This window comes from Nocardioides solisilvae (assembly GCF_003194625.1).
Taxonomy (GTDB): Bacteria; Actinomycetota; Actinomycetes; order Propionibacteriales; family Nocardioidaceae; genus Nocardioides; species Nocardioides solisilvae.
Genome location: NZ_QHKX01000001.1, coordinates 1132567 through 1243913 on the forward strand (window position 1 = coordinate 1132567; position 111347 = coordinate 1243913).

The 111347-nt window shown below is 73.8% G+C and carries 112 protein-coding genes and 4 tRNA genes (2 of these 116 only partly in view); 70 read left to right on the forward strand and 46 right to left on the reverse strand.

Annotated elements, in window-relative coordinates; translation table 11 throughout:
• Together DNK53_RS05400 and DNK53_RS05405 are read right to left on the reverse strand one after the other, a co-directional pair.
• Positions 1 to 526, reverse strand: partial view of a class I SAM-dependent methyltransferase gene (locus tag DNK53_RS05400; protein WP_110181197.1) — the start only. Its footprint begins 602 nt before the window's first position; the window shows 526 of its 1128 coding nt (coding positions 1–526); the start codon lies at positions 524 to 526; its stop codon lies off the left edge, out of view.
• Positions 527 to 614: 88 nt separating this feature from the next.
• Positions 615 to 1418 carry an alpha/beta fold hydrolase gene (locus DNK53_RS05405; protein WP_162599797.1) on the reverse strand — a complete coding sequence of 268 codons (804 nt, stop codon included), beginning with the start codon at positions 1416 to 1418 and terminating at the stop codon, positions 615 to 617.
• Positions 1419 to 1478: 60 nt separating this feature from the next.
• Here DNK53_RS05405 and DNK53_RS05410 point away from each other — a divergent pair, with 60 nt between their 5' ends.
• From DNK53_RS05410 to DNK53_RS05435, 6 genes are all read left to right on the forward strand, one after another.
• Positions 1479 to 3035, forward strand: coding sequence for a long-chain-fatty-acid--CoA ligase (locus DNK53_RS05410; RefSeq protein WP_110181198.1), 1557 nt, complete (start codon positions 1479 to 1481; stop codon positions 3033 to 3035).
• An 85-nt stretch (positions 3036 to 3120) separates the two neighbouring features.
• A complete protein-coding gene (locus DNK53_RS05415; RefSeq protein WP_110181199.1) occupies positions 3121 to 4623 on the forward strand; it encodes a hypothetical protein in 1503 nt (500 codons plus the stop codon).
• Positions 4624 to 4740: 117 nt separating this feature from the next.
• Positions 4741 to 6183, forward strand: a complete 1443-nt coding sequence (locus tag DNK53_RS05420; RefSeq protein WP_162599798.1) for a hypothetical protein — start codon at positions 4741 to 4743, stop codon at positions 6181 to 6183.
• Between the two features lie 60 nt (positions 6184 to 6243).
• Entirely contained in the window at positions 6244 to 6537 is a 294-nt protein-coding gene (gene purS, locus DNK53_RS05425; RefSeq protein ID WP_110181201.1) for a phosphoribosylformylglycinamidine synthase subunit PurS, read from the forward strand.
• On the forward strand, positions 6534 to 7202 hold the full coding sequence (purQ, locus tag DNK53_RS05430) for a phosphoribosylformylglycinamidine synthase subunit PurQ (protein ID WP_110181202.1): 669 nt from the start codon (positions 6534 to 6536) through the stop codon (positions 7200 to 7202). The genes purS and purQ overlap by 4 nt, the downstream gene beginning before the upstream one ends.
• Positions 7199 to 7678: a DUF3817 domain-containing protein gene (locus DNK53_RS05435; RefSeq protein WP_239456361.1), complete on the forward strand. Its 480-nt coding sequence runs from the start codon at positions 7199 to 7201 to the stop codon at positions 7676 to 7678. The genes purQ and DNK53_RS05435 overlap by 4 nt, the downstream gene beginning before the upstream one ends.
• A gap of 7 nt (positions 7679 to 7685) precedes the next feature.
• Here the strand turns inward: DNK53_RS05435 and DNK53_RS05440 are convergent, their stop codons facing one another.
• Entirely contained in the window at positions 7686 to 9125 is a 1440-nt protein-coding gene (locus DNK53_RS05440) for a glycoside hydrolase domain-containing protein (RefSeq protein ID WP_110181203.1), read from the reverse strand.
• 209 nt (positions 9126 to 9334) lie between these two features.
• On the opposite strand from DNK53_RS05440, the gene DNK53_RS05445 reads away from it, so the two are divergent.
• From DNK53_RS05445 to DNK53_RS05455, 3 genes are read left to right on the forward strand one after another with little or no spacing between them, the layout of a single operon-like run.
• The gene (locus DNK53_RS05445; RefSeq protein ID WP_110181204.1) at positions 9335 to 10501 is read left to right on the forward strand and encodes a peptidoglycan-binding domain-containing protein; all 1167 of its coding nucleotides are present in this window, start codon (positions 9335 to 9337) and stop codon (positions 10499 to 10501) included.
• 28 nt (positions 10502 to 10529) lie between these two features.
• Positions 10530 to 12821: a phosphoribosylformylglycinamidine synthase subunit PurL gene (gene purL / locus DNK53_RS05450; RefSeq protein ID WP_110181433.1), complete on the forward strand. Its 2292-nt coding sequence runs from the start codon at positions 10530 to 10532 to the stop codon at positions 12819 to 12821.
• Between the two features lie 14 nt (positions 12822 to 12835).
• Complete coding sequence (locus tag DNK53_RS05455; RefSeq protein ID WP_110181205.1) at positions 12836 to 13777, forward strand: NAD(P)-dependent oxidoreductase; 942 nt, start codon at positions 12836 to 12838, stop codon at positions 13775 to 13777.
• A 172-nt stretch (positions 13778 to 13949) separates the two neighbouring features.
• On the opposite strand, the gene DNK53_RS05460 is transcribed toward DNK53_RS05455, so the two are convergent.
• Positions 13950 to 14786 (reverse strand): ABC transporter permease, encoded by an 837-nt coding sequence (locus tag DNK53_RS05460; RefSeq protein ID WP_110181206.1) that lies wholly within the window; start codon positions 14784 to 14786, stop codon positions 13950 to 13952.
• Complete coding sequence (locus tag DNK53_RS05465; protein ID WP_110181207.1) at positions 14783 to 15874, reverse strand: ATP-binding cassette domain-containing protein; 1092 nt, start codon at positions 15872 to 15874, stop codon at positions 14783 to 14785. Before DNK53_RS05465 ends, DNK53_RS05460 begins: the two co-directional genes overlap by 4 nt.
• 62 nt (positions 15875 to 15936) lie before the next feature.
• Between DNK53_RS05465 and DNK53_RS05470 the strand changes: the two genes are divergently transcribed.
• A complete protein-coding gene (locus DNK53_RS05470; RefSeq protein ID WP_204163743.1) occupies positions 15937 to 16908 on the forward strand; it encodes a helix-turn-helix transcriptional regulator in 972 nt (323 codons plus the stop codon).
• Here DNK53_RS05470 and DNK53_RS05475 read toward each other — a convergent pair.
• Positions 16880 to 18130 carry an HNH endonuclease signature motif containing protein gene (locus DNK53_RS05475; protein WP_162599799.1) on the reverse strand — a complete coding sequence of 417 codons (1251 nt, stop codon included), beginning with the start codon at positions 18128 to 18130 and terminating at the stop codon, positions 16880 to 16882. The genes DNK53_RS05470 and DNK53_RS05475 overlap by 29 nt on opposite strands.
• 365 nt (positions 18131 to 18495) lie before the next feature.
• Between DNK53_RS05475 and DNK53_RS05480 the strand changes: the two genes are divergently transcribed.
• Entirely contained in the window at positions 18496 to 19272 is a 777-nt protein-coding gene (locus DNK53_RS05480; RefSeq protein ID WP_110181210.1) for a thioesterase family protein, read from the forward strand.
• Between the two features lie 44 nt (positions 19273 to 19316).
• Here the strand turns inward: DNK53_RS05480 and DNK53_RS05485 are convergent, their stop codons facing one another.
• Positions 19317 to 19577 (reverse strand): hypothetical protein, encoded by a 261-nt coding sequence (locus DNK53_RS05485; RefSeq protein WP_110181211.1) that lies wholly within the window; start codon positions 19575 to 19577, stop codon positions 19317 to 19319.
• The gene (locus DNK53_RS05490) at positions 19574 to 20557 is read right to left on the reverse strand and encodes a DMT family transporter (protein WP_110181212.1); all 984 of its coding nucleotides are present in this window, start codon (positions 20555 to 20557) and stop codon (positions 19574 to 19576) included. The genes DNK53_RS05485 and DNK53_RS05490 overlap by 4 nt, the downstream gene beginning before the upstream one ends.
• Here DNK53_RS05490 and DNK53_RS05495 point away from each other — a divergent pair.
• The 3 genes from DNK53_RS05495 (at position 20556) to DNK53_RS05505 (ending at position 22947) form a co-directional block, all read left to right on the forward strand.
• Positions 20556 to 21956 (forward strand): aminotransferase-like domain-containing protein, encoded by a 1401-nt coding sequence (locus DNK53_RS05495; protein WP_110181213.1) that lies wholly within the window; start codon positions 20556 to 20558, stop codon positions 21954 to 21956. The genes DNK53_RS05490 and DNK53_RS05495 overlap by 2 nt on opposite strands.
• 115 nt (positions 21957 to 22071) lie before the next feature.
• On the forward strand, positions 22072 to 22479 hold the full coding sequence (locus DNK53_RS05500; RefSeq protein WP_110181214.1) for a hypothetical protein: 408 nt from the start codon (positions 22072 to 22074) through the stop codon (positions 22477 to 22479).
• 51 nt (positions 22480 to 22530) lie between these two features.
• The gene (locus tag DNK53_RS05505; protein ID WP_110181215.1) at positions 22531 to 22947 is read left to right on the forward strand and encodes a DUF3592 domain-containing protein; all 417 of its coding nucleotides are present in this window, start codon (positions 22531 to 22533) and stop codon (positions 22945 to 22947) included.
• 2 nt (positions 22948 to 22949) lie between these two features.
• On the opposite strand, the gene DNK53_RS05510 is transcribed toward DNK53_RS05505, so the two are convergent.
• Both DNK53_RS05510 and DNK53_RS05515 read right to left on the reverse strand, forming a co-directional pair.
• A complete protein-coding gene (locus DNK53_RS05510) occupies positions 22950 to 23879 on the reverse strand; it encodes a DMT family transporter (protein WP_110181216.1) in 930 nt (309 codons plus the stop codon).
• Entirely contained in the window at positions 23876 to 24178 is a 303-nt protein-coding gene (locus tag DNK53_RS05515; RefSeq protein WP_110181217.1) for a cold-shock protein, read from the reverse strand. The genes DNK53_RS05510 and DNK53_RS05515 overlap by 4 nt, the downstream gene beginning before the upstream one ends.
• A 37-nt stretch (positions 24179 to 24215) precedes the next feature.
• Here DNK53_RS05515 and DNK53_RS05520 point away from each other — a divergent pair, with 37 nt between their 5' ends.
• From DNK53_RS05520 to DNK53_RS05530, 3 genes are read left to right on the forward strand one after another with little or no spacing between them, the layout of a single operon-like run.
• Positions 24216 to 24584 (forward strand): sterol carrier family protein, encoded by a 369-nt coding sequence (locus DNK53_RS05520; protein WP_110181218.1) that lies wholly within the window; start codon positions 24216 to 24218, stop codon positions 24582 to 24584.
• 3 nt (positions 24585 to 24587) lie between these two features.
• Positions 24588 to 25448, forward strand: coding sequence for a GNAT family N-acetyltransferase (locus tag DNK53_RS05525; protein WP_110181219.1), 861 nt, complete (start codon positions 24588 to 24590; stop codon positions 25446 to 25448).
• Positions 25449 to 25458: 10 nt separating this feature from the next.
• A complete protein-coding gene (locus tag DNK53_RS05530) occupies positions 25459 to 26793 on the forward strand; it encodes a dipeptidase (protein WP_110181220.1) in 1335 nt (444 codons plus the stop codon).
• A 23-nt stretch (positions 26794 to 26816) separates the two neighbouring features.
• Here DNK53_RS05530 and DNK53_RS05535 read toward each other — a convergent pair whose 3' ends face one another.
• Positions 26817 to 28565, reverse strand: a complete 1749-nt coding sequence (locus DNK53_RS05535) for a sensor histidine kinase (RefSeq protein ID WP_110181221.1) — start codon at positions 28563 to 28565, stop codon at positions 26817 to 26819.
• A 250-nt stretch (positions 28566 to 28815) separates the two neighbouring features.
• On the opposite strand from DNK53_RS05535, the gene purF reads away from it, so the two are divergent.
• From purF to DNK53_RS05550, 3 genes are all read left to right on the forward strand, one after another.
• Positions 28816 to 30414, forward strand: coding sequence for an amidophosphoribosyltransferase (purF, locus tag DNK53_RS05540; protein ID WP_110181434.1), 1599 nt, complete (start codon positions 28816 to 28818; stop codon positions 30412 to 30414).
• A 44-nt stretch (positions 30415 to 30458) separates the two neighbouring features.
• Complete coding sequence (gene purM / locus DNK53_RS05545) at positions 30459 to 31586, forward strand: phosphoribosylformylglycinamidine cyclo-ligase (protein ID WP_110181222.1); 1128 nt, start codon at positions 30459 to 30461, stop codon at positions 31584 to 31586.
• 192 nt (positions 31587 to 31778) lie between these two features.
• Positions 31779 to 31970 (forward strand): DUF3073 domain-containing protein, encoded by a 192-nt coding sequence (locus tag DNK53_RS05550; protein ID WP_110181223.1) that lies wholly within the window; start codon positions 31779 to 31781, stop codon positions 31968 to 31970.
• Between the two features lie 120 nt (positions 31971 to 32090).
• Here DNK53_RS05550 and DNK53_RS18300 read toward each other — a convergent pair whose 3' ends face one another.
• The 4 genes from DNK53_RS18300 to DNK53_RS05570 all read right to left on the reverse strand — a co-directional run bounded on the left by DNK53_RS18300 (position 32091) and on the right by DNK53_RS05570 (position 36349).
• Positions 32091 to 33239: a Glu/Leu/Phe/Val dehydrogenase dimerization domain-containing protein gene (locus tag DNK53_RS18300; protein WP_110181224.1), complete on the reverse strand. Its 1149-nt coding sequence runs from the start codon at positions 33237 to 33239 to the stop codon at positions 32091 to 32093.
• Between the two features lie 95 nt (positions 33240 to 33334).
• Positions 33335 to 34765 (reverse strand): hypothetical protein, encoded by a 1431-nt coding sequence (locus tag DNK53_RS05560; RefSeq protein WP_110181225.1) that lies wholly within the window; start codon positions 34763 to 34765, stop codon positions 33335 to 33337.
• A gap of 21 nt (positions 34766 to 34786) precedes the next feature.
• Positions 34787 to 36175: a hypothetical protein gene (locus DNK53_RS05565; protein ID WP_110181226.1), complete on the reverse strand. Its 1389-nt coding sequence runs from the start codon at positions 36173 to 36175 to the stop codon at positions 34787 to 34789.
• A 100-nt stretch (positions 36176 to 36275) separates the two neighbouring features.
• A tRNA-Phe gene (locus tag DNK53_RS05570) sits at positions 36276 to 36349 on the reverse strand.
• 149 nt (positions 36350 to 36498) lie between these two features.
• Between DNK53_RS05570 and DNK53_RS05575 the strand changes: the two genes are divergently transcribed.
• The 3 genes from DNK53_RS05575 to DNK53_RS05585 all read left to right on the forward strand — a co-directional run bounded on the left by DNK53_RS05575 (position 36499) and on the right by DNK53_RS05585 (position 37184).
• Positions 36499 to 36571: transfer RNA gene (locus DNK53_RS05575), tRNA-Glu, on the forward strand.
• A 99-nt stretch (positions 36572 to 36670) separates the two neighbouring features.
• Positions 36671 to 36747: transfer RNA gene (locus tag DNK53_RS05580), tRNA-Asp, on the forward strand.
• Positions 36748 to 36836: 89 nt separating this feature from the next.
• Complete coding sequence (locus DNK53_RS05585) at positions 36837 to 37184, forward strand: metallopeptidase family protein (protein WP_110181227.1); 348 nt, start codon at positions 36837 to 36839, stop codon at positions 37182 to 37184.
• 51 nt (positions 37185 to 37235) lie between these two features.
• Here DNK53_RS05585 and DNK53_RS05590 read toward each other — a convergent pair whose 3' ends face one another.
• From DNK53_RS05590 to DNK53_RS05600, 3 genes are read right to left on the reverse strand one after another with little or no spacing between them, the layout of a single operon-like run.
• On the reverse strand, positions 37236 to 37583 hold the full coding sequence (locus DNK53_RS05590) for a FluC/FEX family fluoride channel (protein ID WP_110181228.1): 348 nt from the start codon (positions 37581 to 37583) through the stop codon (positions 37236 to 37238).
• Complete coding sequence (locus tag DNK53_RS05595) at positions 37580 to 38059, reverse strand: CrcB family protein (RefSeq protein WP_110181229.1); 480 nt, start codon at positions 38057 to 38059, stop codon at positions 37580 to 37582. Before DNK53_RS05595 ends, DNK53_RS05590 begins: the two co-directional genes overlap by 4 nt.
• Positions 38060 to 38063: 4 nt before the next feature.
• Positions 38064 to 39008, reverse strand: coding sequence for an ATP-binding protein (locus DNK53_RS05600; RefSeq protein ID WP_110181230.1), 945 nt, complete (start codon positions 39006 to 39008; stop codon positions 38064 to 38066).
• Between the two features lie 230 nt (positions 39009 to 39238).
• On the opposite strand from DNK53_RS05600, the gene DNK53_RS05605 reads away from it, so the two are divergent.
• Complete coding sequence (locus tag DNK53_RS05605; protein ID WP_110181231.1) at positions 39239 to 40774, forward strand: NAD(P)/FAD-dependent oxidoreductase; 1536 nt, start codon at positions 39239 to 39241, stop codon at positions 40772 to 40774.
• A gap of 3 nt (positions 40775 to 40777) precedes the next feature.
• On the opposite strand, the gene DNK53_RS05610 is transcribed toward DNK53_RS05605, so the two are convergent.
• From DNK53_RS05610 to DNK53_RS05625, 4 genes are all read right to left on the reverse strand, one after another.
• A complete protein-coding gene (locus DNK53_RS05610) occupies positions 40778 to 41443 on the reverse strand; it encodes a PaaI family thioesterase (protein ID WP_110181232.1) in 666 nt (221 codons plus the stop codon).
• Between the two features lie 63 nt (positions 41444 to 41506).
• Complete coding sequence (locus DNK53_RS05615) at positions 41507 to 42787, reverse strand: sensor histidine kinase (protein WP_110181233.1); 1281 nt, start codon at positions 42785 to 42787, stop codon at positions 41507 to 41509.
• 143 nt (positions 42788 to 42930) lie between these two features.
• Positions 42931 to 43461: a TasA family protein gene (locus tag DNK53_RS05620; RefSeq protein WP_110181234.1), complete on the reverse strand. Its 531-nt coding sequence runs from the start codon at positions 43459 to 43461 to the stop codon at positions 42931 to 42933.
• A 289-nt stretch (positions 43462 to 43750) separates the two neighbouring features.
• Positions 43751 to 43823: transfer RNA gene (locus tag DNK53_RS05625), tRNA-Lys, on the reverse strand.
• Positions 43824 to 44043: 220 nt separating this feature from the next.
• Here DNK53_RS05625 and DNK53_RS05630 point away from each other — a divergent pair.
• Complete coding sequence (locus DNK53_RS05630; protein WP_110181235.1) at positions 44044 to 45336, forward strand: hypothetical protein; 1293 nt, start codon at positions 44044 to 44046, stop codon at positions 45334 to 45336.
• A gap of 24 nt (positions 45337 to 45360) precedes the next feature.
• Here DNK53_RS05630 and DNK53_RS05635 read toward each other — a convergent pair whose 3' ends face one another.
• Both DNK53_RS05635 and DNK53_RS05640 read right to left on the reverse strand, forming a co-directional pair.
• Positions 45361 to 46614: a sulfatase-like hydrolase/transferase gene (locus DNK53_RS05635; protein WP_110181236.1), complete on the reverse strand. Its 1254-nt coding sequence runs from the start codon at positions 46612 to 46614 to the stop codon at positions 45361 to 45363.
• 40 nt (positions 46615 to 46654) lie between these two features.
• The gene (locus tag DNK53_RS05640) at positions 46655 to 47197 is read right to left on the reverse strand and encodes a hypothetical protein (RefSeq protein WP_162599800.1); all 543 of its coding nucleotides are present in this window, start codon (positions 47195 to 47197) and stop codon (positions 46655 to 46657) included.
• Positions 47198 to 47222: 25 nt separating this feature from the next.
• Between DNK53_RS05640 and DNK53_RS05645 the strand changes: the two genes are divergently transcribed.
• From DNK53_RS05645 to DNK53_RS05655, 3 genes are all read left to right on the forward strand, one after another.
• Entirely contained in the window at positions 47223 to 49949 is a 2727-nt protein-coding gene (locus DNK53_RS05645) for a phosphoenolpyruvate carboxylase (RefSeq protein ID WP_110181238.1), read from the forward strand.
• Between the two features lie 145 nt (positions 49950 to 50094).
• Entirely contained in the window at positions 50095 to 51519 is a 1425-nt protein-coding gene (locus tag DNK53_RS05650) for an FAD/NAD(P)-binding protein (protein ID WP_204163744.1), read from the forward strand.
• 63 nt (positions 51520 to 51582) lie between these two features.
• Positions 51583 to 51927: a cupin domain-containing protein gene (locus DNK53_RS05655; protein ID WP_110181239.1), complete on the forward strand. Its 345-nt coding sequence runs from the start codon at positions 51583 to 51585 to the stop codon at positions 51925 to 51927.
• A gap of 258 nt (positions 51928 to 52185) precedes the next feature.
• On the opposite strand, the gene DNK53_RS17970 is transcribed toward DNK53_RS05655, so the two are convergent.
• On the reverse strand, positions 52186 to 53040 hold the full coding sequence (locus tag DNK53_RS17970; protein ID WP_239456362.1) for a resuscitation-promoting factor: 855 nt from the start codon (positions 53038 to 53040) through the stop codon (positions 52186 to 52188).
• A 298-nt stretch (positions 53041 to 53338) separates the two neighbouring features.
• Between DNK53_RS17970 and DNK53_RS05670 the strand changes: the two genes are divergently transcribed.
• Together DNK53_RS05670 and DNK53_RS05675 are read left to right on the forward strand one after the other, a co-directional pair.
• Positions 53339 to 53896 carry a DUF2238 domain-containing protein gene (locus DNK53_RS05670; protein ID WP_110181240.1) on the forward strand — a complete coding sequence of 186 codons (558 nt, stop codon included), beginning with the start codon at positions 53339 to 53341 and terminating at the stop codon, positions 53894 to 53896.
• Positions 53893 to 54645, forward strand: a complete 753-nt coding sequence (locus tag DNK53_RS05675; RefSeq protein ID WP_110181241.1) for a glycosyltransferase family 2 protein — start codon at positions 53893 to 53895, stop codon at positions 54643 to 54645. The genes DNK53_RS05670 and DNK53_RS05675 overlap by 4 nt, the downstream gene beginning before the upstream one ends.
• Before the next feature lie 9 nt (positions 54646 to 54654).
• Here DNK53_RS05675 and DNK53_RS05680 read toward each other — a convergent pair whose 3' ends face one another.
• The 7 genes from DNK53_RS05680 to idi are packed head-to-tail and all read right to left on the reverse strand — an operon-like array spanning position 54655 to position 60621.
• On the reverse strand, positions 54655 to 55578 hold the full coding sequence (locus tag DNK53_RS05680) for a prenyltransferase (RefSeq protein ID WP_204163745.1): 924 nt from the start codon (positions 55576 to 55578) through the stop codon (positions 54655 to 54657).
• The gene (locus DNK53_RS05685) at positions 55575 to 55907 is read right to left on the reverse strand and encodes a lycopene cyclase domain-containing protein (protein ID WP_110181242.1); all 333 of its coding nucleotides are present in this window, start codon (positions 55905 to 55907) and stop codon (positions 55575 to 55577) included. The genes DNK53_RS05680 and DNK53_RS05685 overlap by 4 nt, the downstream gene beginning before the upstream one ends.
• Positions 55904 to 56281: a lycopene cyclase domain-containing protein gene (locus DNK53_RS05690; protein WP_110181243.1), complete on the reverse strand. Its 378-nt coding sequence runs from the start codon at positions 56279 to 56281 to the stop codon at positions 55904 to 55906. The genes DNK53_RS05685 and DNK53_RS05690 overlap by 4 nt, the downstream gene beginning before the upstream one ends.
• A complete protein-coding gene (gene crtI, locus DNK53_RS17725; protein ID WP_204163746.1) occupies positions 56278 to 57954 on the reverse strand; it encodes a phytoene desaturase family protein in 1677 nt (558 codons plus the stop codon). Before crtI ends, DNK53_RS05690 begins: the two co-directional genes overlap by 4 nt.
• Complete coding sequence (locus tag DNK53_RS17730) at positions 57951 to 58877, reverse strand: phytoene/squalene synthase family protein (RefSeq protein ID WP_204163747.1); 927 nt, start codon at positions 58875 to 58877, stop codon at positions 57951 to 57953. Before DNK53_RS17730 ends, crtI begins: the two co-directional genes overlap by 4 nt.
• On the reverse strand, positions 58874 to 59974 hold the full coding sequence (locus DNK53_RS05700) for a polyprenyl synthetase family protein (protein WP_110181244.1): 1101 nt from the start codon (positions 59972 to 59974) through the stop codon (positions 58874 to 58876). Before DNK53_RS05700 ends, DNK53_RS17730 begins: the two co-directional genes overlap by 4 nt.
• Entirely contained in the window at positions 59971 to 60621 is a 651-nt protein-coding gene (gene idi / locus DNK53_RS05705) for an isopentenyl-diphosphate Delta-isomerase (RefSeq protein WP_275425735.1), read from the reverse strand. The genes DNK53_RS05700 and idi overlap by 4 nt, the downstream gene beginning before the upstream one ends.
• Before the next feature lie 198 nt (positions 60622 to 60819).
• Between idi and DNK53_RS18305 the strand changes: the two genes are divergently transcribed.
• The 16 genes from DNK53_RS18305 to DNK53_RS05780 all read left to right on the forward strand — a co-directional run bounded on the left by DNK53_RS18305 (position 60820) and on the right by DNK53_RS05780 (position 77071).
• Positions 60820 to 61335 (forward strand): MarR family winged helix-turn-helix transcriptional regulator, encoded by a 516-nt coding sequence (locus tag DNK53_RS18305; protein ID WP_110181246.1) that lies wholly within the window; start codon positions 60820 to 60822, stop codon positions 61333 to 61335.
• Between the two features lie 34 nt (positions 61336 to 61369).
• Positions 61370 to 62872 carry a SulP family inorganic anion transporter gene (locus DNK53_RS05715; protein WP_110181247.1) on the forward strand — a complete coding sequence of 501 codons (1503 nt, stop codon included), beginning with the start codon at positions 61370 to 61372 and terminating at the stop codon, positions 62870 to 62872.
• A gap of 255 nt (positions 62873 to 63127) precedes the next feature.
• Positions 63128 to 63331 (forward strand): cold-shock protein, encoded by a 204-nt coding sequence (locus tag DNK53_RS05720; protein WP_056863399.1) that lies wholly within the window; start codon positions 63128 to 63130, stop codon positions 63329 to 63331.
• Positions 63332 to 63637: 306 nt separating this feature from the next.
• The gene (locus DNK53_RS17735; RefSeq protein WP_204163748.1) at positions 63638 to 63799 is read left to right on the forward strand and encodes a hypothetical protein; all 162 of its coding nucleotides are present in this window, start codon (positions 63638 to 63640) and stop codon (positions 63797 to 63799) included.
• A 193-nt stretch (positions 63800 to 63992) separates the two neighbouring features.
• Complete coding sequence (locus DNK53_RS05725; RefSeq protein WP_110181248.1) at positions 63993 to 64286, forward strand: metal-sensitive transcriptional regulator; 294 nt, start codon at positions 63993 to 63995, stop codon at positions 64284 to 64286.
• 67 nt (positions 64287 to 64353) lie between these two features.
• Positions 64354 to 64560: a heavy-metal-associated domain-containing protein gene (locus DNK53_RS05730; protein ID WP_110181249.1), complete on the forward strand. Its 207-nt coding sequence runs from the start codon at positions 64354 to 64356 to the stop codon at positions 64558 to 64560.
• 38 nt (positions 64561 to 64598) lie between these two features.
• The gene (locus DNK53_RS05735; RefSeq protein ID WP_110181250.1) at positions 64599 to 65516 is read left to right on the forward strand and encodes a hypothetical protein; all 918 of its coding nucleotides are present in this window, start codon (positions 64599 to 64601) and stop codon (positions 65514 to 65516) included.
• Positions 65506 to 67803: a heavy metal translocating P-type ATPase gene (locus DNK53_RS05740; protein ID WP_110181251.1), complete on the forward strand. Its 2298-nt coding sequence runs from the start codon at positions 65506 to 65508 to the stop codon at positions 67801 to 67803. Before DNK53_RS05735 ends, DNK53_RS05740 begins: the two co-directional genes overlap by 11 nt.
• Before the next feature lie 162 nt (positions 67804 to 67965).
• Complete coding sequence (locus DNK53_RS05745; protein ID WP_110181252.1) at positions 67966 to 68856, forward strand: ABC transporter ATP-binding protein; 891 nt, start codon at positions 67966 to 67968, stop codon at positions 68854 to 68856.
• Positions 68853 to 70439 carry an ABC transporter permease gene (locus DNK53_RS17405; RefSeq protein ID WP_162599801.1) on the forward strand — a complete coding sequence of 529 codons (1587 nt, stop codon included), beginning with the start codon at positions 68853 to 68855 and terminating at the stop codon, positions 70437 to 70439. Before DNK53_RS05745 ends, DNK53_RS17405 begins: the two co-directional genes overlap by 4 nt.
• 46 nt (positions 70440 to 70485) lie before the next feature.
• A complete protein-coding gene (locus tag DNK53_RS05755) occupies positions 70486 to 71373 on the forward strand; it encodes an NUDIX hydrolase (RefSeq protein ID WP_110181253.1) in 888 nt (295 codons plus the stop codon).
• 201 nt (positions 71374 to 71574) lie between these two features.
• Positions 71575 to 72678 (forward strand): phosphate ABC transporter substrate-binding protein PstS, encoded by a 1104-nt coding sequence (locus DNK53_RS05760; protein ID WP_204163749.1) that lies wholly within the window; start codon positions 71575 to 71577, stop codon positions 72676 to 72678.
• A gap of 185 nt (positions 72679 to 72863) precedes the next feature.
• Complete coding sequence (pstC, locus tag DNK53_RS05765) at positions 72864 to 73817, forward strand: phosphate ABC transporter permease subunit PstC (protein ID WP_110181254.1); 954 nt, start codon at positions 72864 to 72866, stop codon at positions 73815 to 73817.
• A gap of 1 nt (position 73818) precedes the next feature.
• On the forward strand, positions 73819 to 74928 hold the full coding sequence (gene pstA, locus DNK53_RS05770; RefSeq protein ID WP_110181255.1) for a phosphate ABC transporter permease PstA: 1110 nt from the start codon (positions 73819 to 73821) through the stop codon (positions 74926 to 74928).
• A 53-nt stretch (positions 74929 to 74981) separates the two neighbouring features.
• Positions 74982 to 75761, forward strand: a complete 780-nt coding sequence (pstB, locus tag DNK53_RS05775; RefSeq protein ID WP_110181256.1) for a phosphate ABC transporter ATP-binding protein PstB — start codon at positions 74982 to 74984, stop codon at positions 75759 to 75761.
• A gap of 401 nt (positions 75762 to 76162) precedes the next feature.
• On the forward strand, positions 76163 to 77071 hold the full coding sequence (locus DNK53_RS05780) for a PDDEXK family nuclease (RefSeq protein ID WP_110181257.1): 909 nt from the start codon (positions 76163 to 76165) through the stop codon (positions 77069 to 77071).
• A gap of 106 nt (positions 77072 to 77177) precedes the next feature.
• Here DNK53_RS05780 and DNK53_RS05785 read toward each other — a convergent pair whose 3' ends face one another.
• The 5 genes from DNK53_RS05785 to dtd form a co-directional block, all read right to left on the reverse strand.
• Positions 77178 to 77948 carry a CDP-alcohol phosphatidyltransferase family protein gene (locus DNK53_RS05785; protein ID WP_110181258.1) on the reverse strand — a complete coding sequence of 257 codons (771 nt, stop codon included), beginning with the start codon at positions 77946 to 77948 and terminating at the stop codon, positions 77178 to 77180.
• A 180-nt stretch (positions 77949 to 78128) separates the two neighbouring features.
• Positions 78129 to 79124: an inorganic phosphate transporter gene (locus tag DNK53_RS05790; RefSeq protein ID WP_110181259.1), complete on the reverse strand. Its 996-nt coding sequence runs from the start codon at positions 79122 to 79124 to the stop codon at positions 78129 to 78131.
• 4 nt (positions 79125 to 79128) lie between these two features.
• Positions 79129 to 79746 carry a DUF47 domain-containing protein gene (locus DNK53_RS05795; RefSeq protein WP_110181260.1) on the reverse strand — a complete coding sequence of 206 codons (618 nt, stop codon included), beginning with the start codon at positions 79744 to 79746 and terminating at the stop codon, positions 79129 to 79131.
• Positions 79747 to 79830: 84 nt separating this feature from the next.
• Positions 79831 to 82020, reverse strand: coding sequence for an RNA degradosome polyphosphate kinase (locus DNK53_RS05800; protein WP_110181261.1), 2190 nt, complete (start codon positions 82018 to 82020; stop codon positions 79831 to 79833).
• 47 nt (positions 82021 to 82067) lie between these two features.
• Positions 82068 to 82493, reverse strand: a complete 426-nt coding sequence (dtd, locus tag DNK53_RS05805) for a D-aminoacyl-tRNA deacylase (RefSeq protein ID WP_110181262.1) — start codon at positions 82491 to 82493, stop codon at positions 82068 to 82070.
• Positions 82494 to 82554: 61 nt separating this feature from the next.
• Between dtd and DNK53_RS05810 the strand changes: the two genes are divergently transcribed.
• A complete protein-coding gene (locus tag DNK53_RS05810) occupies positions 82555 to 83409 on the forward strand; it encodes a beta-keto acid cleavage family enzyme (RefSeq protein WP_110181439.1) in 855 nt (284 codons plus the stop codon).
• An 87-nt stretch (positions 83410 to 83496) separates the two neighbouring features.
• Here the strand turns inward: DNK53_RS05810 and DNK53_RS05815 are convergent, their stop codons facing one another.
• Entirely contained in the window at positions 83497 to 83859 is a 363-nt protein-coding gene (locus tag DNK53_RS05815; RefSeq protein ID WP_110181263.1) for a DsrE family protein, read from the reverse strand.
• Positions 83860 to 83884: 25 nt separating this feature from the next.
• Positions 83885 to 84586: a hypothetical protein gene (locus tag DNK53_RS05820; protein ID WP_162599802.1), complete on the reverse strand. Its 702-nt coding sequence runs from the start codon at positions 84584 to 84586 to the stop codon at positions 83885 to 83887.
• A 33-nt stretch (positions 84587 to 84619) separates the two neighbouring features.
• Here DNK53_RS05820 and DNK53_RS05825 point away from each other — a divergent pair, with 33 nt between their 5' ends.
• The 3 genes from DNK53_RS05825 to ygfZ are packed head-to-tail and all read left to right on the forward strand — an operon-like array spanning position 84620 to position 86506.
• Positions 84620 to 85114, forward strand: a complete 495-nt coding sequence (locus tag DNK53_RS05825; protein WP_110181265.1) for a heme-binding beta-barrel domain-containing protein — start codon at positions 84620 to 84622, stop codon at positions 85112 to 85114.
• Positions 85111 to 85587 (forward strand): Fur family transcriptional regulator, encoded by a 477-nt coding sequence (locus DNK53_RS05830; RefSeq protein ID WP_239456363.1) that lies wholly within the window; start codon positions 85111 to 85113, stop codon positions 85585 to 85587. The genes DNK53_RS05825 and DNK53_RS05830 overlap by 4 nt, the downstream gene beginning before the upstream one ends.
• Positions 85559 to 86506 (forward strand): CAF17-like 4Fe-4S cluster assembly/insertion protein YgfZ, encoded by a 948-nt coding sequence (ygfZ, locus tag DNK53_RS05835; RefSeq protein ID WP_110181266.1) that lies wholly within the window; start codon positions 85559 to 85561, stop codon positions 86504 to 86506. Before DNK53_RS05830 ends, ygfZ begins: the two co-directional genes overlap by 29 nt.
• 21 nt (positions 86507 to 86527) lie before the next feature.
• Here ygfZ and mshD read toward each other — a convergent pair whose 3' ends face one another.
• The gene (mshD, locus tag DNK53_RS05840) at positions 86528 to 87331 is read right to left on the reverse strand and encodes a mycothiol synthase (RefSeq protein WP_110181267.1); all 804 of its coding nucleotides are present in this window, start codon (positions 87329 to 87331) and stop codon (positions 86528 to 86530) included.
• Between the two features lie 460 nt (positions 87332 to 87791).
• Here mshD and DNK53_RS05845 point away from each other — a divergent pair, with 460 nt between their 5' ends.
• Positions 87792 to 88214, forward strand: a complete 423-nt coding sequence (locus DNK53_RS05845; RefSeq protein ID WP_110181268.1) for a hypothetical protein — start codon at positions 87792 to 87794, stop codon at positions 88212 to 88214.
• 14 nt (positions 88215 to 88228) lie between these two features.
• Here the strand turns inward: DNK53_RS05845 and DNK53_RS05850 are convergent, their stop codons facing one another.
• Positions 88229 to 88954 carry a response regulator transcription factor gene (locus tag DNK53_RS05850; RefSeq protein ID WP_110181269.1) on the reverse strand — a complete coding sequence of 242 codons (726 nt, stop codon included), beginning with the start codon at positions 88952 to 88954 and terminating at the stop codon, positions 88229 to 88231.
• A 57-nt stretch (positions 88955 to 89011) separates the two neighbouring features.
• Here DNK53_RS05850 and DNK53_RS05855 point away from each other — a divergent pair, with 57 nt between their 5' ends.
• From DNK53_RS05855 to DNK53_RS05920, 14 genes are all read left to right on the forward strand, one after another.
• Positions 89012 to 89326 (forward strand): MoaD/ThiS family protein, encoded by a 315-nt coding sequence (locus DNK53_RS05855; protein ID WP_110181270.1) that lies wholly within the window; start codon positions 89012 to 89014, stop codon positions 89324 to 89326.
• A gap of 291 nt (positions 89327 to 89617) precedes the next feature.
• The gene (locus DNK53_RS05860) at positions 89618 to 91747 is read left to right on the forward strand and encodes a carboxypeptidase-like regulatory domain-containing protein (RefSeq protein WP_162599803.1); all 2130 of its coding nucleotides are present in this window, start codon (positions 89618 to 89620) and stop codon (positions 91745 to 91747) included.
• A gap of 109 nt (positions 91748 to 91856) precedes the next feature.
• On the forward strand, positions 91857 to 92351 hold the full coding sequence (locus DNK53_RS05865) for a thioredoxin family protein (protein WP_110181272.1): 495 nt from the start codon (positions 91857 to 91859) through the stop codon (positions 92349 to 92351).
• 359 nt (positions 92352 to 92710) lie between these two features.
• Complete coding sequence (locus tag DNK53_RS05870) at positions 92711 to 93160, forward strand: DUF4395 domain-containing protein (RefSeq protein WP_110181273.1); 450 nt, start codon at positions 92711 to 92713, stop codon at positions 93158 to 93160.
• Between the two features lie 67 nt (positions 93161 to 93227).
• Positions 93228 to 94076, forward strand: a complete 849-nt coding sequence (locus tag DNK53_RS05875; RefSeq protein ID WP_110181274.1) for a sulfurtransferase — start codon at positions 93228 to 93230, stop codon at positions 94074 to 94076.
• 1 nt (position 94077) lies between these two features.
• The gene (locus DNK53_RS05880; protein WP_110181275.1) at positions 94078 to 94374 is read left to right on the forward strand and encodes a DUF1416 domain-containing protein; all 297 of its coding nucleotides are present in this window, start codon (positions 94078 to 94080) and stop codon (positions 94372 to 94374) included.
• Between the two features lie 129 nt (positions 94375 to 94503).
• Positions 94504 to 95790, forward strand: coding sequence for an O-acetylhomoserine aminocarboxypropyltransferase/cysteine synthase family protein (locus DNK53_RS05885; RefSeq protein ID WP_110181276.1), 1287 nt, complete (start codon positions 94504 to 94506; stop codon positions 95788 to 95790).
• A 21-nt stretch (positions 95791 to 95811) separates the two neighbouring features.
• On the forward strand, positions 95812 to 96921 hold the full coding sequence (gene metX, locus DNK53_RS05890; protein ID WP_110181277.1) for a homoserine O-acetyltransferase MetX: 1110 nt from the start codon (positions 95812 to 95814) through the stop codon (positions 96919 to 96921).
• A gap of 52 nt (positions 96922 to 96973) precedes the next feature.
• Entirely contained in the window at positions 96974 to 97240 is a 267-nt protein-coding gene (locus DNK53_RS05895) for an SAV_915 family protein (protein ID WP_162599804.1), read from the forward strand.
• On the forward strand, positions 97237 to 97521 hold the full coding sequence (locus tag DNK53_RS05900) for a hypothetical protein (protein ID WP_110181279.1): 285 nt from the start codon (positions 97237 to 97239) through the stop codon (positions 97519 to 97521). Before DNK53_RS05895 ends, DNK53_RS05900 begins: the two co-directional genes overlap by 4 nt.
• Positions 97518 to 98714 (forward strand): hypothetical protein, encoded by a 1197-nt coding sequence (locus tag DNK53_RS17740; protein ID WP_204163750.1) that lies wholly within the window; start codon positions 97518 to 97520, stop codon positions 98712 to 98714. Before DNK53_RS05900 ends, DNK53_RS17740 begins: the two co-directional genes overlap by 4 nt.
• 10 nt (positions 98715 to 98724) lie before the next feature.
• Positions 98725 to 99540: a hypothetical protein gene (locus DNK53_RS05910; protein ID WP_110181280.1), complete on the forward strand. Its 816-nt coding sequence runs from the start codon at positions 98725 to 98727 to the stop codon at positions 99538 to 99540.
• Positions 99541 to 99677: 137 nt separating this feature from the next.
• Positions 99678 to 100103, forward strand: a complete 426-nt coding sequence (locus DNK53_RS05915; protein WP_110181281.1) for a hypothetical protein — start codon at positions 99678 to 99680, stop codon at positions 100101 to 100103.
• A complete protein-coding gene (locus tag DNK53_RS05920) occupies positions 100100 to 101023 on the forward strand; it encodes a hypothetical protein (RefSeq protein WP_110181282.1) in 924 nt (307 codons plus the stop codon). The genes DNK53_RS05915 and DNK53_RS05920 overlap by 4 nt, the downstream gene beginning before the upstream one ends.
• Positions 101024 to 101056: 33 nt before the next feature.
• On the opposite strand, the gene DNK53_RS05925 is transcribed toward DNK53_RS05920, so the two are convergent.
• On the reverse strand, positions 101057 to 102640 hold the full coding sequence (locus DNK53_RS05925; protein WP_110181283.1) for a sulfatase-like hydrolase/transferase: 1584 nt from the start codon (positions 102638 to 102640) through the stop codon (positions 101057 to 101059).
• 549 nt (positions 102641 to 103189) lie between these two features.
• Here DNK53_RS05925 and DNK53_RS05930 point away from each other — a divergent pair.
• The 5 genes from DNK53_RS05930 to DNK53_RS05950 are packed head-to-tail and all read left to right on the forward strand — an operon-like array spanning position 103190 to position 107016.
• Positions 103190 to 103762: a hypothetical protein gene (locus DNK53_RS05930; protein WP_110181284.1), complete on the forward strand. Its 573-nt coding sequence runs from the start codon at positions 103190 to 103192 to the stop codon at positions 103760 to 103762.
• A complete protein-coding gene (locus tag DNK53_RS05935; RefSeq protein ID WP_110181285.1) occupies positions 103759 to 104067 on the forward strand; it encodes a hypothetical protein in 309 nt (102 codons plus the stop codon). The genes DNK53_RS05930 and DNK53_RS05935 overlap by 4 nt, the downstream gene beginning before the upstream one ends.
• Positions 104064 to 105860: an alpha/beta hydrolase gene (locus DNK53_RS05940; RefSeq protein WP_110181286.1), complete on the forward strand. Its 1797-nt coding sequence runs from the start codon at positions 104064 to 104066 to the stop codon at positions 105858 to 105860. Before DNK53_RS05935 ends, DNK53_RS05940 begins: the two co-directional genes overlap by 4 nt.
• Entirely contained in the window at positions 105857 to 106390 is a 534-nt protein-coding gene (locus tag DNK53_RS05945) for a hypothetical protein (protein ID WP_162599805.1), read from the forward strand. The genes DNK53_RS05940 and DNK53_RS05945 overlap by 4 nt, the downstream gene beginning before the upstream one ends.
• Positions 106387 to 107016: a hypothetical protein gene (locus DNK53_RS05950; RefSeq protein ID WP_110181288.1), complete on the forward strand. Its 630-nt coding sequence runs from the start codon at positions 106387 to 106389 to the stop codon at positions 107014 to 107016. Before DNK53_RS05945 ends, DNK53_RS05950 begins: the two co-directional genes overlap by 4 nt.
• A 2-nt stretch (positions 107017 to 107018) precedes the next feature.
• On the opposite strand, the gene DNK53_RS17410 is transcribed toward DNK53_RS05950, so the two are convergent.
• The 4 genes from DNK53_RS17410 to DNK53_RS05970 all read right to left on the reverse strand — a co-directional run.
• Positions 107019 to 107546, reverse strand: a complete 528-nt coding sequence (locus tag DNK53_RS17410; protein WP_162599806.1) for a hypothetical protein — start codon at positions 107544 to 107546, stop codon at positions 107019 to 107021.
• Positions 107547 to 107652: 106 nt separating this feature from the next.
• Positions 107653 to 108219 (reverse strand): Dps family protein, encoded by a 567-nt coding sequence (locus DNK53_RS05960; protein ID WP_110181289.1) that lies wholly within the window; start codon positions 108217 to 108219, stop codon positions 107653 to 107655.
• Positions 108220 to 108310: 91 nt separating this feature from the next.
• The gene (locus tag DNK53_RS05965) at positions 108311 to 109918 is read right to left on the reverse strand and encodes a fibronectin type III domain-containing protein (RefSeq protein ID WP_110181290.1); all 1608 of its coding nucleotides are present in this window, start codon (positions 109916 to 109918) and stop codon (positions 108311 to 108313) included.
• 104 nt (positions 109919 to 110022) lie between these two features.
• On the reverse strand, positions 110023 to 111347 hold the 3' portion of the coding sequence (locus DNK53_RS05970) for an AfsR/SARP family transcriptional regulator (RefSeq protein WP_110181291.1). 112 nt of this gene lie beyond the right edge of the window; 1325 of the gene's 1437 nt are visible here — the last part of the coding sequence; its start codon lies beyond the right edge, outside the window — the gene reads right to left on this strand; its stop codon occupies positions 110023 to 110025.

Consider the following 111347-nt stretch of genomic DNA (forward strand, 5'->3'; position numbering starts at 1 on the left):
GCAGGTCGTGGACGAACGCGGGCCGGTTGATGCCGGCCTGGCCGCGCCGCAGCGCCTCGCCGTAGGCCTCGAAGGGCACCCCCGAGCCGCTGCGGTAGGCCGCGGGGAGGCGGTCGAGGACGCCGCCGATGCCGGCCACCAGGTCGGCCAGCGGGCCGACGTGCCACGGGTCCTCGGCGTCCACCAGCACCCGGCGGCCGGCCACCGGGAGCCCGAACGCCGGGGCGTGGCCCGGCTGGCCCGCGACGGCCGGGTCCGGCCCCTCGGGGAGGCCGGTGACGTCGAGCATCCCGGCCACCGCCTGCTGCTCGGCCCACTCCCGGACGTACCGGGCGTCGAGGCCGGTCCGGGTCGCGAGCTCCTCGGCGGTCGCCGGGCCCTGCTCGGCGAGGCAGGAGTAGAGGCCCAGCTCGCGGCCGAGGTGGACCGCGAAGAGCTCGAGCGCCCCGGTCGTCGCCCCCACCAGCCGCTGGGCCAGCTCCTCGGTCGTCGTCCCCGTCGTCGTCCCCGTCGTCGTCTCGGTCATCGCCGCACCTTCGCGCTCGTCGGACCCCCATCGTGGGCACGCCCGGGGCCGCGGCGCCATCCCCCACCTGCGGGACGTGGCGGCCGGGTCAGTCCCCGTCGGGCCCGTCGAGGGAGGCGAGGAGCTCCCGCGCCACCCGGGCCGGGTCCTCCCAGTGGGGTGCGTGCCCGAGCCCGTCGAGGACGCGCAGCCGGGCCCGGGGCAGCGCCGCGGCCAGCGCCCGCTGCTCGGCCTCGCTCGAGACCGGGTCCCGGTCGCCCCAGAGCAGGAGCGTCGGGGTCGTGAGGCCCGCGAGGTCGGCGGCGTCGTCGGCCGTCGCGAAGCCGTCGGCGACCGCACGCCACACGCGGGCCGGCACCGCGTGGCTCGCGGCGACCGCCGCCTCGAGGAAGTCGGCGGGGACGTCGGGACTCGACGTCCCCTCCTGGAAGTCGCGCACCCACGCCTCGGGCACCCGGTCGTCCGGCGTGCCGAGGGCGTGCAGCTCGTCGCGGAGACCGGTCATCGAGTCGTTGGGGGTCGCCGGAAGTGCGCCGACCAGGACCAGCGCCGCGACCCGGGAGGGCCGGGCGAGCGCGACCCGGCGGGCGACGAGCGAGCCCAGCGAGTGCCCGACCAGCACGACGGCGGCCCCGTCGGGGCGCTGGTCGAGGACGGCGACGACGTCGGCGGCGAGGTCGGCGACGGCGTACCCCTGGTCCGGGCGCGGGGCCCGGCCGTGACCGCGGAGGTCGACCGCGGACAGGTCGAGGCCCGGCCCCGGGGCGCCGGCGAGGTGGGGGAGCAGCAGGTCCCAGGACTGCGCGGAGTCGGTGAAGCCGTGCAGCAGCAGGACCGGGGCGCCCCCCGGGCGGCCGGTGCGGCGGACGGGGAGCTCGACGGGTCCGGTCACCGGGGCATCGTGGCACTCCTGATCCCTGACGGGCGACCCCTCGTCCCCTAGATTTGGCCCATGACGAATCTTGCGTCCCTCCTCGAGGACTCCGTTGCCAGGTACCCCGACCGCGACGCCGTCGTGCTGGGCGACACCCGGCTGACCTACGCGCAGGTCGACCAGTTCGCCAACATGTGCGCCAACCTGCTGGTCTCCCGCGGGATCGAGCCCGGCGACAAGGTGGCGCTCAGCTGCCCCAACCTGCCCTACTTCACGATCGTCTACTTCGGCATCCTCAAGGCCGGCGCGACCGTCGTCCCGCTCAACGTGCTGCTCAAGGGCCGCGAGGTGGCCTACCACCTCGACGACTCCGACGCGAAGGCCTGCTTCTGCTTCGAGGGCACCCCCGAGCTGCCGATGGCCAAGGCGGGCCACGAGGGCTTCGAGGCCACCCCCGGCTGCGAGCACTTCTTCGTCATCACCGCCGACCTCGGCGCCGAGTCGCCCGTGGAGGGCTACGAGACGATGGCGCAGGCGATGATGACGCAGTCGCCCGAGTTCAAGGGGATCGACGTCGACGACGACGACACCGCGGTCATCCTCTACACCTCCGGCACCACGGGCCAGCCCAAGGGCGCCGAGCTGCGGCACCGCAACATGCTGTCCAACGCGCTCGCGGGCGACCAGCTCTTCCGGGCCGACGCGGAGAACCCCGACACGTTCATGTGCGTCCTGCCGCTCTTCCACTCCTTCGGCCAGACGGTCATCCAGAACGGCGCCTTCGCCTACGGCGGCACCGTCGTGATGCTGCCCCGCTTCGAGGCCGAGGCGGCGCTGCAGCTGATGGCGAAGGAGAAGGTGACGTTCTTCGCCGGGGTGCCGACCATGTTCTGGGGGATGCTCGGCGCCCTGGACGACGCCGGGGTCGACGTCAAGGAGCTCGCGGCCAACCTGCGGGTCGCCGTCTCGGGCGGGGCGGCGCTGCCGGTCGAGGTGCACAAGGAGTTCGAGCGCCGCTTCGGCGTGACGATCCTCGAGGGCTACGGGCTGTCGGAGACCTCGCCGGTGGCGAGCTTCTCCAAGTACGGCGAGCCCGCCCGGGTCGGCTCCATCGGCCCGGCGATCCCCGGCGTCGAGATGAAGCTGATCGACCCCGAGCCGGGCGTGTGGCGCGACGCGGAGGGCGAGATCGGCGAGATCGCGATCAAGGGCCCCAACGTGATGAAGGGCTACTACGACCGCCCCGAGGCGACCGCCGAGGCGCTGCACGACGGCTGGTTCCGCACGGGCGACCTGGGGCGTCGCGACGAGGACGGCTGGTTCTACATCGTCGACCGCTCGAAGGACATGATCATCCGCGGCGGCTTCAACGTGTACCCCCGCGAGATCGAGGAGGTCCTCCTCACCCACCCCGAGGTCTCGCTCGCCGCCGTCATCGGCGTCCCGCACGACAGCCACGGAGAGGAGATCAAGGCCGTCGTGATCCGCACCCCCGGCTCGACCCTCACCGAGGACGAGCTGGTGGCCTGGGGCAAGGAGCAGATGGCGGCCTACAAGTACCCGCGGGTCGTCGAGTTCCGCGACTCGCTGCCGATGACCGCCACGGGCAAGATCCTCAAGCGCGAGCTCGACTGAGCCGCACGCCGCTCCCGGACGGTGCCCCGGCCGACGCCGCTGAGACGGCGTCGGCCCGGGGTGGCGGCTGCGCCACGATGTGCCGGTGCGCCCCTCCCTCATGCCTGCCGTGCCCAGCCGTCGCCGCGGCGTGACGGGCCCCACGACCCCGCGAGCGGGTGGCCGACCGGCCCGGGCCCTGCTGGCCGGGGCGCTGCTGAACGGTCTGGTGGGCCTGCTGGTGGTGGGGACCGGCTCCCCGGCGCAGGCCGCGCGCCTGGACTTCGACGGCAGCACCCTCCGGGTGGTCGGCTCCACCGTGGACGAGGGGGTCAGGTTGTGGTGCGACGCCCAGACGGGCGTGGTCGTCCTCGAGGACGGTTCGAGCCTCTTCAGGGACGTCCCCTGCGGGGACGTCTCCCGCCTCGAAGTGGATCCCGGCCCGGGGGAGGACGTCGTGGACCTGCGAGGCCTCGCGCTGCCGCGGGTGGCGGGAGCGCACGTCTCGGTGGTCCGCGAGTCCTTGCCGCTCCTCGAGGCGGACGAGGTGTGGGGGATGGCGGGCGGCGACGTGGTGCAGGCGGACCACCTCGACCTGGTGCACGGCCTCGGCGGACCCGACGTGATCACCGGCGCGGGTCGGGCCCATGGCGGCCCGGGCGACGACGACGTCCTCGGCCGGTACACGACGGTGGCGGCGCCCGCGGGTCCCTTCACCACCGACACCCCCGCCGTCCAGATCGCGCCGTCCTCCGTGGTGGCCGGTGGCGAGGGGCAGGACCGCTGGCGTGCCGACCTCGTCGGCACCGAGGGCCTGAGCCTCCTCCTCGACGACGGGGCGCTCACCCTGGGGGAGGGCGGTCCGCGCATGCCCGTCACCGGGTTCGAGCGCGTCGAGCTCACCGTGGCCGGCCCCGTCACGCTCGACGCGTCGGAGCTGAGCGCCGCCTTCTCCGTCGTCACGTCGAGCGGGAACGACGTCGTGCACGCGAGCCGGGGCGGCGGCCTGATCGGCGCGGCGCAGGGCGACGACACGGTCCGGGCGCGCAACGGCGTGGTCGACACCGTCTACTGCGGTCCCGGGACCGACACCGTCGTCGCCGACGCGACCGACGTCCTGGTCGACTGCGAGGTGGTCGACCTGCCGCCCGCACCGACGCCGACCCCCACGCCCGTGCCGGAGCCCGAGCCGACCCCGGACCCGACCCCGGACCCGACCCCGGGCGACCCGACCCCGGTCCCGCCGACCCCGGGGGTGCCCACGCAGGGCCCCGCGCCGACCGACGACCCGGTCCGGGAGCCGGGCGATCCCGGGGCCGGCCAGGCGCAGCTGCTCCCGGGCGGCGGCGTGCTGGAGACGGGGAAGGTCCGGGGCGCCGCGAAGGTGCGCCGGGGCGGCTGGGCGCGGTTCAGGTTCTCCTCCCCGACCCCGGGGGCGTCGTTCCAGTGCCGGGTGGACAAGCGGTCCTGGAACGCCTGCGCGTCGCCGTACCGCGTCTCCACGCAGCTGCTGAAGCGCGGCCGGCACGTCTTCGCCGTGCGCGCCGTCCGCGACGGCGTCAAGGACGCGACCCCGTCGCGCCGGAGGTTCAGGGTGCGGGGCCGGTAGGGCCGCCGCCCGGGTGACGCGCCCCCGCCGCCCCTCCCAGAACCGCGGCGGCCCAGTTTCCGAGACGGAAATCGTCCGAGGGATGGACGCCCTCGGGGAGGTGGGAGGGTGCGGCGCGTGAACAGACGTGCCGTGCTCCTCCCGTCCACCTCCGTGCTCCTCGCCGTCGGCCTCCTCGGGACCCTCAGCGCCGCCCCGGCCGCGGCCAGGGTGTCAATGGGCTTCGCCCCGGAGACGGGCGAGCTCGTGCTCCGGGGAGACCGCCAGCCCGACGTCGTCCGGCTGGCCTGCGAGTCCACGGTCACGGCCGGCGGCTCGGGCGGGTTCCAGCACGTCGTGCTGCAGGGCGAGGAGCCGGCGAGCCCGCTGATCGGGTGCTCGACGGTGCGGAGCCTGCGGGTCGACCCGCACACGGCGGCCGACCTGGTCGACCTCGCCGGCGGCGCGCTCCCCGGCCTGGTCAGCACCCAGGTGCAGGTGGTCGACAACGCTCGGGACGAGGTGGTCGGGTCGTCGGTGCGGGACGTCGTCACGGCCGACGGCCTGGACCGGGTGCAGGGCCACGACGGACACGACGTGGTGGACGGAGGCGAGATCGTCGGGGGAGGCGCGGGCAACGACGCGCTGCAGGGTCGGTACACCGCCCTCGCCGGGCTCTCGACCGAGGCCGTCACGTCCATGCGGCACGGCTCGGTGGACGGTGGGGTGGGCTCCGACGTCTGGCGGGCGCACGTCGACGTGAGCGAGGCCGAGCCCCTCACTGCGGACGGGATGGGAGCTCCCGCGACCCTCGACCTCACCCCCTCCGCGCTCGTGCTTCCGCGCGACGGGGTGAGCATGCCGGTGCGGGGGATCGAGCGGGTCGAGCTCACCGTCACGGGTCGCGTCGCCCTCGGCGCCCGGGCGTTCGGTGGCTCCCTCCAGGTCGTCACCGGGGACCGGGACGACGTCGTCACGACCGCCGCCGGGACGACCGTGGTCTCGACGGGCGCCGGCGACGACCGGGTCGACGCGCGCAACGGGGTGGCCGACACGGTCGCCTGCGGTGCGGGGACCGACACGGTCCTGGCCGACGCCGTCGACGACGTCCGCGCCGACTGCGAGACGGTCGACAAGCCCGCGCTCCCGCAGCCGACCCCCGAGCCGCAGCCGACCCCCGAGCCGCAGCCCACTCCGGTCCCGACGCCCGCGCCGCAGCCCACCCCCGGGCCCCAGCCCAGCGCGCAGCCGACACCGACCGGCACGACCGGCACGACCGGCAGCCCGGGCACGACCGGCGCGCAGGCCGGCGGCGGGCCAGAGACCGGTCCGGTGAAGGGGCGCAAGAAGGTCCGCAAGGGAGGATGGGCGACGTTCCGTTTCTCCTCCTCGACCACGGCCGCGACGTTCCAGTGCCGGGTGGACAAGCGGTCCTGGAACGCCTGCGCGTCGCCGTACCGGGTCTCCACGAAGCTCCTGAAGCGCGGCCGGCACGTCTTCTCGGTGCGCGCGGTGCGGGACGGCGTCCGGGACCCGTCCCCGTCCCGGCGCGTGTTCAGGGTGACCGCGGGCCGCCGGTAGACTCGACGCCGGTCCTTCCTCCCCGCGCGGACGCCGCGCCCCCAGACCAGGAGCTGCCACGTGGCCACAGTCGTCGTCGACGTCATGCCCAAGCCCGAGATCCTCGACCCGCAGGGCAAGGCCGTCCTCGGTGCCCTGCCGCGGCTGGGCTTCTCCGGGGTCACCGACATCCGCCAGGGCAAGCGGTTCGAGCTGACCGTCGACGGCGAGGTCACCGACGAGGTGCTCGAGGAGGTCCGGCGGATGGCCGAGACCCTGCTCTCCAACCCGGTCATCGAGGACTTCGAGGTCCACGTCGAGCAGCACACCGTCGCCCAGGTCGCCGGCCAGGTGCTCGCGGAGCAGGGCCGATGAAGGTCGGGGTCGTCACCTTCCCCGGCTCCCTCGACGACGTCGACGCCCAGCGCGCCGTCCGGATCGGGGGGCACGAGGCCGTCGCGCTGTGGCACGGCGACGAGGACCTGCGCGGCGTCGACGCCGTGGTCCTCCCGGGCGGCTTCTCGTACGGCGACTACCTGCGCTGCGGCGCCATCTCCCGGTTCTCGCCGGTGATGACCGAGGTCGTCGCCGCGGCCGAGCGGGGGATGCCGGTCCTCGGCATCTGCAACGGCTTCCAGATCCTCTGCGAGTCCCACCTGCTGCCGGGCGCCCTGATCCGCAACGACCACCGCAAGTTCAACTGCGTCGACCAGCGGCTGCGGATCGAGAACAACCGCACGCCGTTCACCGCCGCCTACGAGGCGGGCCAGGAGGTGACGATCGTCCTCAAGAACGGCGAGGGCGGCTACATCGCCGACGAGGAGACCCTCGACCGGCTCGAGGGCGAGGGCCGGGTCGTCGCCCGCTACCTCGGCGACAACCCCAACGGCTCGATGCGGGCGATCGCCGGCGTCACCAACGAGCGCGGCAACGTGGTCGGCCTGATGCCCCACCCCGAGCACGCCGTCGAGGCGCTCTGTGGTCCCGGCACCGACGGGCTCGGCTTCTTCACCAGCCTCGCCGAGCAGGTCCTCGCGTGACCCTGACGAGCCCCGCCACCACGCAGGACACCCTCTCGCCCCGCCGACTCTTCACCGCCGTCGCGACCGCCGAGGCGGTCACGTGGGCGCTGCTGCTGACCGGCATGTTCCTCAAGTACGTCACCGACACCACCGAGGTCGTGGTCCGGGTCGGCGGGATGCTGCACGGCGCCGTCTTCCTGGCCTACTGCGTGACGACCGTCGTGGTCGCCGTCGACCAGCGCTGGCCGCTGGGCCGGCTGGTGCTGGGTCTGGCCTGCGCCGTGCCGCCGTTCGTGACGGTCTGGTACGAGCGGCACGCCGAGCGGCAGGGCCTGCTCGACGACCGCTGGCGGCTGCGCGCCGACGAGCCCGGCACCCCGGTCGAGCGCCCTACCGCGTGGCTGCTGCGCCACCCGGGCCTCGGCCTCCTGGTCGGCCTGGCCGCGGTCGTCGTCCTCTTCTTCGCCGCGCTGGCGGTCGGCCCGCCGGTCTGAGCCCCGCTCAGAACCGGCCGGCCTGCAGCTGCTTCCAGGTCGCCGTGGAGGCGATCCCGCTCTGCGGCAGCCCGCGCTTGGCCTGGTAGGCCTTCACGGCCGCCTCGGTGGCGAGGTCGTAGACGCCGGTGCCCGCGAGCCGGCCCGCCCCGGCGGCGTTCAGCGCCCGCTGCAGGCGGAAGACGGCCGCGCCGGCCGACCCGACCTTGAGCACCGGGGTGTCGCCGACCGCGTGCAGCACGACCCAGTGCCGCTTGCGGAACTTCGGGGACGGCGTGAGCCCGTGCGCCGCCTGGAAGGCGCGGGCAGCGGCGCGGGTGCGCTTGTTGTAGCGCCCGCTGACCCGGTGTGCGTAGTGGCCCTGCTCGGTCAGGGTGCACTGGAGGACGCGCACCCGCTGGGCGTTGGCCTGCTTCGGCTTCAGCATGGGGTAGCGGGCGTAGGTGGTGCGCAGCCCGCCGCACCGGGCCTCGGGGTCGGCGACGCTGCCGCGCCCCAGCTCGAGGTAGTTGCTGTCGATGTTGATCGTAACGCCGCCCCAGGTCTCGTTGTGGCCGCCGCGGTACTGCTTGACGCGGCCCCCGGGCCGCCACCCGTCCTCGCCGATGTAGGTGGTCGAGGTGTTGGCGATCCCGTCCCACCGGGCGATCCAGATCCGCTGCGGGAGCCGGAACTGCCCGGGCCGCTTCACCCGCGCGTCGTCGAGCATCTTGATGCCCGAGCCGGCGCTGGAGTAGAAGCCGCTGACGTAGCCCAGCGCCTCGATCCGCTCCACCCAGGCGCTGACGAAGGCGAGGGCCGACTCGCGGCAGTGGGTGTTGGTGAGGTCGAAGCCCTCCAGGTCGTACCAGAGCGTGCTGCCGGGCGCGATCCCGTACGCCGTGGCGTCGGCGGCGTTCTTGTCGGCCTCGGCCGCGCCCTGGGCGCGGGCCGTCGGGTAGCTGCCGTCGCCGGGCGCGGGGGAGATCTTGAAGTCGTCCTTGTAGCGCGGGAACCGCGGCTCGCACGAGGCCTGTGGCCCCAGGGCGATCGGGAGCAGGCGCCAGCCCTTCGCCAGCTGGGTGCTGATCCAGGTGGGGCTGAGGTTGGGCTGCGTCCGGCAGGCGCGGGAGTCCCCGGAGATGTAGATGCCGACCGCGAGGAACGGCGAGTGCTCCAGCCAGGCGTCCATCGCCTGCTGGGTCGGGGCGACGCACTGGTCGAACCCGTAGCCCGAGAAGTCGCCCGGCGTGGCGACGTTCTGCCTCTTCGCCCGGCGGCGGGCGGCCAGCGCGTCGGCCGCGGCAGGCGCCGCGGCAGGGGCCACGGCGGTGGACGTGGACGGGGTCGTCGCGGCGCCGGCGGGGGAGCCGGACGCCGGGCCGGCGGCCAGGAGGCCGACGCCGAGGGCCAGGGAGGCCAGGCCGGCGAGGCAGGCGGAGGTGCGGGAACGAGGGGCAGTGCGCATGACAGAGGTCTCCAGACGGGCGAGGTCGCAGGCACCATAACCTCACGAATCACACGCGTCACAGCGTTCACGGAGAACTACAGGGACGTAGTTCGCCGGGACCCCTGGCCGGCCGCCTCACGGGCTGGAACGGGTCACGACAGCGTCGCCGGCCTCACCTACCCTGACGCAGGCGTCACCGGACACCGACGCGCACGGAGGAGGGGGAGATGGACCGGCTGGCCACGGCGTGCCCGCACTGCGGCGGGCCCGAGCAGGTGTCGCCCACCTGCGTGACCTGCGGCGCGCTCCTGTGGTTCCAGACACCCGTCCCCGACGACGCGGAGGACACCGCCGACCGGGTCTACCCCGGACTCTCCAACGCACCGGGCCAGCCCGGCCGAGCCGTGGGGCCGGGCCCCGCCGGGCACCCCGTCGTGCCGGGCTCGTCCGCCACGCGATCGGGGAGCGTCGGGCGCCTGGCCCCCGACCACACGGTGGTCCGTCCGGGCGGCGTCGCCCGCCAGCCGGACCCGACCGACGTCCCGGGTCCGGGCGCGGCGCGCTCCGCGGGAGGCGCGGGGGGCCGGGGCGAGGCTGCCGGTCCCGCAGGGGCGGGACCCTCGAGCGGTCCCGCGGTCGCGTGGCTCCTCGGGCTCGCCCTGGTGGTCCTCCTGGCCGTCGGGCTGGTCGCCGGCGGCTGGGTCTTCCTCGACCGCGAGCAGGAGGTCGCGGCCGACGGTGCCCCCAGGTCGGCGAACCAGGCACCCCAGGCACCCGCGGCCGACCCCGACGCGGCCGACCCCGACGCGGCCAACCCCGACGCGGCCAGGGCAGAGGGGGACGAGGCAGAGGGGGACGACGCAGACGGGTCACCGGGGGAAACCGGTGCGGTGGGCTGCACGGGCGACTACGTCCTCGTCACCCCCGCGGCGACCGACGTCCCCGCGGGGTGCGCCGAGCTGGCCGCCGTCGTCGCCGAGGCGGCGGGCGAGGCGCAGGACGGCGCCGCCACCGCGGCGTACCAGGGCCCCTTCCGCAGCTCGCGCGTGGCCTGCCGCCTCCGCGACGAGATCGGCGGCACCGACGTCCACGTCCGCCGGCTCGCCGAGGACGCCGGTCCCCGGCTGGCCTGCGCCTGCCTGATCGCGCCGCGCAAGCTGCCCGACCTCGGGCCGGTGGGGGTCGAGGGGGCCGGCATCGGGCGCGGCGTCTCGGTCTCCGACGCCCAGGTGCTGCTCCACGAGGCGGGGCTCAACCCCGACCGGCTGGTCGGCGGCTCGTACGGCGACCAGACCGTGCAGTGGGTCTCCGAGCTGCAGCGGCGCTCCGGCCTGCCGGTCACGGGGCGGGTCGACCGGGACACCTGGAAGGCGCTTCTGGGCGGCTGCGGGTGACCCCCGCGGGGTCGCCTAGGCTGTGGGGGTGGCCGCTGTCTTCGAGAACCTCGACACCGTCTCCGTCGCCTCGCAGGACCCCGAACGGTCCCAGCCGTGGGCCGAGCTCGGCCTGAAGGCCGACGAGTACGCCCGGATCCGCGAGATCCTCGGCCGCCGCCCCACGAGCAGCGAGCTGGCGATGTACTCGGTGATGTGGAGCGAGCACTGCTCCTACAAGTCGACCAAGGTCCACCTCAAGCAGTTCAGCGAGCTCCCGCAGGAGACCCCGCTCGGCAAGACCCTCGCCGGGATCGGCGAGAACGCGGGCGTCATCGACGTCGGGCAGGGCTACGCCGTCACCTTCAAGGTGGAGAGCCACAACCACCCGTCGTTCGTCGAGCCCTACCAGGGCGCCGCGACCGGGATCGGCGGCATCGTCCGCGACATCCTCGCCATGGGTGCCCGCCCGGTCGCCGTGATGGACCCGCTGCGCTTCGGGCCGCTCGAGGCCGACGACACCCACCGGGTGCTGCCCGGCGTGGTCGCCGGCGTGGGCGGCTACGGCAACTGCCTCGGCCTGCCCAACATCGGCGGCGAGGTCGTCTTCGACGCCAGCTATGCCGGCAACCCGCTGGTCAACGCCCTCTGCGTGGGCGTGCTCCGCCACGAGGACCTCCACCTCGCCAAGGCCTCCGGCGTCGGCAACCAGGTGATCCTCTACGGCGCCCGCACCGGCGGCGACGGCATCGGCGGCGTGAGCGTCCTGGCCTCGGAGACGTTCGACGAGAACGCCGACGGCAGCAGCGGCCCCGCGAAGCGGCCCAGCGTGCAGGTCGGCGACCCGTTCATGGAGAAGCTGCTCATCGAGTGCACCCTCGAGATCTTCGCCGCCGGCCTCGTCGCCGGCATCCAGGACCTCGGCGGCGCGGGCCTGAGCTGTGCCACCTCCGAGCTGGCGAGCGCCGGCGACGGCGGCATGCACGTCCACCTGGACCGCGTCCCCCTCCGCGACTCCTCGCTGGCTCCCGAGGAGATCCTCATGAGCGAGTCGCAGGAGCGGATGATGGCCGTCGTCGAGCCGGGCGACGTCGAGGCCTTCCTCGAGATCTGCCGCAAGTGGGAGGTCGAGGCGGTCGTGGTCGGCGAGGTGACCGACACCGGCCGCCTCGAGATCGACTGGCACGGCGAGCGCGTCGTCGACGTCCCGCCGCGCAGCGTCGCGCACGACGGCCCGACGTACCAGCGCCCCTTCGCCCGCCCCGCCTGGCAGGACGACCTGCAGGCCGACTCCGCCGCGGCCCTGCCGCGCCCGGTCGGCGACGAGGAGCTGCGCGACACCCTGTTGCGGCTGGTCGCCAGCCCCAACCTCTGCGACAAGTCGTGGGTCACCGACCAGTACGACCGCTACGTGCGCGGCAACACCGTGCTCGCCCAGCCGGCCGACAGCGGCATGGTCCGCATCGACGAGGAGAGCAACCTCGGCGTCGCCGTCTCCACCGACTGCAACGGCCGCTTCGCCAAGCTCGACCCGTACGCCGGCGCGCAGCTGGCGCTCGTGGAGAGCTACCGCAACGTCGCCACCAACGGCGCCCGGCCGCTGGCGGTCTCCGACTGCCTCAACTTCGGCAGCCCCGAGGACCCCGACGTGATGTGGCAGTTCGCCGAGGCCTGCCGGGGCCTCAAGGACGGCTGCGCCGCGCTGGGCATCCCGGTGACCGGCGGCAACGTGAGCCTCTACAACCAGACGGGCGAGACCGCGATCCTGCCCACGCCGGTCGTCGCCGTCCTCGGCGTCATCGACGACGTCACCCGCCGGGTGCCGAGCCACTTCACGGCCGAGGGCGAGCACGTCTTCCTGCTCGGCGAGACCCGCGAGGAGCTGTCGGGCTCGGAGTGGGCGCACGTCGTCCACGGCCACCTCGGCGGCACCCCGCCGCAGGTCGACCTGGCGGCCGAGAAGGCGCTGGCCGCGCTGCTCGTCGAGGCCTCCGCCGAGGGCGTCCTGGCCAGCGCCCACGACCTCTCCGACGGCGGGCTCGCCCAGGCCCTCGCCGAGTCGACCTTCGGCCGCGGGATCGGCGTCCGGGTCGCGCTCGCCAAGGTCGCCGGCGGCGACCCGTTCGTCGCGCTCTTCTCCGAGTCGGCGGGCCGGGCGCTGGTCTCGGTCCCCGAGGAGAAGGTGGACGCGTGGCTGGCGCTCGTGCACCGGCACGGGGTCCCGGTCAGCGGGCTGGGTCGCACGGGCGGTGCCGACCTCGAGGTCGACGGCGTCTTCAGCGTCCCGGTCGCGCAGGTCCGCGACGCCTGGTCGGCCACCCTGCCCGCGGTCCTGGGCTGAGCGGAGGCCGTGGGATGGGTGTCGTCGTCGCCCTCGCCAGCGAGGCCCTCCGCGACCTGGTCGGTGACGTCGAGGGCGTCGAGATGGTCATCTGGGACGGCAAGGGCGCGCCGCCCCGCGCCGACGAGGTCGAGCTCGTCGTGGCGCCGTACAGCACCGCCGGGTTGCCCGACCTCTCCGGCCTCCCCGCCCTGCGCGTCGTCCAGGTCCAGTCGGCGGGGTACGACGGCATGGTCTCCCAGCTGCCGTCCCCGGCGCACGGCGACGGCGTGGTGCTCTGCAACGCCACCGGGGTCCACGACGACGCGACCGCCGAGCTGGCGCTCGGGCTCACCCTCGCCTCGCTCCGCGGCATCGACGGTGCCGTCCGCACCCGCGGCCAGTGGCTGCGCGACCTGAAGCGACGCTCCCTGGCCGACCGGCAGGTGCTGGTGCTCGGCTACGGCTCGATCGGCCGCGCGATCGCCGAGCGGATGGTCGCCTGCAAGGCCGTCGTGACCGGGGTCGCCAGCCGCCCCCGCCCCGACGACCTCGTGGGGCAGGTGCACGGCGTCGACGAGCTCGCCGACCTGCTGCCCGGGGCCGAGGTCGTCGTCGTGGTCCTGCCGCACACCGACAGCACGCACCACCTCGTCGACGAGACCTTCCTCGCCCGCCTCCCCGACGGGGCGCTGGTCGTCAACGTCGGCCGCGGCCCGCTGCTGGACACCGACGCCGTGCTCGCCCACGCCGGCCGGCTCTCCTTCGCCCTCGACGTGACCGACCCCGAGCCGCTGCCGCCAGAGCACCCGCTCTGGGAGGCGCCCGAGGTGCTCATCACCCCGCACCTCGGTGGCGGCACCACCGCCATGCTGCCCCGGATGGCCGCGCTCGCCCGTGAGCAGGTCGAGGCGTACGCCGCCGGACTACCGCTGCGCAACGTCGTCCACGACCCCGCCTCTTCCACCTCCGGATAGTCCCCCACGTTCTGACCGCGACAAGCCGATCGGGCGTGGTCAGAACGTGGGGGACTATCTGGATCGGTGGGCGCGGCGGCGCCACGGCATCCGGTCTTCGGTCATGGCTCGCGACGAGGCCGGGACGTCACCGACGTCCCGGCCCCGGCGAAGGCCGCGTCCTCCTGTCTGCCTAGCTCGAGCGGCGCATCGCCAGCACGCCCACCCAGACGCCGAGCGCCGCGACGACCGCGCCCCCGGCGAATCCGGCCGCCACCGTGTCGACCGGGAACGTGCCGGCGAATAGCGCCCGCACGGCCTCGACGACGTACGTCAGCGGGTTGAGGTCGGAGGCGACCTGCAGCCAACGCGGGGCGTCCTCGACCGGCAGCAGCACACCGGCCAGCAGCAGCACGGGGAAGAGGAAGGTCTGCTGCACGGTCCAGAACATCCAGTCCTGCCCCTTCGAGGCCAGGGCCAGCGCGAACGACAGGGCACCGATCCCGATGCTGAACAGCGACAGCACCAGGGCGCCGACCAGCACCCCGCCGAGGTGCAGGTCGAAGCTGAACGGCGTCACCACCACGAGGATCACCCCCGTCTGCATGAGCATCGGCACCACCTCCTTGAGCGCCCGCCCGACCAGCAGCGACGACCGGCTGAGCGGCGAGACGAGCTGCCGCTCGTGGGAGCCGGTCTGCATCTCCTCCATGAGGTTGGCGCCGGTGAACGACGCGCCCATCAGGCACGTCATCGCGATGATGCCCGGGACGAACCACTGCAGCGCCGAACCGCCGCCCGCCAGCTCGGGGAGCAGCGGGGCGAACAGGGCCAGGAAGACCACCGGCTGGACCATCGCGAAGAGGATCGAGGCCGGCTCGCGCCAGACCGGCTTGAGCTCCCGGCCCATCACGTTGAGGGTGTCCGCCACGAAGCGTCGCACACCGTTCGGGCTGCCCTGCCCGGTCCGTCCGGTCGGCCCCGTCCGCTCGTCCAGCTCGGGGTCGAGCCCCACGTCGTACGTCGTCATGCCACCGCTCCTTCGTGCTCGTCGGTCTCCTGCTGCTGGGTCTGCGGGCCCTTCTCCGCGGCCGCGGCGGTCGCCTCCTCGTTGGCCTCGCGCAGGCTGCGCCCGGTGAGGTCGAGGAAGACGTCGTCGAGGGTCGGCCGCGCGACCTCGAGACTGAGGACGGGCGTGCCGGAGGCGTGCAGGTCGACCACCAGGTCGGGTGCCTGCTCGTGGGCGCCCTGCGCTCGGACCTCCACCAACGCGCCACGCCGCTCCACCCGCGCGCACGGGTGGAGCCGCTCGGCCCGTACGGCGGCGCTCGCCGCGGCCGCCTCGTCGGCGAGCGTGAGGGTCACCCGGTCGCCCAGTCGGGCCTTGAGCCGGGCCGCGGTGTCGTCGGCCACCATCCGGCCGTGGTCGATCACGATCACCCGCTCGGCGAGGGCGTCGGCCTCCTCGAGGTAGTGCGTGGTCAACACGATCGTGCTGCCCGTCTCGCGGTGCAGCCGCTCAACCAGACCTTGGAGGTTGGCGCGGTTCTGCGGGTCGAGCCCCGTCGAGGGCTCGTCGAGGAAGAGCACCCGGGGCAGGTGGACGAGCCCCATCGCGATGTCGAGGCGCCGCCGCTGCCCGCCCGACAGGCTCGAGACCTTGCGACGGGCGACCCGCTCGAGGTCGAGGTCGACGACCAACTCGTCGGCTCGCGCCCGCGCCTCCTTCCGGCCCAGGCCGTAGGCCCGACCTTGGCTGACGAGCTCGTCGAGGCCGAGCTGCTGGTGGCCGGCACCGTTGCCCTGCCCGACGTACCCGATGGCCCGCCGCACCTCGCGCTGCCCGGCGACCACGTCGTGGCCGGCCACCGTGGCGCTGCCCGCGGTGGGCGGGATGAGGGTGGTGAGCATCCGGAGCGTCGTGGACTTGCCCGCGCCGTTGGGACCGAGGAAGGCGACGAGCTCGCCCTGGCCGATCTCGAGGTCGAGGCCCTTCACCGCCTCGACCGTCTCCTTCTTCGTGGTGCCGGTCGTGAAGTGCCGGGTGAGTCCCCGGGTCACGATCGCCGGGCTCGCCGAGACCCGATCTGCCTTGCTGGAGGTGTGATGTGTCGTCATGTCTCTGACGTTAGGGACCAATCAGGTCAGGTTCTGTCCTGATGAAGATCTAGTCTGAGGTCATGAGCACGAGCGAACGAATGCTTCGACTCCTCTCCCTGCTGCAGACGCACCGCTACTGGCCGGGCGGGGAGCTGGCGGGGCGGCTCGAGGTCAGCGAGCGCACGGTCCGGCGCGACGTCGAGCGGCTGCGCGACCTCGGGTACCAGGTGGACGCCGTGCGCGGCGCCGCCGGCGGCTACCAGCTGCGCGCCGGCGGCTCCCTCCCACCGCTGCTGCTCGAGGACGAGGAGGCCGTGGCGATCGCGGTCGGGTTGCGAACCGCCGCGGCGGGGGCGGTCGGCGGGACCGTCGACGGGGTGCAGGACTGGTCCGTCCAGGCGCTCACGAAGGTCGTCGCGCTCATGCCGCCGCGGCTGCGACGCCAGATCGACGCGCTCGCCACGCAGACCGAGGCGCCTGGGCCGTGGTCGGGCCGGCCGGTGGTCGACGCCGGGGTGCTCACCGTGCTCGCCCAGGCCTGCCGGGACGGCGAGGCGGTGCGCTTCGGCTACCACGGCCGGGACGCCGACCCCACATACCGGCACGTCGAGCCGCACCGACTGGTCGCCCTCGGCAGCCGCTGGTACCTGGTGGCCCACGACCGTGACCGCCAGGACTGGCGCAGCTTCCGGATCGACCGGATCAACGACCCCGCTCCCACGGGGCAGCGCTTCCGCCCGCGCGAGCTCCCCGCCGAGGACGCGGTCACCTTCGTGCGGTCCGGCATCCGGCGGATGCCGCAGCGGTACGCCGTCCGCGTGCGCATCGCCGCTCCCGCCGAGCAGCTCGCGGCGCAGGTCGGCCACTGGGCGGAGGTCACTGGGACCCCCGAGGGGTGCCTGCTCGAGATGAGCACCGACTCCCTCGACTGGCCGCTCATGGTGCTGGCCGGTTGCGGGGCGCCCTTCACCGTGGAAGGACCTCCCGAGCTGGTCGAGGCAGTCGCCGAGGTCGGCGCACGGTTCACCCACGCCTCCGCTGCCGTCGGGTGAAGGTGACCTGTTCGCCGAGGAGCCACTGTGTCTCGTAGTCGGGGTCGTGGGCGCGGTGGTGGTGCCAGGGGCAGAGCAGGCGGAGTTGGTCGAGGTTGGTCTTCCCGCCGTGGGCCCAGGGGTTGTCGCCGCCGTGGTGGCCTTCGCACCACTGGGCGGGCACCGAGCAGCCCTTCGTCTGGCAGGTCTGGTGGGTGAGCATCTTCGCGTCCCGTTGGTGGGGCTTGAAGAACCTGCTGGCTGACCCCCAGTCGAGTGGGACGCTCTTGCCGTCGAGCACCACGGGGATGAGGTCGGCCTGGCAGGCCAGGCGCCTGATCTCGTGTGGGCTGACCTGGGTGAGGTCCTCGCCGTTGCTCAGGACGGTGCCGTGGCCGAGCTGGTCGCGGAGGTCCTCGAAGTCGATGGTGATGAGGACCCGGGTGGCCGCACCGCCGTGGGCGGGGATCCGGGTCGGGTCGGCGGCTTCGAGGAAGGAGCAGAACGCCATCCCGAGCAGCCGTTCCTGCGGCAACCGTTTCCCCGTCACGGGGTCGAGGTGTGCGAACGCACCCAGCCCGGTGGCGGCACCGGTGTCCTTGCCGTCGTCCTGCTTGGGCGAGGTCCAGGCCTGCAGGTAGGTCTTCAACCGGCCCGCGACGTGGTCGGGGACCCGGGCGTGGACGTCGGTGGACCCGTCACCCCGCTTGTGGAACGTCAACCGGGTGGCGGCCTTGGCTCGTTTCTCGGCGCGTTCCAGCAGCTTCCGTTCCCGGTCGTCGCACGTCTCGGGTGCGACGACGGACAGGATCTTCACCCCCAGGGCCTCCAGCTGACGGGGGTTGAACCTGGCGGCCGCGTCGACCAGGTGCGCCTCGACCCGGGCCAACACCTCGGGTGAGACCTGCTCGTCGGGCAACGGGTCGATCACCAACGCGTCCAGCGCCTTCACGATCACCCGGGCCTGCGGCAGGTTCACCCGACCGTCCTCGAGGCCGGCCGCGACGACCCACCACCGGGTCGAGAGCGCCTCGCCGAGCTTCTCCGCGGCGCTCCCGGCCGCGAACCCGGTCCGGGCGTGAGCATCCAGCCAGTTCGCGACGCTCTTGGCCCCGTCGTCCTCGGCGACCCCGCCCGGTGCGCCCACGACCCCGATCACGCGCATCCGCAGCGACTCCAACCGGTCGCCCAACTTCGTGAGGGTCAGCAACGCGTCGCGCTGCGCGGCCGCCGACAGGTACACCGGATCCGCCTCGGCCACTTCCGTGAGCGCTGCGTCAATGACGCCGCACGCCCGCGTGATCGGGTGACCACCCGCCTGCTCCCACATCCCCCGAGACCCCCATCCCCGTCACGAACGCCCCCCCGGACGCCGTACCGGCAAGACCCCGATGCCCTGCCGACACCCACCACTCAACCAGCGACCACCGACAAGACGACCCCCGGAACCGCCCTTCGCCCACACTGTGGACAACAGTTCGAAAAAAGTCACCACCGACGGCATGAGGTGGGCGGCCGCCCACCCCGCTGTGCGACCCCGATGCACCCCGGAACTACCGTCGCAGCCAGCGCCCCGGGCGCACCCACCCGACCACGAGAGGACGGACGATGCCCTACTTCGAGCGGCTCGACGAGGGCGTCTACCGGCCCACCGAGCACGTCTCCGGCGCGTGGAACAGCCGCGAGCAGCACATCGCCCCGGCGATCGGTCTCCTCGCCCACCTGGTCGAGCGCGACCACCTCGCGCGCCGCGACGGCGACCCGCTCGTCCTCGGCCGTCTCTCCTACGACATCCTCGGCACGCTCCCGCTCGAGCCGTGCGAGGTCGAGCTGCGGGTGCTGCGGCCCGGGCGCACGATCGAGCTGGTCGAGGCGCGGCTCAGCCACGGCGGGCGCGCTGGCCTGGTGCTGCGCGCCTGGCTGGTCGCGGCGGGGGAGACCACGCACCTGGCCGGCACCACCTTCCCGGCGCTGCCGGCGCCCGACGCCCTGCCCGAGTGGGACCCCAGCCGCGTCTGGCCGGGCGGCTTCATCGCCGGCGTGCGGCTGCGCCGCGAGCAGGACGAGCCGGGCCGGGCGCGGTTCTGGGCGCGCACGGACGTCCCCCTGCTCGACGAGCCGGTGAGCGCCACGGCGACCGCGCTGCGCCTCGTCGACATCGCCAACGGGATGACCGTCCGCGAGGACCCGCGCGCGGTCCACTTCCCCAACCTCGATCTCACGGCTCACCTCTTCCGGACGCCGGAGCCCGGAGGATGGCTGGGCTTCGACACCACGGTCTCCTTCGGCCCCGGCGGCCTCGGGGTGACCAGCAGCCGGCTGCACGACGAGCGCGGTCCCTTCGGCACGCTGGCCCAGTCGCTCACGGTCCGCCCGCTCGGCTGACGCGCCCGTACGACGCGACGCAGGGGCCACGCCGCGGTGAGCGGTCAGTCCTCGGGCGGGGTGGTCCGCTCCCGGAACCAGGTCGTCGTCCCGGGCGCCATCCCACGCGACTTGGGCGTCTGCGGCACCGGCGTCACGATCAGCGCCGCCTCCTGGGGCAGCTCCCACTTCAGGGCGTGGTAGACGACCGAGAGGCTCTCGGTGCTGTCGAGGGCGAAGAGGCCGGGCGCGATCTCCCGCGCCTCGACCCACGGCCCGTCGAGATCGTCGGGCGGCTCCGAGCACCAGGCGAGGTAGGCGGTCACGCTGCGATCCTGACAGGTCGTCGGGACGACGGGCGGGACGACGAGCGTCGGGGTCGACGGGTGCGCACGGCCCACGCCGCGCAGGCCACGACGGCCAGCCCGCCGAGCGCCGTCGTCGGCCCGACCGACTCGCCCAGCAGCAGCGCGGCCCACAGCAGGCTGAGGACCGGCTGGGTGAGCTGCACCTGGCTGACCCGGTGCATCGGCCCGATCGCGAGCCCGCGGTACCAGGCGAAGAACCCGAGGAACATGCTGACGGCCCCCAGGTAGGCGAAGGCCGCCCACTGGGTCCCGCTCGCCCGCGGCGGCTCGCCCCACGTGGCGAAGAGGGTGAGGGCGAGCATCACCGGCGCCCACAGCACCAGCGCCCAGCAGATCGTCTGCCACGGCCCGAGCTCGCGGGCGAGCATCCCGCCTTCGGCGTAGCCGATCGCGCCCACCCCCACGGCGGCCAGGAGCAGGAGGTCGGCGAGGTGCCAGGTGCCGAGGTCCCCGCCCTGCGCCGAGGCGAGCAGGGCAGCGGCCAGCACGCCCGCGGCTGCCGCCACCCAGAACGTCGGGGCGGTGCGGCTCCGCTCGCGCAGCACGGCGGCCACGGCGGTCGCCGCCGGCAGTGCGGCCACCACCATCGCGCCGTGGCCGGCGGGTGTCGAGGTCATCGCGTACGAGGTGAGCAGCGGGAAGCCGATCACCACGCCGCCGCCGACCACGCCGAGGCGCGCCCACTGCGTGCCGCGGGGCAGGCGCTGCCGGGTCACCGCGAGCGCCAGGCCGGCCAGCACGGCCGCGAGGACGGCCCGCCCGGCGCCGATGAAGAGCCATGAGAGGCCGTCGACCGCGACCCGGGTGAGCGGGAGGGTGAGGGAGAAGGCGAGCACGCCGAGCATCCCCCACCACAGGCCGCTGGCCGGCTCGGCACCAAGAGTCGGGGTGGATAGCAGCCGCGGGGCGGACAGAGTAGCGCTACTGTGATGCTTCATGAACGACGATAGCAGTGCCCGGATCCTGCGCGCACTCCGCGAGTGGATCGCGGACGCCGCCCCGGGCGCGCGGCTCCCCTCGACCCGCACGCTCGTGGCCGAGCACCGCGCCAGCCCGGTCACGGTGCAGCGGGCGCTCCGCACCTTGGTCGGGCAGGGCCTCGTCGAGAGCCGGCCGGGGGTCGGCACCTTCGTCCGCGAGGGGCGCACCGCCCGGCCGGTCGACCACAGCTGGCAGACCGCGGCGCTCCGTTCCCCGCAGGTGCGGTCGCAGGGGGTCCCGCTGCCCCTCCGCGACGCGCCACCCGGCCTGATCGCGCTCCACTCGGCGTACCCCGACCGCGAGCTCCTCCCCGAGCGGCTGCTGCGGGCCGCGCTGGTCCGCGCCGCGCGCGGCGAGACGGCCCTGACCCGGGCGCCCGCGGCGGGGATGCCCGACCTGCAGGCATGGTTCGCCCAGGAGCTGCGCCGCCACTGCCCGGCCGGGGTGACCCCGCCCGCACCCTCCGACGTCGTGGTCCTGCCCGGCAGCCAGAGCGGGCTGAGCTCGGTCTTCCGCTCCCTCGTCACGCCGGGGCAGCCGGTCCTGGTCGAGTCGCCGACCTACTGGGGCGCGCTCTTCGCGGCGCGGCACGCGGGGGTGGAGGTGGTGCCGGTGCCGAGCGGCCCGCTCGGCCCCGACCCGGCCGAGGTGGCGCGGGCCTTCGAGGAGACCGGAGCCCGGGTCCTCTACGCCCAAGCCACCTTCGCGAACCCGACCGGCGCCCAGTGGTCGCCCGAGCTCGCCGCGCAGGTGCTGGACGTCGTGCGCGCCCACGGCGCCTACCTGGTGGAGGACGACTGGGCGCACGACTTCGCGATCACCGGGGAGCCGCGCCCGCTCGCGGCGCTCGACGACGCCGGCCACGTGCTCTACCTCCGCAGCCTCACCAAGAGCGTCGGGCCATCTCTGCGGGTGGCCGCGCTGGTGGCCAGGGGCCCGGCGCGGGAGCGGATCCTCGCCGACCGGGCGGCGGAGTCGATGTACGTGAGCGGCCTGCTCCAGGCCGCCGCCCTCGACGTGGTCACCCAGCCGGCCTGGCGCACCCACGTCCGCGGTCTGGCTCGCCAGCTCGGGTCCCGCCGCGACCTGCTGCTCTCCTCGCTGGCCGAGCACGCCCCGCAGGTCACGGTCGAGCACGTGCCGGCCGGCGGCCTCAACCTGTGGGCACGGCTGCCCGACGGCACGGACGTCGAGGAGCTCGCCCGCGCCTGCGAACGGGAGGGACTGCTGGTCGCGCCCGGCACCGAGTGGTTCCCGGCCGAGCCGCCCGCGCCGTACCTGCGCCTTAACTACGCCGCCGCCCACACGGCCGGCTTCGTCGAGGGCGCCCGGATCCTGGGGCGCGCGCTCGACTGACGTCCGTGCTGATCGTGGTGGTCCCGGCGCACCGGGTGCGCCGCCACCACCACGATCAGCAAGGCAGGCGAGCTCCGCCCTTGTCGGGGTGAGGGTCGCGCACGATCATCGGAGCATGGACCTCGGCCTGCTGCTCCAGGTCGCCGTGGTGGTCGGCGTGCTGGCCGCCCTCTGGGTCCTGCCCGACTGGGGCCGGCACCGCGACCGCGCCCGCCGGGCCGCCCGGCGGCTCCACGTCGTCGAGCCCGAGCCGCCCCGTCCCGCGGGCCCGCCGATCGAGCGGATCGCCGCGGACGCCCGGCGGATCCGGGGCCAGATCCGGAGCGCTCCGCCCGGCTTCCCGGTCGCCCGGATGCGCGGCTGGGTCGCGGCGTACGACGAGGTGCTGGTTGCCGCCTGCACCGCGCTGCAGCTCGAGCAGAGGCTCGACTCCCTGACGCCCGGCCCCGAGCGCGAGCTGGAGCGCGAGCGGGTGGAGCGGATGCTGGTGCGGGCCGGCGTGCTGGTGCCCTGGGCGAGCTGACCCGCGGCGGACAGGAGCACGACAGGGTGGCCGCCGCAGTAGCGTGAGCGGGTGCTCGAGACGATTAGCGATGTGGGATGGGGCTGGCTCCCCGTGGCCTTCGGCGCCGGCCTGATCTGGTTCATGTGCAAGTACCTGATGATCGTGCGGCGGCAGCGCCGGAGCTGGACGACCACCGAGGCGACGGTCGGCAAGGTCTGGTTCAGGGACAACTCCGCCTCCGGCGGCAGCCATGGACACTTCTTCAAGTACCGCTACACCGACCTGAGCGGGCAGGAGCACGCCGGTGAGGGCAGCCCGTGGTTTCGCAAGCCGAAGCGCCAGAGCAAGGTCGTGGTCCGCTACGACCCCGACCGCCCGGCCAGGAGCGAGGTGGCGATGCCGCTGTGGGGGGAACTGGGAATGGCGGCGTTCGGCATGGCCGCCGGAGTCTTCCTGATCCTCGTGGGCCTCTCCCAGGGCGGGTGAGGTCAGGCGGCGACCGGCTGCTCCTCAAGTGGACGCAGCGCCACCACGGCCCCGAGGATCAGGGCCCCGCCCAGCAGGGCGAGTGCCGGCAGCCGCTCGCCGAGGAGCAGCACCGCGAGCACGGCGGCTGACAGGGGCTCCACCAGCGTCGCGACGGTGGCGGCCGACCCCGACGTGGTCCGCAAGCCGGCGTAGAGCAGGCCGTAGGAGAGGGCCATCGTGGCGACGCCGAGGTAGAGCAGCAGGGCGAGCGAGCCGGGGTCGGCGGTCAGCACGACGTCCCCCGTCGCGGCCGCGACCCCCAGGAACGGCAGCAGCACGACCGCGCCGACGGTGGTCGCGCAGGTGGTCAGCGCCACGGGGTCGACCCGCTTCGCGAGCGAGTGGCCCGCGACCGTCGTGGCGGCGTACGTCGCCCCCGAGGCCACCGCGAGCAGGATCCCGAGCACCGGCCGGTCGCCCGCCCCGCCTGACCCGTGCTCGGCGAAGAGGCTGATCAGCAGCAGCCCCGAGAGGGCCGCGACCAGCACCAGCACCTCGCGCGGGCTCGGCCGGGTCCGGGCCGCCAGGTGCTCCCAGGTGGTCGCGAGCAAGGGGGCGAGCCCGAGCGAGACGACGGTCGCGACGCTCACCCCGACCGCGAGCACCGAGACGAAGTAGAGGCCCTGGTAGACCGCCGTGCCGCAGCCGACCGCGACGGCCAGGAGCGGCTGCGCGCGCGCCGCCTCCCGCACCGCGGGCAGGCGACGGGTCGCGGCGGCCAGCGCCAGCATCGCGGCCGCGCCCAGCAGCATGCGCCACGCGCTCGCCGTCATCGGGCCGAATCCGTCCCGCTCGTGGAGGAGCGTCACGACGAGGCCGCCGGTGCCCCACAGCACGCCCGCCGCACAGACCTGGAGCAGTCCGAGCCGGGCGGTCGGGCGCGCCGTCACGCCTCCGGCTCGTGGCACGACAACCTCGAGCAGTACGCCGCCGACGGACCCTGGTCCTCCGGCGGGAGGTGGGAGGGTGCCTGGCCGTCCGGCCGGACGGCGGTCGCGCGGAAGGCGTGGCCGTCCTGGTCGGCGGCTTCGTGCGTGAACCGGACGGCGTCGCCGACGGCCAGCCGTCGGATCCCCGGGACGTCGACGGCGGAGAAGTGCACCCAGCAGCCGCCGGGGGTCGCCTCGGAGTCCAGCACCCCCCAGCCCTCCGGGTCGTGCCACTCGCGCACGACCCCGGCAGCCTCCACGGGGAGAAGTATCGCCGCCGGGGCTAGGGTGCCGCGCGTGCCCCCGAGACTGAGACGCGCCGACCCCGACGAGCTCGCCCGGGTGCTCGCCCTGCTCGACGCGGGGGAGGAGCCGGGTCCCGCCGACCTCAAGCTGGCCACCAAGCACTTCATGGCGGTGCTGGCCGAGCGGGCGCCCGGCCACTCGGTGGAGGTCCGGGTGCCGCCGTACGCCGCCGTGCAGGTGGTGTCCGGGGTCCGGCACACCCGCGGCACCCCGCCCGCCGTCGTCGAGATGGATCCGGCGACGTGGCTGGAGCTTGCCACCGGACGGCTGCACTGGCGCGACGCGGAGGGTGCGGGCCGACTCCGGGCGAGTGGGCAGCGGGCCGACCTCGCGCCATACCTCCCGCTCGTGGAGGATTGAGCCATGCCCGAGACCAGCCCAGCCACGCCCGTGGACGCCTCCCCGGCCGTGCTCTCGCTCCGCTCGCTCCACCTGCGCACCGAGCTGGCCCTGCTCGAGCGCGCCGGCAGCGTGGTCGAGGAGCGCGGCACCCACCTGGTGGTGCGCACCCCCGACAACCCCGACTTCTACTGGGGCAACTTCCTGCTGCTGCGCGACCTGCCGCTGCCCGGTGGGGCGCGAGAGGTGATGGGGGCGTGCTTCACCGAGTTCCCGGCGTCCGGCCACCGCGCGATCACCTTCGACCTCACCGAGCCGCTGGCCGACGACCCCGCCCGCGCGGCCGTGCTGGAGGAGTTCACCACCGCCGGGATGAAGGCCAGCCGGTCGGTGGCGCTGACGGCGCTCGCACTGGAGGCGCCCGCCCGGCCGCACCCCGACGCCGTGCTGCGGCCGCTGGCCTCCGACGCCGACTGGGAACAGCGCGTCGAGCTCGCGGCGGCGACGTACGACGGTGCTCCCGGCCCGTCCTTCGACGCCTACGCCCGTGGGCGGGTGGCCGCCGAGCGGGCGCTCGAGGAGCAGGGCCTCGGCCACCGGTGGGGCGCCTTCGTCGACGACCGACTGGTCTCCACCGCCGCGCTCTACCGGGTCGCCGGCGACGTCGCCCGCTACCAGGTCGTGGAGACCCACCCCGAGGCGCGCCGCCAGGGGCTGGCCGGCTCCCTCGTGCACGCCGTGGGCACCCATGGCCTCAGCGAGCTCGGCGCCGGCCAGCTGGTGATCGTGGCCGACGCCGACGACGAGGCGATCCGGCTCTACAGAGCGCTGGGGTTCACCGACGCCGAGGAGACCACCGAGCTGGAGCAGCGTCCCGGCTCGTAGGCTTGCGGGCATGACTGCTCAGCTGCGTGACCGTGTCCAGCAGGTCCTCCCCGGCATCCGCCGCGACCTCGAGGCCCTGGTCCGGATCCAGTCCGTCAGCGCCGACCCGGCCCGCGCCGGCGAGGTCGAGCGCAGCGCCGAGGCGGTGCGCGACCTCTTCGCCGCCGAGGGCTGCGAGGCGCGGATCGTGCGCGCCGACGGCGGCGCCCCCGGCGTCATCGCCCACAAGTCGGGGCCCGAGGGTGCCCCCACCGTGCTGCTCTACGCCCACCACGACGTGCAGCCCGAGAACGACCACGCCGAGTGGGACTCCCCGCCGTGGGAGCCGACCGAGCGCGACGGCCGGCTCTACGCCCGCGGCGCCGCCGACGACAAGGCCGGGGTCGTGGCCCACCTCGCCGCGCTCCGGGTCTTCGGCGACGACCTGCCCGTCCACGTGGTCGTCTTCGTCGAGGGCGAGGAGGAGGTCGGCTCCGAGACGCTGGTGCCGCTGCTGCGCGAGCACCGCGACGAGCTGGCCGCCGACGTCATCGTCATCGCCGACTCCGGCAACTGGGACATCGGCGTCCCCGCGCTGACCACCAGCCTGCGCGGCCTGGTCCGCGCCGACGTCGAGGTCCGCACCCTGACCCACGCCGTCCACTCCGGGATGTGGGGCGGCCTGGTCCCCGACTCGATCGTCGCCCTCTCGCGGCTCCTCGCGAGCCTCCACGACGACGAGGGCAACGTCGCCGTCGAAGGGCTGCACGCCGGCCCGGCGGCCGACGTCGACTACCCCGAGGAGCGGCTGCGCGCCGAGTCGGGCGCCGTGCCGGGCATCGAGTGGATCGGGTCCGGCTCGGCCGTCGAGCGTCTGTGGACCAGGCCGGCCCTCAGCATCACCGGCCTGGACGCCCCGCAGGTCGACGGCGCCTCCAACACGCTCGTCCCCGCGGCCCGCGCCAAGATCAGCCTGCGGATCGCGCCCGGCGACACCTCGGCCAACGCGGTCGAGTGCCTCCGCCGCCACCTCGAGGCCCACGTGCCGTGGGGCGCCGAGCTCACCTTCACCGTCGTCGACACCGGCGAGGCGACCCAGATCGACGCGACCGGTCCGGCGTACGACGCCGCCCGCGCCGCCTTCACCGAGGCCTGGGACGGCACGGCGCCGGTCGACATGGGCGTCGGCGGCTCGATCCCCTTCATCGCCGAGTTCCTCGAGACGTTCCCGCAGGCCAGCGTGCTGGTGACCGGCGTCGAGGACCCCGACACCCGCGCCCACGGCGCCAACGAGGGGCTCCACCTCGCCGAGTTCGAGCGGGTCCTGCTCGCCGAGGCGCTGCTGCTGGCCAAGCTCGCCGGCTGACGCGCCCGGCGGGGTACGCCGGGTCAGCGGGCGAGCGGGAGCGTCACCGTGAAGGTGGTGCCGGCGCCGAGCGTGGAGTCGAAGGTGATCCGGCCCCGGTGCCGCTCGACGATGCGCTGCACGATCGTCAGGCCCAGCCCCGTCCCCGGCTGCGCGACGGCGGTCGGGTTGGTGGAGCGGAAGAACTCCTGGAAGAGGCTGGCCTGGTCCTCCTCGGAGATGCCCAGCCCGGTGTCGGAGACCTTGAGCTCGACGATCCGGCGCTTCGCCTCGAGCGAGACGGTGATGGTCCCGCCCTCGGGGGTGTACTTGGCGGCGTTGCTGATCAGGTTGGCGCAGACCCGGTCCAGCCCCTGCTCCTCGCCCATGGCCAGCACCGGCTGCTGCGGCGCCTCGACGACGACCTTCAGCTCCTTGCGCTCGAGGGTGACGCGCAGCAGGTCGAGGACGTCGTGGACCACCGCGGTGACGTCGACGGGCTGGGGCGTGAACTCGACGTGCGGGTCGCCCACCTGGGCCAGCACCAGCAGGTCGTCGATCAGCCGCTGCATCCGGACCGCACCGCGCTCCATCGAGGAGATCGAGCTGCGCACCGTGCCGTCGAGCTCGGGCACCGACTCGAGGATCTCCACGTGGCCGAGGATCGAGGTCAGCGGGTTCTTCAGCTCGTGGGCGATCGTCGCGATGAGGCGGCTCTTGTAGCCGTTGAGCTCGCGCAGCTCGTCGATCAGGCGCCGCTCGCGCTCGAAGGTGCGGGCGTTGAGCAGCGCCCGGCCGAGGTCGTGGCCGATGTCGAGCGCGGCCTGCTTCTCGATCGGGGACCAGTCGAGGCGGCCGCCGCGGCGGGTGAGCACGAGGTTGCCCAGGCACTCCGGCCCGGCGCCCAGCGGCACGAAGAGCATCGAGGTGACGTCGATGGCCCGCATGAACTCGGTGATCTGCTGCTCCTGCTCGGGCGTCATCACGCCGAGCGGGGGGATGACGTCGTTGAGCACCGAGACGTCCTGGTTCTTCCACTGGATGTGCGCCGAGATCCTGGCGATCTCCCGCAGGTCGTCGGGCATCACGATCTCGGCGCCGTTGGAGGCGTAGACCGAGCCGCTGCCCTCGCCGTCCTCGTCGAAGGTCTGGATCCACATCCCGAAGGCGTTGAACGCCGAGGTGAGCGCGGGCTGGGAGACCTCGATGATCCGGTCCATGGAGAGCTCGGAGCTCACCTCGCGGACGATCATCCGGGCGGCGTCGGCCAGCCGCACCTGCTCGGCGAGCTCGGCGCGCTCGAACGCCGAGAGGACCGCGCGCCGGGTCTGCTCGGCGTACCGGCGCAGCTCCTCGCGCTTCGCGGGGCCGGGGCGCCGCCGGTCGACCGGCAGGTCGACCGAGAGCAGGCCGCGCAGGACGCCCGCGTCGTCGTAGATCGGCGCCACCAGCAGGTCGAGGGGGTGCCACATCTCGGGGTCGTCGGGCGCCGCCATGTCGGGCACCCAGCCCAGGGTCTCGATGTCGAGGCTCATCCGCTCCTGCGGCACGAACCGCAGCGCGCCCCACTCCTCGGAGGTGGCGAGCTCGAGCTCGATCTCGTCCATCGGGGTGCGGTGGCCGAGCAGCTGGTGGCGGGCCTCGTCGCTGCCGGCGACGGCGACCATCTCGAGGGTGCGGTCCTCGCGCGCGACGCTGATGGCCGCGACCTCGAAGCCGACGACTTCGGTCACGCCGAGGGCGATGTTCTGCAAGGCGTCGACGAACACGTCCTCGGCGTGCGTCTCGGCCATGCGTCGTCTCTTCCCGTCCAGCCGCCGATCGGTACGGCTCTTGTCATGATGCCTACTCCATAGTAGGCGTGCTCACGAGACGCGGCGGCGCTTTGCGGCTTTCCCGCAGGTCCCGGGTGTGCCCTTGGCGGGCCCGTCCGAAACGGGCCGAAGGTCCCGGGTCGTTCCCGCGCGGGGCGTCCCGGGGAGGACCGTGCCACCGTTCGTCGCCGTGTCCGCCGGCACCCCCGAGCCGCCGTACACTGGCCCGGTGGCTCAGTCCAGCAGCACGCGCAAGGGCGGGGACGGTCGTCTCTCGCAGGCCCTCGACCCCCAGGAGCTGGGTCCCCAGGACGCGTGCGGCGTCTTCGGGGTCTGGGCCCCCGGCGAGGACGTCGCCAAGCTCACCTACTTCGGCATCTACGCGCTGCAGCACCGCGGCCAGGAGTCGGCCGGCATCGCGGTGAGCAACGGGCGCCAGATCCTCGTCTACAAGGACATGGGGCTCGTCTCCCAGGTCTTCGACGAGTCGACGTTGGAGTCGCTGCGGGGCCACCTCGCCATCGGCCACGCGCGCTACTCCACCACCGGCGCGAGCACGTGGCACAACGCCCAGCCGACCTTCCACCCCACCGAGAGCGGCTCGATCGCGCTGGCCCACAACGGCAACCTGATCAACACCGCCGAGCTGGCCGAGCTGGTCAACGCCGGCGAGCTCGAGGGCCTGCTCGACGTGCGGGTGCCCGTCTCCACCAACGACACCAGCGTGGTCACCGCCCTGCTCGCCCACCACCCCGACTCCACCGTGGAGGAGCGGGCGATGGAGCTGCTGCCCCAGGTGAAGGGCGCCTTCTCCTTCGTCTGGATGGACGAGCACACCCTGTACGCCGCCCGCGACCCGCAGGGCGTCCGCCCCCTGGTGCTGGGCCGGCTCGAGCGCGGCTGGGTCGTGGCGTCGGAGACCGCGGCGCTCGACATCGTCGGCGCCTCGTTCATCCGCGAGGTGGAGCCGGGCGAGCTGATCGCGGTCGACGAGGACGGGCTGCGCACCCGCCGCTTCGCCGAGGCGGCCCCCAAGCACTGCCTCTTCGAGTTCGTCTACCTCGCCCGGCCCGACACCCTGATGAACGACCAGCGGGTGCACAGCGTGCGGGTGGAGATCGGCCGCCGGCTGGCGCGCGAGTTCCCCGCCGACGCCGACCTGGTGATCCCGGTGCCCGAGTCCGGCACGCCGGCGGCGATCGGGTACGCCGAGGAGTCGGGCATCCCCTACGGCACCGGGCTGGTCAAGAACTCCTACGTCGGCCGCACCTTCATCCAGCCGTCGCAGACGATCCGCCAGCTCGGGATCCGGCTCAAGCTCAACCCGCTGCGCGACGTGATCGAGGGCAAGCGCCTCGTGGTCGTCGACGACTCGATCGTGCGCGGCAACACCCAGCGGGCCCTGGTCCGGATGCTCCGGGAGGCCGGCGCCCGCGAGGTGCACGTGCGGATCTCCTCGCCGCCGGTGAAGTGGCCCTGCTTCTACGGGATCGACTTCGCCACCCGCGCCGAGCTGATCGCCAACGGGCTGACCACCGACGAGATCCAGCGCTCCATCGACGCCGACTCGCTCGGCTACATCGGCCTCGACGAGCTGGTCGAGGCGACGACCGTGCCGAAGGACGACCTCTGCCGGGCGTGCTTCGACGGCCACTACCCGATCCCGCTGCCCGAGCCCGAGCTGCGCGGCAAGGGCGTCCTGGAGAACCTCGCCTCGGGCGACACCGGCTGCGGCGACCTCGCGGTGGCGCAGCCCGCCACCGACGCCGACGGGCTGGCCGCCTCCCTGTCGGGGGCCGGCGCCACCGACGCGCTGCGCCGCCCCTGACCCGACCCGTCCACCCGCCCCGCCGCAGACGCAGGAGCCCCGCCGTGACCGACGTCCCCACCGGACAGCCCGCCCCCGAGGCCGCCGAGCCGACCCGGAACGCCTACGCCGCCGCCGGCGTCTCGATCGAGGCGGCCGACCGCGCGATCGACCTCATGAAGACCTGGGTCGAGAAGGCCCGGCGGCCCGAGGTGATCGGCGGGCTGGGCGGCTTCGCCGGGCTCTTCGACGCCTCGGCGCTCACCCGCTACACCCGGCCGCTGCTGGCGACCTCGACCGACGGCGTCGGCACCAAGGTGGCGATCGCCCAGGCGATGGACGTGCACGACACGATCGGCTACGACCTCGTCGGGATGGTCGTCGACGACCTCGTGGTCTGCGGCGCCGAGCCGCTCTTCATGACCGACTACATCGCCACGGGGCGCGTCGTCCCGGAGCGGATCGCCGCGATCGTCAAGGGGATCGCCGAGGCGTGCGTCGAGGCGGGCTGCGCGCTGGTCGGCGGCGAGACCGCCGAGCACCCCGGGCTGCTGGCCCCCGACGAGTACGACGTGGCGGGCGCGACGACCGGGGTGGTCGAGGCCGACCGGCTGCTGGGCCCCGGCCGGGTGCGGCCCGGCGACGTCGTGGTGGCCATGGAGGCCTCGGGCCTGCACTCCAACGGCTACTCCCTGGTGCGCCACGTGCTGCTGGGCGCCGCCGCCGACGGGGGAGCGGCCTGGAGCCTGGACCGTGACGTCCCCGAGCTCGGCCGGACGCTGGGCGAGGAGCTCCTCACCCCGACCCGGATCTACGCCAAGGCCTGCCTCGACCTGGCCGGGGCGACGGCGACCCACGCGATGTCCCACGTCACCGGCGGGGGCCTGGCGGCCAACCTCGAGCGGGTGATGCCCGAGGAGCTGGTGGCACGGGTGGACCGGAGCACCTGGACCCCGCAGCCGGTCTTCGACCTGGTCCGCAAGGTCGGCGGCGTCCCGCAGGCCGACCTCGAGGCCACGCTGAACTGCGGCGTCGGCATGGTCGCGCTCGTCGCCCCCGACGACGTCGACACCGCCGTGGCGACCCTCGACCGGCACGGGATCCGCGCCTGGGTGGCCGGGGACGTGCGCGAGGCGGCGGGCTCCGACGAGGCCGGCCGCGTCCTGATGGAGGGCCAGCACCCGGGCTGGTGAGCCCCGCCGGGCGCCGCGGCGATTGCGCTGGCAGCGAACGCGGCCCCTCCGGCACGCCCGAACCACGGCCCGGGTGTGCGAGAACCACCGGGCACCGGGTAGCGTGGCCCCCACGAGTATCCAGTCAAGAGACCGGGCGCCGCGGCGTGCGCGCCAAGAGCCCCGGCCAAGCGTGCGAGGGGGTCGGACCCTATGGGGCGCGGCCGAGCGAAGGCCAAGCAGACCAAGGTCGCCCGCGACCTGAAGTACCGGACTCACGAGACGGACTTCGGGGCGTTGGCGAAGGAGCTGCATGGTGAACCGGACAGCAGTACCACCAGCACGGACGACGAGGACTACCTCGACGACTGGTCCGACTACGCGGACCCGCCCCGGCGCGACTGACCGCGCCTGACGGGTCCGCCGGGCGGCTCGGTGGGTTCTCCGGGTACCCGGTGGAACGTGCAGTTCCCCACGTCTGCGGACGTCAGGAACTGGAGGTCTCACCGGGGCCCCGGTGAGACCTCACCCGAGCCAGAGCCCGCGGAGGCGGCCGACGTCGCGCATGCGGCGCTCGGCGAGCCGGTCTGCGGCGACGGCGGGCGGTACGCCGTCCCGGTCGGCCAGCTCGAGCACCGACCGGGTGGTGTCGAAGATGCCGCTCGCCCGCTGCTTGGCGCGCTCGAACGAGAACCCTTCGGCTCGGCTCGTGCCTCGCCGGCTCAGGACGAGCCCCTCGAGCTCGTCGGCGACCTGGATCACCCCGCCGGAGTTCACGCAGTAGTCGGGGGCGTAGAGGATCCCGCGTTCCTGCAGGACCTTCTCGACTCCCGGGTGGGCGAGCTGGTTGTTGGCCGCTCCGCAGACTATCCGCGCCTGCAGCACCCCCACGACCTCGTCGTCGAGCGCTCCGCCGAGGGCGCAGGGGGCGTAGACGTCGAGCGCCCCCGCGACGAGCTCCTCGGTCGACCCGACGACCCGGACGGTGGGGTGCTCCTCCCGGATCCGGTCGACGGCCGGCTGCCACACGTCGGTGACGACGACGTCGGCACCCTCGTCGAGCAGGTGGGCGACGAGGTGGCGACCCACCTTGCCGACGCCGGCGATGCCGACGGTACGCCCGGCCAGGGAGGGGCTGCCCCACAGGTGCTCGGCGCTCGCGCGCATCCCCTGGAAGACGCCGTACGCCGTGAGCACCGAGGAGTCGCCCGCCCCGCCGTGGGCGACGGTGCGACCGGTGACGAAGTCGCACTCCCGGGCCACGTGGTCCATGTCCTCCGACGTGGTGCCGACGTCGCAGGCGGTGAGGTAGCGCCCGTGCAGCGACTGGACGAAGCGTCCGTAGGCGCGCAGCAGGGCCTCGGTCTTGTCGGTGCGCGGGTCGCCGATGATCACGGCCTTGCCGCCGCCCAGGTCGAGGCCGGCGAGCGCGTTCTTGTAGGACATGCCGCGGGAGAGCGCGAGCACGTCGCGGACGGCGTCGTCGGTCGAGGTGTAGGGGTGGAAGCGGGTGCCGCCCAGGCCCGGGCCGAGGGCGGTGGAGTGGAGCGCGATGACGGCCCGCAGGCCGGAGGCGGGGTCGTGGCAGAAGACGACCTGCTCGTGCTCGCCGTCGGCGAAGACGTCGACGGGCTGGGGGGTGCTGCTCCCGGCGCTGTGGGAGTGGTGGGACATGGGTGCTGCCCGCTTCCTCCGGCCGGACGGCCGGCGTGTCGTGGCCACGGGGTGGGTGGCGCTGGCGTGCGGCCACGGGGATGGTGTGGCCTGGCTCACAAGCCTAGTGCCGGACCCTCCGTCGTGACGGGCGGGGCGCCCCCACGGTGGGTGCGCCGCTCCCGGACCTCCTGCAGGAAGACGACGTCCCCGTGGGTGCCGTAGCCGAGCAGCGGGCCGCCGGTGCCCTGCCCGTTGAAGGTGACCATCCGCCACCCGCGCTCGCCCGGGACCAGGGTGGGCCACGGCAGGTTGCTCGGGTACGGCGCGTCGAGGGTGCCGATCTCCTTGAGGTCGAGATCGAAGACGGGGAACCGGCCCCGCTGGTCGCGCCGGTTGTCGCGGCCGTCGCTGGCCAGCACCCACAGGGGCCCGCGGCGGCCCTCGGGGCGGAGCAGGGTGACCCCCTCGGTGGCGCGGCGGTCGGTCGCGGCCGCACGCAGGCTGAGCCGGTCCAGCGACGGGCCGGTGGCCAGGCAGGGGTGGAACCGGAAGAACCTGCGGGCGCTGGCGTAGCCGACCAGCCAGGTCTCGCCGTCGCGCAGCAGGTGCGGGTCCCACACCCCGACCGACTTCAACCCGTCGGTCGGGAGCGGCAGCTCGCGGGTCTCGAGGACGTGCTCGCCCTCGACGGGCGACTCCCGAGTCTCGGCGAGGACGCAGCGCACCGACGGGTTCCGCTCCCGGTCGAAGTCGCCCCAGGTGCTGGCGGCGAGCAGCCACCGACCCTCGTCGCGGACGAGGTGGACGGCGTGGTCGCCGAAGACCCCGGCCCGGTCGGGCCGGCGGAAGTACAGGTCGGCGCTGTGGGTCAGGCGGGAGCTGTCGGGGGAGAGCCGCCACACGCTGGTGTGGGCGGTGTCGAAGAAGCCGGGGCCCGCGGAGGTGGCGGTGAGCAGCCACTCGCCCCGGTGCAGCACCGGACGCCCGTCGGCCTCGGTCACGAGCTTGAGGTCGCGCAGCCCCAGGTGGCCGAAGCCGCCGCTGTGCAGCCGGGTGACCAGCGCGCTGTCGGAGCGGTGGCCCAGCCGCAGCTGCGCGAGCCACCGCTCGTCGTGGGTGTCGACCCGGCCGGCGAGGTCCACGCGGGCGCGGGCGACCCAGCGGTCGTCCTCGAGGCAGAAGAGGGTGAGGTGGCGCCCGGTCAGGGTGAGGGCGAGGGAGGTCGGCTGCCACACCACGCGGCCGTGGCGCCGGCTGCGGTGGGTGGTGACGTGGAGCGAGTCGTCGACCACGTCGATCCCGACGTCGCCGTCGTCGGGCTCGTACCAGCCCGACAGCCGGGTCGCGCCCGAGCTGATGTGCACCTCCACCCGCGCGGCCCGGTGGTCGGGGTGGCGCAGCTCGGCCTGGACGGTGACGTACGGCGCGGGGCGCGGCGTCGCGAACCTCGACGACGTGCCGGCGGTGAAGCGCTGGGCGGAGGTCGCTGGGGAGACCAGCGCGATCGGCCGCTCGCGCGCGACGATCTCGAGGGGCGGCAGCACCCGCCCATCATCGCAGCGCGGTCAGCGGATCCGCACGGTGACGGCGTGTCCTGCCCCGTCGAGGCTGGTCAGCGAGAGGTAGCCGCGACCGGAGAGCAGTGGCTCCAGGGGCGTGTCGGCGGGGACCGCGGGACGCTGCGCACCGCGGCACCACGGGCACGGCTGGTCCTCGTCGCGGTCCCAGGTCAGCCGCCAGGGCGCCGGCCCGCCGTCGTGCCCGCGGACGTCGACCCGGTGGGTCCCGGGCAGGTCGAAGAGCGCCACCGCCGGGGTCCCGTCGGGGCCGGTGGCCAGGGCGTGGTCGCCGGGGGCGGTCACCCGGGTCGGCGTCACCGGGGTGAGGGTGAGCGTGCCGGGGGGTGCGGCGTCGGGGAGCGGGGCCGGCGGCCGCACACGGGCGACGTACCTGCCGGCGGGCAGGTGCCAGAGCCCGTCGCGGCCCCCGCCGAGGCGGCCGCCCACGGCGTCGCCGCGGGCGTCGACCAGCGCGACGCGCCCCGGGGCGGCCACCGCGACACCCCCGGCCGACCCGTCGGGGACGGGCCAGCCGCGCAGCGGCGCGGTCAGCCACGTCTCCTCGGTGAGGGTGAAGGCCACCTCGTGCTCGCCCACGGGGCCGCCGTCCTGGGTCGCGGCGGGCAGGTCGACGGGCTCGGAGAGCCCCGCGGCGGTGCGCACGGGACGCACGACCCGCAGCTCGCCCTCGCCCAGCACGCTCCACGTGCCGGACTGGGTCGCGCCGTCGAAGGCCAGCGGCGCGGGCTCGCCGTTGTCGGCCCGGGGTGGGAGCGGTAACCGCTCGCCGCGCGGGTCGAGGAGCAGCGCGGCGCGGCCCACCAGCAGGACCCGGCCCTCGCGCGGCACCGCGAAGGTGGCCACGTCGTCGTACGTCGCGTGGGAGGCGAGCGTCGCCGGGGCGCCGTCGGGCTCGAGCCGGTGCTCGCGGGTCGGGGTCGCCGCCAGGGTGTAGGCGGTGCGGTCACCCGGGCACGGGTCGAACGTCCAGGCCCAGCTGCCGGAGCGGTCGAGCCGGGTCACCGGGTCGAGCGTGGGCAGCCGGGTGGTGGCGCCGTCGGGGGCCTCGAGGACGAGCGCCTCGGTGCCGCAGCCGGCCAGCGGCAGCGGCCGGACCACCACCCGGACGACCTCGCCCTCCTCGGCCCCGTGGACGAGCCGGACGGTCCCGCCGGGCCGGCCGTTCACCGGGGCCACGGGCCGCGGGACGGGGCCGGCGGCCGCGACGCGCGGGGTGGAGCTGGCGGCCGGACGCTCCCCGGGGCGGGGACCCGCGCTCCCGCCGGTCTCTCCCGAGCACCCCGCCAGCGCCGCCGACGCGGTGAGCAGCGCGAGCAGCGTCGGAGCGATCCGCGCGGAGCCGACCATCCTCACCTCCAGTCCGGAGCCGAGCATGGCAGGTGCCGGCGACGGTGAGGGGTCCTTTTCGGGGACGAGAGGTCCCGGGACGACGAAGCGCCCGGTTCGGGACGTGAACCGGGCGCTTCGGTGCTTGTGGGCAGGGGCGGGGTCGAACCGCCGACCTTCCACTTTTCAGGCGGACGCTCGTACCAACTGAGCTACCTGCCCAAGCGCAGGGAAGCCTACAGCAGGGGGCGGGCGACCGCACACACGAGGGGTCCCGCGGCCGTGGTGTCCGGGTCGACGGGCGGGCCCGCGGGTCGCCGTGACATTTGGGGGTGCCCCCGCGCGCGCCCTAGGATGTCGACCGCACGCTGGCCCCCATCGTCTAGCGGCCTAGGACGTCGCCCTTTCACGGCGGTAGCACGGGTTCGAATCCCGTTGGGGGTGCTTGGTCCAGCCCCTTATCGGCCTCGATTGTGAGACCTGCCGGGGGATGGGTTAGAGTTTCCCCGCTTCGCCAGTGCGAGGCGGACAACTTCACAGCTTGGCCCTGTAGCGCAGTTGGTTAGCGCGCCGCCCTGTCACGGCGGAGGTCGCGAGTTCGAGTCTCGTCAGGGTCGCCACCGATGCCCCGGACCCCTGGTCCGGGGCATCACACGTTCCCGGCGCCTCTGCGCCCCGCGGGCCGCGCCCGCCCCGTAGGCTGGGGGGCATGCAGGTCTCCCGAGACGTGTTCGACTCCCTGGTCGAGCAGGCGCTGGACGAGATCCCAGCCGAGCTGACCGAGCTGATCGACAACGTGGTCGTCCTGGTGGAGGACGAGCCGCCCGCCGACGACCCCGACCTGCTCGGCTACTACGACGGCGTCGCGCTCACCGAGCGGCCGGCCAACCACGCGGCCGCGCTGCCCGACCGGATCCTGCTCTTCCGCGGCCCCCTGCTCGACATGTGCGTCGATGCCGACGAGCTGGTCGAGGAGATCCGGATCACCGTGGTCCACGAGGTCGCCCACCACTTCGGCATCGACGACGCCCGGCTCCACGAGCTCGGCTACGCCTGAGCCCGGCGGCCGGCCCGCAGCGGCCCGGGCCCCGACGCGGCAGGCGGGGGCTCAACCGAGCAGCAGGTACGCCGCCGCGCAGGTCGCCGTCGCCAGCGCGAGGGTGGTCGCGCCGTACGCCGTGCCGCGTCGCCATCCCAGGTCGTGCACCTGGCCGGCCAGCCCCGACAGGGTGGTGAGGCCGCCGGCGAGGCCGACGACGAGGAACGCGGCGGCCCGGTCGGCGCCGCCCGGGTCGTCCAGCAGGGCCACGGCCGCGCCGGCGACCCCCGAGCCGACGACGTTGACCATCAGGGTCCCGTGCGGCCAGGACCGGTCGAGGTGGAGCGCGGCGACGAAGCGCAGCCCGGCGCCGAGCCCGGCGCCCGCGGCCACGAGCAGCGCGACCCAGGCGGTCACGGGGCCGGCTCCACGGGCAGCAGCCGGCGGGCCAGCGCGACGGCCGCCACGGCCGCGACCAGGGTGCCGAGGAGCTGGGCGACCGCGACGACGACCCGGTCGTCGCGCAGCGGCCCGACGGTCAGGAGCGCCACCGCCGAGAGCGTGGTGAAGCCGCCCAGGAGCCCCGGGCCGGCGAGGGCGCCGAGCACCGCCCGGCGGCCGCGCCCGACCCGACCCGACGCCTCGAGCCGGTGGAGCAGGCCGGGCAGCAGGCCGAGCAGGAACGCCCCTCCGACGTTGACGGCCAGCAGCCCGGGGTCGACGCCGCCGACGGCGACGGGGAGCCGCCCCTCGAGTGCCTCGCCCAGCGCCCAGCGCAGCAGGCCGCCCAGGGCGCCGCCCACGACGACGACGGCCAGCAGCGTCGTCTCCCGGGCCGGGGCGTCGGCCGACGCGTGCGGGCGCCGGCCGGTGCGGCGCGCGGTCGGGCGCACCGGGTCAGGAGACGTGGCTGTTGGCCGCGGGGGCGCTCTGCGGCGTCCACGGGGCCGGGGCGTCGCCCTGCACCTGCCGCATGAACTGGTCCAGGAGCCACTCCTGCAGCAGCCGCTGCTCGGGGGAGCGGGCCAGCGAGAGCAGCCGCTGTGCCCGGCAGAAGGCGTCGGCCAGGTCGAACATCTCGAGCATCGTCCCGAAGATGTGGGCCGACTCGGGGGAGGCCTGGAAGGTCAGGTCGGCGCGATGGTCGCCGGAGCGCAAGGTCTGGGCGACCCGGTCGAGCATCGCCGGGGGGAACTGCCGCTCGAAGGTGGCGAACATGTGGGAGAGGTCGCGGGCGAGCGGGTAGTCGGCCTCGTGGGCCAGCGCGAGGAGGCGCAGCTCGCGGCGGAGGTTGTTGTACTGGGTGAGGACGCTGAGGAAGAGCTTGAGGTCGACGTCGATCAGCCGGACCGTCACCGACTCGGGCAGCGGGCGCCACGGGCTGTCGGCGTCCTCGACCAGGTCGATGACGCCCTCGCGGTAGCCGTCCTCCTGCAGCGCGGTCGCGGGCTCGAACCAGACGACCTTGCCGTCCCGCTCGATCGAGGCGCCCCACGCGACCGACGACATCGCGACCATCGAGAGCCCGCGGCCGAAGGTGGTGAGGAACTCGTCGAGGTCGTCGACGCTCTCCTCCAGCGACGGCATCCCCAGGACCGGGGGGCGCCGGGAGCCGTCGAAGACCTCGATCCGGGGGTGCTCCTTGGTGCCCCGCACGCGCACGTTGATAGGCGCCTGCCCGTGCAGGATCGCGTTGGTCACCAGCTCGGAGACACCCAGCTCGGCGCACTCGAGCAGGTCGTCGCGACCGAGCTCACGGCACAGCCCGAGGACCCAGCGCCGGGCGTCCGCGACGGCGCTCGGGGCAGAGTCCAGGGGTAGTGCTGGGCGGTTCAGGGGCAAGAGGCGGTGTCCTAGGGCGGGATGACGGAGCCAGGCATGGCGCGCTTACCCGTTGTGCGCGCCCTGCAAACATCCGGGCTCCGGAGGAGTGACAGGATTCAACATAACGTCTCGTTCCCCCGGACCGGTGTGAGCAAGCAGACTCGTCCCATGTTTCGTGCGCGTCGTCCCTGGCACCGGAGAATGGGTACGACTCCCGTGTCACCGTCCCGAACGAGGAAGGCCCCGCCGTGCCCAGCCCTGAGAGCGCCCCCCAGTCCGGTCGCGAGACCCACGCGGCCGACGGGCCCGGGGAGAGCGCCGGCCGTCACCGCGTCGTCGTGATCGGCTCCGGCTTCGGCGGCCTCTTCGGCACCAAGGAGCTGCGCCGCGCCGACGTCGACGTCACCCTGGTCGCCAAGACCACGCACCACCTCTTCCAGCCCCTGCTCTACCAGGTGGCCACCGGCATCCTCTCCGAGGGCGAGATCGCCCCGCCGACCCGCGAGGTCCTCTCCGGCCAGCGCAACGCGAAGGTGCTCCTCGGCGAGGTCACCGACATCGACCTCACCGCACGCACCGTCACCTCGCAGGTGCTCGGCCGCCAGACGGTCACGCCGTACGACTCGCTGCTCGTCGCCGCGGGGGCGGCGCAGTCCTACTTCGGCAACGACCACTTCGCCGAGCACGCCCCCGGCATGAAGAGCATCGACGACGCCCTGGAGCTGCGGGGCCGCATCTTCGGTGCCTTCGAGCTCGCCGAGCTCGGCGCCAACCGCGGCGAGTCCGTCGACCACCTGCTCAACTTCGTCGTCGTGGGCGCTGGCCCGACCGGTGTCGAGATGGCCGGCCAGATCGCCGAGCTCGCGCACCGCACGCTGCGCAAGGACTTCCGCGCGATCAACACCCGGCACGCTCGCGTCATCCTGGTCGACGCCGCGCCGCAGGTGCTGCCGCCCTTCGGCGCCAAGCTGGGCGAGAACACCAAGCGCGAGCTGGAGAAGCTGGGCGTCGAGGTGATGCTCGGCGCGATGGTCACCGACGTGGACGAGCGCGGGCTCGTCCTCAAGTACAAGGACGGCCACATCCAGCGCATCGACTCGGTCACCAAGATCTGGGCCGCGGGCGTCCAGGCCTCGCCGCTGGGCAAGCAGCTCGCGGAGCAGACCGGCGCCGGCCTCGACCGCGCCGGCCGGATCCAGGTCAACCCCGACCTCACGCTCCCCGGCCACCCCGAGGTCTTCGTCGTGGGCGACATGATCGCGCTCGACAACCTCCCGGGCGTCGCCCAGGTCGCGATCCAGGGCGCCAAGTACGCCGCCAAGGAGATCGACGGCCGGCTGCGCGGCAAGGCGCCGCAGGGGCCGTTCAAATACTTCGACAAGGGCTCGATGGCGATCATCAGCCGGTTCAACGCCGTCGCCATGATCGGACGGCTGCGGCTCACCGGCACGATCGCCTGGCTGATGTGGCTCTTCGTCCACCTGATCTACATCACCGGCTTCAAGAACCGGATCACCGCGCTCCTGCACTGGGCGATCTCGTTCGTCGGCCGCGGCCGGCAGGAGCGGGTGACCACCGAGCAGCAGATCTTCGCGCGCGCGGCGCTGTCGCGCCTCGAGGGCGGCACGGCCGACCTGGTCTCCGAGCCGGGCGAGTACGACGCCGGGCTGGCGCAGGCGCAGGATGCGCGGCTCCAAGAGCTGGAGGAGCAGGCCAAGGAGGAGGCGCGGCTCACCGACGACCGGGAGCGCGGCACCGCCGCGCCCAGCCGGACGAAGGTCTGAGCGTCACTCGAAGCGGTCGGGCCGGTCGGTGTTCCGGGCGTCGAACAGGCCGCGGGCCCACTTCGGGACGATGAAGATCCCCTCGGCCTCGACGGTCGCTCCGTCGGCGTCGCCGATGGTGCCGCGGGCGACGGTCTTGTAGCCGTCGCGGTCGGCGATCCAGGCCTCGCAGCGCAGCCGGCCCATCCGGGTCGGGCGGCGGTAGGTGAGGGTCAGGCCACCGGTCATGCCCGGTCGTCCGCCCGCCCCGCACGCCTCGCCCAGGGCCTGGTCGAGGATCAGGGCGCTGACCCCGCCGTGCACCAGCCCGGGCGGTCCCTCGTAGGCGGCGCCGAGGGTGAAGTCGGAGGTGGCCCGGCCCTCGGGGTGGCGGTCGAAGGCGAGGGGCGGGGCCACCGGGTTCCGCAGGCCCACGACGGCGTTGCCCCACGGGCGGGTGGTGCCGTCGCTGCTGTAGCGGACGCCGTACGAGCCCTCCATCGTGCTGGCGCGCAGCCGCGCGGTCACGGCCTCGATCTCGGCCTGCGCCCGACGCACCTCCTCCTCGTCGACGGTGGTGCGCAAGGTGGCGTCGACGAGCTCCCGCACGCTCTGGGTGAAGGGGCCGTAGAGGTCCTCCTGCCGCGCGAGCTCGTCGGCGGGGAGGTCCTCGTGCTGGTATCCGTGCATGGCCGGGAGTCTAGGGCTCCTCGCATACTCCCGGAATGTGGAACGGCGTCGACGAGGCTCGGCTCACACGGGGGAGACCGCGGGGGCCGGCACCTTGGGCAGGGCGAGGCCGAAGGTCGTGGTCGGCTCGTCGAGCAGGGTGAGGTGGCCGCCCAGCGAGGCGGCGAGGTCGGAGGCGATGGCCAGGCCGAGCCCGGTGCCGCCGTCGTCGGCGCCCGTGGTGTGCCCGCGGCGGAAGACGCTGTCGTCGATCCGGCGGGGTCCCTGGTCCCCGACGACCAGCTGGAGGAAGTCGCCCCGGTCCGCCACGGCCAGGAAGATGCGTCCCTCGCCGTGGCGGCAGGCGTTGTCGATCAGCACGTCGAGCACCTGGATCACCGGCCCCGGCACGATCCGGACCGGCATCGGTCCGTGCACCTCGTGGACGAGGGTGTGGCCGTTGGCCTCGACCTGCGGGCGCCACCGGTCGGCCACGTCGCCGAGCAGGACGTCGAGGTCGACCTCGACGGTGTCGCCGAGTCGCCGACCGCGGGCCAGGTCGAGGATCTCGGTGATCGAGTCGCTCAACCGGTCGAGCTCGGAGAGGTAGCTGGTGAGCTCCTCGGCCACCTGGGGCGGGGTCTCCGGCCACATCGAGAGGTCCTCCAGCTGGAGCCGGAGCGCCGTGATCGGGGTGCGCAGCTGGTGGGAGGCGTTGGCAGCGAACTCCCGCTCGCGCTGCACCAGCTCGTCGAGCTGGCTGGAGGCGCGGCGGATCGCCTCGCCGATCGCCTCCGCCTCGGGGATCCGGTAGTGCGGGAAGTGGACGTCGAAGCGACCGCGGCCCAGGTGCTCCGCCGCGAGCGCGAGCTCGTCGAAGGGGTGGGAGAGTCGGCGCGCCATGAACCAGCCGGCGGTGCCGGCGACGAGCACGAGGCCGAGCCCGATGAGGACCAGGGGGAGGAGCGCCTCGCCGACCCGTTGGGTGATCAGCTCGTCGGAGCGGGAGAGCGTGATGGACCCGCCGCCAGGGACGGGGCGGGTCTGGACGATGTCGGACTCACCCCGCGCCGGGCCGGCGACGTGCCGCTCGCCGGAGGGGTCGACGTACTCGATGGTGACGCCGGGGCGCAGGTGCTGCTCGAAGTACGCCGCCGTGGTCGGCTCGCCGCGCGCGGCCCGCTCCTCGATGACGAGGGCGAAGAGCTCGGCGGAGCGGCCGAGCTTGGCGGTCTCGTCCTCGGCGACCCGGTCGCCGAGGACGTAGGCGCGGGGGACGCCGTACAGCAAAACGACGGTGACCGCCATCCCGATGAAGGCGGCGACGAGCCGTTCACGACGGAGGGCCTGCAGGATGCGCTTCACGACGGGCTCCTTCTCGGGTCGGGGTCTGGCGGGCGGGGCGTGCCGGTCGCTGCCGGCACGGCGGTGGTCTCCCGGGGGTGGGTGGTGGCGGGGCGCCCAGGGTGGCGCCCCGCCGCATCAACCCGTCGTCCCAGGAGCGTGGCTCACTGGTTGCTGGTGGTTGCGTCCAGCTGGACGGAGTCCCAGGTGTAGGTCGCGGAGGCGGCCTTGCCCTGCTGGTCGTTGCCGGCCGCGGGGTCCATGGCGACCGTGAAGCGGAAGTCGCGGGCGGCGCCGGGCGCGAACTCGCCGAGGGCGTTCTTGGAGCCGTCGACCAGGTCGCCGAAGCTGCCCTTGAAGACCTGCTGGCTGGTGGTGGTGTCGGTGATCGTCATGGTCATCACGTCCTTGGCGAACGTGGTGGCCGACGAGGACTCCGTGAGGCTGAACTTGGCGGGCAGGGAGCCGGTGTTGGTCAGCGTGAGGGTGCCGTTGAGCGTGTCGCCCGGCTTCATGTCCGTCAGGTTGAAGATCGCCCGGCCGTCCTTGGAGTTGGCCTGGGTCAGCGTGCCGGAGGTGACGGCGCTGATGGTGTTGCCGGTGGTCGAGGTGAAGGTGGCGCCCGAGCCCACGGCGATGGCGCCGGCGGCCAGCAGGGTGGCGAGGGGGACGAGGACCTTCTTGGTGTTCCGCATGATGTTCGGATCCTGGTTTCTGTGGCTGTCAGCCTTCTTGCTGACCGACCGGGTTGATGGAAGAAACGCTACGGAGCCGAGATCCACAGGAGTGCTACGCGGAAACCCCCGGAGGCCCACTCTTCGGAACTGTTCGGCCCCGCGCCGACACGGAGTCCTCCAGCGTCCCCTCTCCTCGCCGCGGGCGGCGCCGGCTACGCCGTCTTCCGGCTCGCGGGACGCGGCTCGCGCCCCGACAGCACCTTCCACGACTGACGGCGGAGGCGGCGGCGTACGACGTCCGCCGCGGTAGGCCCCCAGGGGCTCGAACCCTGAACCAACGGATTAAAAGTCCGCTGCTCTGCCAATTGAGCTAGAGGCCCGGGACGTGGGGACTTCCGTCCGGAGAGCTCTCCGCAGGACCCACGACCGTCACTGATTGTCGCAGAGGAGTGTCGGCGCCGCGCCGGGCGCCTCGACGGGTGCGGCTGTGCCGTGCACGGTGGGCCCGCGCCGTACAGTCCTGTCACCCGGAGGCTCCGGGGAGATGTCTGCACGGGCGGGGGAGCCATGCGTCGAGGTCTTGCGGTCACAGTCCTGTCGATGACCCTGGGGTTGGTCGCTTCGCTCCTCGCCCCGGCTGTCGCCCGGCCCGAGCCGTCCCGCGCCCTGGCGAACGCGGACGCCGCGCCGCGTCCGCCGGTCAGGCGGGTCGAGCGGGAGTACGGCGAGGGTCCGGTCCGCCTGGCTCCGGGACAGTCCGGCGCGATCACCTTCCGGGCGAGCCGCGGCGATCGGGTCACCCTGCGGGTGCGGCCGGTCGGCCTCGCCCGCAGCTGCAGGGGCCGGCTGGTGCTGCGCGACCGGCGTGGCTCCCGGGCGCGGCAGATGGAGAGCGTCTTCCGGGTCCGGGCCGACGGACGGGCGGAGATCCGGTTCGAGAACCGCTGCGGGAGGAGCGCCTCGCTCGCGCAGCTGGTCCAGGTGCGGACCCTCAAGGTGAGGGTGGACGGCCGCAAGGTGGTGCAGGTCGGCCCCTCGACCAGCCGAGTGCTGAACGTCGCGTGGGTGAAGGTGCCTCGCACCGGCCGGGTGAAGCTCGTCGGACGGGACAGCAGCGGCAGGCGGGTCGACGCCGACCAGGTGCTGGAGGGGAACCGGCTGCGCTGGCCCTTCCGTGTCCCCAGCGCGTCGGCCGAGCACGGGCAGCCCCCGAGGTACGACTTCGAGCCCGTCGAGTCCTTCCGGCCGCTGCGCCGCGGCCAGCGGATCGGTGTGGCGTTCGCCGAGGGCGCGCGAGTGGAGGCGAGCAGCGCCCTGGAGCAGACGATCGAGCTCGACGGCCCTCCGGTGACCCTCGCGTCCGGACAGGGGCGCGAGCACGTTCTCTCCGTCACGGTCCCGGCAGGGGTTCGCACCTTCCTCGACTGGGGGACCGAGGACTCCTTCGGCTGGGGCACCGCCCACTGGCTGACGCCCGACGGGCGCCAGCCGACCGGTGGCGGGGTCCACCGCCTGGTCGTCGCCTCCCCGGACGACGCCGAGTTCTCCGACCTGCGGACCATCCGCATCCGCACGATCCTCCGGGCGCCCGACCTGGTCGTCGGCGGTCCACCGGTCCGGTTCGAGTCCGCCGACCCGGGCCAGTGGTTCCGCGCGACCGTGCCCGCGTCGCCCCCGGGGCCGGTCCGGTTCGAGGCCTCCGACGCCACCGTGTCCGGCGGCTGGGGGGCGCGGATGTACCCGCCCTGCTACCGGGACTGCATCGGAGGAGCGTCCCTCCGCTCCGGCGAGCCGGTCGAGTCGGGGTGGGTCCCCTACGACGAGCCCCACACGGTGGAGGTGCGGTTCGACAAGGGGTCGAGCGGCGGGGTCACGCTGCGCCTGGTGCGCTGAGCCCAGCGCAGGTCCTCCCGGTCCTCACGCCTCCAGCGCCCGCAGCGCCCGCCCGCGAGCGGTGCGCAGGCGGTCGAGCGGGACGGACCACCGCGAGGTGTCGACATCACGGAGGCTGCTGAGCTGGTGCGGGTCGGCGCCGAGGTCGTAGAGCTCCTGCTCGCCCCGCTCGTGGTGGTCGACGAAGACGTGCGGCCCCTCGCGGAGCATCGCCCAGCCGAGGTTCGTGTTCTCCACGAGGAGCCGCCGCCGCCAGCCCGACCAGTCCCCGCTGCGCAGCGGGCCGAGCAGGGAGCGGCCGTCGAGGTCGCGACCCGCGTCTGGGTCCAGCCCGGCGATCTCGAGCGTGGTCGGCATGAGGTCGACCTGGGAGACCAGCGCGTCGCTGACGCCCGGCGCCACGCCGGGCCCGCGGACGACGTACGGCACCCCTGCCGACTCCTCGTAGGGCTGCTCCTTGCGGAAGATCCGGTGCTCGCCCATGAGGTAGCCGTTGTCGGAGACGAGGAAGACCCACGTCCGCTCGTGCTGCCCGGTCTCGCGCAGCACCTCGAGCACGCGGGCCACCTGGTCGTCGAGGTCCTGCAGCTCCTCGAGCTTGCCCTCGAGCACCTCGCGCATCCGCGCCGGGTCCTGCGGCGGGAGGTCGCGCAGCCAGGTCGGCTTGTCGGACATGTCCGCCTCGTTGAACGCCGGCGGGTCCCAGACGACACCGTCGAAGTCGTCGTGGTGACGCCGGCTCGGCGTGTAGGGGTCGTGCGGGGTCGAGGTCGACCAGACGGCGAACCACGGGCCGCGGTCGGCCTGCCGGGCCAGGTACGTCGTGAGCCGGTCGAGGGCGAACCGGTCCGCCGCCCGCTGCGAGCCGGTCTCCCGGTTCTCCCCGTCCACGTTGACCCGCCCGCCCGAGCCGACCGTGGTCACCCACCGCCGCCAGCCGGGGGCGACGTACGTCGGGTCGCCGGCGAGGCCGTTCATGTACTTGCCGAAGTAGCCGGTGTCGTACGTCGTGCCGGCCCGCAGCCGGGTGGCGACCGTGTCGCGGTCCAGGCTCCGCTCGACGAAGGGCCGGTGGGTGTGGTTGGTGCTGCAGCCGTGGTGGTGCGGGTAGCGGCTGGTCAGCATCGAGGCCCGCGCCGGGCCGCACCACGGCATCGCGGCGTAGCCGCGGTCGAACCGGACCCCGCGCCCCACCAGCCGCTGCCACGTCCGCGGCATCTGCGCCAGGGTGGCGCGCGGCTGGTCGTCGGTGATGATCCACAGCACGTTGGCGGACATGCCGAGGCAGCGTAACGGCCCGGCCCGACGGTCAGCCGGCTCAGGCCACCGCGCGCAGCTCCTCGATCGCGGCGAGGTGCTCCGCGGCGTCGGGGTCGTCCGCGGCGGCCAGCTGCTCGGCGTACCGCTCCAGCGCCCCGCGCGGGTCGGCGTCGGCGAAGGCCTCGCCCTGCTCCTCCCGCCACTGCGCGTACGCCGCGGCGAGCTCGTCGTGCCCGCCCTCGGCGACGGCGTCGCGGATCTCGAGCACCTCCTCGAACGCGCGGCTGCGCCGGCTGTCGCGCGGCGCGTCGCCCAGGTCGTTCAGCGCCATCTCGGCCGCCGCGTTGGGCGAGCCCGGCGGGACGAGGTCGCCCCTCTCCGCCAGCCAGCGGGCGTGGCCGGGCGGCTCGCCGTGGTGCTCCACCCAGACGTCCCAGGCCAGGATCCGCCGGTGGCCCTCGCGCTCCATGTTGTCGCCGAACTCCTCGAACCCGCGGTCCGGGTCGGCGACCGTGCCCATCAGCACCGCGACGACCAGCCAGGCGACCAAGCCGCCGCCCAGCAGCCACAGCGCCCACACGGACGAGCTCTTCCCACGCATGCCCCGCAGGCTAGCGTCGGGGTGCATGGAGGCGACGAGCAGCGACCGGCACGACCACACCACCCGCGCGGACCGGCCGGCCGCCGACCGGCTGGCGGACGACGTGGCGCTGCTGCGCCGCCTGCAGGACGCCGTGCTGGTCGAGGCGGGTGCCGGGGACGTCCTCGAGGTGGTCCGCGACCTGCTGGCCGCGGTCGAGGGCGCCGGGGCCGACCACGTGCGCCTCGCCGCCGCGACCGACCACCTCGCCGCCGACCAGCTCGAGCAGGTGGCGCGGGCGCTGACGGTCCACTTCCACCTGGTCAACCTCGCCGAGTCCCGGCACCGGGTCCGGGTCCTGCGCGAGGGCGGCGACGCCCGCGACTCCGCGCTGCAGGAGGCGGCGACCGACCCGTGGCCCGCCCTGGGGCGCGAGGGCGAGCCCGTCGACCCGGGGATCTTCGAGCGGCTGCGGATCCACCCGGTCCTCACCGCCCACCCGACCGAGGCACGGCGGCGGGCGGTGGCGGCGGCGCTGCGCCGGATCGGCCACCAGCTTGACCGCCACGACGACCCGCTGCGCGGGCCGGCCGAGCAGCAGGTGGCGCTGCGCCGGCTCCAGGAGGAGCTGGAGGTGCTGTGGCGCACCGCGCACCTGCGCACCACCCGGCCCACGCCCTACGACGAGGTCCGCACCGCGATGGCGGTCTTCGACGACACCCTGCTGCGCCTGGTGCCCCGGCTCTACCGCTCGGCGGAGCTCGCCGCCGGGGTGGCCGAGCCGGGCACGGCGCCGCCGGTGGTGGCGCCGTTCGTCCGCTTCGGCAGCTGGATCGGCGGGGACCGCGACGGCAACCCCTTCGTCACCGCCGAGGTCACCCGGCAGACGCTGGGGATCCAGGCCGAGCAGGCGCTGCGGGTGCTGGCCGCCGCGGTGGAGCGGGTGGGCCGGACCCTCACCCTCGACGCCGCCTCGACCCCCCCGAGCCGCGCCCTGCGCGACGCGCTGGCCGCCGCCTCCGTGGCCGACCCGGCGGCCGCCGCCGAGATCGCCGTCGGCTCGCCGGACGAGCCGCACCGCCAGCTGCTCCTGCACGCCGCGCGACGGGTGCAGGCCACCCGGCGCGGCGAGGTCGAGCGCGCCTACCGCGACCCCGGCGAGCTCCTCGCCGACCTGCGGCTCGCCCAGGAGTCGCTGGCCGCGGCGGGTGCCCACCGGGCGGCGTACGGCGAGCTCCAGCACCTGGTCTGGCAGGTGGAGACCTTCGGCTTCCACCTCGCCGAGCTCGAGGTGCGCCAGCACAGCGCCGTGCACGCGGCGGTCCTGGCCGAGCTGCTCGGCCAGGTCGAGGACGTCGGGGACCCCGTGGCCGCCGCCCGGGACGCCGTCCTGCTCGACCGGCTCGCCACCGACGGGTGGCCGGAGCACGTCGAGGCGCGGAGCGAGAAGGCGCAGGAGGTGCTCAACACGCTGCGGGTGGTGGCGTGGGCGCAGGAGCGGTGGGGCGAGCGCAGCTGCGGCCGGTACGTCGTGAGCTTCAGCCAGCAGCCCGGCGACCTGGTCGCCGTCCGGGCGCTCGCCCGGCTGGCGGTGGGGGAGCGGCCCCTGCGGCTCGACGTGGTGCCGCTCTTCGAGACCGGCGACGACCTGCGCCGTTGCACCGAGGTCCTGGACGGGTGGTGGGAGCTCTCCTCGACCCGCCGCTGGGCGTCGTCGGTCGACCACCGGGTCGAGGTGATGGTCGGCTACTCCGACAGCTCGAAGGACGTCGGGCCGGTGAGCGCCACCCTCGGGCTCTACGACGCCCAGGCGCGGCTCGCGGCCTGGGCGGGGCGGCGGGGGGTCGAGCTGACGCTCTTCCACGGCCGCGGCGGCTCCCTCGGTCGCGGCGGCGGCCCGGTGCACCGGGCGATCCTGGCGCAGCCGCCCGGCTCGGTCGACCTGCGCTTCAAGGTCACCGAGCAGGGCGAGGTCGTCTTCGCCCGCTACGGCGACGTGACGATCGGCCAGCGCCACCTCGAGCGGGTCACCGCCGCGGTGCTGCGCGCGGCGACGTCGGGCAACGAGGAGCGCACCGCGGCGGCGGCCGCCCGGTACGACGACCTGGCCCGGCGGCTCGACGAGGCCTCGCACGCGGCGTACCGGGCCCTCGTCGACGTCCCGGGCTTCGCCGACGTGGTGGCCCTCTCCAGCCCGCTCGAGGAGATCGGGGAGCTGCGGATGGGGTCGCGGCCGGTGCGCCGCAGCGGTGCCGACGTGGGCCGCGACCTGGCCGACCTGCGCGCGATCCCGTGGGTCTTCGCCTGGTCCCAGACCCGCGCCAACGTGCCCGGCTGGTTCGGCCTGGGCTCCGCGCTGGCGGCGGTGGGCGACGTCGCGCTGCTGCGGGAGGCGGCGCGGGAGTGGCCGCTGCTGGGGGCCCTGCTGGAGGTGGCCGAGATGAGCCTGGCCAAGTCCGACCGGCGGCTGGCGGAGCGGTTCCTCGCCCTCGGCGGGAGCGAGGAGGTGACCCGACGGGTGCTCGACGAGATGGACCTGACCCGGCGCTGGCTCCTCGACGTGCTCGACCAGGACGAGCTGCTGGCCCGGGAGCCCGGCCTGGCCCGGGCGGTCGCGATGCGGACCGGTTACGTCGACGCCCTCTCCGTCGTGCAGCTGCGGGCCCTGCGCGAGCTGCGCGCCGCGACCGACGAGGCGTCGCAGGCCGCGTGGCGCCGGGTGCTGCTCGTTGCCGTCAACGGCGTCGCCGCGGGACTGCAGAACACGGGCTGAGCGACCCCGCCTCCCGGTCCGCTGTTGACCGAGCGACCGTGATTCCCTCATGGGGGCGGAGACGCCTTAAACTGGACTAATATTGTCGAGAAACACAAGTTGTCGCCGGAAGACGTCCGGTGATGACGCGGTGAGGAGTCGAGGAATGAGCCAGGAGACGCCTCCACGGGCGCCGCTGCGGGTCGCCGTCGTGGGAGCGGGTGCGGCCGGCACCCTGGTCGCCCTCAACCTGGTCCGGCGTACCGGGGAGGCGGCGGAGGCCACTGGGCTGGCGATCACCTTCGTCGACCCTGCCGAGCGGCTCGTCTCGGGGGCCGCCTTCTCCACCACGGACCCGGCGCACCTGCTCAACGTGCCCGCTGCGGGCATGTCCTGGGACCCCGAGGACCGCTTCGACTTCGCCACGTGGTGCGCCGACGAGGGCCTGGTGGGGCCCGAGGACGCGAGCTACTGGTTCGCGCCGCGGCGGGAGTGGGCGCGCTACCTGCGCACCCGCTGGCAGGAGGCGCTGGCCGCCGCGGGCGACCGGGTGGTCGTCGAGCACGTACGCCGGCGCGCGGTCGCCGTCGTCCCCGGGGCGGCGCGGGGCGCCGTCGTCACCACCGAGGACGGCGTCCGCCTCGAGGTCGACCGGGTGGTCCTCGCGACGGGACTGCCGACCGTCGGCGACGCGTGGGCGCCGCGCGACCTCTCGGGCGAGCCGCGCTACGTCGCCGACCCGTGGTGGCCGGGGGCGCTCGACGCGCTGCGGTCCGACGGGGGCGACGTGCTGGTCGTGGGGACCGGCCTCACGATGGTCGACGTCGCGCTCACGGCCCTGGCCGCCGACCCGGACCGCCGGGTGGTGGCGCTCTCCCGCCACGGACGCCTCCCGCACCCGCACGCCCCGAGCTACCTCGGCGAGGTGGTGCCGGACGTCCGCGCCTGGGGCTCCACCCTCCCGGAGGTCCGGGCCGCGGCGCACGCGCACGTCGGGGCGGTGGCCCAGCTCAACGGCGACTGGCGCCCCGCGATCGACGGCATCCGCTACCGGGTCGCCGAGCTGTGGAGCCGGTTCGGCGTCGAGGACCGGCGCGCCTTCCTCGCCGGTGCCGCCGGGGAGTGGGGGGTGCGCCGTCACCGGGTGCCGCCCACCAGCGACGCGCTCCTTGCGGAGCACCGCGCCGCTGGCCGGCTGGAGGTCCGGGCCGGCACGGTCACCGCGGTGGAGCCGTGCTCGTCGACCGGTGCGTCGGGCGAGGGGCTGGAGGTCACCACCGCCGACGGCGACCGGCTGCGCGTCGCCTGCGTGGTGAACTGCACGGGCCCGCGCCATGACGTGCGGACGCTCGGCAACCCCGTCCTCGACCAGCTGCTCGGGCTGGACGGCGGCCAGCCGGTCGCCCGCACCGACGAGCTCGGCCTCGGCCTGGAGACCCGCGACGGACGGCTGCTCGCCGCCGACGGGGAGGGCGAGCTGCCCGTCTGGACGCTGGGCGCCCTGCGGCGCGGTGAGCTGTGGGAGTCCACGGCGGTCCCGGAGATCCGGGCCCAGGCGGTCGCGGTGGGCGACGCGCTGCTGGGGGACTGACCGGCCGGGCGGCCGACCTGCCGACGGCTGACCGTGGGACGGCGGAGTGGGTACGGTCGGTCCATGGAGAGCACGTCACTGCCCCAGCTGGTCGAGCAGCACCTGGACCGGGCCCGCGAGGCCGGGCCCGGCCGGAGCGCCCACACCCTGCACGGCGGCCGCGACCACGCCCTGCGCCAGACCCTCATCGCCCTGGCGGGGGGCCGGAGCCTGGGCGAGCACGAAAGTCCCGGCGAGGCCACCCTGCAGGTCCTGCACGGCCGGGTCCGGCTGCACGCGGACGGCGAGACGTGGGAGGGCGGGCCGGGGGACCACCTGCTGGTCCCGCCGACCCGCCACGACCTCGAGGCGGTCGAGGACGCCGCCGTCCTGCTCACCGTCGCGGTGCACGGGGTCCCCGGCACCTGACGGCGCGGGGGTGCCGCTCAGCGTCGGGCCAGGTTGCCGGAGGCGAGCATGGCGCCGACGGCGACCCAGAAGGCGCCGACCACGAGGCCGCCCCCGACGCAGCCGTCCCGCGCCGCTACGTCGAGATAGTCCCCCACGTTTCGACCACGTCTGAACGGCGTGTCGTGGTCAGACTGTGGGGGACTATCTCCTGACGAGGTCAGCGGTGGCGATGCGGGGTGCGGGTGGCGGGGCGGGGTGCTCCGCCGCGGCGGGTGCTCAGAGGTAGCGACCGCAGTGCGGCCACGGCTGGGCGCCGCGCGACTTGTAGAGCAGCTTGGCCCGGTGGGTCTGCTCGGCGGGCGAGGCGTGGTGCGGCATGCCGCTGCCACCGACGCTGTTCCAGGTGCCGACGTTGAACTGGTAGAGCCCGTAGTAGCCGGCCGCGTTGACGGCGCGCGGGTTGCCGCCGGACTCGCAGCGGGCGAGCGCGGCCCAGTTGAGCCCATCGGTGCCGGGCACCGAGGCGGCCTTGCGGCCGACCAGCACCCGCTTCGGGGTGGCCTTCCTCACGGTCTTCCGCTGCACGACGGTGTAGTCGACCAGCCGCCCGTTGTGCGTCGTACGGCGTGCCTTGACGCGCTGCACGCCGGGCTTGCCCTGCCGGACGACCTTGCGCTTGCCGGGCTTCAGCTTGGTGGTGGGGACGGTGACGGTGCGGGGCTTCGTCCGCACCTTCTTCACCTGGGTGCGCTTGCGTACGTCGATCAGCTTGACCCGGTCGCCGTGCCTGACCCGCTTGCCCTTGCCCTTGACGAACTTCCCGTCGCGGACGACCTTGACCAGGTCGTTGCCGTCGACCGGCACGCCGGTGCTCTCCAGCACGTCGGCGGGCCAGGTGCGGGCGTCCGCAGCGACCTGGACGTTCCGCTGCTGCGGCACGTCCACCGTCACGGCGACCTGGCCGTCGCCGAGGACGGGGTCGGCGGCGTGGGCGGTCCCGGGCACCAGCCCGGCGGTCAGGGCCAGGGCGAGGGCGCCGGTCGCCAGGGAGCCGGCGCCGGCGCGGAGGCCGCGGGGGAGGCCGGTCGAGGGGGTCGACGGGGACGTGAAGGGGGTGGTGCGTGCGCGCAAGTGTGTTCCTCACTCCGTGCTCTGCGCCGGGCACGCGGGGCGTGCGCGGTGGCGCTCGGACGCGACGCCGCCTTGCCGGGCGTCGAGGTCGCGGCGCGGGCGCCTCGCGATGGGGAGGCACCTCGTCGTTCGGGAGCTGGGCTGCACCGCCGCGACCCCTCCACGACAACACAGACCCCCCGGGGGATGTCGAATCGTCAACGCACCTCCGCGTGTCGCGGACCCGGCTCCCGAGGCGTGGATCCGCGGCCCGGGGCCGGTGCCGGGTGAGCGACTTCACGCTCGATAGGCTCGCCGCATGCCGCTGATCGCCCCCGACCTGGTGCGGCTGGCGAGCCTGGTCAGCGTCGTGGTCGGGACGGTGGTCCACGGCTGGCTCGGCTTCGCCCTCTTCTTCCTCGTCCTGGGCGGCGTCATGGTGCCGCGCGCGCTCGGGACGCCGCAGTGGCTGGACGCCCTCTACGGCTCCGTGCTGCTCTTCGGCGCCTGGGCGGCCCAGCTCGACTGGTACGTCACCGTCATGGGGCTGGACCTCGTCGTGCACGCCCTCGCCACGGGGCTGATCGGGGCGCTCTGCTGGCAGGCGCTCGTCGTCCTCGGGGCGCTGCCGGACCCCGCCGACCCCGGCTCCGCCACCCGGCCCCGGCTCGGCGCGGTGGTGGTCACCTCCGCGCTGGCCGCCGGGCTCGCGGGCGTCTGGGAGATCGGCGAGTGGGTGGGGCACCACTGGATCGACCAGCGGATCCAGGTCGGGTACGACGACACGGTCGGCGACCTGGCCGCCGGCGTGCTGGGTGCCGTGGTCGCCGGCCTGCTGGTCGCCCGCACCCTGCCCCGCCGGCAGGACGCGCGGTGAGGCGCCCCGCAGGCGGGGGCGGGGCGGCGTCGCCGTCGGTCTCCGTGGTGATCCCGGTCCGCGACGACGCGGCCGAGCTCGCCGCGTGCCTCCGGCTCCTGGCTGACCAGTCCGTCCCGCCGCTGGAGGTCGTCGTGGTCGACAACGGCTCCAGCGACGACTCGGCCGCCGTCGCGCGGGCGCACGGGGCGCGGGTGGTGGTCGAGCGGCGGGTCGGCATCCCGTCGGCCGCCGCCACCGGGTACGACGCGGCCCGCGGCGACGTGGTCGGCCGGCTCGACGCCGACTCCCGCCCCGGGCCCGACTGGGTCGCCCACGTGGCCCGGGCGATGGCCGACCCGGGGGTCGACGCCGTCACCGGCGGCGGCCGCTTCCACGACCTCCCGCCCGTGCTGCGGCAGCTGGCCACCGTCGTCTACCTCGGCGCCTACTTCCTCCTCACCCACCTCGCGCTGGCCCACGTCCCCCTGTGGGGGTCGAGCATGGCGGTGCGCCGCGCCAGCTGGGAGCGGGTCCGCGCCCGCGTGCACACCACCGCCGACGTCCACGACGACCTCGACCTGGCGTTCGTGCTCGGGCCGGAGGCGACGATCCGCTTCGACCGCCGGCTGCGGCTCGAGGTCTCCGGGCGGTCGGTGCAGGGGCCCGCCCAGCTCCGCCGGCGGATGTCCCGCGCCGTCACCACGCTTCGCCTCAACTGGGCGGAGCGGCCCCCGTGGGAGCGGTGGCAGGCCCGGCTGCGTCGCTGACCGGCCAGATCAGCGCAGCACGGTCCAGATCAGCAGCTGGGTGACCAGGAAGCCGGTGAGGAAGTTGAGCCAGAGGAACCGCCGCCACCCGGCGTTGGCCCGCTCGCAGTCGGCGTCCGTGATCGTCAGGTACGGCGCCACGTTGGCCACGTAGGGCAGCACCAGCGCCGCGGCCAGCAGGCCCGGCCACGGCAGCAGGAGCAGCAGGATCCCGCCGACGACGTAGCAGCCCGCGGCGAACCACGTCGTCGTCCGGGCGCCCATCACCGTGCCGATCGAGCCGATCCCGCCGGCCCGGTCGGCGGCGACGTCCTGCACTGCGCCGAAGGCGTGCGAGCCCAGCCCCCAGGCGAAGAAGCCGCCGAGCGCGGCCAGCACTGTGGTGTCGACGGCGACCTCGCCCCCGCGGGCCGCGGCCAGCGCGAGCCCGTAGGCGGCCGGACTGACGAAGTGGGTGCTCGAGGTGACCGAGTCGAGGAACGGCCTCTCCTTGAACCGCAGCCCCGGCGCCGAGTAGGCGACCACGGCGAAGACGCTCACCGCGAGCACCAGCGCCGCCAGCGGCGAGCCGAGCGCCAGCAGGACGACGACGAACGGCACGTTGGAGAGCCCGGCCGCCCACAGCGTGGCCCGGTGCAGGCCGCGGTCCAGGACGACGCCCTCGACGCCGCCCTTGCGCGGGTTGCGCAGGTCGGACTCGTAGTCGAAGACGTCGTTCACGCCGTACATCAGGAGGTTGTAGGGGACCAGGAACCACACCACGCCGACCCAGAAGGCGACGTCGAGCCCGCCGCCGGCCATGAGGTAGGCGGCGCCGAAGGGGAAGGCGGTGTTGACCCAGGAGAGCGGGCGCGAGGAGGCGAGCACCTGCCCCGCGCGGGCGCCCGCGCGGCCGGCGCCCGAGGCCTCGGTCGTCGGCGCCACGGCGCTCACCGGCCGTCTCCGACGTCCGCGCGGGCGCGCCGCCCGGGGGTGAGCAGGAGGACGACCGACGGGACGACGGCCACGGCCGCGAGCGGCCAGGCGAGGTCCTCGAGCGGGGCCAGCCCGACGTGGACCCCCGACAGCGCCTCCTCGTCGAAGCGGAAGAGGTCGGCGGCGATCATCAGGGAGTCGAAGACCACGGTGAGCACGAGCAGGGCCAGGGCGGTGAGGCCAGTCGCGGCCCACCAGCGGCGACCGGGCCGGCGCAGCAGCACGGCGACCAGCAGCAGCGGCAGGGTGGCCGCGAGGAAGAGCGTGGCCAGACCGAGGTAGCTCACGCGACCACCCCCGTGCGGGAGGCGCCGGCGCCGTCCGTCGCGGCCGTCCCGCCCGTCCGGTCGCCGCGGTCCAGCAGCAGCCGGAAGAGGCCGTGCAGCACGCCGGTGAGGTAGCAGAGGAAGACGATGAAGAAGAGCTCCTCGAGCGGCAGCTCGGGGGCCACCTCGATCCCGGTCATCGCCGGCGACTCGCCCTTGCTGTAGTGCGCGAGCTCGATGGCGGCGAGGTCCCAGGCGAGGAAGACGACGAAGCCGACGGCCACGGCGACGAGCGCCACCCGGGGCCGGTCGAAGAGGAAGAGCCGCCAGCGACGGTCGACCAGACCCATGCAGAGGGTCGAGACCAGGACGAAGCCGAGGTAGAGCAGACTCACGCGGCGCCCCCGGTCGCCTCGAGCAGCGGCTCTTGAGCCGTTTCCGGCTCCGTCTCCCGAGGCGGCTCGGCCGTCGGCCCGGTGGACCGGTCGCCGCGCAGCCGCTTGAGCACCAGCTCGGCACTGATCAGGCACATCGGCAGGCCGATCCCGGGGATCGTGCTCGACCCGGCGTAGAGTAGCCCCTCCACCTTGCGGGAGGCGTTGCGGGCGCGCAGGAAGGCGCTCTGCCGCAGCGTGTGGCCCGGCCCGAGCATCCCGCCCGACCAGGCGTTGAGGTCGGCGGCGAAGTCGCCGGGGCCGACGGTGCGGCGGACGACCACGCGCTCGGCGAGGTCGGGCACGCCGGCCCACGCGGCGACCTGGGCGATCGCGGCGTCGGCCACCTTCTCGACGGCCGGGTCGCCCTGCCCGTCGACCCCGCCCTTGCCGAGCCCCGTGTCGGCGGGGACGGGGACGAGGATGAAGAGGTTCTCGCTGCCCGCCGGCGCGACGGTCGGGTCGCTCGCCGAGGGGCGGCAGACGTAGGAGGAGGCGGGGTCCGGCACCCGGCCGGGGCGGCCCAGCACGTCGCCGAAGTTCTTGCCCCAGTCGCTGGTGAAGAACATCGAGTGGTGCTCCAGCTGCGGCAGCTCGCCCTCGACGCCGAGATAGACCAGCACCGCGCCCGGGCCCGGGTCGCGCCGGCGCCACCACGACTCGGGGTAGGTCTGCAGGTCGCGGGGGAGGAGCTCGGTCTCGAGGTGGTGCAGGTCGGCGGCGCCGACGACCACGTCGGCCGGCAGCCGGTGCTCGCTGCCCGCGGCGTCGAGCCAGGCGACCCCGCAGACCCGGGCGCGCCGGGCGCGCCCGCGGCGACCGCGCCCCGCCGCCGGCGGGGTGGTGTCGATCGAGGTGACGGTGGCCCCGGTGTGGATCCGCACGCCGCGGGCGCGCGCCAGGTCGGCGATCGCCTCGATCAGCCGGGTGAAGCCGCCCTGGGGGTACAGCACCCCGTCGGCGAGGTCCATCGAGCTCATCAGGTGGTACATCGACGGGGTGCGGGCGGGCGAGGAGCCGAGGAAGACGGCGGGGTAGCCGAGCACCTGCCGCAGCCGCGGGTCGGCGAACCGCGCGGCGACGTGCTTCTCCAGGGAGCGGCCCAGCAGCCCCAGCAGGGTCGGCGCCCGGCGCACCACCTCGGGGTGCAGCAGGGAGCGCGGCGACTCGAAGCTCGTGTAGAGGAAGTGGTCGACGGCCATCCGGTAGGCGTCGGAGGCGGACTCCAGGTACGCCGCCAGCGCGGCACCGGCGCCCGGCTCCACCGCCTCGAACGTGGCCAGGTTGGCCTCGCGCGCGGTGCGGACGTCGAGCGGCTCGTCGTGGGCCTCGAAGAAGACCCGGTAGCCGGGGTCGAGCAGGGTGAGGTCGAGCTGCTCGGTGGCGCTGGTGCCGAGCAGCCGGAAGAAGTGGTCGAAGACCTCGGGCATGAGGTACCAGGAGGGGCCGGTGTCGAACCGGAACCCGTCCTTCTCCCAGCTGCCGGCGCGGCCGCCGACCTCGTCGCGCTGCTCCAGCAGGTCGACGGACCAGCCGTCGGCGGCGAGCAGGGCAGCGGTGGCGAGCCCCGAGATGCCGCCGCCGACGACGGCGACGCGGCGGCCCGGGACGGCGGGACCGGTGGGGGCGGTCACGAGACGCCCCGGGTGACGGCGCGCGCGATGACCTGGGCCTTGCGCGGCCCCGGCACCCGGACCCGCCGGCTGCGGATCTGCTCGGGCGGGGTCTGGCGCAGGCGCTTCGAGAGCTCGGCGAAGAGGGCGTGCGCGGCGCAGACCGCGCGCCGGCTGCCGGCCGGGAGCCGGTGCACGACCGCGGCGGCGGCGGCCAGGTCGGCGTCGATGTCGTCGAGCAGCCGGTCGCGGTCGGCCGCGTCGAAGCGCCGCACGTCGAGGCCGGGGAAGTAGCTGCGGCCGAGCTCGTCGCAGTCGGCGGCGAGGTCGCGCAGGAAATTCACCTTCTGGAAGGCGGCGCCGAGCCGGCGCGCCCCGCCCCGCAGCTCGACGTACTCGCGCTCGGCGTCGGGCCGGCCGACGAGGAAGGCGCGCAGGCACATGAGGCCGACCACCTCGGCGGAGCCGTAGACGTAGGCGGCGAAGCTCTCCTCGTCGTGCTCCTCGCGGAAGAGGTCGGTGCGCATCGAGGCGAAGAAGGGGTCGACGAGGTCGGTCCCGATCCCCACGGCCCGCGCGGTGCGGGCGAAGGCGTGGACCACCAGGTTGGCGCTGTGCCCGCTGCGCAGCGCGGCGTGCACGTCGTCCTGGAGGCCGTCGAGCAGCAGCGCCTGGTGGGCACGGCGGCCGTCGGGGCGCGGGGCGTCGACGATCTCGTCGGCCACCCGGACCAGCGCGTAGACGTTGCAGACGTGGGTGCGCACCGGCTCGGCGAGCAGCCGTGAGGCCATCCCGAAGGAGGTGGAGTACCGCTTGATCACCAGCGCCGCGGTCGCCTCGGCGACCTGGTCGTAGAGCTCGTACGGCGCCAGCGCGCCGTCGGCGACCGCGTCCCGGCCCCCGTCGGGCACGGGGCCCAGCGGCGGCGTGGCCGCGGCGCTCATGCCGCACCCGCCTCGGCGACGGGGACCGCGGGGGCGGCCGGGCGGGGCGCCCACGCGGTGACGAGGGGGTCGACCAGTGGGTCGGCCAGCCCGAAGGCGGCGGCCTGGTCACGGGCGGCGTCGAGGTGCTCGCGGGCCAGCTCCTCGACGAAGACGCGGGAACCGCCCTCGACGAGCGCGGCCCGGACGTCGGCGGCCTCCTCCTCGGTGAGCGCGGGGTCGCCGAGGTGGGCCGCGATTCGCGGCCAGGCAGCCGTGCCGGCGGCGTGCACGACCAGCGGCGTGCGCTTGCCCTCACGGAGGTCGCCGAGCGGGTCCTTCCCGGTGACCTCGCGGTCGCCGAAGACGCCGAGCAGGTCGTCGTGGAGCTGGAACGCGATGCCGAGGCGTCGACCGACCTCGCCGAGGGCCCGGACGACGTGCTCCTCGGCGCCGGCCAGCAGCGCGCCGGCCTGCATCGGGAGGACGAAGGAGTAGGCGGCCGTCTTGTGCTCGGCCATCTGCAGGGCCTCCTCGAGGGCGCCCTCGGGGTCCTCGAGCCCGGCGCCGAGCGCCAGCCTCACGTCGGCGAGCTCCCCGGCGGCCGAGACGTGCAGCGTGGTGTCGAGCAGGTCCAGGAGGCGGGTGACCACCGGGGTGGGGGCGCCGCAGGTGGCGACCGCGCGGACGGCCGCCGCCAGCGCGAGGTCCCCGGCCAGCACGGCGCCGGCGCGGGAGTAGGTCTCCTCGCCCGCGGCCCGCGCCGCGGGCGCCCCGGTGGGCACCGGGAGCGTGGCCGCGTCGGAGCGGAACCAGCCGGGGACGCTGGGGCGTCCGCGCCGGGTGTCGTCGTGGTCGATCACGTCGTCGTGGATGACGAAGGCGGTGTGCAGCAGCTCGACCGCGGCCGCCACGCGGTCAACGACGGCGTCGGGCGCCGCCGAGTCGCCGGGGGTGGCGAGGGCGTCGTGGACCCGGGCCAGCAGCCAGGGGCGGAACCGCTTGCCGCCGCGGGTGCCGACGTCGAGGGCGGCGGCCAGGGCGGCCCGGTCGCGGGGGAGTCCGTCGAGCTCGCGGGCGGGTCTCAGGAGCCGGTCGATCTCGCTCTGCACGGTCATCGGTCGCTCTCCTGGGTGGCCGGGGACGGGGAGGTCCTGGGACGGGGGTTCGGAACCACGGCGTCGGGCGGATGGGTCTCGGTCCGGTCGGCGTCGACGGCCAGCCGGGACCAGGCCTGTGCGGTGTCGAGCGCGGCGGCCTGGTCGCGCAGCCAGGGGCTCAGCGCCCAGGGTGCGGCGGCCAGCGCGGTCCGCAGGTCGTCGACCTCGACCCAGGCGAGCTCGGCCACCTCGTCGGGGTGCGGCTCCGGCTGGTGGGTCGTCCGGGCGACGAAGACGGGGCAGAACTCGTTCTCCACGACCCCCGAGGCGTCCACCGCGCGGTAGGCGAAGTCGGGGAGGAGCGCGGTGATCGCCTCCACCTCGAGGCCGAGCTCGGCGCGGCCGTGCCGGCGTACGGCGTCGACCAGCGCCTCGTCGGGGCGCGGGTGGCCGCAGAACGAGTTGGTCCACACGCCCGGCCAGGAGCGCTTGCCCAGCGCGCGGCGGGTCATCAGCACGCGGCCGTCGGCGTCCAGCAGCCAGCAGGAGAAGGCGAGGTGGAGCGGGGTGTCGAGCCCGTGGACGGCCTCGCGCGGGGCGGTCCCCGCGGGGCGCCGTCGCGCGTCCAGCAGGACCACGAGGTCGCGGGGGTCGCCCGCCGGCAGCCGGTCGGGGAGCTCCCCGTCGGACGGTGCCGGTCCCGGATCGCCGGGGCCGCCGGGGGAGCCCTCGTCCCGGGCGAGCGTCTGTGCCATCTGCTGATCCTCCTGCTGTCGGAGTGGAAAGACTATTACTAGGCAATCTAGATATCAACCTAGTAAGATATTTCTGTGCCCCAATCAGCTGAACACCCGAGTACCCGGATGGCCTCCGACTACTCGCCCGACGAGCGCGAGCTGCTGCGCGCCGTGCGCCACCTCGTCCGCGCCGACCGCGAGATGCGGCGACGCCTCGGCACCTCCATGTCGGTCAACACCACCGACCTGCAGGCGCTGCGCCACGTGATCCGCGAGTGCCAAGCGGCCGAGCAGGCCGCCGCGGCGGCTGCCCCGGGCGCGCCCGCCGGTCCCGTCGGGGTGACCCCCCGCCGGCTCGCCGACCACCTCCAGATCACCACGGCGGCGACCACCACGCTGGTCGACCGCCTCGTGCGCTCCGGCCACCTGGAGCGGGTGCCGCACCCCGCGGACCGGCGCTCGGTGCTGCTCGTGCCGACGGCGCGGGCCCGCGAGGAGATGCACGCCCACCTCAGCTCGATGCACGTGCGGATGAAGGAGATCGCCGCCGCGGTCCCCGCCGAGGCGCGCCCGGCGGTGGTGGAGTTCCTCTCGGCGCTGACGGGGGAGATGGAGAAGGGCCGCCTCGACGTCGGGGGTTAGGCTGCCCGGTCGCCTTCCGAGAGGTCCCCCCGTCGTGAGCACCACCTCCCCGCCGGTCCCGCACGAGCCGGCGACCGTCCGCGGCGCCCTGCGCTCCCCGCGCCTTCTGCGCACCGAGGTGCTCGCCGGCCTGGTCGTGGCGCTGGCGCTGATCCCCGAGGCGATCTCCTTCTCGGTGATCGCCGGCGTCGACCCGCGGATGGGTCTCTACGCCTCCTTCACCATGGCGGTCACCATCTCCGTCCTGGGCGGCCGGCCGGCGATGGTCTCGGCGGCGACCGGAGCGGTCGCCCTCGTGGTCGCCCCCGTGGTGGCGCGGCACGGGGTCGACCACCTCGTGGCGACCGTCCTGCTCGGCGGGTTGATCCAGGTGGCGCTGGCGCTGCTCGGGGTCGCCCGGCTGATGCGCTTCGTGCCGCGCCAGGTGATGGTCGGCTTCGTCAACTCCCTGGCCCTCCTGGTGCTGCTGGCCCAGGTGCCCCACCTGGTCGGCGTCCCCGGCCTCGTCTACCCGCTGGTCGCGGCGGGCGTGCTGGTGATCGTCGTCCTGCCGCGGCTGACCACGGTCGTCCCGGCGCCCCTGGTCGCGGTGGTCGCGGTCACGGCGGTCGCCCTGGTGGCCGGCCTCGACGTGCCCGACGTGGGCGACGAGGGTGCGCTGCCCGACAGCCTGCCCTCCCTGCTGCTGCCCGACGTGCCCTGGACGTGGGAGACCCTGCGCGCGATCGCGCCGTACTCGCTGGCGATGGCGGTCGTAGGCCTGCTGGAGTCGCTGCTCACCGCCAAGCTCGTCGACGACATCACCGACACCCGCTCCGACAAGACGCGCGAGGCGTGGGGTCAGGGCGGCGCCAACCTCGTCACCGGCCTCTTCGGGGGGATGGGCGGCTGCGCGGTGATCGGGCAGACCATGGTCAACGTCAAGGAGTCCGGTGCCCGCACCCGGCTCTCCACCTTCCTCGCCGGCGTCTTCCTGCTGGTCCTGGTGGTCGGCTTCGGCGACGCGGTGGCGCGGATCCCCATGGCCGCCCTGGTCGCGGTGATGATCATGGTCTCCGTCGGCGCCTTCGACTGGCACAGCGTCCGGCCGGCGACCCTGCGCCGGATGCCGCTCTCGGAGACCGCCGTGATGGTGAGCACCGTGGTGGTGGTGGTCGCCACCGAGAACCTCGCCATCGGCGTCGGCGTGGGGGTCCTGGTCGCGATGACGCTCTTCGCGCGCCGGGTGGCCCACCTGACCGCGGTGACCCGGCAGGTGGTCGTCGACGAGGACGGCGTCGAGGTGGCGCGGTACGCCGTCACCGGCGAGCTCTTCTTCGCCTCCAGCAACGACCTCTACACGCAGTTCGACTACGTCGACGACCCCGACCGGGTGGTCGTGGACCTCTCGGGGGCCCACGTCTGGGACGCCTCCTCGGTGGCCGCGCTCGACGCGATCACCGCCAAGTACGGCCGCAAGGGCAAGGTCGTCGAGCTCGTCGGGCTGGACCCCGACAGCGCCGCCCGGCACGGTCGGCTGACCGGCGAGCTGCCCTGAGGTGCGGCGCTGTCACGAGAAGTTCACCCAGACAATGGGATTTCCCCGGGTCTGGCATCTGGCCAAGGGGGCCTTTGTTGGTAATGTGGTTGGCGCAACAGGTGCAAGTTCCAGCAGGTAGACGCCCGCGGAGTTTGTGATCCAACGGCGTTCTTTCTTTCGGCAGTGCCCGCAAGTCGGAGCGACGTGTCACCGCATCTGGTGCGGGGTCGTCGAGGTGACGATCTCTCGCCCCGACAAAGGAGTAACAGAGCAATGGCTCAGGGCACCGTGAAGTGGTTCAACGCTGAGAAGGGCTTCGGCTTCATCGCGCAGGAGGACGGCGGCGACGACGTCTTCGTGCACTACTCGGCGATCCAGACCCAGGGCTACAAGTCCCTGGACGAGAACCAGAAGGTCGAGTTCGACGTCACCCAGGGCCCGAAGGGCCCGCAGGCGGAGAACGTCCGCCCGGTCTGACGTGGAACGAGTGGAGCACCTGTTCCACGACTCTCGAGCCGAGGCCCCGTCCGTCAGGACGGGGCCTCGGTCCGTCTGAGCCCGACTTGAATTTCTGGCAGAATGTCTCAGGGGCCGGACATGTGACCGGGGATCCTGTCAAGGGTCCAGGTGGGTGGTTCCGAGCCTCCCTCGATTGGGGGATGTTTCCAGAAACGCCTGTTTAGGTCGGACGAAAGCGGGCACGCTTGTGCCAGTCGTCCGCTCTGGTGGGCGGCGACCGTTCTGCAGGACCACACCAGGAATCTCGGGGAGGAGGCTCACCTCGTGCACGACCCGTTCGACGTCACCCTCGAGGATGGCGACCTCATCGGTGAGGTGGAGCTCACCACCACGCTGATCATCGCGGCCAGCGAGTCCGACGGCCGGCTGACCACCGAGGAGATCGACCGCATCCTCGGCGTGGCTCCCGTCCCGCACCAGCGCTGACCCGCGCCGCCGCCCTCCCCGCGCCCTCGTCGCGCGCCCGCTCCTGTCGATAGTCCCCCACGTTCTGACCGCGCCCGCCGGCGTGTCCATGGTCAGGATGTCGGGGACTGTCTCGCGTTGAAGGCGGGTGAGCGGAGGACCTCCGGAGTCGAGGGTCCTTGAAACACCTACCCCCCAGGGGTATGGTCGACCCATGAGCGCGCACCACCACGGCTACATCCAGGGCAAGGACGACTACCTCGCACGCCTCCGGCGGATCGAGGGCCAGGCCCGCGGCCTGCAGCGGATGGTCGAGGAGGAGAAGTACTGCATCGACATCCTCACCCAGGTGAGCGCGATGACGAAGGCCCTCCAGGCCGTCTCCCTCGGCCTGCTCCAGGACCACCTGAGCCACTGCGTCGTCGACGCGGCCCGGGCCGGCGACGCCGAGGCCGAGGCCAAGATCGACGAGGCGATGGCCGCGATCGGCCGTCTCGTGAAGTCCTGACCGCACCCACCCTGCCCGGCGCCGTCCCGGCGGCCGGCTCCCATCCGTCACCACCGAGGAGATCCCGATGTCCCAGACCGCCACCTTCACCGTCACCGGCATGACCTGCCAGCACTGCGTCGCCTCCGTCACCGAGGAGGTGGGCGAGGTCCCCGGCGTCACCGGCGTCGACGTCGTCCTCGAGACCGGCGCCCTGACCGTCACCAGCGACCAGCCCGTCGACGAGGCCGCCGTGCGCGGCGCCGTCGAGGAGGCCGGCTACGCGCTGGCCTGACGCCGCCTGTCCCTGACTCGACCCCCGGGAGGACGTCCATGAGCACCCCGCTGCGTGTCGCCGCGTTCGTCGCGGCCCTCGTCGCCGTCTTCGGGCTGGCGGTCGGGGTCGGGCGTGCGGTCGGCCCGGTCGACACCGAGCCCGCCGCGCACGCGGGGGAGGAGGCACACGCCGACGACGAGGCGGCCGGTGCCGACGGGCACGCCGCGGAGGGCTCCCACGACGAGGAGGACGGTCCGTACGCAGTCGGCCTCACCACCCGCGCCGCCGGCCTCACGCTGGCGCTGGCCGAGCGGACGGTGGCCCCGGGCCGGGACGTCCGGCTGGCGTTCCGGGTCGAGACCTCCGGCGGTCGGCCGCTGCTCGACTACGACGTCGACCACGAGAAGGAGCTCCACCTGGTCGTGGTCCGCCGCGACCTCACCGGCTTCCAGCACCTGCACCCGACGCTCGACCGCGCGACCGGCACGTGGAGCACCCGGGCCGACCTCACCCCCGGCACGTGGCGCGTCGTCGCCGACCTGGTCCCGGCGGGCGAGGAGGGCGTGGTGCTCGCCGACGACCTCAGCGTCCCGGGCGACTTCCGGCCGGACGCCGAGCGTCGGGAACGCCGTACCGACCGGGTCGGCGACTACGAGCTCACCCTGGCCGGCGACACCGTCCCTGGCGCCGAGACCGTGCTGACGGCGCGGGTGAGCCGGGACGGCGCGCCCGTCGACGACCTGCAGCCCCACCTCGGCGCGCACGGCCACCTCGTCGTGCTGCGCGAGGGGGACCTGGGCTTCCTGCACGTCCACCCCGAGGGCGGGGGGAGCGGCCCCGGCGGGCCGGAGGTCGCCTTCGCGACGACCTTCCCCACCGCCGGCACCTACCGGCTCTTCCTCGACTTCCGCCACGACGGCGTGGTCCGGACGGCCGACTTCACCGTCCACGCGGAGGACGACGATGACCACTGACCAGACAGCCGGCCGGACCACGGGCCAGACCGCCACCGAGAAGGCGGCGACGACCGACCTCGAGCTCGAGATCTCCGGGATGACCTGTGCGTCGTGCGCCAACCGGATCGAGCGCAAGCTCAACAAGCTGGACGGCGTCACCGCCTCGGTCAACTACGCCACCGAGAAGGCGAAGGTCACCTTCGGCCCGGCGGTCACCCCCGAGGCCCTGCTGGAGACGGTGGCGGCGGCCGGCTACTCCGCCGAGCTGCCCGCGCCCCCGGCGCCGCCCGCCGGCGGCACGGTCGAGGGCGCGGCCGGCCGGGAGGCCGTCGCCGACCGGCGCGACCTCGAGGTCGCGGCGCTCCGCACCCGGCTGGTCTGGTCGGCGCTGCTGAGCGTGCCGGTGATCCTGCTGTCGATGGTCCCGGCGTGGCAGTTCGACCACTGGCAGTGGGCCTCGCTCACGCTCGCCGCGCCCGTCGTGACCTGGGGTGCGTGGCCCTTCCACCGGGCGGCCTGGACCAACCTGCGCCACGGCGCCACCACGATGGACACGCTCGTCTCGATGGGCGTGCTGGCGGCGACCGGGTGGTCGCTCTACGCGCTCTTCCTCGGCCCGGCCGGCGACCCCGGGATGACCCACGCCTTCGAGCTCACCGTCGCCCGGGGCGACGGCACGATGAACGTCTACCTCGAGGTCGCCGCGGGGGTCACCACCTTCCTGCTCGCCGGTCGGTGGTTCGAGAAGCGGGCGAAGCGCACCAGCGGAGCGGCCCTGCGCGCCCTGCTCGACCTCGGTGCCCGCGACGTCGCCGTGCTGCGCGACGGGTTCGAGGCCCGGGTGCCGGTGGAGGAGCTGGCGGTCGGCGACGAGTTCGTCGTGCGGCCGGGCGAGAAGATCGCCACCGACGGCGTCGTGGTCAGCGGCACCTCCGCGGTCGACACCTCGATGGTCACCGGCGAGTCGGTGCCCCTCGAGGTCGGCGCCGGGTCGGAGGTGGTCGGCGGGTGCGTCAACACCGGCGGCCGGCTGCTGGTCCGGGCGACCCGGGTCGGCGGGGACACCCAGCTGGCCCAGATGGCGCGGCTCGTCGAGGAGGCCCAGTCGGGCAAGGCGGAGGTCCAGCGCCTCGCCGACCGGGTCTCGGGCGTCTTCGTCCCGCTCGTGCTGCTGCTCGCCGCCGGCTCGCTCGGCTTCTGGCTCGGCGCGGGCGCGACCGCCACCGCCGCCTTCACCGCCGCCGTCTCGGTGCTCATCGTCGCCTGCCCCTGCGCGCTCGGCCTCGCCACCCCCACGGCGCTGCTGGTCGGCACCGGCCGCGGCGCCCAGATGGGCGTGCTGATCAAGGGCCCCGAGGTGCTGGAGTCGACCCGCCGCGTCGACACCGTGGTGCTCGACAAGACCGGGACGGTGACGACCGGCCGGATGGCGCTGGTCGAGGTGTTCCCCGCCGACGGCGAGGACGCCGCCGACGTCCAGGCCGTGGCGGCCGCCGTCGAGTCGGGGTCGGAGCACCCGATCGCCCGGGCCGTGGTCGAGGCGACCCCGGAGCGACCCGCCGCCGACGAGTTCGCCGTCCTCCCCGGTCTGGGCGCCCGGGCCCGCGTCGACGTGCGCGGCGAGCGCCACGAGGTGACCGTGGGCCGGGCGTCGGCCGTCGACGTCGACGTACCACCGGCGCTCGCGGCCGCCGTCGAGGCCGCGGAGGCCGAGGGCCGTACGGCGGTCGTCGCCGCCTGGGGCGGCCGGGTGCGGGGCGTGCTGGTGGTCTCCGACACGGTGAAGGAGGGCTCCGCGGCGGCCGTCGCCGAGCTGCGCCGCCTCGGCCTGCGTCCCCTGCTCGTGACCGGCGACAACGAGGGCGCGGCCCGCGCCGTCGCCGCCCGGGTCGGGATCGACGAGGTCGTCGCCGGCGTGCTGCCCGCCGGGAAGGTCGACGTCGTCCGCCGGCTGCAGGAGGAGGGCCGGGTCGTCGCCATGGTCGGCGACGGCGTCAACGACGCCCCCGCCCTGGCCCAGGCCGACCTCGGCCTCGCGATGGGGGCCGGCACCGACGTCGCGATCGAGGCGAGCGACCTCACCCTGGTCCGCGACGACCTCGGCGCCGCCGCCGACGCCGTCCGCCTCTCCCGCCGCACGCTCGGCACGATCAAGGGCAACCTCTTCTGGGCGTTCGCCTACAACGTCGCCGCCCTGCCCCTGGCCGCCGCGGGCCTGCTCAACCCCATGCTCGCCGGCGCGGCCATGGCCTTCTCCTCGGTCTTCGTCGTGACCAACAGCCTGCGGCTGCGCCGCTTCCGCTGAGTCCCACGCGCCCCAAGGATCCCCGCCTGTGCGGGGATTCCCGAAGTTGTCGCGGCGTGCACGCCCCGACAACTTCAGTGATCCCCGCTCAGGCGGGGATTCACGACGGCGCCCCCGGAGAAGCGGGGCGACGGAGGAGGCCACCCCTGCCAGAGTGGGACCGTGAACGCGATCGAGATCGAGCAGGTGGTCAAGACGTTCGGCGCGGTCCGGGCCCTGGACGGGTTCGACCTGACCGTCGGGACCGGCGAGGTGCACGGCTTCCTCGGGCCCAACGGGTCGGGCAAGTCGACGACGATGCGGGTGCTGCTGGGGCTGCTGCGGATCGACTCCGGCCGGGTCCGGATGCTGGGGGGCGACCCCTGGAGCCAGGCGGCCGAGCTGCACCGCCGGCTCGCCTACGTCCCCGGCGACGTCACGCTCTGGCCGTCGCTGACCGGGGGTGAGGTGATCGACCTGCTCAGCCGCATGCGCGGCGGCCTCGACGAGCGGCGGCGTGCCGAGCTGCTGGAGCGGTTCGAGCTCGACCCGACCAAGAAGGCGCGCGCCTACTCCAAGGGCAACCGCCAGAAGGTCGCGCTCGTCGCCGCGCTCGCCTCCCGGGTCGAGCTCTACCTCTTCGACGAGCCCACCTCGGGACTCGACCCGCTGATGGAGGCGGAGTTCCAGCGGGCCGTCGGCGACCTGCGCGCCGATGGCGCGACCGTGCTGCTCTCCAGCCACATCCTCGCGGAGGTCGAGGCGCTCTGCGACCGGGTCAGCATCATCCGGGCCGGCGTCAACGCGCTCAGCGGCACGCTCGCCGACCTGCGCCACCTCACCCGGACGACGGTGCTCGCCGAGACGGCGCGTCCTGCTGACGGGCTCACGGGCGTGCACGGCGTCCACCACCTGCAGCAGCACGACGGCCGGGTCACCTTCGAGGTCGACTCCGACCGGATCGGCGACGCCGTCGCGCACCTCGCCGGGCTCGGCCTGACGTCGCTGCAGGCGCACCCCCCCACCCTGGAGGAGCTCTTCCTCCAGCAGTACGGCGAGCGGCTCGAACCGTGAACGCCCTCACCGGCACCGGCCACCTGGTCCGGCTCGTGCTGCGCCGCGACCGCGTCCGGCTGCCGCTGTGGGTCGGCGGCCTGACCGGGTTGACGGTGGTCTCGGCCGCCGCCGTCCAGGACCTCTACTCCACCCCGGTCGAGATCGCGGCGTACCGCGCGACGGTCCAGGACAGCGCGTCCGGACGGCTCCTCAACGGCGTGCCGTACGCCGTCGACACCGTCGCCGGGATCACCGCCTACGAGGTCACCTCGATCGCGGGGCTGGTGGTCGCGCTGATGGTGACCTTCACCGTCGTCCGGCACACGCGCGGCGAGGAGGAGACCGGCACGGCCGAGCTCCTGCGCAGCACCGTCACCGGCCGGCACGCCGGCACGGCGGCCGCCCTGCTGGTGGCGATCGGCGCGGCGTTCCTCGCTGGCGCCCTCGACGCCGCGGTCCTGTGGGCCATCGGTCTCCCCGGGGCCGGCTCCCTGCTGCACGGCGCGGCCCTCGCCGGCGTCGGCCTCGTCTTCACGGCGTCCGCGGCGGCCGCCGCCCAGCTCACCTCCTCGGCCCGCGGCGCGCTCGGTGTCGCCGGCGCGGTGCTGGCGCTCCTCTTCGTGGTGCGCGGCGTCGGGGCGGTCCGCGACGACTGGCTGGTCTGGCTCTCGCCCTTCGGGTGGCAGGACGCCACCCGTCCGTACGGCGACCGGCTCTGGTGGCCGCTGCTGCTCGTCGTCGCGCTGACCGCGGTCGTCGCCGGGGGTGCGGCGTGGTTGACCGCGCACCGCGACTTCGGCTCCGGCCTGGTCCCGCCCCGCGCGGGCCGGGCCCGCGCGACGGCCGCGCTGGGCACCCCCGTCGGGCTGGCCTGGCGGGTGCAACGCGGCCTCTTCCTGGGCTGGGCCGTGGGGCTGACCCTCTTCGCCGCGCTCTTCGGCTCCCTGGGACGGGAGGTGGTCACCCTGATCGAGAGCAACCCCGAGATGGCCGACGTGATGGGGCTGTCTCTCGACGACGTGGTGCGGAGCTACTTCGCCTACGTCATCCCCTTCCTGGGCGTGCTGGCCAGCGCGTACGCCGTCGCCTCGGCGCTGCGGCTGCGCTCCGAGGAGCTGGGGGGTCGCGCCGAGGCGGTGCTGGCCACCGGGACGAGCCGGCTGGCGTGGGCGCTCGGCGGGGTGGCGGTCACGGTGCTCGGCACGCTCGCCATGGTGGTGCTGATGGGGGTGGCGCTGAGCACCAGCCACCTCCTGCTCTCCGGCGAGGACGCGCTCTTCGGCCGGCTGGTCGGCGCGACCGTGCAGCAGGCGGCCCCGGTCCTGCTGGTCGCCTCGACGGCGTTCCTGGCGCACGGCTGGTTCCCGCACCGCGCCCTGCTGGCGTGGGCGGTCTTCGCCTTCGCCCTGCTGGAGGCCTACCTCGGCGAGCTGCTCTCGATGCCGGCCTGGCTGGCCGACCTCTCGCCGTTCCGGCACCCGGCCGGCGTGCCCGTGGAGCCTTTCACGCCGTGGCCCCTGCTGGTGATCGGGGCGCTGGCGGCCGCGGCGGTGGCGGTCGGGCTCGCCGGGCTGCGGCGTCGCGACCTATCCTCCGCCTGACGACCGCGCGGCCGGCGCCCGCGGCCCCGGATGTGAGGATGGGGCCATGCCTGCCACCCAGCAGTCGGGGCACGGGGCCGAGGTCGTGGCCGCCGGCGTGCTCGTCACCCGCCCGGGCCACGACGTGCTGCTGGTCCACCGGCCGCGCTACGACGACTGGTCCTTCCCCAAGGGCAAGCTCGACCCCGGCGAGCACCTGACCGCCTGCGCGGTCCGCGAGGTCGAGGAGGAGACGGGGCTGCGGGTCCGCCTCGGTCCGCCGCTGCCGGAGCAGCGCTACCTCGTCGGCGGCCGCCCCAAGGTCGTCCACTACTGGACCGGTCGCGTCGTGGGCGACGACGACGTGGCGGACCACACCCGCGAGGACGAGATCGACGAGGTGGCCTGGGTGCCGTGGAAGGAGGCGGCCCGGCTGCTCACCCACGCCCACGACCGCGAGACGCTGGCCCACGCCCGGCCGCTGCGGCGGCGTACCCACCCCCTCGTCGTGCTCCGGCACGCCGTCGCGCTCCCGCGGCGGGGCTGGGACGGCGACGACCGGCTCCGCCCCCTCACCGACGAGGGACACGAGCAGGCCCTCAGCCTGGTGCCGGTGCTGGCGGCGTACGGCGTCACCCGGGTGGTCACGTCCAGCTCGACGCGCTGCGTCGACACCGTGGCGCCGTACGCCGCGGGGGTGCTGGCGGTCGAGGCGACCGACGCCCTGAGCGAGGAGGACGCCACGGCCGCGGGGGTGGTGGCGCTGGTCGACGAGCTGCGCGACGCGCTGGGCGAGCTCGACGACGCGACCGTGCTGTGCAGCCACCGGCCGGTGCTGCCGGCGGTGCTCGACGCCCTCGAGGTGGCCGACCGGCCGCTCGAGAAGGGCGGGATGGCGGTGGTCCACCTCCGCGACGGCGAGGTGGTCGCCACCGAGGTGCACGGGGCCGTCTGAGCGGCCCGTCGCGGACGGTGACCGGCGGGTAGGTCAAGGGCCCGGAGCCGGGTTCATGTGATGGTCGTCGCATCCTCGACCCGGTGTCGCCGAACGCCCGACCGTCGTTCACCCGTCGTTCACCGACGCCCGGGCCCGTGGTCACCTCCGGAGTCTTCACTCAGTGTCGTCAGCACACATGAAGACTCAGGAGACAACGAAGTGACGAGCACTTCCTTCCGCCGGGCGATCGTCCCCGGCCTGGCCGCCCTGGCCCTCACCCTCTCCGCCTGCGGCGCGGCCAACGAGGAGGCCTCGGCGGACGGCGACACCCCCAGCGGCCTCTCCGGCACCCTCAACGGTGGCGGCGCGAGCTCGCAGGAGGCGGCGCAGAACGCGTGGCGTGCCGGCTTCCAGGAGGCCAACCCCGACGTGACGGTCAACTACGACCCGGTCGGCTCCGGCGGCGGCCGTGAGGGCTTCTCCTCCGGCGGCTTCTCCTTCGCCGGCTCCGACTCCTACCTCGACGACGAGGAGGGCGAGCTCACCGCGGTCACCGAGCAGTGCAACGGCACCGCGCCGATCGAGATCCCCAACTACGTCTCCCCGATCGCGGTGATCTTCAACGTCGAGGGCGTCGACGAGCTCAACCTCACCCCCGAGGCCATCGCCGGGATCTTCAACAACGAGATCACCAAGTGGAACGACCCGGCCATCGCCGAGACGAACCCCGACGCCGACCTCCCCGACGCCGACATCACCGCGGTCCACCGCTCCGACGAGTCGGGCACCACCGGCAACTTCACCAACTACCTCGGCACCGTCGCGCCCGACGCGTGGCCGCACGGCGAGATCGAGATCTGGCCGATCAAGGCCGGCGAGGGCGCCAGCGGCACCTCCGGCGTCGTCTCCGCGGTCACCAACGGCCAGAACACGATCGGCTACGCCGACGCCAGCCAGGCCGGCGACCTCGGCACCGCCAACGTCCAGGTGGGCGACGACTTCGTCGGCCCGACCGCCGAGGCCGCCGCCAAGATCCTCGAGGTCTCCCCGCGGGTCGAGGGCCGCGCCGACACCTCGATGGTCTTCGACCTCGACTACGAGACCGAGGAGGCCGGCACCTACCCGATCGTGCTCACCTCCTACCTGATGGCCTGCACCACCTACGAGGACGAGGAGACGGCCGAGCTGGTCAAGGGCTACATCTCCTACATCCTCAGCGAGGACGGCCAGGCCACCGGCCAGGAGAACGCCGGCTCCGCGCCGCTCGCCGACTCGCTGGCCGAGGAGGCCCGCGGCCACGTCGAGGCGATCTCCGCCGGCTGACGCGGGCGGCGCGCAGGCGTACGCCGTAGGCGCACCGCCCCGCTCGACCCGCAGCACCGCACCACCCAGCCTCATCCAGCTTGATCCAGCTCCACCCAGCACCGCGAGACGCCGAGGGGGATCCGGGGCCGACCCACAGGTCGGACCCGGGTCCCCAGCGGCGTGATCGGACCAGGAGGAACCCCGTGCCACCCACCACCGCACCGGACGCGCCGAGCGCCGCGCCGGTCGTCGCCCCGACCGGGGTACGACGGCCGGGCGACCTCGTCTTCGCCGGCCTCGCCCGCGCCGCGGGGCTGCTGATCCTGGTCGCCCTGGCCGGCGTCGCGATCTTCCTGACCCTCGAGGGGGTCCCGGCGATCACGGCGCCGTCCGAGCGGATCGGTGCCGACAACATCGTCGTCTACGTCTGGCCGCTGCTCTTCGGCACGCTGCTGGCCGCCACCCTGGCGATCCTGGTCGCGGCGCCGCTGAGCATCGCGCTCGCCCTGGTGATCTCGCACTACGCGCCGCGCCGGCTGGCCCGCCCGATCGGCTACCTGATCGACCTGCTCGCGGCCGTGCCGTCGGTGGTCTACGGCCTGTGGGGGATCCAGTTCCTCGCGCCCAAGGTCTACCCGGTCTACCAGTGGCTGGTCGACAACCTGGGCTGGCTCCCGTTCTTCGAGGGCCCCGCCAACGGCCGCAGCATCCTCACCGCCAGCCTCGTGCTGGCGATCATGGCGATGCCGATCATCACCGCGATCTGCCGCGAGATCTTCGCCCAGACCCCCACGCTGCACCAGGAGGCCGCGCTGGCCCTGGGCGCCACCCGGTGGGAGATGATCCGGATGACGGTCTTCCCCTACTCCCGCTCCGGGATGATCTCGGCCGTCATGCTCGGCCTCGGACGGGCGCTCGGCGAGACGATGGCCGTCGCGATGGTCCTCTCGGCCACCGGGGTGATCACCTTCAACCTGATCTCCTCGGTCAACCCCTCGACCATCGCCGCCAACATCGCCCTCGGCTTCCCCGAGGCCTCCGGGGTCAAGGTCAACGTGCTGATCTTCTCCGGCCTGGTGCTCTTCGTCGTCACCTTCGTCGTCAACTTCCTCGCCCGGCTCATCGCCGCGCGGGGCGCGGTCAAGGGAGGTCGCTGAGATGGAGACCCCGACCCACCTGCAGGAGCGCCGGGACGCCTCCGACGCCGCGGCCGCCGAGGCCGCGTCCGCGCCGTTCGTCCCCCTGGTCCGCCCCCAGCTCCCCGCCCAGGCCCCGCTGCTGGTCGCCGTGCTCGCCGTGGCCGTGGGCGCGCTGCCGGTGGTGGTCCTCGGCTGGGGCCCGGTCGGCGGGGTGCTGGTCGCCGCCGTCGCCTTCCTCGTCGCGCTGCCCGTCTGGTCGAACGTCGTCGAAGGGCCGCGCAAGGCCACGGACCGGCTCGCGACCTCGCTGATGTGGAGCGCCTTCGCGATCGCCCTGGTGCCGCTGGTCAGCCTGCTGTGGCAGGTGGTCGGCAACGGCTTCCCCGCGCTCTCGGGGGAGTTCTTCACCTTCTCGATGCGCAACGTCGTCGGCGAGGGCGGCGGGATCTACCACGCGCTGGTCGGGACCCTGATCGTCACCGCCTGGGCCGCCGCGATCTCCGTCCCGGTCGGCGTGATGGCCGCGATCTACCTCGTCGAGTACGGCAGGGGCTCCCGGACCGCCCGGGTGATCACCTTCCTCGTCGACGTGATGACCGGCATCCCCTCCATCGTCGCAGGCCTCTTCGCCTACGCGCTCTTCGTGCTCTTCTTCGGGCCCGGGGTGCGGATGGGCTTCGGCGGCTCGGTGGCCCTGGCCGTGCTGATGGTCCCGATCGTGGTCCGGTCGACCGAGGAGATGCTCAAGCTGGTGCCCGACGAGCTGCGCGAGGCGTCGTACGCCCTGGGCGTGGCCAAGTGGCGCACGGTGACCAAGGTGGTGCTGCCGACCTCGATGGCCGGCATCGTCACCGGGGTGATGCTGGCGGTGGCGCGGGTCGCGGGGGAGACCGCGCCGCTGCTCATCATCGCCGGCGACACCGACTCGGTGAACTTCAACGCCTTCGCCGAGCGGATGGCGACCCTGCCGGTCTTCATCTACTACTCCTACATGCAGCCCGGGATCCCGCCCGAGTTCGGCCGCGAGCGCGCCTGGGGGGCCGCGCTCGTGCTGATCGCGCTCGTGATGGGGCTCAACCTCGTCGCTCGTGCCGTCGGCCGCTGGTTCGCCCCGAAGACGGGCCGCTGAGCCGCGCGCCGCGGCGTACCCCCTCCTCCCTCCCACACCCAGAGAGAACCCTGATGGCCAAGAGCATCGACATCTCCGACCTCGACATCTACTACGGCGACTTCCTCGCCGTGCAGGGCGTCAACATGACGATCCGAGCGCGGTCGGTGACCGCCTTCATCGGCCCCTCGGGCTGCGGCAAGTCGACCTTCCTGCGCTCGCTCAACCGGATGCACGAGGTGATCCCCGGCGCGCGCGTCGAGGGCAAGGTCGTCGTCGACGGGCAGTCGCTCTACGACCCCGGCGTCGACCCGGTGGAGGTGCGCCGCCAGATCGGGATGGTCTTCCAGCGGCCCAACCCCTTCCCGACGATGTCGATCTACGAGAACGTCCTGGCCGGCAACCGGCTCAACTCCAAGAAGATGAAGAAGGCCGAGGCCGACGACATCGTGGAGCGCTCGCTGCGCGGCGCCAACCTCTGGACGGAGGTCAAGGACCGTCTCTCCAAGCCCGGGATGGGTCTCTCCGGCGGCCAGCAGCAGCGGCTCTGCATCGCCCGCGCGATCGCCGTCGAGCCGCAGGTGCTGCTGATGGACGAGCCCTGCTCCGCCCTCGACCCGATCTCGACCGCGGCGATCGAGGACCTCATCCACGAGCTCAAGAGCGACTACACGATCGTCATCGTCACCCACAACATGCAGCAGGCGGCCCGGGTCTCCGACGAGACCGGCTTCTTCAACCTCAAGGCGACCGGCGAGCCCGGCCACCTCGTGGAGTTCAACTCGACCCAGAAGATGTTCGCCAACCCCGACGACCCCTCCACCGAGGCCTACATCTCCGGCCGCTTCGGCTGAGCCGATCGCCCTTCGCTCGATAGTCCCCCACAAGGTGACCATGGGGGAGCGGCGTGTCGCGGTCAGAACGCGGGGGACTATCGGAGTTGGGAAGGCGCCGGACCGCGCCGGACTGAGCCGGAATCTGGGGGCGGGGCTGGGGAGCGAGGCAGCTCCGGGGGCTGCGGCCGGCCTCCTGTGGAGGAGCGGCCAGTCGAGGAGCGTGACGTGGGCAGCCTCGCCGGATGCTCGACGATCCTGCCCGTCGGACCGGAGAACTCACCCGGTTCGAGCCGCCTCCCTTCCACCCCGCCCGTCCCGGCCTGGTGGCGCCAGCCCGTCGTGACGACTCCGGCCGCGCCGGCCCGACCCGCCGGCAGCTGCGGGCGGGAGAGTTCCGGCGCACCAGTCATGGCCGTTGGGTGCCTGCAGCCACGCCGACGACCACGCAGCAGCGGATCCTCGAGGCAGCGGCGCTCCTGCCGGAGCGGTGCGCGGTCACCGGGTGGGCGGCGCTGCACTGGCTGGGCGCGACGTGGTTCGACGGGACCGACACGTCGGGCGGGCAGCGACCCGTTCCCCTCGCCACCGGGGGTCTCGACCTGCGCGTCCCGCCGGGGGTGAGTGTGTGCGCCGAGCACCTTCCGCTCGCGAGCCTCGTGGAGGTCGACGGCGTGGTCATCACTCTTCCGGAGCGTTCGGTGGGTTTCGAGATGCGCTACGCACCGTCGGTGCGGCAGGCGGCCGTCACGGCCGGGATGGCGGCGTACGACGACCTCGTCGACCGCCGGGAGCTCGCGCTGCACCTCGCGAGCCAGCGCAGCCGGACGGGAGTGCCGCGGGCCCGTGAGGCGTACGAGCTCGTGCAGGAGAACTGGTGGTCGCCTGCGGAGGCGTGGACCGAGATGGTCTGGATCCTGGACGCGGGACTGCCGAGGTTGCGGTGCAACGTGCCGGTCTTCGATCGTGCGGGCAGGTTCGTCGCCACCCCGGACCTGCTCGACGAGGAGGCCGGTCTGGCGATCGACTACGACGGGGCCGTGCACCTCGACCTTGCCCAGCGTCACCGCGACCTCGTACGGACGGAGGCGCTGCGCGCCCTCGGTCTGCGCGTGCTCGTCGTCATGGCAGCGGACCATCGGCGTCGAGGACACCTGGTCCACCGGATGCTCGCCGCGAGGCGCGCCGCGCGTTTCGAGGCGGAGTCCTCCCGGCGCTGGACGACCGACCCGCCGGGCTGGTGGCGCTCGACGCTGACCGTGGCCGATCGGCGTGCCCTGTCGCCCGAGGATCGCGCGCGGTGGCTGCGCTACCGCCTGACCTCCGGATAGTCCCCATCATCTTGACCAAGAACACGCCGGGCGGCACGGTCAGATTGCGGGGGACTATCCACCCGTCCCCGACAGCGGCAGCGGGGCGCAGAGGAGGGGAGGCGGGTCAGGCGGGCTGGCGCGCGGCCCGCCGGGCGTCGCGGTGGGCGACGACGGTACGCCGGGCGGTGCGGGCCGTGAGCCACAGGCTGACGGCGACGTAGTAGGCGACGTACAGCAGCGAGAGGACCACGAGCAGGTCGTGGGGGTCGGGGAGGCCGGCCGTGATCAGCCCGAAGAGCACGAGCCAGGCCGTCGCGAGCGTCATGTTGACCGCCCAGAGCACGGGGGTGCGGGAGGGGTAGACGTACTTCACCGGCACGAAGACCAGCACCGCCAGGACCAGCAGCAGCACCGCCGTCGTCGTGGGGCCGAGGCCGAGCACCACGACGTAGAAGGCCACGATGTTCCAGTAGCTCGGGAAGCCGAGGAAGAAGTGGTCGTCGGTCTTCGCGTCGCTGCGGCAGAACTGGTAGCACGAGGCGAGCACCGGCACCGCGGCGCAGACCCCGCCGAACCAGGCGCCGGGCAGGTAGCCTCCTGCCCACAGCAGCACCATCGGCGCGAAGACGTAGGTGATGTAGTCGACGATGTTGTCGAGCAGGGCCCCGTCGAAGCCGGGCATCACCTCCTTGACCCGCAGGTGCCGGGCGAGGAGGCCGTCGGTCCCGTCGATCACCATCGCGACGAGGAACAGCCACAGGACGGTCTCGACCTCCCCCTGGTAGGAGAAGTGGACCATCAGCAGCGCCAGCACCGAGCCCACCGCGGTGTAGGCGTGGACCGCCGCCGCCCCGAGGCGCTGGGCCGGGGTGGCCGGGCCCGTGGACGAGGTCATGCGGAAAGAGTAGGGCGCCGCGGCGGCCCGGGGACGGCGTACGCGCTCAGCGGACGTCTCAGCAGCCCGGCTCGGTGGTAGTCCGCAGCGATCTGACCACGACACGCTGGGGTGGCATGGTCAGAACGTGGGGGACTATCCACACGGGGGAGCGCGTGAGGGCGGGACAGGGGCACCGGGTCAGGGGAGCCAGAGGTGGGCGATCCAGTAGCAGACCGCTGCCACGAAGCCGGCCGCCGGGAAGGTCAGCACCCAGGCCGCGAGGATCGACTTCGCCACGCCCCAGCGCACGGCCGAGAGCCGCTTGGTCGCGCCGACGCCCATCACCGCCGAGGTGATGGTGTGGGTGGTGGAGATCGGGGCCTCCCAGACGTACGCCGTGGTGTAGAGCACCGAGGCGGCCACCGACTCGGCCGCGAAGCCGCGGGGCGGGTCGAGGTGGATGATCCGGCGCCCCAGGGTCCGCATGATCCGCCAGCCGCCCGACCACGTGCCGAGCGAGATCGCGGTCGCGGCGGCGACGATCACCCACAGGGGCAGGTCGTCGCCGGCGTTGACGTAGTTGCCGGCGAGCAGGGCGAGGAAGATGACGCCCATCGTCTTCTGGGCGTCCTGCAGGCCGTGGCCCAGCGCCATCGCGGCGGCCGAGATGGTCTGGGCGATCTTGAAGCCGCGGTTGGCCTTGTGGGGGTTGGCCTTCCGGGCGGCCCACATGATGCCGACCATCACGAGGAAGCCGAGGGTGAAGGCGACGAGCGGCGAGAGGATCATCGGGATCGCGACCTTGGCGATCACGGTGTCCCACTTGACGAAGACGCCGGCGGCCAGCGCCGCGCCCACGAGGCCGCCGATCAGGGCGTGCGAGGAGGAGGAGGGCAGGCCGAAGTACCAGGTGATCATGTTCCACGCGATGGCGCCCAGCAGGCCGGCCATCACGATGGTGAGGGCATGGCTGCCCGTCCCGGGGTCGATCACGTCGGAGACGGTCTGCGCGACCTTCTGGCCCAGGAAGGCGCCGACGAAGTTCATGACCGCCGCCATGCCGAGCGCGACCCGCGGCGTCAGCGCGCGGGTCGAGACCGAGGTGGCGATCGCGTTGGCGGCGTCGTGGAAACCGTTGGTGTAGTCGAAGACGAGGGCGACGACGACGACCGCGATGACAATCGCGAGCTCCATCGGGTCAGGACTCCTTGACGGCGATCTGCTCCACCGTGTTGGCGACCTTCTCGAAGGCGTCGATGGCGCCCTCGAGCGACTCGACGACGTCCTTGAGCTTGAGCACCTCGAGGGCCTCGTACTTGCCGCTGAAGAGGCTGGCGAGGATCCGGCGGTAGGACTTGTCGCCGGCGTTCTCGAGGCGGTTGATCTCGATCCAGTAGTCGTCGAGGTCGGCCATCGACTTCAGCCGCGGCATGGCCTCGGCGGTCAGCTCGGCGCAGCGCTGGATGACCTCGACCTGGTTGGAGAGCTCCGAGGGGAGGTGGGTGACCTCGTAGAGCAGGATCAGGTCGACGGCCTCCTCCATCATGTCCATGATGTCGTCGAGCCCCGAGGCGAGGTCGTAGATGTCCTCGCGGTCGAAGGGCGTGACGAAGGTGGAGTTGACCCGGCGGATGAGCGCGTGGGTCGTCTCGTCGCAGGCGTGCTCGGCCTCACGCATGCGGCGGGCGACGTCCTCACGGTCGGCGCCCTCGGCCAGCATCTCGGCGAGGATGCCGGCGCCGGACACGAGGTGCGTGCCGAACTCGCTGAAAAGGTCGTAGAAGGAAGACTCGACAGGGCGGAACCTGAAACCCACGGGGAACTCCTGGTGAGCAGGACGGGAACGCCGGTCATGCTACGGGCACGACGTCCCGGCGACGCAAGTCCGGGGGGCGCCCGGTCAGGCCCGACGCCGTCGCTGACGCTCGATCAGCGCCTCGTGGAGATGCACGTCACCCCCGCGCCGCTCCCACTCGCCGTCGGGGCCGAGCTCCCACGCCGAGGTGCCGGGGTCGAAGGCGAGGTCGAGCAGCCCGCCCACCCGCTCGACGAGCGCCTGGTCGGGGAGCCGGACCAGCACCTCGACCCGCCGGTCGAGGTTGCGGTGCATCATGTCGGCCGACCCGATCCACGCGGTCGGGTCGCCGCCGGCCTCGAACCAGAAGATCCGGCTGTGCTCCAGGAAGCGGCCCAGCACCGACCGCACCCGCACGGTCTCCGACAGGCCCGGTACGCCGGGGCGCAGCGCGCAGATGCCGCGCACGAGCAGCTCGACCGGGACGCCCGCCTGGGAGGCGAGGTAGAGCGCGTCGACGACCGCCTCGTCGACCACCGAGTTGGCCTTGACCCGGATCCGCGCCGGCCGCCCCGCGCGGTGGTGGGCGACCTCGGCGTGGATCTGGTCGACGAGCCCGTCGCGGACGGTCGCGGGCGCCACCAGCAGCGTCTCGTAGGTCGCGTGGCGGGAGATCCCGGAGATGTTGTTGAAGAGGTGGGCGACGTCCTCGCCGATGGCGTCGTCGCAGGTCAGCAGGCCCAGGTCCTCGTAGGTGCGGGCGGTCTTGGGGTTGTAGTTGCCGGTGCCGATGTGGGTGTAGCGACGGATCCGGCCGTCGGGCTCCTCGCGCACCACCATGGAGAGCTTGCAGTGGGTCTTGAGCCCGACCAGCCCGTAGACGACGTGGCAGCCGGCCTGCTCGAGCTTGCGGGCCCAGCGGATGTTGGCCTGCTCGTCGAAGCGCGCCTTGATCTCGACGATCACGAGCACCTGCTTGCCGGCCTCGGCGGCGTCGACCAGGGCGTCGATCACGGGGGAGTCGCCCGAGGTGCGGTAGAGCGTCTGCTTGATCGCCAGCACGTGCGGGTCGGCGGCGGCCTGCTCGAGGAACCGCTGCACCGAGGTGGCGAAGGAGTCGTAGGGGTGGTGCAGCAGCACGTCGTGCCGGCGTACCGCCTCGAAGACGTCGACCGGCGAGGAGGACTCGACCTCGGCCAGCAGCGGGTGGGTGGTCGGCACGAACGCCGGGTACTGCAGGTCCTCGCGGGGCAGGTCGGCGATGCCGTGCAGGCCGCGCAGGTCGAGCGGGCCGGGGAGGGTGAAGACCTCGTCGGCCTGGACGCCGAGCTCGGAGACGAGCAGGTCGCGCATCCGGCCGGTCATGGTCTCCTCGACCTCGAGCCGCACCGGCGGCCCGAACTTGCGCCGCAGCAGCTCCTTCTCGAGCGCCTTGAGCAGGTTCTCGGCGTCGTCCTCCTCGACCTCGAGGTCCTCGTTGCGGGTGACCCGGAAGGTGTGGGAGCGGACCACCTCCATGCCGGGGAAGAGCCGCTTGAGGTGCTCGCGGATGACGTCCTCCAGGGGCACGAAGCGCTGGTTGCCGAGCGGCACGAAGCGGTTGAAGACGGGCGGCACCTTGACCCGGGCGAAGTGCTCGGTCCCGGTCTCGGGGTCGCGGACGATGACGGCGAGGTTGAGCGAGAGCCCCGAGATGTAGGGGAAGGGGTGGGCCGGGTCGACGGCGAGCGGCGTGAGGACGGGGAAGACCCGCTCCTTGAAGATCCGCTTGCAGTACTTCTGCTCCTCCCGGGTCAGCCCCTCCCAGCGGACGAGCTCGATCCCCTCCTCGCGCAGCGCCGGGATGAGGTCGTCGAGGAAGAGCCGCGCCTGCCGCTCCATCAGCGCCCCGGCCTGCAGCGAGATCTGCTCGAGCACCTCGCGCGGCATCAGCCCCGAGGCGGCCCGGACGGCGACGCCCGCGGCGATCCGCCGCTTGAGGCCGGCGACGCGCACCATGAAGAACTCGTCGAGGTTGCTGGTGAAGATGGCCAGGAAGCGGGCCCGCTCCAGCAGCGGCACCGAGGGGTCCTCGGCAAGCTCGAGCACCCGCTGGTTGAAGCGCAGCCAGGAGAGCTCGCGGTCGAGGAACCGGTCGGAGAACTCCTCGACCGCCGCGACCGTCTCGGCGTCGGGGACGTACGGCGGCTCCACGTCGAAGGTGTCCGACGGGTGGGCGAAGGGCTCGCCGTCGAGCGGCCCCTCCTCGCTGGCGGCACCGACGTGGGTGGGGAGCGAGGCGGACGGCGAGCTCATGCTCGCCAGTGTGGCACCGCGAGGTGAACGGCGGGTGACGCCGCGGCTCAGCGCTCCAGCACGAGGGTGACCGGCCCGTCGTTGACCGACTCGACCTGCATGTCGGCGCCGAAGACCCCCTTCTCCACGTGGGCGCCGAGGGCGACGAGCTCGCCGCAGACGGCGTCGTACACGGGCTCGCTGACCGCGCCCGGGGCGGCCGCCGACCAGGTGGGGCGGCGGCCCTTGACGGCGTCGCCGTAGAGGGTGAACTGGCTGACCACGAGGATCGGCGCGCCCACCTCGGAGGCGGAGCGCTCCTCGCGCAGCAGCCGCAGGTCCCAGATCTTGCGGGCCATCCAGGCGACCTGCTCGGGGCCGTCGTCGTGGGTCACGCCCAGGTAGACGAGCAGGCCGGGCTTCGGAAGCGAACCGACAATCTTTCCGTCGACGGAGACCGTTGCCGACACAACTCGCTGGATCACGGCGCGCACGAAGAAGATCCTCCTGTGGGGGGCTGGGTCGGACGGTGCCGAGTCTGCCACCATGGGCCGCATGCCCACGCCCACCCTCGCGCCCGACTCCCTTCTCGTCACCGTCGCGCCCACCGGCGCGGAGACCGCCAAGGCCGACTGCCCCCAGCTGCCCACCACGCTCGAGGAGCTCGTCGCCACCGCACGCGACTGCGAGGCGGCGGGCGCGGCGATGGTCCACGTCCACGTGCGCGACGGCGACCACCGGCCGACCCTCGACGGCGGGCTGCTCAAGGAGACCGTCGCCGCGCTGCGGCAGGAGACCGACCTCGTCGTCCAGCTCTCGACGGGCGGCTCGGTCCACGACCCGCTGGCCGAGCGGCTCAAGGTGCTCGACGCCGAGCCCGACTCCTGCAGCCTCACGATGGGGACCACCAACTTCGGCGACGACGTCTTCTCCAACCCGTGGCCGTTCGTGGTCGAGCTCTACCAGCTGGCCCAGGAGCGCGCGGTGGTGCCGGAGTTCGAGCTCTTCGACCTCGGCCAGGTGCACGCGCTGGTCCGGCTGCTCGACCGGTACGGGCTGCCCGCCGGCGGCAGGGTCCACGTCGACCTCGTCATGGGCGTCCCGGGCGGGATGGACGGCACCGCCTCGGCGATGGTCGCCGCGGTCCACGACCTGCCCGCCGAGGTGACCTCGTGGTCGGCGACCGGGATCGGCCGGACCACCCTGCCCGTGATGCTCGGGGCGCTGTCGATGGGCGGCCACCTCCGCGTCGGCATGGAGGACGTGCTGACGATCAGCCGCGGCGTCCCCGTGGAGTCCAACGCCCAGCTGGTACGCCGTGCCGTCGAGGCCGGCGCGCTGGCGCAGCGCGGCCCCATGTCGCCCGCCGCGGCGCGCGAGCTCCTCGGCGTGCGCCCCGCGTCGAGATAGTCCCCCACAGTCTGACCATCGACACGCCGGCCCCCTTGGGCAGAATGTGGGGGACTATCCCGAGGGAGCGCAGGCATCAGGCCCGCGTCAGTAGACGAGCGCCTGCACGCCGTCCTCCAGGACCTCCTCGGTGAACAGCGCGGCCCCGGCGATCCGGGCGCCGGCGACGAGGGCGTCCTCGGTGATTCCGCGGCGCGCGGCGCACTGGGTGCAGACCGTGAGGCTGCCGTCGGCCAGGACGGCGTCGCGCAGCGTGGCGAGCGGGGTGGCGAGCGGCAGCCCGAGCTCCTCCGCCCGGTCGGGCAGCCCGAGCCACGCGGCCTCGCCCGTCAGCCAGACCGAGACCCGCGCCCCGGAGGCGACGGCGGCGGCGGCGACGGTGAAGGCCTGGTTGAGCCGCTCGGGCTCCTCGGTGCCGCAGGTGACCTTGACGACGAGGGGACGAGTCATCCCCCCAGCCTAGGAGAGGCGCGGCTCAGGCGTCGGCCCGCAGGGTCTCCACCAAGATCCGGGCGAGGTCGACCCCCTGCTCGGTGAAGCGGTCGAGCGGGACCTCGATCTCGTCCAGCAGCAAGGACGACCCCAGGAGGTAGACGAGCCGTCCCTCGGCGGTCGCGACCACCTCGACCATCCGGGGGCCGGTCGTCCCGTCGTCGTACTCCTCGAAGCCCGACGAGACCCAGCCCCGGACGCCCGGGCCGAGCCGGTCGTCGAGGGGGGTGACGCGCATGTAGCCCCACGGGTTCTGCAGGAGGCGCCGCAGCTGGCGCTCGGTACGCGGCGGGTCGGTGTCGTCCTCGACCTGCCACGTGAAGGGGACCGTCTCGAAGATGTCACGCGAGACCAGGTCGCACAGCAGCGCACCCGTGCGGACCCCGGTCCCGCTCTCGACCCTCAGCCGCTCCCCGAAGAGCTCGGAGGCCTGCTCGTCGGTGATCAGGCACTCCCGCTCGGCCATGCGGCGGCCGTCGTCCGCGGCGGTGGCCGAAGCCGTCGGCGTGGGCGATCCCGTGGGCGATCCCGTGGGCGACCCGGTGGGCGACTCCCGTACGCCGTCGGGCTCGTCGTCGCCGGTGCACCCCGTCAGCCCGGGGGCCAGCCCCAGGACGGCCGCCACCGTCGCGCCCGCCAGCACCCGCGTCGTACGCACCCGCCCCGCCCTCTGCCTCGCCCCCATGGGCGACATTCCTACCGCACTACAGTGGGCGCCATGCCGTTCGAGCTCCCCGACAACCTCCACCCGAACTGCGGCCCGGTCGCCTGGCTGCTCGGCACCTGGCGCGGCAACGGCCACGGCGACTACCCGACGATCGAGAAGTTCCAGTTCCGCCAGGAGCTGATCTTCACCCACGACGGGCGCCCCTTCTTCCACTACATGTCCCGCGCCGAGATCGTCGACGAGCAGGGCGAGAAGGTCCGCGACGCCGCGATCGAGACGGGCTTCCTGCGCTGCCCCGAGCCGGGGAAGATCGAGTTCCTGCTCAGCCACAACACCGGCTTCGTGGAGCTCTGGCACGGCGAGGCCGACGGCGGCAAGCTCGACCTCACCACCGACGCGGTGGTCCGCACCGAGACGGCCAAGGAGGTCACGGGCGGCAAGCGGCTCTACGGCAACGTCGAGGGCGACCTGCTCTACGCCTACGACATGGCCGCGGTCGGGCAGCCCCTGCAGCCGCACCTGTGGGCCAGGCTCAAGCGGGCGTGACCGTGGCGGTCGGGGAGCAGCGGGAGCAGGAGCGGCGCGAGCAGCGGCGGGCCGACCAGCTCGCGCAGGCGCTGCGCAACAGCGGCTACCGGCTGACCCCGCAGCGCCGGCTCGTCCTGGACGCGGTCACCGCCCTGGGCCACGCGACGCCCGACGAGATCCGCGAGCACGTGAGCGACAAGGCCAACCTGTCGACGGTCTACCGCGCGCTGGAGGTGCTGGAGGAGCTGGGCCTGGTCCGGCACACCCACCTCAGCGACCGGGCCCCGACCTACCACTCCACCGGCGAGCCGCCCCACTTCCACCTGGTCTGCCGGAATTGCCGCAAAGTCACGTCGGTTGACCCGGGGAAGGCCGAGCCGCTCCTGGTGCGGCTGCGCGCCGACCACGGCTTCGTGACCGACGTGGGGCACCTGGCGATCTTCGGACGATGTGAGGACTGTGATGAGCACGGCGACCAGCCCGTTCCTTGACCGAGTCGGTGCCGTGGGCGGTGACGGGGTCGACGCCCCGGTGGCCGCGCACTACGGCTCCTTCAACCTCGAGCAGCGCACCCTGGCGGGCGGCGACGGCTTCGTCGACCTCTCGCACCGCGACGTCTTCCGGGTGACCGGGCCCGACCGGCTCGCCTGGCTCCACTCGCTCACCACCCAGCACCTCGAGGCGCTGCCTCCGCGGACCCCCACGCAGGCGCTCGTGCTCAGCCCGCAGGGCCACGTCGAGCACCACTTCCACGGCGTCGACGACGGCGAGGAGACGTTCCTGGCCCACACCGAGCCGGGAGCCGGCGCGGCGCTCGTGCGGTGGCTGGACCGGATGCGCTTCATGATGCGCGTCGAGGTCTCGCTCGCCGAGGAGCTGGCGGTGACGTGGCGGCCGACCGGCGGCGGCACCTTCGACGTGGTGCCCCGCGACCAGCTCGAGGCGTACGCCGCCGCGGCCGGCCCGGCGTGCGGGCTGTGGGCCTACGAGGCGCTGCGGATCGAGCGCGGGGAGGCGCGGTTCGGGGTCGACACCGACCACCGCACCATCCCCAACGAGGCGGGCTGGATCGGCTCGGCCGTCCACCTCGACAAGGGCTGCTACCGGGGCCAGGAGACGGTGGCGCGGGTGCACACCCTCGGCCGCCCGCCGCGCCGGCTCACGCTGCTCCACCTCGACGGCTCGGAGAACAGGCTGCCCACCGCCGGCGCCGACGTGCTGCACGGCGACAAGGTGGTGGGCTTCGTCGGCTCCTCGGCCCGCCACCACGAGCTCGGTCCGATCGCGCTCGCGATGCTCAAGCGCAACGTCCCGGTCGACGCCCCGCTCTCGGTGGAGGGCATGCCGGCGGGCCAGGAGGTCGTGGTCGACCCCGAGGTCGGCCTGCACGTGCGACCGCGGCTGCGCTGACGCCGTACGACGCGGGGTCGGTCAGCGGCGCGCGTACATGACGTGCGTGTCGGCGTCGGCGTGGGTGAAGCCGAGGCCGGTGTAGGTCGCGACGGCCGCCTCGTTGTCGGCCTCGACGTAGAGGATCACCTCGGAGACCCCCCGGGTGGCCAGATGGTCCAGCCCGGCGCGGGTGAGGAGCCGGCCCAGGCCCCGGCCCTGCGCGGCCGGGTCGACCCCGACGACGTAGACCTCGCCCTGCTGCGAGGAGTGCTGCTTGGTCCAGTGGAAGCCCAGCATCCCACCGCGCCGGTCGGTCGCGACGATCAGGCCCTCGGGGTCGAACCACGGCTCGGCCATCCGCAGGCCGAGGTTCTCGGCGTCCATGGCGCCCTGCTCGGGGTGGCTGGCGAAGGCGGCGGCGTTGACCCGGAGCAGCTCGTCGCGGTCCTCGTCGCGCCAGCTGCGCACGACGACGTCGGCCGGGGGCTCGAGCGGCGGCAGCTCCTCGGCGCTGCGGCGCATCACCCACAGGTCGCGCACCCGCTCCCACCCGAAGTGGGCCGCCAGCGCCGCCGCGGCGGGGTGGTTGCCGTGGCTCCACGCCCGGGCGGCCTCGGGGTGCTCGGCCAGGACCTGCTCCAGCAGGTCGCCCCCGAGCCCACGGCCCCGCACCGGCGGGTCGACCACCAGGGCCAGCTCGTCCCCGCGGACGAGCGCCAGGCACCCGTCGCGGCGCAGCGTGCGCACCCGTCCGGTGCGCAGGGCCATCAGGGTGGCCTCGTCGAACGGGGCGACCCCGTCGGTCGCCTCGGCGCGGGAGATCAGGGCCTCGAGCGTGGGCATGGCCCGACCCTAGGCGATGGGGCGGCGCAGCCGACGTGAGGCTGGCGGGGGTGCCTGGGGCGAACGTGGAGGCCGCGGCGTACCAGGTGCGTGCCGGACTCCACGACGACGGTTCTCCACAGGGGTCCGGTGGCCGGCGTCGATCTGCGCCACGCTCGTCGCATGGCCCCGTCGCCCTCCCTGCCCCCGGTCGTGGCCCAGCAGGACGGCGTGGTCTCGCGGGCGCAGCTGCTCTCGGCCGGGCTCCTGCCGCACGACCTCGAGCGGCTGGTGCGCCGCCGGGTCCTGACCAGGCTCCACCGGGCGGTGTACGTCGACCACACCGGCGCGCTCTCGTGGTCCCAGCGCTGCTGGGCGGCGTGCCTGGCGGTCTGGCCGGCTGCCCTGCACCTCGACTCCGCTCTCCCGGAGCCGTACCAGCGCGGCGCGGCTGGGAGCGGCGCTCGAGCTGGAGCAGCGGGTGCGCAGGCGCCGGCTGCTCTCCCTGCTGCTGACCGACCTGGAGCGGGGCACCCACTCGGTGCTGGAGCACGGCTACACGAGTCGGGTGGTCCTGCCGCACGGACTGCCGCCGCCCACCCACCGGCAGGCGCTGCGCCGCGGCCCGCGCGGGCGGGAGTACCGCGACGTGGAGCACGAGGACCTCGGCGTGATCGTGGAGCTCGACGGCAGCCGGTGGCACGACGACGCCCGCGCTGCCGACTCCGACGCCCGACGCGACCTCGACGATTTGGCAGCCGGGCAGGTGGTGGTGCGGCTGCGCCACCCGCAGGTGTACGGCGACCCGTGCGGCACCGCCGTCCGGCTCGGCGCCGTCTTCAGGGTGCGCGGGTGGACCGGCCGGCTGCGCCGCTGCGGCCCGACGTGCTCCGTGGCGCCCTGAGCGGGCGGCGACCGTCAGCTGTCGGCGGTCTCCTGCTCGGCGGCCGCGCGCTCCTCGGAGCGGGTGGGCAGCACGAAGCGGTAGCCGACGTTGCGGACCGTCCCGATGAGCGTCTCGTGCTCCGGGCCGAGCTTGGCGCGCAGCCGGCGCACGTGGACGTCGACCGTGCGGGTGCCGCCGAAGTAGTCGTAGCCCCAGACCTCCTGGAGCAGCTGCTGGCGGCTGAAGACCCGCCCCGGGTGCTGGGCGAGGTACTTGAGGAGCTCGAACTCCTTGAAGGTGAGGTCGAGCGGCCGGCCGCCGATCCGGGCCGTGTAGGAGGCGTCGTCGACCACCACCTCGCCGGAGCGGATGACGTGGGCCTCGGGGTCGGCGTCGGCGCGGGCCGCGGCCAGCCGCCCGGTGGCGAGCCGGATCCGGGCCTCCAGCTCGGCGGGGCCGCAGGTGTGCAGCACGACGTCGTCCATGCCCCAGTCGTGCGCGACGACCGAGAGCCCGCCCTCGGTCACCACCAGGACGACCGGGACGTCGGCGCCGGTGGTGCGGATCAGGCGGCAGAGGTCGCGGGCGTGGGCGAGGTCCTGCCGCCCGTCGACGAGCACGAGGTCGGCGTCGGGCGCCTCGAGCAGGGCGCTGCCCTCGGCCGGGAGGATCTTGACCGAGTGGGGCAGCAGGGTCAGGCTCGGGAGCACCTCGGCGGAGGGCTGGAGGGCGCTGGTCAGCAGCAACAGGGTGCTCATGCGACACCTCCTCGCTCTGCTGCCCGGCTGTTTCCGGTGTGGGGGAGGATATAGGGCATGCAGGACGCACGTGGCGCAACGAGTCCATCCGGCGGTCACGACGTCGGGAGCATCACACTCCGCTACTGGGCCGGAGCGCGGCACGCGGCCGGCGTCGCGGAGGACGTGGTGGAGGTCCCGGGACCGCTCCCGCTGGTCGCCCTGAGGGAGCGCGCGCTGGCGCTGCACCCCGACGCGGAGCGGCTGCCGCAGGTCCTGGGCGTCTGCTCGGTGCTGGTCGACGACCGTCCCGTGGGCCGCGCCGCGCACGACGACGTGCTGGTGGACCCCGGTGCCACGGTCGAGTTCCTGCCGCCCTTCGCCGGGGGCTGACAGCGGCCGTCCCGGAGGGGCGGACACCAGAAGTGCCGGGCGTGCACCCCAAAGATCACTTTGTGCATGAACTCTGAGACCTCTCGCCAGAGCGTGCTGTTTGCCACTAGGTTGCCCCCAGCCCGGTCTGCATTCGGTGGACCGCGGACAGAAAGGCACACGATGGGAACGCATGTCAGTGGCGCTGGACGCCGACTGGTCACAGCCGGGGCCGTGGGCGCCCTGGTGACGGGGGCTCTCTCTATGGGAGGCGTCCCTGCCTATGCCGCGGAGCCGGGCATCCGGGGAACCGTGGTCGACTCGAAGGGCAACCCGGTCACCGGGTTCCTCGAGGTGCGCGAGCCCGACGGCAGCTACGTCACCTCCGACTACGTCAGCCTCGGCCGGATCGACGCCGTCGTCCCGGCCGGCACCTACGTCCTCGAGTTCGACCCGAGCTCGAACCGCCTGGCCGACGAGTTCTACCTCGACCAGGGGTCGCTGGCCACGGCCACGCAGGTCACCGTCGCCGACGGCCCGGTGCAGCTCTCGCCGTGGACCATCGACAACGCCCCGTTCGCCAAGGGAACCGTCACCGACGCTGCCGGCCGCCCGATCCCGTACGCCTCGGTCGCCGTCTTCGACGCCGCCACGGGCACGCAGCGCAGCATCAACTACGCGGAGAAGGACGGCACCTTCGAGGTCCCGACCGGCACCGGCGACGTCAAGCTGCGGTTCTCCGCGGACGACTACGCCACCGAGTGGTACAACGACCAGCCCTCCCTCGCCGCCGCCAACGCGGTCAGCGGCTCCGCCGCCGGCACCAGCGTCGGCTCGGTCGCCCTGACCAAGGGCGCGACCATCTCCGGCAAGATCACCAGCGCCACGGGCGTCCCGCTCGAGCGGGCCTACGTCTACGCCTTCGACCCGACGACGGGTGCCACCGGCGGGGACTACACCGACTCCACCGGCTCGTACGTCCTCGAGGGTCTCGCCGCCGGCTCCTACCGGCTCGAGGCGACCGACGAGATCGGCGAGTACCGCGACACGTACTACAACAACGTCGAGGACTCCGCGGCCGCCACGCTCGTCCCCGCAGCCAAGGACCAGGCCGTCACCGGCATCAACATCGCGATGGCCGCGATCGAGCGGGAGCCGGTCACCGGCGTCGACGTCTCGGGCACCGTCACCGACGAGGCCGGCCGTCCGCTGGTCGGCGTCCGCGTGAGCGCCGAGACCACCCCCGCCGACCTGGACGACCGCCAGTACACCTCGGTGCTCACCAACCGGGCCGGCGTCTACCAGTTCACCGAGCTCGACGGTGTCCCGGACGACGCGGTCAAGCTGCGTGCCGAGGGCTTCGGCCCCCGCGAGGAGGACGCCACCAACTACGAGGCGTTCGGCGTCACCGGCGCCTACTACGGCGGCAGCGAGTCTCCCGTCAACGCCGCGGCCGTCTCGCTCGGCACCCTGCCGACGACCGCCAACATCCAGCTGACCCGTCAGGGCGGCATCCAGGGCACCGTGACCTCCGAGGCCGGCGAGACCCTCCGGGGTGCCGGCGTCGTGGCCTACGACGAGGACGGCGACTACATCGCCGACACCGGCGTGAAGGCCGACGGCACCTACAAGTTCTCCTCCCTGCGCCCCGGCACCTACACGGTGTCCTTCGGCGCCGAGGAGCACCTGCCGGAGTTCTGGAACAGCACCGTGCGCAGCAAGGCCACCAAGGTCACCGTGACCTCGGCGGCGCGCACGCCCGGCATCGACGCCTCGCTGAGCAAGACGCTGGTCGCCATCGACCGGCCGACCATCACCGGCGACGCGCTGGTGGGCACCACCCTCACGGCCGACCCGGGCGTGTGGAACGTGATGGCTCGCGCCAAGATCAGCTACACCTGGCTGGCCGACGGCGTGGCCGTGGGCACCGGCGCCACCCTGACCCTGGACGGCTCGCTCCTGGGCAAGTCCATCTCGGTCAGCGTGGGCAGCACCGTCGAGACCGAGAAGAAGGTCTACACCGGCACCGCCGTGAGCGACGCCACCGACGCCGTCCAGGCCGAGACCCGCACCAAGGCCAAGGCCAAGAAGGGCAAGGTCAAGGTCAAGGTCTCCGCGCCGGTCGACGCCTCCGCCATCGACGGCAAGGTCGCCGTGAAGCTGGTCATCAACAAGAAGAAGGCCGTCAAGGTCGGCTCCGCGAAGGTGAACAACGGCAAGGGCACCGTCAAGATCGCCAAGGTCCTGGGCTCCAAGAAGTTCGCGAAGGCGATGAAGAAGCTGAAGGGCAAGAAGGCGAAGAAGGCCAAGGTCGCCTTCGTCTTCACCGCCAAGAACTTCGTCGAGTCGCAGTCCACCATCTCGAAGAAGAAGCTCGAGAAGGCCAACAAGGGCGTCAAGGGCGGCAAGAAGGGCAAGAAGGGCAAGAAGGGCAAGAAGTGACCTTCTGATCCTCGGATCCTCAGGGGACCCCGCTCCGGCACTGCCGGAGCGGGGTCTGCGCCATTTCGGGGCGGGGAATGGCGCCGGGACACCGGGCGTTGACCGCCGTGTGACGACTGGACAGTGGGTGCTGCTGCTCGCCGTGGGCCTCGCGCTCGCCTTCGCGGGATGGCGCGCGGCCACCGACGGCCGCTTCCGCGGCCGCGTGCAGCCCCTCGACGACGGCTCCGGTGCGGCCGGGGTCGACGGCTCGGCCGCCGCCGACACCGCGGCGACCTCGGTGCTCGAGGGGACGACGTACGCCGACCAGATGGGGGAGCGGGCCACCCTGCTGCAGTTCTCCAGCGCCTTCTGCGCCCCCTGCCGCGCCACCCGCCGCACCCTCGAGGAGGTCGTGGGCCTGGTCGACGACGTCGCCCACGTCGAGGTCGACGCCGAGTCCCAGCTCGAGCTGGTCCGCCGGCTGGGCATCATGCGCACCCCGACCACGCTGGTGCTCGACGGCCGCGGCCGGGAGGTCACGCGGGCCGCCGGGGTGCCGACGAAGCAGCAGGTGCTCGCGGCCATCGGCCAGTCCAGCCTCTCCGAGCAGTCCGGCCACTGACCTGCGCTGTTGCAGTGTCCAATATGTGAGCGTGAAGTCCATATGGCGAGACACGCGTTTCGGGTCCGGGCCCCGCACCCCTAGGCTCTTCCCCATGAGCTCGACCTGGTTGACGAAGCGACGCGCAGTGGATCACTGCCGCGTGCGCTCGTCCCTCTGTCGAATGTCCTGAGGGGCGACGTCCCCGACCCCTGCCGGCCGCGTGCGTGACGCAGCGCCCCGGTGGGTCCCCGTCGCCCGACCGCCGTGCCTCCGCGCGCGGCACCGGCGCGCCGCCGCGCGCCCAGCAGGCACGACGCAGGAACCCCACCAGGAAGTCGGCCCCACCGGACCGGTGACCGGAGCAGAGGAGCACGAGCATGGCCACCCAGATCGATCCGCGCGGACCGCGACTGGCGGCGACGATCACCACCGTCGTCCTGGCGGGGGTGCTGCTGAGCGCCCCGAGCACGCTGGCGACCGTCCTGCTCACCGCGCAGGCGGCGGTCTTCGCCCTGGGCGTGGCCGCCGGCGTCCAGCACACGCCGTACGGCTGGTTCTTCCGCGCCGTCGTCCGCCCGCGCCTCGACGCCCCCGCCCACACCGAGGCCGCCGCTCCGCCGCGGTTCGCCCAGGGCGTCGGCCTGGCCTTCGCGCTGGTCGGCCTCGTCGGCCTGGTCTCGGGGCTCACCACGCTGGGCCTGGTGGCCGTCGGCTTCGCCCTCGCCGCCGCCCTGCTCAACGCCGCCACCGGCTTCTGCCTCGGCTGCGAGGTCTACCTGCTCCTGGCCCGGGCCGGCCTCACCGGCGCCGGTGCCCGCGCCGCCTGACCACACCGACACACCGCTCCACCCAGACACCCGAGAAGCACGACCCACCCGAAAGAGAGACACACCCATGAGCCGCGAAGACTCCCTCGTCACAGTCCAGTGGGTCGAGGACAACCTCGACACCCCGGGCGTCGTCCTGATCGAGGTCGACGAGGACACCACGGCCTACGACAAGGGCCACATCCGCAACGCCATCAAGCTCGACTGGACGACCGACCTCCAGGACCAGGTCCGTCGTGACTTCGTCGACAAGGCCGGCTTCGAGAAGCTCCTCTCAGAGCGTGGCGTCGGCAACGACGACACCGTCGTCCTCTACGGCGGCAACAACAACTGGTTCGCGGCCTACGCCTACTGGTACTTCAAGCTCTACGGCCACCGCGACGTCAAGCTGATGGACGGCGGCCGCAAGAAGTGGGAGCTCGACTCCCGCGAGCTCGTGCAGGAGGTCCCGACCCGGCCGGCGACCACCTACACCGCCACCGAGCAGGACACCTCGATCCGCGCCTTCCGCGACGACGCGGTCGCCGCGATCGGCGTGCAGAACCTGATCGACGTGCGCAGCCCCGACGAGTTCGCCGGCCGCCTCCTGGCCCCGGCCCACCTCCCGCAGGAGCAGTCGCAGCGCGCCGGCCACATCCCCACGAGCCTCAACGTGCCGTGGAGCAAGAACTGCAACGACGACGGCACGTTCAAGTCCGACGCGGACCTGCGCAAGCTCTACGACGAGGTCGGCATCGACGACTCCAAGGACACCATCGCCCTGTGCCGCATCGGCGAGCGCTCGTCGCTGACCTGGTTCGTGCTGCAGGAGCTGCTCGGCTTCAAGAACGTCAAGAACTACGACGGCTCGTGGACCGAGTACGGCTCCCTCGTCGGCGTCCCGATCGCCCTCGGCGACGAGCCCGGGGAGGCCTGAGATGTGCGGAGCAACTGAGGGCGGCCTGTCGCTCGACGGCGTCAACGTCGCCAAGGAGGCCGTGATCCAGGGCCAGGTGACCCGGGCCGGCGAGCCTGTCGGGTCGGCGTACGTGCGCCTGCTCGACGGCAGCGGCGAGTTCACCGCCGAGGTCCCGACCTCGGCCACCGGGCACTTCCGCTTCTTCGCCGGCGACGGCGAGTGGACGCTGCGCACCCTGGCCCCCAAGGCCGACCCGGTGGACCGCAAGGTCCGCGCCCAGGTTGGCGAGGTGGCCGAGGTGGCCATCGCCGTCTGACCCCGCCGACGCCTTCTCGGGTACGGCGTCACGCGAGCCCCTGTGCTCCCACCGGTCGGTGGGGGGCAGGGGCTCGCAGCACATCCCCCGACATCCGCACCAGCACCACCGAGCCACAGGAGTCAGCCGATGACCCACCGTCCCGAGACCCTCGCCGTCCACGCCGGGCAGGAGGAGGCCGACCCGACGACGAACTCGCGGGCCGTGCCGATCTACCAGACGACGTCCTACGTCTTCAACGACACCGAGCACGCCGCCAACCTCTTCTCGCTGGCCGAGCCGGGCAACATCTACACCCGGATCATGAACCCCACCCAGTCCGTCTTCGAGGACCGGATCAACCAGCTCGAGGGCGGCGTCGGCGCGCTGGCGACCGCCAGCGGCTCGGCGGCCACGACGTACGCCGTGCTCAACCTGACCTACGCCGGCGACAACATCGTGGCGCTCTCCACCCTGTACGGCGGCACCTACGCGCTCTTCGCCCACACGCTGCCGCAGTTCGGCATCGAGGTGCGGTTCGTCGACCCGGAGAAGCCCGAGGAGCTCGCCAAGCACGTCGACGAGAAGACCAAGCTGGTCTTCGGCGAGACGGTGGGCAACCCGAAGATCAACGTCATCGACATCCCGGCCTGGTCCGAGGCGGCCCACGCCGCGGGCCTGCCGCTGATCATCGACAACACCGCCCCGTCGCCCTACCTCGTGCGCGCGCTGGAGCAGGGCGCCGACGTCGTCGTGCACGCCGCCACCAAGTACATCGGCGGCCACGGCACCTCGATCGGCGGCGTGATCGTCGACTCCGGGAAGTTCGACTGGGCGGCGCACTCCGACCGGTTCCCCGGCCTCACCAAGCCCGACCCGGCCTACCACGGCGCCGTGTGGACCGAGGCGGCCGGCCCGGCGGCGTACATCATCCGCGCCCGCACGGTGCTGCTGCGCAACACGGGCGCCGCGATCACGCCGTTCAACTCGTGGCTCTTCCTGCAGGGCCTCGAGACGCTGCACCTGCGCATGGAGCGGCACAGCGAGAACGCGCTCAAGGTCGCGCAGTACCTCGAGGGCCACGACGCGGTCTCGTGGGTGAGCTACCCGGGCCTCGAGTCGAGCCCCTACAAGGAGGTCGCGGACCGCACCTTCACGGGCAAGGGGTACGGCGGCCTGGTGAGCTTCGGCGTGAAGGCCGGGCGCGACGGGGGCAAGCGCTTCATCGAGGCGTTGGGCCTCTTCAGCCACCTGGCCAACATCGGGGACGCGAAGTCGCTGGCGATCCACAACGCCACGACCACGCACAGCCAGCTCACCCCCGCGGAGCTCGAGGCGGCCGGCGTGCCCGAGGACATGGTGCGGCTCTCGATCGGCATCGAGAACGTCGAGGACATCATCGCCGACCTGGAGCAGGCCCTCACCGCCTCCAAGTGACGCCCTGAGAGCATTCACCGCATGAGTGGAACGCTCGGCTACGTCGAGACCCAGCGGGTCGTCCTCGCCTCCGAGGGCGACCCGCTGGTCTTGCGCGGCGGTGGGCGCCTCGACCACGTCGAGGTGGCCTACGAGACCTACGGCGAGCTGTCGCCGGCGCGCGACAACGCGGTCTTCGTCTGCCACGCGCTGACCGGCGACGCGAACGCCGCCGGCATGCACGTGGGCGCCAAGAAGCGCGGGTGGTGGGACAACTTCATCGGCCCCGGCAAGCCGGTGGACACCGACCGGTTCTTCGTCGTGAGCGCCAACCTGCTGGGCGGCTGCTCGGGCACCACGGGCCCGCTGTCGGTCGACCCGGCGACGGGGTCGCCGTACTTCCTCGACTTCCCGCTGCTGCACGTGAGCGACCTGGTGCAGGTGCACCGCAGGCTGCTGCGCCACCTCGGGGTGGAACGGCTGTACGCCGGCGTGGGTGGCTCGCTCGGCGGGATGCAGGTGCTCCAGTGGGCGATCGACGCGCCCGACGAGCTCGACCGGGCGGTCGTGGTCGCGGCCTCGTCGCGGCTGACGCCGGAGAACATCGCCTTCTCGGCGGTGGCGCGCGAGGCGATCATGGCGGACCCCGACTTCCACGGCGGGCGCTACGTCGAGCACGGGGTCACCCCGCGCCGCGGCCAGAAGGTGGCCCGGATGATGGCCCACATCACCTACGTCTCGGGGCAGGCGCTGGAGGCCAAGTTCGGCCACCGCCGCGACTCCACCGGCGACGACTGGACGCTCGCGCCCGACTACGCGGTCGAGCACTACCTGCAGCACCAGGGCGAGACGTTCCTCGACCGGTTCGACGCGCTGAGCTATCTCTACCTGACCCGGCTGCTGGACTACTTCGACCCCTTCGCCGACCCCGGCACCGCGGCGGCGCTGGCCTCGACGGCCACCCGGTTCCAGGTGACGTCGTTCGACTCCGACTGGCGCTTCGACACCGCGCAGTCGGAGCGGATGGTGGAGCGGCTGCGGGCCTGCGGGGTCGACGTGGACTTCGCCGAGCTCGCCTCCCCGCACGGGCACGACTCGTTCCTGCTCACCCCGCCCGGCTACCACGAGCGGGTCGCCGCCTTCCTGCGCTGAGCCTGTGGACAACGCCGACGCGACGTCGGCGGGACCCACTAGACATGTCTCCATGAGCAATCGGGGGATGCCGCCGGTGGTCTACGCACCGACGCTGAGGGACGACACCGGCCGCGACCGGCTGAGGATGCACGAGATGCCCGACGGGAGGGTCGGGCTCTACGTCTACTCGGCGCTCGACCGCCTGGAGGAGTCGTACGGCGAGGGGGCGTCGTGGGTGCTCATGTCGGTGACCCACCTGGAGCAGGCGATCGCCGAGTCGCCCTTCGACCTCCTCCTGCTCGACCGCGAGCTCCACCCGAGCGGGGCGGCCCGGTGAGCGCGCTCTCGTTCTCCTCGCTCACGGCGACGGCCGTGCGCTCACCGCTCGAGCTCTCCCGCGACCAGCTGGTGGCGGCGGCCGACCGCGTACCGGGTTCGGTCGACGCGGGCGTGCTGACGCCCACCGTGACGTCGATCGTCGCCCGGATGCTCGAGGAGGTGGGGCTGGTCGCAGCGACGGTGGACCACCTCTCCGCCCAGGTCCAGGTGACCGCCGCGGACTTCGCCGCGACCGACACCAGCCAGGCGCAGTGCTACGCCGACGGGGCGGTGCGATGAGCATCGACACCGAGATCGAGGGATCGCCCGCCTCGTTGAGGGCGACGGGCGGCTGGTTGAGGGACGACGTCGCCGCGACCCTGGACGACGGCGTCGACCACCTCCTGCACGTCGGGAGGCAGGCCGAGGCCGCCTGGGAGGGTCAGGCGGGGGAGGCCTTCTCCGGGACGGTCCGCACCCTGGCAGCCCCCGTCGACTCCGCGCAGGCGAAGATCGGCGGGGTCGGGGACTCCCTGCTCGCCTACGCCGACAGGTTGGAGAGCCTCCAGTCGCGGATGGCGGCCGAGCGGGAGAGGGCGCGGGCTGCCGGGCTGACCGTCAGCGGGTACGTGGTCGAGTCGCCCGGTCCCGGGCCCGGCCGACCGCCGACCCCACCCGCGAACGCGCGTCCAGGGGAGCTCGCGGCGTTCGACCAGGCGGTGGCGGCACACGACGAGCACGTGGCCCTGGTGCAGGCCTACGAAGACATCCGTGCCCGGGTGCGGGAGATCCGGGAGGACGAGGAGGCGGCGGTCCGGACCGTCTGGGACGTGGAGCGGGATCTCACCGCGACCCAGTGGGGGATGGCGCTGGGCGACGCGCTCAGCACCGTCGCGGCGAAGACGGCCGGCGCCCGGCTCCGCGGCGTGATGGGCAAGGCTCTGCTGTGGCAGCAGCGCGCCCACGACAGCCTCGACGCCCTGCTGGCCAGCGAGAAGGAGCTGCAGAAGTACGCCCAGGCCCACGCCGAGGCGGTGGAACGCGGTCGCGCCAACGCGGCCAGCGCGGCGGACGACGTCGCGCAGGCCTCGAGGTGGGCCGAGACGACCAAGCGCGTCGGGGCGGGCCTGGGGGCCGCCTTCTTCCTCGGAGGGGTCGCCTACGACATGACCCGTGAGGGCGACGCCCGCGAAGGGCTCGGCCAGGCCGTCGCCTCCAACGGGGGGAGCATGGTCGCCTCGATGGTCGCGGGCGGGGCGGTGGGGACCGCGTTCGGCGGCCCCGTCGGGACGGTCGCCGGGGTGGTGGTCGGCTTCGGGGTCGGCGTCTTCACCTCGGGGATGATCGACGGGCTGTGGAAGTACGACGGGGACCTCTCGGACGCCCTCAAGGCGGGCGCGGACGCCTTGCTCGACACGGGTGCCCAGGTGGTCGGGGGCCTGACGGACGTGGGAGGTGCGGTCGTTGACGGAATCAGCGGTTGGCTCGACTGACGAGTTCCGTGTGCGACCGAAGGGTGACCTGCGGCGGTGGCGAGAGCGCATCGCGGTGTGGCTGGGCATCCCGGTGCTCCTGGCGACGGGACTCCTGATGCTCGGGGCCGCCGTCGCCTTCTTCGACGGGGGCGACGACGCCAAGGGCTGGACGACCCTGAGCTGGGGTCTCATGCTCGTCGCGATGGCGGAGAACGCGCGGCGGCGCGAGGTGCAGATCCGACGGTTCGTCCGGACCCCTCCGCGCCCGCGCCTGGAGACGGACCAGGCTCACCGGGCCGTCCTCGTGGTGCCCTACGACGAGAGGCTGGCGCACCTGTCGGGGTGGGCGGCGGTTCCCCTCGCCGGCGCGCTGGGGGTCGGAGGACTCGTCCTGGCGGCCACCGGACGCCCGGCAGGCGCCGCCGTGTGCCTCGCGCTCGCCTGGTACCTCTGGATGGTGGGGCGACCCTTCCAGGCGGCCGACCTGGCGGGCGGGGTCTCGTTCTCGGCCGACGCCCTCGCCTTCCGCCGCGACGGCGTCTCCTGGAGCGTCCCGTGGTCCGACGTCGGCATGGGCTGGGTCCACGGCCCCTACGTGCATGTCCAGCTGGCCGGGGACAGACGTGTCCGGCCTAAGCGCACTCTCGTGGCCGGACGCTTCCGCGGCCGGGCGACCATCGCGGGGCAACCGCTGCTCGACGAGCGGTGGCTGGGGGCCGACGCGGAGACGCTGTGCCGGTTGGTCAACCGCGCCGTCAAGGACCAGCGGTTCCGCCAGGCCCTGGGGTCCGCCGAGATGCTGGCCGCCGTCGGCGGCGGTTCCGCGGGCGTGACGTCCGGGTGAGCGCGCTGTCCGGGGACGACCCCCTCGCCCGTCCGCCGACCGGGAATTTGCCGTGACACAGGTTTGGATCCGCCCGGGTGTGGTCATGTTCTGCTCGGTGGGCGACGTGGCCACCGGGGGAAGACGGGGGAGAAGCAATGCCGAGCATCGTCGTCACACCTGACGTCATCACGCGGGAGATCCGTGACTGGCGCAAGGTGGTCAGGCTGATGAAGGAGACCGAGAAGGCGTTCGCGCAGGCCAGTCCTGCGGTCCTGCCGCCGAGCGTGCAGGAGGTCGGCGCCTCGTTCGTGCAGGCCTGGGCCGGCTTCGCGCAGGAGTCGGCAGAGGACGCCGACGACGTCGTGACCGCGCTCGAGGAGACGCTGCGCGACATGACCGCAACCGACGAGCAGCGGGCCCAGCAGTTCACCGGCCTCATCGGCTGCGGTCCGGGCGAGACCTTCTTCACCCCGCCGGTCGTCTGCGAGGGCGATCCTGCGCCGCCCGACCTGGAGCAGCCGACCGCCGAGGGCGGCCCCGCCGCCGACCGCCTCGCCCAGCGCCTGGGAGGCCAGCCGTGACTGCGACCACGACCGTCGTCATCAACCTGCCGGCCTCGGAGCCCGTCACCCTCTTCAAGCCCGAGGGCGACCCCGGCGGCATCGACCAGCTCGCCACGATCGTGCTCGAGGCGGCGGGCCGGTACGACGAGTACTCCGACGAGTCCGCCCAGTTCCACCGGACCCAGGGGTGGCTCGGCGACAGCGGCGAGAAGTACGTCAAGCGCGCCAAGCGGGTGGCCCTCAAGGCCGGGCGCATGCGCAACACCCTCAAGCGGACGGGGCGAGCCGTGCTCGCCTGCGCCGACCGGCTGCGCGGCCACCAGCGCACCTACGAGGAGCACGTCGACCGCAAGCGCCACCTCGACCGTCGGCTCGAGGCCCTCACGGCCGAGATCGCCGCCGCCACCAACATCACCATCGACCAGGGCAAGGCGCTCCAGGAGCGGGCCGACGACCTGGCCGTCAAGTACAAGAGCCTCGTCGAGGACGACCGGGCCCTCGCGCGGGTGGCCCGCAGCAACGAGCGGCTGCTCGCCGAGACGCTCGAGTCCGCCAACGAGCGCGACGAGGTCACCGACAGCAGCGGCGGTCGGCCGGAGACCGCGCTCCGCGCGATGCAGAAGCCGGGCTCGCCGATGAGCGGCGAGGCCACGCCCGAGCAGGTGCGGGCGTGGTGGAAGGAGCTCAGCAACGAGGAGCGCCGCGCGGTCATCGCGTCCTACTCCCACAAGATCGCCTCCACCGAGGGGATCCCGGCCGAGGCCCGCGAGCGTGCCGACCGGGTCCGCGACGAGGAGGTCATCATCCGGCTCAAGGAGAAGGCCGCCGACGGGACGATCACCGGCGAGGAGGCCGACCGCCTGACCAAGCTCCAGCGCGAGGCCGACCTGGAGGCCCGGGAGCGCCAGGGCGACAAGGGCGACAAGGACCGCGACTGACGGACCGCACCCGGCCGCGGCGCGACGCCGGGGTCAGCGACCTCCGCGCCGCGGCCCGGGCACCTTCCCGAAGCTGCGGTTGCAGGCCTCTCCGGCGCAGCGCATCAGCCGGGTGGCGCGGCGGTCGAGCTCGGCTGCCGTACGCCGGTAGTGAGGCGCGCGGGCGACGTTGCGCATCTCCCACGGGTCGCGGACCCGGTCGAAGAGGAGCCGCTCGCCGGTGTTGACGTCGCGGGCCCAGGTGTAGCGGTCGGTGCGCACGCCACGCAGCCCCCAGCCCTTCCAGCGCAGCCGGCGGTCCTTGCGGGGGTTGTACTTGTCGCCGGTCTGGATCAGCGTCGTGTCGCGCCACGGCTGCTCGCCGCCCAGGAGCGTACGGCGGAAGGAGGCGCCGTCGACCTTCTTGCGGGGGTCGACGTCCCCGAGGTCGGCCATCGTGACGACGAGGTCGACGAGCGTGACGGGCAGGTCGGAGCGGGCGCCGGAGGGGACGCCCGGGCCGGTCGCCACCAGCGGCACCCGCAGGGACTCGTCGACCAGGTTGTTCTTCTTGCGCAGCCGCCGCTCGCCGATGCTGAACCCGTTGTCGGAGGTGAAGAAGACGTAGGTGTTGTCGGCCTCGCCGGCGTCGTCGAGCTCGGCGAACATGCTGGCCACTGCGTCGTCCACCGACCGCAGCGAGCGCACCCGCGCCTCCCACTTCTTCTGCACCGCCGCCCGGCGGATCTTCTTCGTGCGCATCTTGCGGGGCAGGCCGCCCTTGGTCTTGCGGTTGAACGACCTGGCCTTGATCATCGGCGCGGTCTCGTCGATCTCGAGGTCGGCGTACTTCGCCGAGGGCGGCGCGTCGGTCAGGCCCTGCGGCCCGTACTGCTGCCGCTCGTGGGGGGCGATGTGGTTGGAGAGCAGCATGAACGGCCGGTCGGCTGCGGCCATCTTGCGGATCGCGTCGTTGGTCTTCTCCTCGATCCGGTGGGTCACGTAGTCGTCGCGCCACACCTCCGCGCCGAAGAACTGGAAGCGGTAGTAGTCGGTCGGGTTGCCGGTGATCGGCTCCCACACGTGCCACCCCGGGTCGCGGGGGCTGTCGTGCTCGTAGCCGTTGGCGTGCTTGCCGATGAAGCCGGTGTTGTAGCCCTGCTCGGCGAACCACGTGCCGAGGGTGTTCCTCGTCTTGATCCGGTGGTAGCCGCCGTACCGCGACTCGTTGTGGAGCACGCCGTTGTTCTGGGCGTACTGCCCCGTCAGGATCATCGCGCGGGCCGGGCAGCAGAGCGGGTGCGGGGAGATGGCCTCGGTGAAGTCGAGGCCGCGCTCGCGCATCAGCGCCTTGGTCCTGGGCATCTGGTCGAGCTCGTCGGCGCGCATGTCGTCGGTGAGCACCATGATGATGTTGGGCCGGTCGTCGCCGCCGTCGCCGTCCTCCAGGCGGGAGGAGTCCACGGTGGCGTAGGGGAGCGCGTCGCCCTCGTCGTCGTAGGTGAGGTACGACGGGCCGCCCGTCTCGGGTCCGGACGGCTCGGACGCCGACGCGCAGCCGGCCGTGCTGGTGAGCAGGAGCGACGCGCAGAGCGACGTCGTGAGGGAGTGCCGCAGACCCCGAGCAAGCAGACGCATGGGGGCGATCCTCTCATCGCTGCCCCGTGCCGGAGGTCGGGACGCCCCGACGGCCGGTGGAGCCAGATTTCCCGTACTTCGGGTATGCCCTCGACGGGTCGCGCTCACTAGCGTGGGGCCGCGCCCCGGTCGACCGGGGCGCGCACACCGTCTCGGGCTGACGTTGCAGGGGGACCCCCATGAACAGCCTCTTCCGGAAGTGGCGCCGTACCGTCACCTGCCGCCGCAAGTACGGCGACCGGTGCCCCCACCTGGAGCGCCACTCGCGCCGCGCGCGCGTCTGAGGGTCGAGGAGGCGCGCCAGCGCCGCTCGTCCGGGGGTTGAGGAGGCGCGCCAGCGCCGCTCGTCCGGGGGTTGAGGAGGCGCGCCAGCGCCGTCTCGAAACCCCCTCAGCGCCCCACCGCCGCTCGGCCCGGGGGTTGAGGAGGCGCGCCAGCGCCGTCTCGAAACCCCCTCGCCGCCCACAACCCCCCACACCCGGCAGGTTCTCCACAACAGGTCGTCCAGACCCTGTTTGACCAGGGCCTCGACGGGGCAGTCTTGTCCCCGTGACTGAGCAGCAGCGACCCCGGGGCGACCACGGCGCCCGTGCCCGCGAGGTGGTCGCGCGCGACCCGTTCTGGTCGGTGGTGCGGCGCCGCCACCCCGACGTCGAGATCGTGGTGCTCCCGCCGGAGCCGGAGACCGCCACCCCGGCGGGGCTTCCGCTGGCCGACCCGGCCGCCGTCGCCGCCCGGGAGGACTCCGACGTCCGGCGCCGGTGGGTGCGGCTGGTCGGCGACCTGGGCGACGTGCACGCCGACTGGCAGGCCCGCTGGGTGCCCGGCGGCGCGCCCGACCGGGTGCGTCGCGAGACGACCCTGACCGTCGACGGGGCCGACCCGGTCGTCGCGGTCGCCCGCCTGGAGTCGGCCGCGGCGGCGCTGCGCGAGGACGGCTGGCACGTGCTGGCCCCGGCCACGGGGCTGCCGCGGGTGATGGCGGGTCGCGACGGCGAGCTCGGCCGCGCCGAGCTGCAGCTGGTCCTCGTCCCCGACGCGGGCCGGCTGGTGCTGCGGGTGCGCAGCGTCGACCACGCGGTCGGCGACCGGGTGGCCCACGAGCTGGCGGTGGCGTCGTGAGCGACTTCCAGGTGCAGCCGATCCTCCTCCGCAACGCGGTCACCCGCTGGGAGGAGCAGGAGACGCTGATGACGCAGGCCGTCAGCGAGCTGGGCTCGGCGTCGACCGACGGGCTCGCGCCGAGCATCCGCGCGGCGGCCGGCTCGTTCCTGGCGGCGTGGCGGGGCTACGCGGGGGAGTCGAAGGCGATCGCGGAGGGCTTCACGCAGGCCCTGAACGACTCCTTGGAGGACATCACCTCCACCGACCGCTCGCAGGCCGACACCTACGGCCAGCTCGACGGCCGCCTGGGGCCCGCCACGTGAGCGCCGTCATCGAGGTCCCCTCCGAGGTCCCGGCGATCGAGCGGCCCGAGGGCAACCCCGCCGCGGCGGACTCCCTGGCCGAGGCGCTCTACACGACCGCCGCGCGGTACGAGGAGTTCGGCGACAACGCGGCGTCCCTGCAGAACTTCGACGGCAGCTGGCGTGGCGCGGCGTACGCCGCCTACAAGGAGGCCGCCGCCAAGGCGTCGGGGGAGCACTCCTCGATGGCAGCCACGGTCAAGCGGGTCGCCCACGCGGTCACGTCGTACGCCGACACCCTGCGCGACCTGCGACGGACCCACGAACAGCTGAGCGACCGTCGCACCAACCTCAACGCCCGCACCGCGTCGCTGCTGGAGGACATCCGGGCCGCCAACGCCTCCGCGGAGGGGATGACGCCCGAGGTCCTCGCCGACCTGCGCAACCGCGGCCGGCACCTGATCCGGCTGGTCGACGACCTGGTCACCGACCGGGACGCGTGGGCCTCCCAGGTCCAGGCCGCGGAGGACCTGCTGCGTCGCTCCTTCGAGGCCGGCACCGACCTCGGCGACGCCCTCTCCGAGCTGGGCGGGGTCAGCGACACCGCGCGCGACGCGATGGCGAAGCCCGGGGCGCCGGGGCCGAGCTCGAGCCCCGAGCAGGTCCACGACTGGTGGGAGGGGCTGACCGACGCCGAGCGGGAGGCGGTGACCTCCGCCTACCCCGAGCTGATCGGCTCGGCCGACGGCCTCCCGGCCTCGGCGCGCGACGACGCCAACCGGGTGCTGCTCGACGGCGACCTGGCCCGCCTGGGCGCCAAGGAGGACGACGGCACCCTCTCCTCGCTCGAGCGCAAGACCCTGGACAACGCGCGGGCCACCGAGTCGGCGCTGAAGAACTCCGAGGAGTACCGGGACCCCCTCACCGGGAACCTCACGGGCTCGCAGCTCTGGCTCTACGACCCGTCGGCCTTCGACGGCGACGGCCGGGTGGCGGTCGCCGTCGGCGACCTCGACACCGCCGACGACGTCGCGGTCTTCACCCCGGGCATCACCACCGACATGAGCAAGGTCGCCAGCTACACCGGGCAGATGAACAACCTCTACGAGTCGACCCGCTACAACGGCGACGGGTCGAGCGTGGCGGCGATGTTCTGGCTGGGCTACGACGCCCCCGACGGCGTCACCGACACCGCGACGATGACCGAGGGCCGGGCCGAGGACGGCGGACGCCGGCTGGCCGACGCGATCGACGGGCTGCGGGCCAGCCGCGGCGACGACCCGGCCGACCGGGCCCACCTCACCGCCGTGGGTCACAGCTACGGCTCGACCACCACGTCGTACGCGACGGGCAAGTTCGACCTCGACGCCGACGACGTGGTGCTGGTGGGCAGCCCGGGCGCCGGGCCGTCCGACCACGCCAGCGACTTCAGCGTCGGCCGCGACCACGTCTACGTGGGCCGCGACAGCCGCGACATCGTCGCGGTGCTCGGCGACGAGGGCTGGGTCGGCAAGGGCGGCCTGGGGCTGGGCACCGACCCGTCGTCGCGGGACTTCGACGCGACCCGCTTCGAGGCGGAGCGGCCCGACCGCGGCGACATCCGGGGCGCCGGCGACGCGCACTCCAGCTATCTGGCGCACGACTCCGAGTCGCTCTACAACATCGGCCTGATCGTCGACGGCCACGGCGACCAGGTCAACGAGGCGGAGCAGTCCTACGACCCGTGGTACGACGCGCCCCGCGACCCCGAGTGGGACCGCGACCCCGCCTCGCCGCGGACGCCCGGCCGTTCCGAGACGAGGCCCGAGGAATGAGGCGTCGGCGAGCCAGCGCGGGGCTGCGGCCACGGGCCACGGGTGCCATGCTGGTGCTCGTGCTGGGTGGGATCGTGGGCGGGTGCGGCGACGAGCCGGACGCCGAGACGTCGCGGGCCTCGCTGGAGGAGTCCCGCGCGCAGGTGGAGCAGCGGTTCGGCGAGGCCGTCGAGGCGCTCACCGGCGCCGGGTTCGAGGTCGTGGACGGCGGGGGCCGATGGGTCTCCTGCCAGATGGAGCCGGCCTCGGCCATGGAGTTCAGCGCGGGGGCCAGCGTGAACGGGGGGTCGGGGGACGACGCCGCCCGGGTGCGGGCCGCCGCCGACGCGGTGGCCGCCCTCGGCTGGGAGTCGGACGCGGCCGCCGAGACGCCGCGGCCCTACGCCAACTTCGTCGACGGCGACCTGCGGCTCTCGGTGTCGAAGTCGAAGATCAAGGAGGGCCTCTCCTTCTCGGTCACCGGGCCGTGCATCGAGTCCACCACCGACCAGGAGAACGAGCTGCTCGGCACCCGGGTCGACCTGCCGTGACCCGCACCCCGGAGGCGCGCCAGCGCGGCCGCTCGGTGGTTGAGGAGGCGCGCCAGCGCCGGGGTTCGGTGGTTGAGGAGGCGCGCCAGCGCCGTCTCGAAACCACCCTCACCACCCTCACCCCCCTCGCCCTCACCCTCCTCCTCACCGCCTGCACGGGCGAGCCCGACCCCGAGGAGTCCCGGGCCGCCCTGTCGGCCGCCCAGGAACGCGCCGAGGGCGCCTTCCGCGGCGCGATCGACGCGCTCGAGCCGGCCGGCTTCTCCGTCGGCGACGGGGAGGGGGAGTGGCGGACGTGCGGGGTCGATCCCCTGATCACGCTGCAGGTCTTCGTGGACGGGTCCCTGTCGGGCGGCGAGGGCGACGTCGCCGCCCGGGTGGCCGCCGCGGCCGAGGCGCTGGAGTCCGACGGCTGGGAGATCGAGAACGCCGACGAGACCCCGCGGCCCTACGCCATCCTGGTCGACGGGGACGACGACGACCGGGTCCGGGTGAGCGTCCTCGAGTCGAAGTTCGAGCCGGGCACGCTCGGGCTCGGGATCAGCGGCGCCTGCGTCGAGTCCGACAGCGAGACCTCCGGGGAGCAGCTGGCGGAGCGGTTCACCGTCCCCGGAGGTGAGGGCTGAGGTCAGAGCCGCCGGCACTGGCCTTCCTTGTCGCCGCTGACCCGGTTGCCGACGCCCCGGGGCCGCGGCGAGTTGCCCTCGCACTGCAGGTTGCCGTCGACGACGTTGCGCCGCACGACGAAGCGCCTGTTGTCGTCGAGCTGGATGTCGCCGTCGACGACGGTGCGCACGATGCGGCCCTTGCCGCCGTCCTCCAGCTGGATGTTGCCGCCGACGCGGGAGCGGTCGCCGGCGCGCGGCTTCACGACGACGCGGAGGAAGCCCTCGCCCTGGATGTCGCCGTCGACGCGCACGCCGCTGGCGACCAGGGTGGCGCCGGAGGCGACCTTCACGTTGCCGTCGACCCGGGTGCCGACGAGGCGGCAGGTGGCGCCGGAGGGGACGACCACGTCGTCGTCGAGGCTGACGGCGCCGAGGGTGCCGGTGCAGGTGACGGTGTCGGCGTACGCCGGGGCGGCCGCGAGGACGGTCGTCAGCGTGCCGGCGGCGAGGAGGGGCAGGGCGGCGAGGGAGGCGAGGGTCTTCTTCATGACCGCGAGCCAACCCGGTCGGGGTGAACACATGGTGAAGGCGGGGTGAGAGTGCTCTTACGCACCCGCACCCGCACCCCGCCTCCACCGACGCGGCCTCGAGGGGCTACTTCTTCTTCGCGCTCGTCTTCGCCTTGGCCTTGGAGGCCGCCTGCTTCTCGGTGGTCGCGCCCGAGGTGGCGAGCTCGCCGGCGGAGTTCTCGAGGTGGGCGCGGACGAACCAGTGGAACTGCTCCAGCTCGGAGGTCTGGGCGATCAGCAGGTCCTCGGTGATCGGGTCGACCTCGCCGACGGTCTCGATCGCCTTGCGGTTGTCCTCGATGACGCCGACGTAGACGAGGTCGAGCGCCCCGAGGTGGGCCTGGGCGGTGTCGCGGCCGATCGAGTACTCGTCCCAGCTGCGGTGCTCCACGAGCCGGCCTGGGGTGCCGATCGGGACGCCGCCCATGGTCGCGATCCGCTCGGCGGCGTCGTCGGCGAAGTTGCGGACGGCCTCGACCTGCGGGTCGATCATCTCGTGGACGCCGATGAAGTTGGGGCCGACGACGTTCCAGTGCACGTGCTTGAGGGTCAGGTGCAGGTCGTTGTAGGCGTAGAGGCGGTCCTGCAGCGCCTGGACGACGGTCTCGCTGTCCTTCGCGGACATGCCGGGCACGTTGTAGCCGGTGGCCATCTGGGTTCCTCCTAGGAGTCGTGTACGACGACTCCCGTACCCCGGTCTCCGCCCGGGGACACCCCGGCGTCCGCAGGGGTGGTCCAGGCAGTCAGCGGACCCTGCCGATCCTCAGGGTCCGCTGCCACGGGGCGTGGCCGGGCGCGGTGGCCCTGATGCGCACGGTGAGCTTCCTGCCGCGCAGCGAGCGCGTGAGAGCCAGCTTCGGCTTGCGCGCGGAGCGGATCGCCTTGCCGTCGGCGAACCACCGGTACGTCGCCTTCGCGCCCGGCGTCCGGAGCGGCAGCGCCACCCTGACGGTGGACCCCACGACGATCCGGCCGGACACCCGGGGCTTGCCGGTGACCACGGGCGCGGGCGCAGCCGTGGGGGTAGGGGTCGGCTCCGGCGTGAGGGCGTCGACCGGGGTCGGAGCCGTGGACGGCTCGGCGGTCGGGGTGGCCGTCGGGGTGGGGGTGCCGGTCCCGGGGACGGTCGGGGTCCCCGCCGCGGTCCGGGCGAGGTGGTACCGCTCGGCGTCTCCCAGCCGAGTCTTCACCATCACCCCGAACTCGTAGGCCGTCGCCGGACGGAGGCTGGGCACCGTCAGCGAGCGCTGGTCGATCGGCACCGTCGTCCACCCCCTGCCATCAACGTAGACGCGCTGCTCGGTCAGGGGGACGCCGCCGTCGGCGACCTCCCACGTGAAGGTCAGCGCGTCCGTGCCAGCCGTGTGGGAGATCGACGTGATGCCGGGCCTGCCCAGCGGAGTCACCGCCGCGGACGTGACGGACGTCGAGTCGCCGGCAGGGCTGTGAGCGGTGACGGTGAACGTGTAGGTCACTCCGTTGGTCAGCCCCGACACTCGGGCGTAGTCGCTGGAGCCGAGGAGCAGCACCCCTCGGTGCCCGCCCGGGTGCGAGACGACGGTGTAGCCGGTGACCGGGGAGCCGGCGGGGGAGACGGGCTCCCAGCTGACGTCGGCCTGGCCGTCGGAGGCGTTGACGAAGCGGAAGACCGGCGTCGTGGGGGGACCGACGGTGAAGCCCCCGATGGTCAGCTCGCGCGGAGCGCCGGCCGACGCGTCCCTCAGGTTCGCCGAGAACTCCCCGACCCCGGGAGCGTGGACGCCCACGTCGATCGCCGGCAGCGGGCCGCCGAGCAGGCGCGGGGGAGCGACCGTCAGCTCACCGGTCGCCTCGGTGCGTGCGCTGTGCAGGAAGGAGGCCCGCGCGACGGGCCCGAGCTGACCCAGCTCCCAGCCGTGGTCGGCCCAGGTCTCCTGGGTGAGGGCGATGCTGCCGTTCGTGGAGGCCCAGTACACCGGGGTGCCCTGCTCGTCGAGGACGCGGACCGTCTCGGGCGACGCCATGGGCGGAAGGGGGAGCGCCCCGAGGCTCCTGGACTCATTCGCGGTGAAGTACGCCGTCTCGAGGGCCAGGTAGCCCGCCGCGCCGTACGGCGTGGTGATGCTGAGGCTGGTGCTCGTCCCCGCCACGACGGGGAAGGCGAAGGCGCCGGCGGAGTCCGTCGTGACGGAGGAGTGGTTGTGGATGGGTGTCACCCGCACGCCGGGCGCCGGGTTGCCGGCGCTGTCGGTGACGACCCCACTGACGATCACGTTGGTGCTCGCCTCGGCCGGCACGAGGGCCATCGGGGAGGAGGCAAGGGCGAGGGCGGTGGAGAGGACGAGGCCGATCGTCCGGAAGCGGCTGAGCATGCGTGTCCTTCGAGCGTAGGGGCGCTCGAAGCGTAGGACCGCATGGTTCGCCGCCGGGGGCGAACGCGCAATCGGCACGACCTGCTGCAGCGCGAGGCCGCGGCTCAGACCAGGGCGTACCGGCGCTGCCGCTCCTCCTTCTCCTCGACCGCGGCGGTCGGCTTCGGCTCCGCGTCGACCACGGTGGGCGCCCCGAAGAGCCCGAGCAGCGCGATCACCAGCGGGGCCACGGCGTTGCGCATCGCGCGCCGGGCCGAGTCCACCCCCTCCGGCACCCAGCTGAGGTCGCCGAGGTCCATCCGCTGCCGGGCCAGCCCGCAGGCGAGCCCGGGCAGCCCGCGGGACTCCTCGAAGAGCTCGTCCTTGAGCCGCTGGGTGGGCCGGCCCTGCAAGGTGAGCGTCATGAGCCTGCGGAAGTCGGGGCGCTCCAGGGGCGGCACCAGGACGACGGCGTCGTCGGCCCCCAGGGCGCCGTCCGCGATCTCGGAGACGGGGACGAGCATGATCCGGCTCCAGGTCTCGGCGCGGAGCCGGAGCATCGCGGCGAGCCCCTTGGTGAGCCGCCCCTGGTCGCGCAGGAGCTCGATGGTGGCGCCCGTGCCGGGGTCGGCGTAGGCGTCGACCACGGGGAGCATGAGGGTGCGCGCCGCCTCGCGGGCGACCGTCTCCCGGCCGGAGCCCGGGTCGCCGACGAGCCAGACGACGCCGCTCGGCCCGTCGGGGTCCATCAGCCACCCCGTGGCCGCGGTGACGACCTGTCGCACCTCGTCTTCGCGCCCGATGGTCGACTCCCGCGGCGGCCACTCCCGGCAGGCGCTGACCACCTCGAGGTAGAGCGCCCGGGTCTGCGGCGCCGGGTCGACGCCGTACTCGTCGGCGAGGTGGCTGCGGAGCCGCTCGAACTCCTCGACGGGCTTGGCGGTCTCGCCGACGGCGAACCACGCCCGCATCAGGGCGCGGGTTGCCCGGTCCGACGGCTCGAGCGCCGAGGCCTGGCGGGCGAGGGCGAGCGACTGGGTCCAGTCCGCGCACCGGCCGGCCGCCTCGGCACCCTCGAGGAGGAGCCGCACCCGCAGCGCGCGCAGCTCCTGGCCGACCTCGTGCAGGGTGGGGCAGTCGGTGGCGCCGACGTCGAGGTCGTCGTCGTACAGGGCCTCGGCCTCGCGGACCAGCGCCACCACCCGGGCGGGCTGGGCGAGGGAGTCGACCTCCTCGACGTCCTCGGCCAGCGACCGGTAGGCGGCGACGTCGACCCAGGCGTCGGGCAGGGCGAGGCCGTGGCCGACCCTGACGACGGCCTCGTTGCCCAGCACCTTGCGCAGCTGGCACGTGGCGGAGCGGAGGCTGGCCGCGGCCTGCGCCGGGCCGGCGGTGGGCCAGAAGTGGTCCATCAGCTGCGTCGAGGCGACCGCCCGGCCGTCGGCGAGGG

Excerpts from the sequence above, each read along its gene's own strand:
- DNK53_RS05965 (WP_110181290.1), bottom strand. The coding sequence starts at position 109,918 with ATGCTCAGCCGCTTCCGGACGATCGGCCTCGTCCTCTCCACCGCCCTC.
- DNK53_RS05850 (WP_110181269.1), bottom strand. The coding sequence starts at position 88,954 with ATGAGCACCCTGTTGCTGCTGACCAGCGCCCTCCAGCCCTCCGCCGAG.
- DNK53_RS05915 (WP_110181281.1), top strand. The coding sequence starts at position 99,678 with ATGCCGAGCATCGTCGTCACACCTGACGTCATCACGCGGGAGATCCGT.
- DNK53_RS05530 (WP_110181220.1), top strand. The coding sequence starts at position 25,459 with ATGACTGCTCAGCTGCGTGACCGTGTCCAGCAGGTCCTCCCCGGCATC.
- ygfZ (WP_110181266.1), top strand. The coding sequence starts at position 85,559 with ATGAGCACGGCGACCAGCCCGTTCCTTGACCGAGTCGGTGCCGTGGGC.
- DNK53_RS05945 (WP_162599805.1), top strand. The coding sequence starts at position 105,857 with ATGAGGCGTCGGCGAGCCAGCGCGGGGCTGCGGCCACGGGCCACGGGT.
- DNK53_RS05470 (WP_204163743.1), top strand. The coding sequence starts at position 15,937 with ATGAGCACGAGCGAACGAATGCTTCGACTCCTCTCCCTGCTGCAGACG.
- DNK53_RS05645 (WP_110181238.1), top strand. The coding sequence starts at position 47,223 with ATGGAGGCGACGAGCAGCGACCGGCACGACCACACCACCCGCGCGGAC.
- DNK53_RS05465 (WP_110181207.1), bottom strand. The coding sequence starts at position 15,874 with ATGACGACACATCACACCTCCAGCAAGGCAGATCGGGTCTCGGCGAGC.
- DNK53_RS05815 (WP_110181263.1), bottom strand. The coding sequence starts at position 83,859 with ATGACTCGTCCCCTCGTCGTCAAGGTCACCTGCGGCACCGAGGAGCCC.
- DNK53_RS17740 (WP_204163750.1), top strand. The coding sequence starts at position 97,518 with ATGAGCATCGACACCGAGATCGAGGGATCGCCCGCCTCGTTGAGGGCG.
- mshD (WP_110181267.1), bottom strand. The coding sequence starts at position 87,331 with ATGCCCACGCTCGAGGCCCTGATCTCCCGCGCCGAGGCGACCGACGGG.
- pstA (WP_110181255.1), top strand. The coding sequence starts at position 73,819 with ATGGAGACCCCGACCCACCTGCAGGAGCGCCGGGACGCCTCCGACGCC.
- DNK53_RS05640 (WP_162599800.1), bottom strand. The coding sequence starts at position 47,197 with ATGCGTGGGAAGAGCTCGTCCGTGTGGGCGCTGTGGCTGCTGGGCGGC.
- DNK53_RS05620 (WP_110181234.1), bottom strand. The coding sequence starts at position 43,461 with ATGCGGAACACCAAGAAGGTCCTCGTCCCCCTCGCCACCCTGCTGGCC.
- DNK53_RS05960 (WP_110181289.1), bottom strand. The coding sequence starts at position 108,219 with ATGGCCACCGGCTACAACGTGCCCGGCATGTCCGCGAAGGACAGCGAG.
- DNK53_RS05700 (WP_110181244.1), bottom strand. The coding sequence starts at position 59,974 with ATGACCGTGCAGAGCGAGATCGACCGGCTCCTGAGACCCGCCCGCGAG.
- DNK53_RS05535 (WP_110181221.1), bottom strand. The coding sequence starts at position 28,565 with ATGGCCGAGACGCACGCCGAGGACGTGTTCGTCGACGCCTTGCAGAAC.
- DNK53_RS05790 (WP_110181259.1), bottom strand. The coding sequence starts at position 79,124 with ATGGAGCTCGCGATTGTCATCGCGGTCGTCGTCGTCGCCCTCGTCTTC.
- DNK53_RS05440 (WP_110181203.1), bottom strand. The coding sequence starts at position 9,125 with ATGCGCACTGCCCCTCGTTCCCGCACCTCCGCCTGCCTCGCCGGCCTG.
- DNK53_RS05585 (WP_110181227.1), top strand. The coding sequence starts at position 36,837 with ATGCAGGTCTCCCGAGACGTGTTCGACTCCCTGGTCGAGCAGGCGCTG.
- DNK53_RS05785 (WP_110181258.1), bottom strand. The coding sequence starts at position 77,948 with ATGACCTCGTCCACGGGCCCGGCCACCCCGGCCCAGCGCCTCGGGGCG.
- DNK53_RS05875 (WP_110181274.1), top strand. The coding sequence starts at position 93,228 with ATGAGCCGCGAAGACTCCCTCGTCACAGTCCAGTGGGTCGAGGACAAC.
- DNK53_RS05720 (WP_056863399.1), top strand. The coding sequence starts at position 63,128 with ATGGCTCAGGGCACCGTGAAGTGGTTCAACGCTGAGAAGGGCTTCGGC.
- DNK53_RS05735 (WP_110181250.1), top strand. The coding sequence starts at position 64,599 with ATGAGCACCCCGCTGCGTGTCGCCGCGTTCGTCGCGGCCCTCGTCGCC.
- DNK53_RS05825 (WP_110181265.1), top strand. The coding sequence starts at position 84,620 with ATGCCGTTCGAGCTCCCCGACAACCTCCACCCGAACTGCGGCCCGGTC.
- DNK53_RS05925 (WP_110181283.1), bottom strand. The coding sequence starts at position 102,640 with ATGCGTCTGCTTGCTCGGGGTCTGCGGCACTCCCTCACGACGTCGCTC.
- metX (WP_110181277.1), top strand. The coding sequence starts at position 95,812 with ATGAGTGGAACGCTCGGCTACGTCGAGACCCAGCGGGTCGTCCTCGCC.
- DNK53_RS05755 (WP_110181253.1), top strand. The coding sequence starts at position 70,486 with ATGCCTGCCACCCAGCAGTCGGGGCACGGGGCCGAGGTCGTGGCCGCC.
- DNK53_RS05730 (WP_110181249.1), top strand. The coding sequence starts at position 64,354 with ATGTCCCAGACCGCCACCTTCACCGTCACCGGCATGACCTGCCAGCAC.
- DNK53_RS05880 (WP_110181275.1), top strand. The coding sequence starts at position 94,078 with ATGTGCGGAGCAACTGAGGGCGGCCTGTCGCTCGACGGCGTCAACGTC.
- DNK53_RS05500 (WP_110181214.1), top strand. The coding sequence starts at position 22,072 with ATGGACCTCGGCCTGCTGCTCCAGGTCGCCGTGGTGGTCGGCGTGCTG.
- DNK53_RS05480 (WP_110181210.1), top strand. The coding sequence starts at position 18,496 with ATGCCCTACTTCGAGCGGCTCGACGAGGGCGTCTACCGGCCCACCGAG.
- DNK53_RS05800 (WP_110181261.1), bottom strand. The coding sequence starts at position 82,020 with ATGAGCTCGCCGTCCGCCTCGCTCCCCACCCACGTCGGTGCCGCCAGC.
- DNK53_RS05445 (WP_110181204.1), top strand. The coding sequence starts at position 9,335 with ATGGACCGGCTGGCCACGGCGTGCCCGCACTGCGGCGGGCCCGAGCAG.
- DNK53_RS05565 (WP_110181226.1), bottom strand. The coding sequence starts at position 36,175 with ATGCTCGGCTCCGGACTGGAGGTGAGGATGGTCGGCTCCGCGCGGATC.
- DNK53_RS05650 (WP_204163744.1), top strand. The coding sequence starts at position 50,095 with ATGAGCCAGGAGACGCCTCCACGGGCGCCGCTGCGGGTCGCCGTCGTG.
- DNK53_RS05870 (WP_110181273.1), top strand. The coding sequence starts at position 92,711 with ATGGCCACCCAGATCGATCCGCGCGGACCGCGACTGGCGGCGACGATC.
- DNK53_RS05610 (WP_110181232.1), bottom strand. The coding sequence starts at position 41,443 with ATGCACGGATACCAGCACGAGGACCTCCCCGCCGACGAGCTCGCGCGG.
- DNK53_RS18300 (WP_110181224.1), bottom strand. The coding sequence starts at position 33,239 with ATGTCCCACCACTCCCACAGCGCCGGGAGCAGCACCCCCCAGCCCGTC.
- DNK53_RS17730 (WP_204163747.1), bottom strand. The coding sequence starts at position 58,877 with ATGAGCGCCGCGGCCACGCCGCCGCTGGGCCCCGTGCCCGACGGGGGC.
- DNK53_RS05810 (WP_110181439.1), top strand. The coding sequence starts at position 82,555 with ATGCCCACGCCCACCCTCGCGCCCGACTCCCTTCTCGTCACCGTCGCG.
- DNK53_RS05550 (WP_110181223.1), top strand. The coding sequence starts at position 31,779 with ATGGGGCGCGGCCGAGCGAAGGCCAAGCAGACCAAGGTCGCCCGCGAC.
- DNK53_RS05820 (WP_162599802.1), bottom strand. The coding sequence starts at position 84,586 with ATGGGGGCGAGGCAGAGGGCGGGGCGGGTGCGTACGACGCGGGTGCTG.
- purQ (WP_110181202.1), top strand. The coding sequence starts at position 6,534 with ATGAAGGTCGGGGTCGTCACCTTCCCCGGCTCCCTCGACGACGTCGAC.
- DNK53_RS05455 (WP_110181205.1), top strand. The coding sequence starts at position 12,836 with ATGGGTGTCGTCGTCGCCCTCGCCAGCGAGGCCCTCCGCGACCTGGTC.
- DNK53_RS05525 (WP_110181219.1), top strand. The coding sequence starts at position 24,588 with ATGCCCGAGACCAGCCCAGCCACGCCCGTGGACGCCTCCCCGGCCGTG.
- DNK53_RS05670 (WP_110181240.1), top strand. The coding sequence starts at position 53,339 with ATGCCGCTGATCGCCCCCGACCTGGTGCGGCTGGCGAGCCTGGTCAGC.
- DNK53_RS05495 (WP_110181213.1), top strand. The coding sequence starts at position 20,556 with ATGAACGACGATAGCAGTGCCCGGATCCTGCGCGCACTCCGCGAGTGG.
- pstB (WP_110181256.1), top strand. The coding sequence starts at position 74,982 with ATGGCCAAGAGCATCGACATCTCCGACCTCGACATCTACTACGGCGAC.
- DNK53_RS05460 (WP_110181206.1), bottom strand. The coding sequence starts at position 14,786 with ATGACGACGTACGACGTGGGGCTCGACCCCGAGCTGGACGAGCGGACG.
- DNK53_RS05895 (WP_162599804.1), top strand. The coding sequence starts at position 96,974 with ATGAGCAATCGGGGGATGCCGCCGGTGGTCTACGCACCGACGCTGAGG.
- DNK53_RS05630 (WP_110181235.1), top strand. The coding sequence starts at position 44,044 with ATGACCCTGGGGTTGGTCGCTTCGCTCCTCGCCCCGGCTGTCGCCCGG.
- DNK53_RS17410 (WP_162599806.1), bottom strand. The coding sequence starts at position 107,546 with ATGAAGAAGACCCTCGCCTCCCTCGCCGCCCTGCCCCTCCTCGCCGCC.
- DNK53_RS05740 (WP_110181251.1), top strand. The coding sequence starts at position 65,506 with ATGACCACTGACCAGACAGCCGGCCGGACCACGGGCCAGACCGCCACC.
- DNK53_RS05655 (WP_110181239.1), top strand. The coding sequence starts at position 51,583 with ATGGAGAGCACGTCACTGCCCCAGCTGGTCGAGCAGCACCTGGACCGG.
- DNK53_RS05885 (WP_110181276.1), top strand. The coding sequence starts at position 94,504 with ATGACCCACCGTCCCGAGACCCTCGCCGTCCACGCCGGGCAGGAGGAG.
- DNK53_RS05855 (WP_110181270.1), top strand. The coding sequence starts at position 89,012 with ATGCAGGACGCACGTGGCGCAACGAGTCCATCCGGCGGTCACGACGTC.
- DNK53_RS05635 (WP_110181236.1), bottom strand. The coding sequence starts at position 46,614 with ATGTCCGCCAACGTGCTGTGGATCATCACCGACGACCAGCCGCGCGCC.
- DNK53_RS05410 (WP_110181198.1), top strand. The coding sequence starts at position 1,479 with ATGACGAATCTTGCGTCCCTCCTCGAGGACTCCGTTGCCAGGTACCCC.
- DNK53_RS05490 (WP_110181212.1), bottom strand. The coding sequence starts at position 20,557 with ATGAAGCATCACAGTAGCGCTACTCTGTCCGCCCCGCGGCTGCTATCC.
- DNK53_RS05725 (WP_110181248.1), top strand. The coding sequence starts at position 63,993 with ATGAGCGCGCACCACCACGGCTACATCCAGGGCAAGGACGACTACCTC.
- DNK53_RS18305 (WP_110181246.1), top strand. The coding sequence starts at position 60,820 with ATGGCCTCCGACTACTCGCCCGACGAGCGCGAGCTGCTGCGCGCCGTG.